Source organism: Subtercola vilae (assembly GCF_004923255.1).
Taxonomy (GTDB): Bacteria; Actinomycetota; Actinomycetes; order Actinomycetales; family Microbacteriaceae; genus Subtercola; species Subtercola vilae.
This window is the reverse complement of sequence record NZ_QYRT01000001.1, coordinates 1-115,343: the sequence shown is the minus strand read 5'-3', so window position 1 is coordinate 115,343 and position 115,343 is coordinate 1. Positions and strand designations below refer to the sequence as shown.

108 protein-coding genes, 3 tRNA genes and 1 pseudogene (1 of these 112 running past the window's edge) are annotated in these 115,343 nt (G+C 64.7%); 51 read left to right on the top strand and 61 right to left on the bottom strand.

The annotated features are described in order from the left end of the window. A protein-coding gene (locus D4765_RS00555) for a GNAT family N-acetyltransferase (RefSeq protein WP_237280188.1) crosses the window boundary here: on the top strand, positions 1-291 show its 3' portion. 228 nt of this gene lie to the left of the window's left edge; the window shows 291 of its 519 coding nt (coding positions 229-519); its start codon lies beyond the left edge, outside the window; it ends in the stop codon at positions 289-291. On the opposite strand, the gene D4765_RS00550 is transcribed toward D4765_RS00555, so the two are convergent. After that, positions 286-918 carry a TetR/AcrR family transcriptional regulator gene (locus tag D4765_RS00550; RefSeq protein WP_136640265.1) on the bottom strand — a complete coding sequence of 211 codons (633 nt, stop codon included), beginning with the start codon at positions 916-918 and terminating at the stop codon, positions 286-288. The two genes, D4765_RS00555 and D4765_RS00550, sit on opposite strands and share 6 nt — an antisense overlap. A 142-nt stretch (positions 919-1,060) precedes the next feature. On the opposite strand from D4765_RS00550, the gene D4765_RS00545 reads away from it, so the two are divergent. Next, positions 1,061-1,627: an NAD(P)H-dependent oxidoreductase gene (locus D4765_RS00545; protein WP_136640264.1), complete on the top strand. Its 567-nt coding sequence runs from the start codon at positions 1,061-1,063 to the stop codon at positions 1,625-1,627. 204 nt (positions 1,628-1,831) lie between these two features. Next, the gene (locus D4765_RS00540; protein WP_136640263.1) at positions 1,832-2,308 is read left to right on the top strand and encodes a hypothetical protein; all 477 of its coding nucleotides are present in this window, start codon (positions 1,832-1,834) and stop codon (positions 2,306-2,308) included. A gap of 35 nt (positions 2,309-2,343) precedes the next feature. On the opposite strand, the gene D4765_RS00535 is transcribed toward D4765_RS00540, so the two are convergent. Next, entirely contained in the window at positions 2,344-2,985 is a 642-nt protein-coding gene (locus tag D4765_RS00535; protein WP_136640262.1) for an alpha-ketoglutarate-dependent dioxygenase AlkB, read from the bottom strand. A gap of 327 nt (positions 2,986-3,312) precedes the next feature. On the opposite strand from D4765_RS00535, the gene D4765_RS00530 reads away from it, so the two are divergent. From D4765_RS00530 to D4765_RS00515, 4 genes are all read left to right on the top strand, one after another. Further along, positions 3,313-4,137 carry a phosphorylase family protein gene (locus D4765_RS00530; protein WP_136640261.1) on the top strand — a complete coding sequence of 275 codons (825 nt, stop codon included), beginning with the start codon at positions 3,313-3,315 and terminating at the stop codon, positions 4,135-4,137. Positions 4,138-4,218: 81 nt separating this feature from the next. Then, entirely contained in the window at positions 4,219-6,816 is a 2,598-nt protein-coding gene (locus tag D4765_RS00525; protein ID WP_136640260.1) for a phosphoketolase family protein, read from the top strand. A 71-nt stretch (positions 6,817-6,887) separates the two neighbouring features. After that, the gene (locus tag D4765_RS00520) at positions 6,888-7,421 is read left to right on the top strand and encodes an SRPBCC family protein (RefSeq protein WP_136640259.1); all 534 of its coding nucleotides are present in this window, start codon (positions 6,888-6,890) and stop codon (positions 7,419-7,421) included. Next, positions 7,414-8,097 carry a dienelactone hydrolase family protein gene (locus D4765_RS00515; RefSeq protein ID WP_136640258.1) on the top strand — a complete coding sequence of 228 codons (684 nt, stop codon included), beginning with the start codon at positions 7,414-7,416 and terminating at the stop codon, positions 8,095-8,097. Before D4765_RS00520 ends, D4765_RS00515 begins: the two co-directional genes overlap by 8 nt. A 104-nt stretch (positions 8,098-8,201) precedes the next feature. On the opposite strand, the gene D4765_RS00510 is transcribed toward D4765_RS00515, so the two are convergent. Next, positions 8,202-8,720: a DinB family protein gene (locus D4765_RS00510; RefSeq protein WP_136640257.1), complete on the bottom strand. Its 519-nt coding sequence runs from the start codon at positions 8,718-8,720 to the stop codon at positions 8,202-8,204. 98 nt (positions 8,721-8,818) lie between these two features. On the opposite strand from D4765_RS00510, the gene D4765_RS00505 reads away from it, so the two are divergent. Together D4765_RS00505 and D4765_RS00500 are read left to right on the top strand one after the other, a co-directional pair. Further along, complete coding sequence (locus D4765_RS00505; RefSeq protein ID WP_136640256.1) at positions 8,819-9,166, top strand: DUF2470 domain-containing protein; 348 nt, start codon at positions 8,819-8,821, stop codon at positions 9,164-9,166. A 125-nt stretch (positions 9,167-9,291) separates the two neighbouring features. Next, positions 9,292-9,945, top strand: a complete 654-nt coding sequence (locus D4765_RS00500; protein WP_136640255.1) for a biliverdin-producing heme oxygenase — start codon at positions 9,292-9,294, stop codon at positions 9,943-9,945. An 82-nt stretch (positions 9,946-10,027) separates the two neighbouring features. Here D4765_RS00500 and D4765_RS00495 read toward each other — a convergent pair whose 3' ends face one another. The 6 genes from D4765_RS00495 to rpmB form a co-directional block, all read right to left on the bottom strand. Next, positions 10,028-11,386: an ATP-dependent DNA helicase gene (locus D4765_RS00495; RefSeq protein ID WP_136640254.1), complete on the bottom strand. Its 1,359-nt coding sequence runs from the start codon at positions 11,384-11,386 to the stop codon at positions 10,028-10,030. After that, complete coding sequence (locus D4765_RS00490; protein WP_161580302.1) at positions 11,383-13,332, bottom strand: bifunctional copper resistance protein CopD/cytochrome c oxidase assembly protein; 1,950 nt, start codon at positions 13,330-13,332, stop codon at positions 11,383-11,385. Before D4765_RS00490 ends, D4765_RS00495 begins: the two co-directional genes overlap by 4 nt. Before the next feature lie 131 nt (positions 13,333-13,463). Next, entirely contained in the window at positions 13,464-13,751 is a 288-nt protein-coding gene (locus tag D4765_RS00485; protein WP_136640253.1) for an HU family DNA-binding protein, read from the bottom strand. Between the two features lie 122 nt (positions 13,752-13,873). Then, a complete protein-coding gene (gene rpsN, locus D4765_RS00480) occupies positions 13,874-14,179 on the bottom strand; it encodes a 30S ribosomal protein S14 (RefSeq protein ID WP_136640252.1) in 306 nt (101 codons plus the stop codon). A gap of 3 nt (positions 14,180-14,182) precedes the next feature. Continuing rightward, positions 14,183-14,350, bottom strand: a complete 168-nt coding sequence (gene rpmG, locus D4765_RS00475) for a 50S ribosomal protein L33 (protein WP_136640251.1) — start codon at positions 14,348-14,350, stop codon at positions 14,183-14,185. Continuing rightward, positions 14,350-14,586 carry a 50S ribosomal protein L28 gene (gene rpmB / locus D4765_RS00470; protein WP_136640250.1) on the bottom strand — a complete coding sequence of 79 codons (237 nt, stop codon included), beginning with the start codon at positions 14,584-14,586 and terminating at the stop codon, positions 14,350-14,352. Before rpmB ends, rpmG begins: the two co-directional genes overlap by 1 nt. A gap of 252 nt (positions 14,587-14,838) precedes the next feature. On the opposite strand from rpmB, the gene D4765_RS00465 reads away from it, so the two are divergent. Further along, on the top strand, positions 14,839-16,182 hold the full coding sequence (locus tag D4765_RS00465) for an ABC transporter permease (protein WP_136640249.1): 1,344 nt from the start codon (positions 14,839-14,841) through the stop codon (positions 16,180-16,182). A gap of 35 nt (positions 16,183-16,217) precedes the next feature. Here the strand turns inward: D4765_RS00465 and D4765_RS00460 are convergent, their stop codons facing one another. The 8 genes from D4765_RS00460 to D4765_RS00425 all read right to left on the bottom strand — a co-directional run bounded on the left by D4765_RS00460 (position 16,218) and on the right by D4765_RS00425 (position 24,300). Further along, positions 16,218-16,610, bottom strand: a complete 393-nt coding sequence (locus D4765_RS00460; protein WP_136640248.1) for a Fur family transcriptional regulator — start codon at positions 16,608-16,610, stop codon at positions 16,218-16,220. Positions 16,611-16,677: 67 nt separating this feature from the next. Next, the gene (locus D4765_RS00455) at positions 16,678-17,559 is read right to left on the bottom strand and encodes a metal ABC transporter permease (protein ID WP_136640247.1); all 882 of its coding nucleotides are present in this window, start codon (positions 17,557-17,559) and stop codon (positions 16,678-16,680) included. Continuing rightward, positions 17,556-18,434, bottom strand: coding sequence for a metal ABC transporter ATP-binding protein (locus tag D4765_RS00450; RefSeq protein WP_136640246.1), 879 nt, complete (start codon positions 18,432-18,434; stop codon positions 17,556-17,558). Before D4765_RS00450 ends, D4765_RS00455 begins: the two co-directional genes overlap by 4 nt. Before the next feature lie 10 nt (positions 18,435-18,444). Next, a complete protein-coding gene (locus tag D4765_RS00445; protein ID WP_136640245.1) occupies positions 18,445-19,389 on the bottom strand; it encodes a metal ABC transporter solute-binding protein, Zn/Mn family in 945 nt (314 codons plus the stop codon). Between the two features lie 100 nt (positions 19,390-19,489). After that, on the bottom strand, positions 19,490-21,007 hold the full coding sequence (locus D4765_RS00440) for a dihydrolipoamide acetyltransferase family protein (protein ID WP_136640244.1): 1,518 nt from the start codon (positions 21,005-21,007) through the stop codon (positions 19,490-19,492). Between the two features lie 46 nt (positions 21,008-21,053). After that, a complete protein-coding gene (locus D4765_RS00435) occupies positions 21,054-22,037 on the bottom strand; it encodes an alpha-ketoacid dehydrogenase subunit beta (protein ID WP_136640243.1) in 984 nt (327 codons plus the stop codon). Further along, positions 22,037-23,179, bottom strand: coding sequence for a thiamine pyrophosphate-dependent dehydrogenase E1 component subunit alpha (locus D4765_RS00430; RefSeq protein WP_136640242.1), 1,143 nt, complete (start codon positions 23,177-23,179; stop codon positions 22,037-22,039). Before D4765_RS00430 ends, D4765_RS00435 begins: the two co-directional genes overlap by 1 nt. 14 nt (positions 23,180-23,193) lie before the next feature. Continuing rightward, positions 23,194-24,300, bottom strand: a complete 1,107-nt coding sequence (locus D4765_RS00425; protein WP_136640241.1) for a histidinol-phosphate transaminase — start codon at positions 24,298-24,300, stop codon at positions 23,194-23,196. Positions 24,301-24,467: 167 nt separating this feature from the next. Here D4765_RS00425 and D4765_RS00420 point away from each other — a divergent pair, with 167 nt between their 5' ends. Next, on the top strand, positions 24,468-27,635 hold the full coding sequence (locus D4765_RS00420; protein WP_136640240.1) for an alpha-L-rhamnosidase: 3,168 nt from the start codon (positions 24,468-24,470) through the stop codon (positions 27,633-27,635). Here D4765_RS00420 and D4765_RS00415 read toward each other — a convergent pair. The 8 genes from D4765_RS00415 to D4765_RS00380 form a co-directional block, all read right to left on the bottom strand. After that, a complete protein-coding gene (locus D4765_RS00415; protein WP_201799187.1) occupies positions 27,565-29,394 on the bottom strand; it encodes a DUF5605 domain-containing protein in 1,830 nt (609 codons plus the stop codon). The two genes, D4765_RS00420 and D4765_RS00415, sit on opposite strands and share 71 nt — an antisense overlap. A 4-nt stretch (positions 29,395-29,398) precedes the next feature. Then, positions 29,399-31,006: a glycoside hydrolase family 43 protein gene (locus D4765_RS00410; RefSeq protein ID WP_136640239.1), complete on the bottom strand. Its 1,608-nt coding sequence runs from the start codon at positions 31,004-31,006 to the stop codon at positions 29,399-29,401. Then, positions 31,003-33,348 (bottom strand): glycoside hydrolase family 3 protein, encoded by a 2,346-nt coding sequence (locus tag D4765_RS00405; RefSeq protein WP_136640345.1) that lies wholly within the window; start codon positions 33,346-33,348, stop codon positions 31,003-31,005. The genes D4765_RS00410 and D4765_RS00405 overlap by 4 nt, the downstream gene beginning before the upstream one ends. 128 nt (positions 33,349-33,476) lie before the next feature. Further along, positions 33,477-35,642 (bottom strand): beta-galactosidase, encoded by a 2,166-nt coding sequence (locus D4765_RS00400; RefSeq protein ID WP_136640238.1) that lies wholly within the window; start codon positions 35,640-35,642, stop codon positions 33,477-33,479. Continuing rightward, a complete protein-coding gene (locus tag D4765_RS00395; protein ID WP_136640237.1) occupies positions 35,643-36,503 on the bottom strand; it encodes an ATP-binding cassette domain-containing protein in 861 nt (286 codons plus the stop codon). After that, on the bottom strand, positions 36,500-38,353 hold the full coding sequence (locus tag D4765_RS00390; RefSeq protein WP_237280186.1) for a dipeptide/oligopeptide/nickel ABC transporter permease/ATP-binding protein: 1,854 nt from the start codon (positions 38,351-38,353) through the stop codon (positions 36,500-36,502). The genes D4765_RS00395 and D4765_RS00390 overlap by 4 nt, the downstream gene beginning before the upstream one ends. Beyond that, positions 38,350-39,291 (bottom strand): ABC transporter permease, encoded by a 942-nt coding sequence (locus D4765_RS00385; RefSeq protein WP_136640236.1) that lies wholly within the window; start codon positions 39,289-39,291, stop codon positions 38,350-38,352. The genes D4765_RS00390 and D4765_RS00385 overlap by 4 nt, the downstream gene beginning before the upstream one ends. Positions 39,292-39,376: 85 nt before the next feature. Beyond that, positions 39,377-40,897 (bottom strand): ABC transporter substrate-binding protein, encoded by a 1,521-nt coding sequence (locus tag D4765_RS00380; RefSeq protein WP_136640235.1) that lies wholly within the window; start codon positions 40,895-40,897, stop codon positions 39,377-39,379. 168 nt (positions 40,898-41,065) lie between these two features. Between D4765_RS00380 and D4765_RS00375 the strand changes: the two genes are divergently transcribed. Then, positions 41,066-41,668 (top strand): TetR/AcrR family transcriptional regulator, encoded by a 603-nt coding sequence (locus D4765_RS00375; RefSeq protein WP_136640234.1) that lies wholly within the window; start codon positions 41,066-41,068, stop codon positions 41,666-41,668. Between the two features lie 22 nt (positions 41,669-41,690). Here the strand turns inward: D4765_RS00375 and D4765_RS00370 are convergent, their stop codons facing one another. Then, positions 41,691-42,626 (bottom strand): nucleoside hydrolase, encoded by a 936-nt coding sequence (locus D4765_RS00370; protein ID WP_136640233.1) that lies wholly within the window; start codon positions 42,624-42,626, stop codon positions 41,691-41,693. A gap of 69 nt (positions 42,627-42,695) precedes the next feature. Here D4765_RS00370 and D4765_RS00365 point away from each other — a divergent pair, with 69 nt between their 5' ends. The 10 genes from D4765_RS00365 (at position 42,696) to purB (ending at position 54,327) form a co-directional block, all read left to right on the top strand. Beyond that, a complete protein-coding gene (locus D4765_RS00365) occupies positions 42,696-43,574 on the top strand; it encodes a transketolase (protein ID WP_136640232.1) in 879 nt (292 codons plus the stop codon). Beyond that, the gene (locus tag D4765_RS00360; RefSeq protein ID WP_136640231.1) at positions 43,571-44,572 is read left to right on the top strand and encodes a transketolase family protein; all 1,002 of its coding nucleotides are present in this window, start codon (positions 43,571-43,573) and stop codon (positions 44,570-44,572) included. Before D4765_RS00365 ends, D4765_RS00360 begins: the two co-directional genes overlap by 4 nt. After that, complete coding sequence (locus tag D4765_RS00355; protein ID WP_136640230.1) at positions 44,565-46,103, top strand: FGGY family carbohydrate kinase; 1,539 nt, start codon at positions 44,565-44,567, stop codon at positions 46,101-46,103. Before D4765_RS00360 ends, D4765_RS00355 begins: the two co-directional genes overlap by 8 nt. Then, positions 46,100-47,095, top strand: coding sequence for a sugar phosphate isomerase/epimerase family protein (locus D4765_RS00350; RefSeq protein ID WP_136640229.1), 996 nt, complete (start codon positions 46,100-46,102; stop codon positions 47,093-47,095). The genes D4765_RS00355 and D4765_RS00350 overlap by 4 nt, the downstream gene beginning before the upstream one ends. Before the next feature lie 40 nt (positions 47,096-47,135). After that, positions 47,136-48,113, top strand: a complete 978-nt coding sequence (locus D4765_RS00345) for a sugar-binding transcriptional regulator (protein WP_201799186.1) — start codon at positions 47,136-47,138, stop codon at positions 48,111-48,113. Between the two features lie 750 nt (positions 48,114-48,863). Next, a complete protein-coding gene (locus D4765_RS00340) occupies positions 48,864-50,648 on the top strand; it encodes a glycosyltransferase (protein ID WP_420824515.1) in 1,785 nt (594 codons plus the stop codon). After that, positions 50,645-51,967 (top strand): nucleotide disphospho-sugar-binding domain-containing protein, encoded by a 1,323-nt coding sequence (locus D4765_RS00335; protein WP_136640227.1) that lies wholly within the window; start codon positions 50,645-50,647, stop codon positions 51,965-51,967. Before D4765_RS00340 ends, D4765_RS00335 begins: the two co-directional genes overlap by 4 nt. Before the next feature lie 16 nt (positions 51,968-51,983). Continuing rightward, positions 51,984-52,379 carry a phage holin family protein gene (locus D4765_RS00330; protein ID WP_136640226.1) on the top strand — a complete coding sequence of 132 codons (396 nt, stop codon included), beginning with the start codon at positions 51,984-51,986 and terminating at the stop codon, positions 52,377-52,379. 15 nt (positions 52,380-52,394) lie between these two features. Continuing rightward, complete coding sequence (locus D4765_RS00325; protein ID WP_136640225.1) at positions 52,395-52,937, top strand: low molecular weight protein-tyrosine-phosphatase; 543 nt, start codon at positions 52,395-52,397, stop codon at positions 52,935-52,937. A gap of 7 nt (positions 52,938-52,944) precedes the next feature. Continuing rightward, positions 52,945-54,327: an adenylosuccinate lyase gene (purB, locus tag D4765_RS00320; protein WP_136640224.1), complete on the top strand. Its 1,383-nt coding sequence runs from the start codon at positions 52,945-52,947 to the stop codon at positions 54,325-54,327. 45 nt (positions 54,328-54,372) lie between these two features. On the opposite strand, the gene D4765_RS00315 is transcribed toward purB, so the two are convergent. From D4765_RS00315 to D4765_RS00305, 3 genes are all read right to left on the bottom strand, one after another. Continuing rightward, positions 54,373-55,530 (bottom strand): ice-binding family protein, encoded by a 1,158-nt coding sequence (locus D4765_RS00315; protein ID WP_161580294.1) that lies wholly within the window; start codon positions 55,528-55,530, stop codon positions 54,373-54,375. Between the two features lie 11 nt (positions 55,531-55,541). Further along, positions 55,542-57,092, bottom strand: coding sequence for a tyrosine-protein kinase domain-containing protein (locus tag D4765_RS00310; protein ID WP_136640222.1), 1,551 nt, complete (start codon positions 57,090-57,092; stop codon positions 55,542-55,544). A gap of 225 nt (positions 57,093-57,317) precedes the next feature. Next, positions 57,318-58,274 (bottom strand): helix-turn-helix domain-containing protein, encoded by a 957-nt coding sequence (locus D4765_RS00305; protein WP_136640221.1) that lies wholly within the window; start codon positions 58,272-58,274, stop codon positions 57,318-57,320. A 132-nt stretch (positions 58,275-58,406) separates the two neighbouring features. Here D4765_RS00305 and D4765_RS00300 point away from each other — a divergent pair, with 132 nt between their 5' ends. Next, positions 58,407-59,432 carry a helix-turn-helix domain-containing protein gene (locus tag D4765_RS00300; RefSeq protein WP_136640220.1) on the top strand — a complete coding sequence of 342 codons (1,026 nt, stop codon included), beginning with the start codon at positions 58,407-58,409 and terminating at the stop codon, positions 59,430-59,432. Between the two features lie 18 nt (positions 59,433-59,450). Here D4765_RS00300 and D4765_RS00295 read toward each other — a convergent pair whose 3' ends face one another. The 7 genes and pseudogenes from D4765_RS00295 to rpsF form a co-directional block, all read right to left on the bottom strand. Next, the gene (locus D4765_RS00295; RefSeq protein WP_136640219.1) at positions 59,451-59,747 is read right to left on the bottom strand and encodes a hypothetical protein; all 297 of its coding nucleotides are present in this window, start codon (positions 59,745-59,747) and stop codon (positions 59,451-59,453) included. Continuing rightward, complete coding sequence (locus D4765_RS00290; RefSeq protein WP_136640218.1) at positions 59,744-60,391, bottom strand: hypothetical protein; 648 nt, start codon at positions 60,389-60,391, stop codon at positions 59,744-59,746. Before D4765_RS00290 ends, D4765_RS00295 begins: the two co-directional genes overlap by 4 nt. Before the next feature lie 78 nt (positions 60,392-60,469). Then, positions 60,470-61,846, bottom strand: a complete 1,377-nt coding sequence (gene dnaB, locus D4765_RS00285; RefSeq protein WP_136640217.1) for a replicative DNA helicase — start codon at positions 61,844-61,846, stop codon at positions 60,470-60,472. A 320-nt stretch (positions 61,847-62,166) separates the two neighbouring features. Next, positions 62,167-62,619: a 50S ribosomal protein L9 gene (gene rplI / locus D4765_RS00280; protein ID WP_136640216.1), complete on the bottom strand. Its 453-nt coding sequence runs from the start codon at positions 62,617-62,619 to the stop codon at positions 62,167-62,169. 9 nt (positions 62,620-62,628) lie between these two features. Continuing rightward, complete coding sequence (rpsR, locus tag D4765_RS00275; RefSeq protein ID WP_136640215.1) at positions 62,629-62,892, bottom strand: 30S ribosomal protein S18; 264 nt, start codon at positions 62,890-62,892, stop codon at positions 62,629-62,631. Positions 62,893-62,922: 30 nt separating this feature from the next. Next, complete coding sequence (locus D4765_RS00270) at positions 62,923-63,453, bottom strand: single-stranded DNA-binding protein (protein WP_136640214.1); 531 nt, start codon at positions 63,451-63,453, stop codon at positions 62,923-62,925. A 188-nt stretch (positions 63,454-63,641) separates the two neighbouring features. Continuing rightward, positions 63,642-63,992: pseudogene (rpsF, locus tag D4765_RS20005) on the bottom strand (30S ribosomal protein S6); the annotation flags it as partial. 163 nt (positions 63,993-64,155) lie between these two features. Between rpsF and D4765_RS00260 the strand changes: the two are divergent. After that, positions 64,156-65,355 carry a glycosyltransferase gene (locus D4765_RS00260; protein ID WP_136640212.1) on the top strand — a complete coding sequence of 400 codons (1,200 nt, stop codon included), beginning with the start codon at positions 64,156-64,158 and terminating at the stop codon, positions 65,353-65,355. Here the strand turns inward: D4765_RS00260 and D4765_RS00255 are convergent. Continuing rightward, a complete protein-coding gene (locus D4765_RS00255; RefSeq protein WP_136640211.1) occupies positions 65,330-66,754 on the bottom strand; it encodes a CCA tRNA nucleotidyltransferase in 1,425 nt (474 codons plus the stop codon). The genes D4765_RS00260 and D4765_RS00255 overlap by 26 nt on opposite strands. Before the next feature lie 90 nt (positions 66,755-66,844). Between D4765_RS00255 and D4765_RS00250 the strand changes: the two genes are divergently transcribed. Then, the gene (locus D4765_RS00250; RefSeq protein WP_136640210.1) at positions 66,845-69,181 is read left to right on the top strand and encodes a DUF6049 family protein; all 2,337 of its coding nucleotides are present in this window, start codon (positions 66,845-66,847) and stop codon (positions 69,179-69,181) included. Beyond that, entirely contained in the window at positions 69,174-70,790 is a 1,617-nt protein-coding gene (murJ, locus tag D4765_RS00245; RefSeq protein WP_136640209.1) for a murein biosynthesis integral membrane protein MurJ, read from the top strand. Before D4765_RS00250 ends, murJ begins: the two co-directional genes overlap by 8 nt. A 23-nt stretch (positions 70,791-70,813) precedes the next feature. Here murJ and D4765_RS00240 read toward each other — a convergent pair whose 3' ends face one another. Further along, entirely contained in the window at positions 70,814-71,617 is an 804-nt protein-coding gene (locus D4765_RS00240; protein WP_136640208.1) for an alpha/beta fold hydrolase, read from the bottom strand. 112 nt (positions 71,618-71,729) lie between these two features. Between D4765_RS00240 and trxB the strand changes: the two genes are divergently transcribed. The 4 genes from trxB (at position 71,730) to D4765_RS00220 (ending at position 75,540) form a co-directional block, all read left to right on the top strand. After that, positions 71,730-72,689: a thioredoxin-disulfide reductase gene (gene trxB / locus D4765_RS00235; protein ID WP_136640207.1), complete on the top strand. Its 960-nt coding sequence runs from the start codon at positions 71,730-71,732 to the stop codon at positions 72,687-72,689. A 94-nt stretch (positions 72,690-72,783) separates the two neighbouring features. Further along, complete coding sequence (gene trxA, locus D4765_RS00230) at positions 72,784-73,110, top strand: thioredoxin (RefSeq protein WP_136640206.1); 327 nt, start codon at positions 72,784-72,786, stop codon at positions 73,108-73,110. A 130-nt stretch (positions 73,111-73,240) separates the two neighbouring features. Beyond that, complete coding sequence (locus tag D4765_RS00225) at positions 73,241-74,563, top strand: aminotransferase-like domain-containing protein (protein ID WP_136640205.1); 1,323 nt, start codon at positions 73,241-73,243, stop codon at positions 74,561-74,563. A gap of 2 nt (positions 74,564-74,565) precedes the next feature. Next, complete coding sequence (locus D4765_RS00220) at positions 74,566-75,540, top strand: D-alanine--D-alanine ligase family protein (protein WP_136640204.1); 975 nt, start codon at positions 74,566-74,568, stop codon at positions 75,538-75,540. 16 nt (positions 75,541-75,556) lie between these two features. Here D4765_RS00220 and D4765_RS00215 read toward each other — a convergent pair whose 3' ends face one another. The 8 genes from D4765_RS00215 to rpmH form a co-directional block, all read right to left on the bottom strand. Then, complete coding sequence (locus D4765_RS00215) at positions 75,557-76,534, bottom strand: ParB/RepB/Spo0J family partition protein (protein ID WP_136640203.1); 978 nt, start codon at positions 76,532-76,534, stop codon at positions 75,557-75,559. Beyond that, entirely contained in the window at positions 76,527-77,438 is a 912-nt protein-coding gene (locus D4765_RS00210; protein ID WP_136640202.1) for a ParA family protein, read from the bottom strand. The genes D4765_RS00215 and D4765_RS00210 overlap by 8 nt, the downstream gene beginning before the upstream one ends. 336 nt (positions 77,439-77,774) lie before the next feature. Beyond that, a complete protein-coding gene (gene rsmG / locus D4765_RS00205; RefSeq protein WP_136640342.1) occupies positions 77,775-78,401 on the bottom strand; it encodes a 16S rRNA (guanine(527)-N(7))-methyltransferase RsmG in 627 nt (208 codons plus the stop codon). A 340-nt stretch (positions 78,402-78,741) separates the two neighbouring features. Continuing rightward, positions 78,742-79,245 (bottom strand): Jag family protein, encoded by a 504-nt coding sequence (locus D4765_RS00200; RefSeq protein WP_237280196.1) that lies wholly within the window; start codon positions 79,243-79,245, stop codon positions 78,742-78,744. Between the two features lie 140 nt (positions 79,246-79,385). Next, complete coding sequence (gene yidC / locus D4765_RS00195; protein ID WP_136640201.1) at positions 79,386-80,360, bottom strand: membrane protein insertase YidC; 975 nt, start codon at positions 80,358-80,360, stop codon at positions 79,386-79,388. A gap of 8 nt (positions 80,361-80,368) precedes the next feature. Next, positions 80,369-80,680: a membrane protein insertion efficiency factor YidD gene (yidD, locus tag D4765_RS00190; protein WP_136640200.1), complete on the bottom strand. Its 312-nt coding sequence runs from the start codon at positions 80,678-80,680 to the stop codon at positions 80,369-80,371. Continuing rightward, entirely contained in the window at positions 80,677-81,105 is a 429-nt protein-coding gene (gene rnpA, locus D4765_RS00185) for a ribonuclease P protein component (RefSeq protein WP_136640199.1), read from the bottom strand. The genes yidD and rnpA overlap by 4 nt, the downstream gene beginning before the upstream one ends. 25 nt (positions 81,106-81,130) lie before the next feature. Continuing rightward, positions 81,131-81,268, bottom strand: a complete 138-nt coding sequence (gene rpmH, locus D4765_RS00180) for a 50S ribosomal protein L34 (RefSeq protein ID WP_055810406.1) — start codon at positions 81,266-81,268, stop codon at positions 81,131-81,133. 324 nt (positions 81,269-81,592) lie between these two features. Here rpmH and dnaA point away from each other — a divergent pair, with 324 nt between their 5' ends. From dnaA to D4765_RS00130, 10 genes are all read left to right on the top strand, one after another. Further along, entirely contained in the window at positions 81,593-83,014 is a 1,422-nt protein-coding gene (dnaA, locus tag D4765_RS00175; protein WP_136640198.1) for a chromosomal replication initiator protein DnaA, read from the top strand. A gap of 353 nt (positions 83,015-83,367) precedes the next feature. Then, entirely contained in the window at positions 83,368-84,513 is a 1,146-nt protein-coding gene (dnaN, locus tag D4765_RS00170; protein ID WP_136640197.1) for a DNA polymerase III subunit beta, read from the top strand. A gap of 11 nt (positions 84,514-84,524) precedes the next feature. After that, positions 84,525-85,412, top strand: a complete 888-nt coding sequence (gene gnd / locus D4765_RS00165) for a phosphogluconate dehydrogenase (NAD(+)-dependent, decarboxylating) (protein ID WP_136640196.1) — start codon at positions 84,525-84,527, stop codon at positions 85,410-85,412. Positions 85,413-85,442: 30 nt separating this feature from the next. Continuing rightward, complete coding sequence (recF, locus tag D4765_RS00160; protein WP_136640195.1) at positions 85,443-86,627, top strand: DNA replication/repair protein RecF; 1,185 nt, start codon at positions 85,443-85,445, stop codon at positions 86,625-86,627. A 79-nt stretch (positions 86,628-86,706) separates the two neighbouring features. Continuing rightward, on the top strand, positions 86,707-87,126 hold the full coding sequence (locus D4765_RS00155) for a DciA family protein (protein ID WP_237280184.1): 420 nt from the start codon (positions 86,707-86,709) through the stop codon (positions 87,124-87,126). A 122-nt stretch (positions 87,127-87,248) separates the two neighbouring features. Then, positions 87,249-89,210 (top strand): DNA topoisomerase (ATP-hydrolyzing) subunit B, encoded by a 1,962-nt coding sequence (gene gyrB / locus D4765_RS00150; RefSeq protein ID WP_136640193.1) that lies wholly within the window; start codon positions 87,249-87,251, stop codon positions 89,208-89,210. Between the two features lie 27 nt (positions 89,211-89,237). Then, the gene (gyrA, locus tag D4765_RS00145; protein WP_136640192.1) at positions 89,238-91,799 is read left to right on the top strand and encodes a DNA gyrase subunit A; all 2,562 of its coding nucleotides are present in this window, start codon (positions 89,238-89,240) and stop codon (positions 91,797-91,799) included. Further along, a complete protein-coding gene (locus tag D4765_RS00140) occupies positions 91,792-92,199 on the top strand; it encodes a DUF3566 domain-containing protein (protein ID WP_136640191.1) in 408 nt (135 codons plus the stop codon). The genes gyrA and D4765_RS00140 overlap by 8 nt, the downstream gene beginning before the upstream one ends. A 57-nt stretch (positions 92,200-92,256) precedes the next feature. Next, a tRNA-Ile gene (locus D4765_RS00135) sits at positions 92,257-92,330 on the top strand. Positions 92,331-92,394: 64 nt separating this feature from the next. Then, positions 92,395-92,467, top strand: a tRNA-Ala gene (locus D4765_RS00130). 97 nt (positions 92,468-92,564) lie between these two features. On the opposite strand, the gene D4765_RS00125 is transcribed toward D4765_RS00130, so the two are convergent. Beyond that, on the bottom strand, positions 92,565-93,083 hold the full coding sequence (locus D4765_RS00125; RefSeq protein WP_136640190.1) for a hypothetical protein: 519 nt from the start codon (positions 93,081-93,083) through the stop codon (positions 92,565-92,567). Positions 93,084-93,225: 142 nt separating this feature from the next. Here D4765_RS00125 and D4765_RS00120 point away from each other — a divergent pair, with 142 nt between their 5' ends. Together D4765_RS00120 and D4765_RS00115 are read left to right on the top strand one after the other, a co-directional pair. Next, a complete protein-coding gene (locus tag D4765_RS00120) occupies positions 93,226-93,765 on the top strand; it encodes a peptidylprolyl isomerase (protein WP_136640189.1) in 540 nt (179 codons plus the stop codon). Then, entirely contained in the window at positions 93,766-94,644 is an 879-nt protein-coding gene (locus D4765_RS00115) for a rhomboid family intramembrane serine protease (protein ID WP_136640188.1), read from the top strand. It begins immediately after the preceding gene. A gap of 85 nt (positions 94,645-94,729) precedes the next feature. Here D4765_RS00115 and D4765_RS00110 read toward each other — a convergent pair whose 3' ends face one another. Further along, positions 94,730-94,969 (bottom strand): cell division protein CrgA, encoded by a 240-nt coding sequence (locus tag D4765_RS00110; protein WP_136640187.1) that lies wholly within the window; start codon positions 94,967-94,969, stop codon positions 94,730-94,732. Positions 94,970-95,073: 104 nt separating this feature from the next. On the opposite strand from D4765_RS00110, the gene D4765_RS00105 reads away from it, so the two are divergent. From D4765_RS00105 to D4765_RS00100, 3 genes are read left to right on the top strand one after another with little or no spacing between them, the layout of a single operon-like run. Further along, entirely contained in the window at positions 95,074-95,970 is an 897-nt protein-coding gene (locus D4765_RS00105; RefSeq protein ID WP_237280183.1) for a class E sortase, read from the top strand. Positions 95,971-95,973: 3 nt separating this feature from the next. After that, the gene (locus D4765_RS19345; protein WP_162849192.1) at positions 95,974-96,135 is read left to right on the top strand and encodes a hypothetical protein; all 162 of its coding nucleotides are present in this window, start codon (positions 95,974-95,976) and stop codon (positions 96,133-96,135) included. Further along, positions 96,132-96,770 (top strand): anthranilate synthase component II, encoded by a 639-nt coding sequence (locus tag D4765_RS00100; RefSeq protein ID WP_136640185.1) that lies wholly within the window; start codon positions 96,132-96,134, stop codon positions 96,768-96,770. The genes D4765_RS19345 and D4765_RS00100 overlap by 4 nt, the downstream gene beginning before the upstream one ends. On the opposite strand, the gene pknB is transcribed toward D4765_RS00100, so the two are convergent. The 7 genes from pknB to D4765_RS00065 form a co-directional block, all read right to left on the bottom strand. After that, positions 96,767-98,464 carry a Stk1 family PASTA domain-containing Ser/Thr kinase gene (pknB, locus tag D4765_RS00095; RefSeq protein ID WP_136640184.1) on the bottom strand — a complete coding sequence of 566 codons (1,698 nt, stop codon included), beginning with the start codon at positions 98,462-98,464 and terminating at the stop codon, positions 96,767-96,769. The two genes, D4765_RS00100 and pknB, sit on opposite strands and share 4 nt — an antisense overlap. Before the next feature lie 70 nt (positions 98,465-98,534). Beyond that, positions 98,535-100,310 (bottom strand): serine/threonine-protein kinase, encoded by a 1,776-nt coding sequence (locus D4765_RS00090; protein ID WP_136640183.1) that lies wholly within the window; start codon positions 100,308-100,310, stop codon positions 98,535-98,537. Then, positions 100,307-101,761: a penicillin-binding transpeptidase domain-containing protein gene (locus tag D4765_RS00085; RefSeq protein ID WP_136640182.1), complete on the bottom strand. Its 1,455-nt coding sequence runs from the start codon at positions 101,759-101,761 to the stop codon at positions 100,307-100,309. Before D4765_RS00085 ends, D4765_RS00090 begins: the two co-directional genes overlap by 4 nt. 4 nt (positions 101,762-101,765) lie before the next feature. After that, positions 101,766-103,151 carry an FtsW/RodA/SpoVE family cell cycle protein gene (locus D4765_RS00080; protein ID WP_237280195.1) on the bottom strand — a complete coding sequence of 462 codons (1,386 nt, stop codon included), beginning with the start codon at positions 103,149-103,151 and terminating at the stop codon, positions 101,766-101,768. Between the two features lie 10 nt (positions 103,152-103,161). Beyond that, a complete protein-coding gene (locus D4765_RS00075; RefSeq protein ID WP_136640180.1) occupies positions 103,162-104,406 on the bottom strand; it encodes a PP2C family protein-serine/threonine phosphatase in 1,245 nt (414 codons plus the stop codon). A gap of 16 nt (positions 104,407-104,422) precedes the next feature. Then, on the bottom strand, positions 104,423-105,112 hold the full coding sequence (locus tag D4765_RS00070; protein WP_136640179.1) for an FHA domain-containing protein FhaB/FipA: 690 nt from the start codon (positions 105,110-105,112) through the stop codon (positions 104,423-104,425). Continuing rightward, a complete protein-coding gene (locus tag D4765_RS00065) occupies positions 105,109-105,876 on the bottom strand; it encodes an FhaA domain-containing protein (protein WP_136640178.1) in 768 nt (255 codons plus the stop codon). Before D4765_RS00065 ends, D4765_RS00070 begins: the two co-directional genes overlap by 4 nt. A gap of 209 nt (positions 105,877-106,085) precedes the next feature. Between D4765_RS00065 and D4765_RS00060 the strand changes: the two genes are divergently transcribed. Continuing rightward, positions 106,086-106,172: transfer RNA gene (locus D4765_RS00060), tRNA-Leu, on the top strand. 329 nt (positions 106,173-106,501) lie between these two features. Here D4765_RS00060 and D4765_RS00055 read toward each other — a convergent pair. Together D4765_RS00055 and D4765_RS00050 are read right to left on the bottom strand one after the other, a co-directional pair. Beyond that, positions 106,502-106,717 (bottom strand): hypothetical protein, encoded by a 216-nt coding sequence (locus tag D4765_RS00055; protein WP_136640177.1) that lies wholly within the window; start codon positions 106,715-106,717, stop codon positions 106,502-106,504. 53 nt (positions 106,718-106,770) lie between these two features. Further along, on the bottom strand, positions 106,771-107,478 hold the full coding sequence (locus D4765_RS00050) for a peroxiredoxin-like family protein (protein ID WP_136640176.1): 708 nt from the start codon (positions 107,476-107,478) through the stop codon (positions 106,771-106,773). A gap of 139 nt (positions 107,479-107,617) precedes the next feature. On the opposite strand from D4765_RS00050, the gene D4765_RS00045 reads away from it, so the two are divergent. The 3 genes from D4765_RS00045 to D4765_RS00035 all read left to right on the top strand — a co-directional run bounded on the left by D4765_RS00045 (position 107,618) and on the right by D4765_RS00035 (position 109,563). Next, a complete protein-coding gene (locus D4765_RS00045; protein ID WP_136640175.1) occupies positions 107,618-108,478 on the top strand; it encodes an aldo/keto reductase in 861 nt (286 codons plus the stop codon). A 117-nt stretch (positions 108,479-108,595) separates the two neighbouring features. Next, on the top strand, positions 108,596-108,928 hold the full coding sequence (locus D4765_RS00040) for a hypothetical protein (RefSeq protein WP_136640174.1): 333 nt from the start codon (positions 108,596-108,598) through the stop codon (positions 108,926-108,928). A gap of 221 nt (positions 108,929-109,149) precedes the next feature. After that, the gene (locus D4765_RS00035; protein WP_136640173.1) at positions 109,150-109,563 is read left to right on the top strand and encodes a hypothetical protein; all 414 of its coding nucleotides are present in this window, start codon (positions 109,150-109,152) and stop codon (positions 109,561-109,563) included. Here the strand turns inward: D4765_RS00035 and D4765_RS00030 are convergent. Further along, positions 109,560-110,252: an HAD hydrolase-like protein gene (locus D4765_RS00030; protein WP_136640172.1), complete on the bottom strand. Its 693-nt coding sequence runs from the start codon at positions 110,250-110,252 to the stop codon at positions 109,560-109,562. The two genes, D4765_RS00035 and D4765_RS00030, sit on opposite strands and share 4 nt — an antisense overlap. A gap of 165 nt (positions 110,253-110,417) precedes the next feature. On the opposite strand from D4765_RS00030, the gene D4765_RS00025 reads away from it, so the two are divergent. Then, entirely contained in the window at positions 110,418-111,596 is a 1,179-nt protein-coding gene (locus tag D4765_RS00025) for an SLC13 family permease (protein ID WP_237280182.1), read from the top strand. A gap of 61 nt (positions 111,597-111,657) precedes the next feature. Here D4765_RS00025 and nucS read toward each other — a convergent pair whose 3' ends face one another. Together nucS and D4765_RS00015 are read right to left on the bottom strand one after the other, a co-directional pair. Further along, positions 111,658-112,353, bottom strand: a complete 696-nt coding sequence (nucS, locus tag D4765_RS00020) for an endonuclease NucS (RefSeq protein ID WP_136640171.1) — start codon at positions 112,351-112,353, stop codon at positions 111,658-111,660. 10 nt (positions 112,354-112,363) lie between these two features. Next, positions 112,364-113,614 (bottom strand): MFS transporter, encoded by a 1,251-nt coding sequence (locus D4765_RS00015; protein ID WP_136640170.1) that lies wholly within the window; start codon positions 113,612-113,614, stop codon positions 112,364-112,366. 121 nt (positions 113,615-113,735) lie between these two features. Here D4765_RS00015 and D4765_RS00010 point away from each other — a divergent pair, with 121 nt between their 5' ends. Continuing rightward, positions 113,736-114,818, top strand: coding sequence for a LacI family DNA-binding transcriptional regulator (locus D4765_RS00010; protein ID WP_237280181.1), 1,083 nt, complete (start codon positions 113,736-113,738; stop codon positions 114,816-114,818). 9 nt (positions 114,819-114,827) lie between these two features. Here D4765_RS00010 and D4765_RS00005 read toward each other — a convergent pair whose 3' ends face one another. Next, positions 114,828-115,307, bottom strand: a complete 480-nt coding sequence (locus D4765_RS00005) for an LpqN/LpqT family lipoprotein (protein ID WP_136640168.1) — start codon at positions 115,305-115,307, stop codon at positions 114,828-114,830. Positions 115,308-115,343: the final 36 nt, after the last annotated feature.

Genomic DNA, 115,343 nt, shown 5'->3' with positions numbered 1-115,343 from the left:
TGGGTGGGCACGATGGGCGGCTACCGCGACCCGTCCGTCGGCTCAATGCTGGTGGGGGTGTACGTGAGCCCCGGGTTTCGGGGAACCGCTGCGGGCGTGACCGATCTGCTGTTGAGCGGCATCGAAGACTGGGCCCGAGCCGCGGGCGACGTTCTCACCCTGCACGTGCACACCGAGAATGCACGTGCGGTGGCGGCGTACGAGCGCCGCGGGTATCGGGCGACCGGGCGACTTTTTCCGTACATCCTGAACCCGCACCAGCGCGAGATGGAGATGAAGAAGACGCTATGAAGTGCAGGCGGTGATCTTCAGTACGAGCAGCTCCCAGCCGTCGGCGAGGCGCTGCATGGAGATGTGCTCGGCGCGGTTCTCGTAGAGGATCAGCGTTGCCTCGAGCGCCGCGAGAAGGGTGAACGACGCCACTTCGATGTCGCCGTCGAAACCCGCCTGCTTCAGCAGGATACGCAGGTGAAGAAGGCCGACGGCGCGGGCCGGCGACGAATACCGCTCGTCGCCGATCTCCTCTGAGGCGCGAAGAAGGTCGCCCTGGATGCTCAGCAGTTCTATTCGCTCGCGGCCGTAGGCGATGAGGCGGGTGACGGCATCAGCGCTGATGGCGGCGCCGGCGCCGGGGCCGAGTGGTGGCGGGCCACTCATGAAGCGGCGCTGAAAGTCAGACTCGATCTCGTTCAGCATCTCGCGCAGCAGACCCGTGCGCGAACCGAACCGGCGAAAGATGGTGCCCTTGCCGAGGCCGGCTTCCCGGGCCAACTTGTCCATCGTGAGGCCCTCGACTCCGCTTTCGTCGAGGATGCGCCGAGCCGTGTCGAGAAGGAGAGCGTGGTTGCGGGTAGCGTCGGCGCGACGCGGCCCCGGACCGGCGGGTCCGTTCGGGAGGAGGTGCAGCCGAGCATCCATTCTCAGACGGTAGCACGCACGATTCAACAGAGTTCATCGCAGTTCGGCAGAGACGGGAATAAACGGACTGCAGTCCGGTTTACTCCAGTGCACACCCACCCTGTCGCATGAGGCGACGCCCGTTCACATCTTGAGGAGCACCATGTCAGACACCTCCATTCTCGTTCTCGTCGGCAGCCTGCGCGCAGGCTCGACCAATCGCCAGCTCGCCGAGGCAGCCGTCGGCGTTGCGCCTGAGGGCGTCGACATCACCATCTTTGAAGGCCTCGGAGATCTGCCCTTCTACAACGAAGACATCGATGTCGAAGGCTCAGTGCCCGCTGCCGCGACGAAGTTCCGCGAGGCCGTCGCCGCTGCCGACGCCGTTCTCGTCGCGACCCCCGAGCACAACGGAACCATCCCCGCCGTGCTGAAGAATGCCATCGACTGGGCTTCACGCCCGTTCGGCGCGAGCCCCATCTCGGGCAAGCCGGTCTCGGTCATCGGCAGCGCATACGGCCAGTTCGGCGGCGTGTGGGCGCAAGACGAGGCCCGCAAGTCGTTCGGCATCGCCGGCGCGTCGGTTCTCGAAGAGATCAAGCTCTCCATCCCCGGTTCGGTCGTTCGGTTCGCCGAACTGCACCCGAAAGACGACGCCGAGGTTGCGGCCCAGCTGGCCGATGTCGTGCGTGACGTTGCGGCTGCCGTGTCGGCTGAGGTTGCGGCGTAGTCGCTGGGTTCCCTCTCCCTGCGGCTCGTACCGATTCACGAGAACCGCCCCGCTGCTCGATTGTCGACCGGCGGGGCGGTTCTGCGTCTGCGTCGCCTTCGCGGGCGCGCCGCGTGCCTGAAGCGCTCGTTGAGGTACGCCTTTTGGCCGTTTAGCGCCGCGCGACTGCCACTCGACACCGACTCCGCCATCGAGCAGCGCGTCATGACTCTCATCGGCACGGCCAGCCGTCGCCAGCTGTGGTGGTTTCTGCTCGACGCAAATGACGTGCAGCTGCCCGTCGTCTTTCCCATCGATGACCTGCCGCGAGAGCCCGATCTCCTGCATCTCGACGAACTGGGCGCCCACATCGCAGCCATCCTCGAGGTAACCGGTGGCAAGCAACTGGTGGCCGTGTGGGAGCGCCCCGGCCGCGGCCGACTCGAGCCCGCCGATGCCCGCTGGGCCCGTGCCCTGGCTCACACCTGCGAGCGAAACGCTGTTCGCCTGCGCGCCCAACTCCTCAGCCACACACGCGGCGTCTGCCTCCTCGCCCCCTCCGACTTCGCGTCAGGTCAAGCGCATCCCACCGCGGATTCCCCGTCAGCCGCAACACCGTTCCCGACGGGTGGTCCGCCAGCACACGACCGCATGGAGCCCCCTCCAACAGGGTCGTCGGCGCGCAACGGCTCGCCGCCCTGATTCGAACTCGAATGACGGCCGAAGAATGCCGCCAGCTACGCCCCCAGCCGCTTCCAATACGGCCGAAACTGAATACTGATGCGCGGCCCCACCGCCTGCTTGGTCTTCAGGATGGCGTGTTCGTGGGTGCGCTGGCAGCTGCCGCCCATCACTACGAGGTCTCCGTGCCCCACCGGGAACCGCTTGGTCTCTCCCCCACCCTTCGGGCGCAACGACAGGGTGCGTGCCGCACCGACCGAAACGATGGCGACCATCGTGTCGCGGTTGATGGCACGCCCGACACGATCGCCGTGCCACGCAACACTGTCGTCTCCCGTGCGGTAGAAACAGAGCCCTGCCGTCTCGAAGACCTGGTCTTTCGGTCGGCCGTAGTGATCATTCAGGTCGCGCTGTGCGCGCTCGAGCACCGCGTCGGGCAGCTCGAATCCCGGCCCGAACCATGAGACCAGCCGCGGAACCTCAACCACCCGCTCATACATCTCGCGCTTGTCGGCCTGCCAGGGCACCCGCTGCGCCAGCCGCTCGAACAGTGCATCGGAGTTGGTCACCCACCCCGGCCGCACATCGAGCCACGCTCCCTCACCCAGCTCGACACGTGTAACAGACCCACCCAATTCTTCGAGCTCAGGCTCGGCGCTGAGGTCATCGAACAGCGAAGCTTGAAATGAAAGGCTCATGCCCAAACCCTACAGACATTCGAACACATGTACTAGTCGCCCATTCGCTCATGGCCCTCCGCTCAACCCTCTCCACGCTCTCCCCAGCCCTCTTCCCCCTCTCCCCCTCTCTCTTTACCACCATCTTTAACGCCGATTTCGACTCCACGATGCTGCGCGCGGGCCCGCTCGCTCAGTAGTATCGGAGGCAGACAGGCCATCGACCCCCTCGGGGTGGTGCAAGCGTCGACGTGCGAGTGAAGTTGCCACGGCGGAGCCCCTGAGCGAAAACATCGCTGGGGCATCCGGAACCGTCAGCCCCCGCACACCGACTTGCTGGAGCTGACCATGAACCTGTCATACGACCCCTCAAAGCCCTTCGCCGCCTCACGTGAGGCCACCGAATCGTGGTGGCTCGGCATGCCTCTGGGCGCCGTGCCCGAGCGCGCAATTCTGACGCTCGCCCTCGACATTCCCACCGCAGACTTTCTCGCGCTCCTGGGCGACGCGCACCTATTGCCGAGCACCACCGAGTACCACGTCATCACCGGCTCGTACGCCGGCACCCCCGTTGTGGTCGTGTACCACGGCAGCGGCCCGCTCTCGATCTCGGTCGCCATCGAAGAGCTCGCCCGCCTCGGAGTGAAGACCATCGTGCGCGCAGGCAATTCGGGCGGGCTGTCGACGGCCGTCGCGGTGGGCGACACCGTCGTGGTCACAGCTGCGGTGCGGGCCGAGCGGATGCTGCTCGACTATGTTCCGCTCGAATTCCCCGCTGTGAGCGCGCACTCCCTTGTGACCTCGCTCGCGCAGTCGGCAACCCTTCACGCATCGGGCACCGTGCACGAAGGATTCGTCGTCTCGGTCGCCACCTTCTACCCCGGCAGCGGCATGCCCACCGCCATCGGCGTCATCAACCACGAACAGGTCGATCGTCTGCGACTCTGGCAGCACCTCGGCGCGCTCTGCATCGACGCCGAAACGTCAACCGTGCTCGTTCTCGCCTCGCTGTTCGGGATGCACGGGGGCGCCATCCTGGGCATCGGCAACCACCTCGAGACCGGGGCCGGGGCCCACCTCACCCGCACCGACTCCCTGGCCCGCCCCGCCCTGCACGCCATCACCCGCATCGAACCACCCCAAACCGCGCGTACTCCCAGCCCCAAACGTTAACCGCAAACCCTAGGCCCACCCAGCCTGCCTGCTTAGGCTGGCAGCACACGCGGTGCTTGCCGCGCGTCGAGGAAGGTTCTCATGACCAACCCATCAGCCCCAACCGGCACCGACCACTCCAGCACCAGCCACACCGCCACCGACCACACCAGCATCAGCCACACCGGCGTCGTCGACACCGCCACCCTCGGCTCGGCCTTCGAAGCCGCCGTCAACGCCACCCCTGACGCGGCCTGGCCCCACCACCCCGTCGAGACCCTCGAAGGCGAAGAGCTCGAGCGCGTCAACGCGTGGTGGCGCGCCGCCAACTACCTCGCCATCGGCCAGATCTACCTGCTCGACAACCCTCTGCTGCGCGAGCCGCTCAGCCGCGACGACATCAAGCCGCGGCTGCTCGGTCACTGGGGCACCACCCCCGGGCTGAACTTCGTGTACGCGCACCTGAACCGCATCATCCAGAAGCGCAACCAGGCCACGCTGTACATCGCCGGCCCGGGTCACGGCGGCCCCGGCATGGTGGCGAATGCGTGGCTCGACGGCACCTATTCGGAGATCTACTCACCGATAGACCAGAGCACTGATGGCATGCGCAAACTCTTCAGGCAGTTCTCGTTTCCTGGGGGCATCCCGAGCCATGCAGCGCCCGAGACACCCGGGTCGATTCACGAAGGCGGCGAGCTCGGTTATTCGCTCAGCCACGCGTACGGCGCGGCATTCGACAACCCGAACCTGCTGGTGGCGTGCGTGATCGGCGACGGTGAGGCCGAAACCGGGCCGCTCGCCACGAGCTGGCATTCGAACAAGTTTCTGGATGCTGCACACGACGGCGTCGTTCTGCCCATCCTGCACCTCAACGGTTACAAGATCGCCAACCCCACGGTGCTCGCCCGAATCCCCGAAGACGAGCTGCTCGACCTGATGCGTGGATACGGGCACAACCCCCACCTCGTCTCCGGCGGTTTCGACGGCGAAGACCCGCTGCTCGTGCACCAGCGTATGGCCGAGACGCTCGACGAGGTGCTCAACGAGATCGCCGACATCAAGAAGCAGGCTGCCGAAGGCACCCTCGAGGGCACGGCCCGCTGGCCGATGATCATTCTGCGCACTCCGAAGGGCTGGACCTGCCCGGTGGAGATCGACGGCCTGCCCGTGGAGAACACCTGGCGCGCCCATCAGGTTCCGCTGGCGAATGCCCGCGACACCGAAGCGCACACGCGCATTCTCGAAGACTGGCTGAAGAAGTACAAGCCGGAGGAACTCTTCGACGAGTCGGGGGCTCCCGTGCCGTTCATCAGCGCGCTCGCGCCGGTCGGCGAGCTGCGGATGAGTGCGAGCCCGTTCGCGAACGGGGGCCTGCTGCGCCGCGAACTCACTCTGCCCGACTTCAGAGAGTACGGCGTCGAGGTTCCGAGCCCCGGCGCCACCGACGACGAGGCGACCCGAGTGCTCGGCGATTGGCTTGCCGACGTCATTCGCGCCAACCCCGACAACTTTCGCATCTTCGGGCCGGATGAAACCGCGTCGAACCGTCTGCAGGGTGTCTACGCGAGCACCGACAAGCAGTGGAACGCCGCAGTGCTGCCGGTCGACGAACACCTCGCGCGCGCGGGCCGCGTCATGGAGATGCTGAGCGAACACCAGTGCGAGGGCTGGCTCGAGGGCTATCTGCTCACCGGGCGGCACGGTCTTTTCAACTGCTACGAAGCGTTCATCCACATCATCGATTCGATGGCGAACCAGCACGCGAAGTGGCTCAAAGTGTCACGCACGATTCCGTGGCGCCGCTCGATCTCGTCGCTGAACTACCTGCTCTCGTCGCATGTCTGGCGGCAAGACCATAACGGCTTCAGCCACCAAGACCCCGGTTTCATCGACCACATGGTCAACAAGAAGGCCGATGTGGTGCGGGTGTACCTGCCGGTGGATGCCAATACCCTCCTCTCGACGTACGACCACTGTCTGCGCTCGGTCGACTACATCAACGTCGTCGTGGCCGGCAAGCAGCCCTCCCCCAACTGGCTCACCATGGAGGAGGCCGTGGCGCACTGCACCCGCGGCCTCGGCATCTGGGAGTGGGCCGGCACAGAGAAGGAGGGCAGCGAGCCTGATGTGGTGCTGGCATCAGCGGGCGACGTTCCGGCGCTCGAAATTCTGGCGGCAGCAGCGTTGCTGCGCGAGCATCTGCCTGAGCTGCAGGTACGAGTGGTGAATGTGGTCGACCTCATGCGCCTACAGTCAGCGAGCGAGCATCCGCACGGCCTGTCAGATGCCGAGTTCGACACCATCTTCACAACGAACAAGCCAGTGATCTTCGCGTATCACGGGTACCCGTCTCTCATTCATCGCTTGACCTATCGACGCACCGGCCACAACAATCTGCACGTGAGCGGATACAAGGAGGAGGGCACCACAACGACGCCCTTCGACATGGTGATGCTGAACGATCTCGATCGGTACCACTTAGTGATCGATGTGATCGACCGCGTTCCGGGCCTCGCGGTGAAGGCCGCTCATGTGCGCCAGCATATGCAAGACGAACGCATGCGCGCCAGGGCATATACCCGTGAACACGGCGAAGACATTCCCATCGTCGCCGGTTGGCAGTGGTCGCGCACCGACGGTGCTGGTCTCTCACAGCAGAGCTCGACAGCCGATGACACCGGGGGCGACAATGCATGACCCTTTCGGGGCTCGGGCGGCGTAAAGCCTTAGAATCGAACCACCATTCGGGCCCCTGGTAGGAGAACCACATGCAGCCGCAGTTGGTCATGTTCACCGTCGTCGGTGTGAGTTTCACCGAGCCCGCCGTGGCTTTCGACATCGTGGTGCCGCGCGATGACAGCACTCTCTTCACCGGATACCTCGGGGTGCTGCCCGCCGTCACCGGCATGTCCGATTTCAGCGGAGAGTATGACCACGCCGGTGTCTCCCGCATCGTGCACCTGTCTGACGGCGGCAGTTTTCGCGAAGAGATTGTGCGCTACGAGAGGCCCGGCGACACGGATGCCGTGGGTCACTTCGACTACGACGTCACGGCATTCACGGGAATCCTGAGCCGCATCGTGTCAGAGGGCACCGCCCGCTGGACATATGCGCCGGGCAGTACCGGCAGAACCCACATCACGTGGACCTACGGCTACCGCCCACTCGCCGGCCGCACCTTCATCCTCACGCACCTCATCGGCCCGCTCTGGATGCGCTACATGCGCCGCTCGATGGGCACCATTCTGCGTGCCATCGTCGACGAGCGGCCGACCGAGGGCACCGAAGCCGCCCATGGCTGAGCTCATCGACATTCCCTCGCCCGGCTGGCCCCTCACGTTCGGCGAACCGGGCAACCCATCGGTGGTGCTGGTTCACGACAGCTTCGGCCGGCTGCCGTACCTCGAGTCGTACGCCACCGCCCTGGCGAGCCGCGACCTGTTCGTAGTGGTTCCTGATCTCTTCAACGGTGTCGCCACCATCGACGAGGCGAGTGCCGACGAACTGCGCGACGGCATCGACCTCGGGTTCGCACTGGCCACGCTCGACGACGCCATCGAACTCGGAAGGGGTCACGGTTTCGACGCCGCACCGAGCGGCGGCGTGCTGCAACCGAGCACCAAGGTGGCCCTGTTGGGCTTCGAACTCGGTGGGTGGTTGGCCCTCCGCGCCGCTCAGGCTGGTTCGGTCGATGCGGTCGTGGCCTACGCGGCGGGCCTCGGCGAGAGTGAAGCCGGGGTGATTCCCTGCCCGGTTCTGCTCAACTACTCCGACCTCGGAGACTGGGGCACAACCTTTGAGTCAGACTTGTTCGTGAGCCGCCTGAAGGAGATGGGCACTCCTGTGGCGCGGCACACCTACTCGGGCACCCACGACATCTTCGCGAATGCCACCCTGGTCGAGCGGCTCGACAAGAACGCGGCCGCGCTTGCCTTCGCCCGTTCGACGTACTTTCTGCAGGAGCAGCTGGCCACCTGACCGCCGGGTGCGCACCGTCGACGCCTGAACTCCCAGCAGTTCAGCCGTTCAGCCGCTTGGCCGCTTGGCCGCTTGGCGGCTTGGCGCGTCAGCCCCTCAGCCCCTCAGCCCCTCACATCGTGCAGGTGGTGCACCGGGTCGTGAATGAAGTAGCGCGCCAGCGTCTCAACAGTGAACACCGAACCGTCGCTTCGAAGCCCCCGCCGCTGCCACTGGTCGCCGGAGACGCGCTCGAGTGCGCCGGCGATCTGCTCGGCGGCCTCGACCAGCTCGGCTGACACCACAGCCGGGTTCTGTTCGTTGTACCGGTCTTCGACGGCGGTAGCGTCTTGATCCCAGTCGGCGAACGTGGGGTTGTCTTCGGCAAGCATCAACTCGAGCCTCAGCCGAAACCGGCGGAACACGTCGCGTACGTGCGCCGAGTACTCAAGATCTGACCAGGTGTGGTCGTTCGGTCGCACGGTCACACCCGGCCGCGCCACGACGGCCGGCCACGCGGCAGCGTTCTCGCGGGCGAGGCGGGGCACGTCGACAGCAGCCGTCGACGATGAGTCGAAGCCGCATTCGGGGCACTGCTTCTCGAGCACCCACGTCCAGTTCTTTGCGTCAGGAACGATAGCCATGACCACATCTTAGGCAGCGACGACGACGTCGATGACGGGCAATCAGTCTTCTGTGCACAACATGCTGCCATCGAAGCCTGTGCACTACCGTGGGTGGCGTGACCCACTTTGAAGCTGACGTTGTCGCCGCGATTCTCGCCCATATGAACAACGACCACCCCGAAGACAATCTTGTGATCGTGCGCGCGTTCGGGGCGCCCGATGCCGAGCGAGCGACCATGGTCGACCTCGACACGGTCGGCGGCACCTGGGCGGTGAGCGCTGGTACGGATGCCGGCGCTGGTTCTGACGCTGGTACGGATCATGGCGCTGGTGGCGAGTCGGCCCAGTTGGGCATCCTGTGGCCGGGCGGAACCATCGAGACCCGCGGGGAGATCAGGCGCGAGATCGTGGCTCTCTACGATGCAGCGAGCGAAGCCCTCGGGCTTCCGCCGCGGCAACACTGAACACTGAACACTGCGCACGACGCCAACGCCAACGCCAACGCCAACGAATGTTAACTCTTCGCGTCACACGCTGGTGTTTTCGAAGCCGTCAGGTAAGGTAAGGGTACACTTACCTAGGAGCCGCCGTGTCGAATGTGATCCCCTTCTCCCAGGCCCTGCGTGAGCGCACGTGGTCGGGCCATGGTGAGAGCGAGGGTGCCGGTTTCATGACCGATCTCATGAACGGCAAAGGCTCACGCGACGACTACATCTCGCTGGTGACTCAGCACTTCTTCATCTACGAAGCCATCGAGGCCGCGGCCGACCGCATGAAGAACGACCCGGTTGCGGCCGCCTTCATCTCGCCCAAGCTCACCCGCCTACCCGCCATTCGCGAAGACCTGCGTTTTCTGATCGGCGATGACTGGCTGAACCAGATCACTCCGCTGCCCACCACCGCCCGCTACGTCGCCCGCATCAACCACGTCGCGGCCGTGTGGAGCGGCGGGTTCATAGCCCACCACTACACGCGCTACCTCGGTGACCTCTCGGGGGGTCAGGTCATTCGAACCCTCATGCAGCGCCAGTTCGGGTTCGAGACCAATGGCGTGGGCTTCTACCTGTTCGCCGACATCGCCAAGCCGCGCGAATTCAAAGACACCTACCGGGCCCAGCTCGACGCCGTCGAGTGGGATGCCGCCGAGCGCGAGCGCGTGATCGACGAGGTCATGGTGGCGTACCGGTTCAATACCGAGCTGTTCGTCGACCTCGCCGAGGCGAAGGCTGCTGCTGCGGCCTGACCGTGTGGACTGTAGCGGTGTGTGGACTGTAGCCGTGCTGCCCGAAGCCGTGCTGCCTGTAGCGGTGTGGCCCGAAGCCGTTCTACGCGTCAGCTAAGGGCGTCGGCACCTGGTCGTCAACAGCGGTCGTCTCGACTGAGGCCGCCGGGGCCTGCGCTTCGGGAGCGGGTGTCTGCGCGGGCCGCTGCTGCATGAACCGGCGAACGTTCTGGTCGACGATGATGTCGGCTGGTCGCAGCGGCCGCGTGAGGTAGAGCCCCTCGAGCGAGGTGAGCCGCGACAGTGCCACATAGGTCTGCCCCGAGCTGAACACGCGCGAGCCGAGGTCGACCACCGCCGAATCGTAGGTCTTGCCCTGCGACTTGTGGATGGTCACCGCCCATGCCAGCCGCAGCGGAAACTGTGTGAACTCGCCGATGACATCTTTCGTGAGCTGCTTGCTGGTGGCCGAATACGAGTACTTGTACTTCTCCCAGCTCACGGGCTCGACCTCGTGCACCTCGCCCTCGACCTCGACCCACACCGAGCCCGAGATCTTCGTGACCGTTCCGACCGTTCCGTTCACCCAGCGCTGGTCTGAGTCGTTGCGCAGGAACATGACCCGCGCACCGGCCTTCAGCTCGAGCGCCTCATCGGCCGGGTACGCCCGACCCCCAAAGTCTCCTGACACCTCGGCCCGGGCCGTCTTCAACGGCCCTTTGAGCCCCTTGAGCGCGGCCGCATTGATGCGGTTCACCGAATCGTTGCGCGTCGCCAGCGTGATGGTGCCGTCGTTCGGCGGGGTGCGCGCACCGGCCCCGTTCAGAACATCGGCGATCTCCTTGGTGACCATGCCGTGCCGCACCGCGTTCAGCATCATCTTGAAGGTGTCGTCGCTCTGGCGGTGGATCTCGGTGAGCTCGACGATCTTGAGCTCGGCTTCCTGCCACACCTTCGCGTCGAAGAACCACATCGAGTCGTAGCGGTCGGCGAAGTACGCCCGCTCGTCGGAGTCACCCGGCACGGGTGCCAGCTGGTACGGGTCACCGAAGAGCACAACCTGCACGCCACCGAACGATTCGAGCGGTCGTTGGCGGGCCTGGCGCAGGCTGCGGTCGATCGCATCCATCAGGTCGGCGTTGACCATCGAGACCTCGTCGATGACGAGCGTGTCGATCGTGTTGAGGAGCTTTCGCACCTCGGCGTTCTGTTCGATGTCGTGGTCGGCAATCACGCCGATGGGCAACCGAAAAAGCGAATGGATGGTCTGCCCACCCACATTCAGGGCGGCAACGCCTGTCGGGGCCGAGATGACCAACTGTTTCTCGGTGTTCCAGGCGAGGTGGTTGAGCAGTGTTGATTTGCCGGTGCCGGCCCGGCCGGTGACGAACACGTGCGTGCGGGTGCTCTCGATGAGTTCGTACACCCGCTGCTGTTCACGCGAGAGTGTGGGCCGGGTCATCGGGTGCGATCCAGCCGCTCAAGCATGGCGTTGTACTCGTTCAGCTCGGCATCATGCGTACGGTCGGCATTGCGATCGAGACGCTTCGTCTCTTTCGTGTCACTTCGACCCCACTGGATTGCCACCACGATTGCAAGGATAAGGGTGGGAATCTCACCGATGCTCCACGCAATGCCGCCGCCGGTCTGTTGGTCTGAGATCGCACTGGTACCCCAGGCCCGGCCCATGGCGCCATACCAGTCGGCGAGCAGCAGGCCGGTGCCCGTCATGAGCGTCAGGCCGAAGAAGGCGTGAAAGGCCATGGTTGCGAGCAGCAACACGAGGCGGAACGGATACGGCAACGTGAAGGCGACGGGGTCGACGCCGATGAGCGCCTGCGCAAACAGGTAACCCACGATCAAGAAGTGCACGATCATCCACTCGTGACCGATGTGATCGACCGTGGCCCAGCGAAAGAGGGGTGTGTAGTAGAACGTCAGCAGGCTGGTCGCGAAGAGCACCCCCGCCACGATGGGGTTGGAGAGAAAGTTGCCGATGCGAGAGTGCACGGCCAACAGGATCCACTCGCGGCCTCCACGGCTGCCATCGCTGCGCTTGTTGATGGCACGCATGGCGAGGGTGACCGGGCCCGCCGACACGAGCAGGATGGGAATCATCATGGCCAGAATCATGTGGCCCATCATGTGCACGCTGAACAGGTACTTCTCGTACACGTTCATGAAACCGTTGGTGACGAAGAGCAGCAACAGCATGCCGGCAACCCACAGAATGGTGCGGTGGATGGGCCAGCTATCACCGCGGCGACGAAGCCGCACCACGCCGGCAAGGTAGAAGAAGATGCCGAACCCGCAGACGAGAATCCACAGCAGATCGAAGTTCCACTGCGTGAAGAAGTTGCCGAAGGTCAGTTCGGGTGGCACTGCCGAGCCCGTGAGAATCTGCGCCGGCGTCGGCGTACTCGGTAGCACCTCGGGGATGGGAGTGGCGGTGCGTGCCAGTGCCACGGCGGTACCAGAGGCCACGCCCATGAAGACGAGTTCAACCACGACGATGCGCCAGAAGATGCGCCGACCCGCTCCGTCTGCCAGGCGCCGGATGAGCAGGTTGCGGTACATCGCTCCGATGAGGCCCAACACGATGAGTGCGGTGACCTTGACGAGAACGAGAATGCCATAGGGAGTGAGCAGCCGGTCGAGCGATCCGATACGGAGTTCTGCGCTCACGTAACCCGAGGCCGCGACCACAACGAAACAGACCAACGCCACACCCGAATACCGCTGCACCACCTCGAGAAGCCTCGAGTTGTCGAGCTGCTTCGAGAGCAGGGCCAGCACGAGCAGGCCGCCCAGCCACACTGCGGCGAACAGAATGTGCAGGAACAGCGCCGTGATGGCGGCATCGTGGCCATCGGTGCCGGCGGCGTGCCCCTGCTGGGCCATAGGAACGAGGGTGAGTACCGCGAGAACACCCACGAAGGCCAACATAGTGACGTTTCGAACGGCGAAGCAGAGCACAGTCACGGCGGCGGCCAGCAACGTCGTCTCGAGCCACGCCTGGCCAAGAGGCACCGCAATGAGAAACTGCCCGAGTATCTGGCCGAACTTCGAGTCGAGGCTCGCTGATGACGAAGTCACATTCAGAAAGCTGAGAAAGCCGGTGATGGCCGAGAACACCGTGAGCAGGGCCGCACCCGCAGCGGCGATATCGAGGGCACGATTGAATTCGGGCTTCGAGGAGCGCAGCACAAACACGGCCAGGAACAGCGCGCCGATGGCGAGCGAGGCGCTCAGGTTCACAGCGAGTGTGGCCATGGGCAGCCCGAACCGAACCAGTGGGCCCGGGTCAGCGAGGAGGAGGGCTGTCGCGCCCCCGCCGTATTCGAGCCCCAGAATGAGCATGGCAAAGGCGGCTGCGACAAGTGCCGCGGGCCCGGCGATGCGAATCATTTTTGGCACTCATCAACCCTACGTCAGCGTGCCTGTGAAGCTCACCCGCGGGAGGCGGTTGTGGATAACCCACAATTAAACGAGATGAGGGGCTCCGCCTGTGCGGAACCCCTCATTCGGTGAGGCGAAAACTACTTGACTGCAGCCTTGAGCTTGCTACCAGCGCTGATCTTGACCGAGTTGCCTGCGGCGATCTGAATGGCTTCGCCGGTCTGCGGGTTACGGCCGGTGCGAGCGGCACGCGACGTGCGCTCAACAGCGATCCAGCCCGGGATGGTGACCTTGACGCCGTTCGACACCGAGTCGGCGAGGGTTGCGAACAAGGAGTCGAGAACCTCGTTGACAGCGGTCTGTGTCTGGCCCGACGATGCGGCGACTGCTGCTACGAGCTCGGTCTTGTTGAGTGACTTATCAGCCATTTAGTGTCCTCCTCGGACCATTCTGCTGCGTGAGGCAGCAATTGTGTGTCGATCTAGATCTGCGTGAAGCACCGCCGTGGCCCCGAAGGGCCACAGCAGACGGTCATATAACCGTGGAAAACCTACCAGCTTGACTTCGTAATACCCGGCAACTCGCCTCGGTGAGCCATTTCACGAAAACGAACGCGTGAAATGCCGAAGTTCGAGAGGTGACCGCGCGGGCGGCCGTCGACGGCGTCGCGGTTGCGCACGCGCACCGGCGAAGCATCGCGGGGCAGCTTCTGAAGGCCGACGCGAGCCGCTTCACGCGTCTCGTCGGTGCCGTTGATGTCAACGAGCGCCTTCTTGAGCTCGAGGCGCTTTGTTGCCCAGCGGGCAACGATGACCTTGCGCTGTTCGTTTTTAGCGATCTTGCTTGTCTTAGCCATGTGTTACCGCTCCTCTCGGAAGTCGACGTGCTTGCGGATGACCGGGTCGTACTTCTTCAGTACGAGACGGTCGGGGTCGTTACGACGGTTCTTACGGGTCACGTACGTGTACCCGGTACCGGCGGTCGAACGGAGCTTGATGATCGGGCGTACGTCTTGTGCTTTAGCCATTAGATCTTCACCCCACGAGCCTGAATTTCTTTGACGACGGCTTCGATGCCACGAGCATCGATGACCTTGATGCCCTTAGCAGAAAGCGTCAGGTTGACGTTACGTCGAAGTGACGGAACGTAGTAAGTCTTCTTCTGCACATTCGGGTCGAAACGACGCTTGGTGCGTCGGTGCGAGTGCGAAATAGCGTGACCGAAGCCGGGAACGGCTCCTGTCACCTGGCACACTGCGGCCATGATTTTCCTCCAATTACCGTAGAGCGGATGCTCTACCCAAGTTCTCTTGTCGGCACACGCAACCTTGCCCAGAAGTCGTGCAGGGGAGGGTTCGTGTACAAGTGAGCGGAGATACCACTCAACCAGCGACCAAGCCTACGCGAGCATCCATCAGCATGCAACTCGAGGCCCGGATTCATGCGGTTCTAGGCCAATTCTGAACCCTTTCTGGAGGCCCGAGTAGCCTTGAGAGTGTCGGAAGGCAATTGGGTGATGAGTCGAACAGCAACCTCGCGTTCAGCGGCACGGCTCGAGGCGAGGGCCGCACGGGCGGCTGACCCCGCGCGTCGGGCCCAGCCGAACGCGTACCGCCGCTGGTACTCCACACTTCACCCCTCGTTGCAGCTGATCGGTCTGCAACTCTGGTTGCCGCTCTTCTTCATCGTGGCGTTCTGCCTGTGCTACATAGCCGCCTTCCACGCGCCCCACCCGCATGATGTGCCTGTTGCCCTGGTCGGTTCGACGAGTCAGCAGTTGCAGAGCGACCTCGACAAGGCGATGCCGGGCGTCATCAGCATCCACCAGTTCGACACGGCCGACGAGGCGAAGGCGGCCGTGATCACCGGGCAGGCTGCGGTCGCGTTCGACCCGAGCGATTCGACCATCTACAAGGCCAGCGCCCACCAGTACCAGGTCTCTGCGCTCATCCCGGCCATGATCAGCCCCGTGCTCGCGGCCGAGAAGATCACACCCACCATCGTCGACCTCGCCCCGCTGCCCGCGTACGACGAGTACGGCACCGTCTCGCTCTACCTCATGCTCGCGTGGTGCATCGGCGGCTACATGGTGGCCATGTTCATCGGGTTGATGGGCGCGCCTCTCAGGCATCGCACCCGGATGGCCGTGATCGTGGTGGGCGGAGCGCTGATATCGCTCATCACCAACACCCTTGCCGGCCCCGTCATCGGGGCGGTCGACGGCCACTTCGGCGCCCTCTTCCTCATTGCCTGGGGTTGGATCGTCGCCATCGGGCTCGCGGTCAACGGCGCCAGTTATTTCGCTGGGCGATTTATCGCCGTGCCAGCCATGGTGGTGTTCATCTTCTTGTCGATGCCATCGTCGGGCGCCGCGTACCCGTCATGGTTCATGCCGGAGCCGTTCGCATGGCTGAACAACGTGGTTGTCGGCAGCGGCATCACCGAGATGCTCAAACGGGAACTCTATGGAGTGGGCCCGGGGTTCGTACGCGGAATCGCGATGATGGCGTCGTACGCAGTTGTAGGCCTGATTCTGATGGCTGTGGGCAAGCCGTACCTCGAGTGGCGTCGCGTTCGGCGCATCACCGCGGGTAGATCCACGATGTTCGCCGACGCGAACGCTGCCAACCGCGACTTTCTCATCAGCCAGCGTGACGAGATTCTGGCCCGTCACAACCTGAGCCGAACCGATACCGGCACGATCGAGCTGATACCGATGGATGAACGCGAAACCGACGAGGCGTCAGCAGAAGCCGCGCATCACCGAGACGTGGCCGAATTCGACGATGCGACATCGCCGTCGATGTTTCTCGGCTCGTCGCGAGGCCTCGAGGGCGACGACGAGATTCGGCGCAGCTGACCGGTTCGCAGCTGATGGGTTCGCAGCTGATGGGTTCAGCGGGCCACTTCGGGCACGCACGCCGAGCAGTAGCCGAAGATGTCGACGACATGCTCAGCCTGACTGAAGCCGTGCAGGCTCGCAACGCTCTTAGCCCACACCTCGACATCGTCGGCCTCGATCTCGACCGCGAGGCCGCAGCTGCGGCAGATGAGGTGGTGGTGGTGGCCCACCGAGCAGGCCCGGTACAGGCTCTCGCCTTCGGGTGACTGCAATGAATCGGCCTCACCCTCGTTTGCCAGGTCGCTGAGAGCGCGGTAGACCGTCGCCAAGCCGATGTGCGAACCTTCGCCGCGGAGGCTCGAGTGCAGGTTCTGCGCGCTCACGAAGCCCATCTGGGTGTCGAGGGCGGAACGCACGGCTTCACGCTGCCACGTATTGCGTTTCATCGTTCACCTCGTTCTCGCGTTGGCGCGTTCTCCACAGGCCGATCAAAGGCCCGAGTTCTCCACAATTTTAGCTCTGAACCCTGCGAGCCAGCGCGCTTCGGCGACTATTGCCCTGTCGCTTCCGACGCGACGCAATGATTCTGCAGACAACGTAGATCAAAAAGGAGATCGTTGTGACATACGGGCTGATGGGAACAGAACCACCCAGGGCGAGCAAGATGCCGCCGACCAGAGACACCACGGCGAAGATCGTGCTGAGAAGCGGCACGATCACAGGCGACGACGAAAGGCGGAGCGCCGCTGCAGCCGGCGTCACGAGAATCGAGAGCACCAGAAGCGAGCCGACGATCTGCACCGAGACTGCGACGGCGAGCCCCAGCAGCAGCATGAAGTACAACGACAGAAAACGTGTCGGCACACCCCGGGCCGATGCCACATCGGCGTCGACACTTGAGAACATCAGGGGGCGCCACACCACCGCAAGCCCGATCACCACCACGATCGAGATGGCGATCAGCGAGTTGAGTCTCGGATTGTCGACCGCGACGATCTGGCCGGTGAGCAGCCCGAACTTGTTTGCCGAACGGCCTGGGTACAGCGTGAGGCAGAGAATACCGAGACCCAGCCCGAAGGGCATGAGAACGGCGATGATCGAGTTTCGGTCTCGAGCCCGTGAGCCGAGCAGGCCAATGAGCGCCGCGGCCACAATCGAGCCGATGATCGAGCCTTCAACGACCCCCACGCCGAACAGCAGGCCTGCTGAGGCCCCGGCGAACGAGAGCTCGCTGATTCCGTGCACGGCGAAGGCCATGTCGCGCGACATGACGAACACGCCGATCAGACCGCCCACCAGCCCGAGCACCGCGCCGGCGATGATCGAGTTCTGCAGCAGCACGAGCAGTTCGCCGTAGTTGGCGAAGTTGAAGATCTGCGACCAGATGTCAGTCACGATGCCGCCCCGCCCGTGTTGGTGCCGCGCACATCGTCGTGGTGCCCGTGGGCGCTGTCAGGTGCGCCCACGACGATCACTCGCCCTCTGGTACGGATGACGTCGATGGGTGAACCGTACAGCTCGCTCAGAACCTCGGTGCGCAGCACTTCGTCGGGCGTACCGATGCGAAAGCGCCCTCCCGCGAGATAGAGCACGCGGTCGACCATGTCGAGCACGGGGTTGATGTCGTGTGTGACGAAAAGCACCCCCAGATCGCGGGCCCGACGCTGCTGGTCGATGAGCTCGCTCACCGCACGCTGGTAATTCAAATCAAGTGAAAGGAGAGGCTCATCACACAACAGAAGTCGGGGGTCGCCCGCGAGCGCCTGCCCCACCCGAAGGCGTTGCTGCTCGCCACCCGAGAGCGTCGAGACAGCAACGTTGCCATACGCCGTGGCCCCCACCGCTGCCAGCAGCTCGTCGACCCGGTGGCGGCGAGCTGCCGATGGCAGAGGCAACCCGAACCGGTGGCCGCTCAGCCCGAGGCCCACCAGGTCACGGGCCCGCAGCGGCACCCCGTCATCGGCGAGTTTCTGCTGGGGAATGTAGCCGATGCGCCGGTTGCCGCGCCGAATGGGTTCGCCAAGAAAGTCGACGGTACCGGCGCTCAACTGCTGCTGGCCCAGAATCACCTTCAGCAGGCTGGTCTTGCCCGACCCGTTCGCACCGATGACGGCGATGAACTCGCCGGCTCGCACGGTGAGGTCAAGGCCCGACCAGAGCGTGCGCGCACCGAACGTGAGCGACGCCCCAGAGAGCTGCAGCACCGGTTCACCGGTCGCGGGCGTCGCCGGCACACCCGGGGAAGCCGCGGCAGAGGAGAACGAAGTCATCTAGCGAAGATTACTGCGAAAGGGCGGTCTTCAGCGCGGCCAGGTTGTCGGTCATCCAGCCAATGTAGCTCGAGCCGCTCGGCAGTGTCTCTGTCACTGGCACAACAGCGATCTTCGCTGCGGTCGCCGCGTTCAGCACAGCCTCGGTCTGCGCGCCGCTGGTCTGCTCGTTGTACGCGAGCACCGACACCTGCTTGTCACTGAAGAGCGCGAGTGTGCTGGCCAGCACGTCGGGCGCCACATCGGTGCCGTTCTCGATGGCCGTACTGAAGGCGCCGGGGGTCTTGTCGACCAGGCCGATGGCCTGGAGCATGTAGAGCGGCACAGGCTCGGTGATGGCCGCTCCGCGACCAGCGAACGATACCTTCATATCGGCTTCCGTGGCCTCGAGAGCGGTGAGCTTCTGCTTGTAGGCATCGGCATTGGCGGTGAAGGTCGGCGCGTCGGCTGCGTCGAGAGCACCAAGGGTGGCAGCGAGCGAGTCGACGACTTTCTGAACGGTGGGGAAGTCGTACCAGAGGTGCTCGTTGAACTCACCGTCGGCCGGCTTTTGGTCGTAACCCGAGATGTCGGCTGCGTTCAGCACCTTCGCGGTCGGGTTGTTGGCACTCTGCAGCATGGTGTCGACGAAATCGTCGTACCCGGCGCCGTTTTCGATGACGATGGCCGCTTTCGACAGCGACAGCTGATTGCGGGCATCGGCGGCATACTCGTGCGGGTCTTTTGACGGGTCGTCGATGATCGAGGTCACCGAAACCTTGTCGCCGCCGATCTGGGCGGCGATGTCGCCGTACACGTCGGTCGACGCGACGATGGCGATCGGCGTACCGGCCGAGCCTGACGTAGCCCCCGTGCCTGAGGCACTGGTGGAAGTCGAACAACCAGAAAGGGCAAGAGACGTGAGTGCAGCAATCGACGTGATCGTGGCAAGGGTGGTGAATCGAGTGAGACGCATTGAGGGCAATCTAGTGAGAGGAATGGCTGCGCGAAGAAGGCGCCCTCTGATGCTAGAGCTTATTGATAATGATTGTCAAAAGCATCTAACCCGCAACGCCTCAGTCGAGGAGCAGCGCGGGCTCCTCGACGATGGCGGCCACGTCGGCGAGAAAACGCGAAGCCACATCGCCGTCGACCACGCGGTGGTCGAAGCTGGCGCCGAGGGTCGTCACGAAACGCGGGCGTACTTCGCCGTCGACGACCCACGGCTTCTGCTTGATCGTGCCGAGGGCGATGATGGCCACCTCGCCAGGGTTCAGGATGGGCGTGCCCGTGTCCATTCCGAAGACGCCGATGTTGGTCACCGTAATGGTTCCGTCGGCCATGTCTGCTGCCGAGGTTCGACCCTCACGCGCCGTGAGGGTGAGCTGCTCGAGAGACGCGGCGAGCTGCAACAGGGTCTGGCTCTGGGCCTCTTTCACGTTCGGCACGAGAAGACCACGCGGGGTCGCAGCAGCCACACCGAGGTTCACGTAGTTGCGCACGATGATCTCGGTGTCGGTCCACGCAGAGTTCACCATGGGGTTGCGCCGAACTGCCCAGATGATGGCCTTCGCCATGATGAGCAGCGGCGACACCTTCACACCCACGAAGTCGGGAGACGCCTTCAGGCGCTTCACGAATTCCATGGTGCGGGTGGCGTCGACATCGACGAACAGGCTGACATGCGGGGCGGTGAAGGCGCTGGCCACCATGGCCTTCGCGATGTGCTTGCGCACACCCTTCACGGGAATGCGCTCTTCGCGCTCGTCGGCCCACTGCGGGGTCTCGATGTTGTGAAAGACCTTGGCCTGCGATGCGTGGCGAATGACGTCTTCTCGGGTGATGTCACCGATCGGGCCGGTCGGATTCACCTCGGGCAGGCTCACGTCGAGGTCTTTGGCGAGCTTGCGAATGGGCGGCTTGGCAATGACGGGCAGGCCCGTGATGGCGGGCGACTTGTGCCCCACCGGCCGAGTGGCGACAGGCCCGGTACCCGGGGTCACCGACGAAGCGGCCGCGCCCACCCGAGCACCCAACCCACCGGCACCAGCACCAGCTGCTCCGGCGCTGACCGCAGCACGCTTGAATGGCGTGGCCCGCGGGCGACGCCTACTCGAGACATGACCCTGGCTGCCATACCCCACGAGCACCGAGCCGGAGCCAGCATCGGCCTCGGTCGAAACGATGGCGGGTTCGCTCGAGACCGCCGCGGCGACCTCGGCCACGATGCGCTCGGCTTCTGCCGTGACCGCCGTCTGCGCGGCACCCTCAGCCGACATGGGCGAGGCCTCAGCCGAAGCAGCCAGCACCGCGCCAGCCCCAACCGCGGGGGCAGGCACAGGGGCATCAACACCCGCGCTCGTCACCCGGATGATCGGGGTGCCCACCTCGACAGTGACGCCCTCGCCGACCAGCAGTTCGCCCACCACCCCCTCGAACGGCGACGGCAGTTCGACCAGCGACTTGGCCGTCTCGATCTCGACGATGACCTGGTTCACCGCAATGGTGTCTCCGGCGGCAACCCGCCACGACACGATCTCGGCCTCGGTCAGCCCTTCACCCACATCGGGCAGGCGGAACAGCGATTCAGTCATGTCAACTCCTTCACACAGCCGGGTGCATCCGGCAGCGTTGTCATCGTCAGTAGCCCAGTGCCCGGTCGACCGCTTCGAGCACGCGGTCGGCGTCGGGCAGATAATACGCCTCGACCTTCGACGACGGGTACGGGGTATCGAAACCCGACACCCGAAGCACGGGGGCCTGCAGGGAGTAGAACGCGCGCTCCGCCACCGTGGCGGCGATCTCCGAGCCAACACTCACGGCTCCGGGTGCCTCCTGGCAGACGACCAGTCGACCGGTCTTCTCGACCGACGCCAGAATGGGCGCGTAGTCGATCGGGCTGAGAGAGCGCAGGTCGATGACCTCAACGCTGACGCCTTCGTCTGCCGCCACCTGGGCGGCCTGCAGTAGCGTGGCCACCATGGCGCCGTGGCCGACGAGGGTGACGTCGGTTCCGGTGCGCACAAGGCGGCTCGAATGGAGGCCGGCGGCAGACGACGTGAAGTCGACCGGGCCCTTCGGCCAGTACCTGCTCTTGGGTTCGAAGAACATGACGGGGTCGTTCGAGGCAATGGCCTCCTGGATCATCCAGTACCCGTCATTGGGCGTGCTCGGGCTGACGACGCGAAGGCCCGCGGTGTGCGCGAAGTACGCCTCAGGGCTCTCCTGGTGGTGCTCGACCGCGCCGATGTGGCCGCCGTAGGGCACGCGGATGACCACAGGCATCGGCACCGCGCCCGACGTGCGGTTGGTGATCTTGGCCAGCTGGCTGGTGATCTGGTCGAAGCCCGGGTAGATGAAGCCGTCGAACTGAATCTCGCACACCGGCCGGTAGCCGCGCATGGCGAGCCCCACGGCCGTGCCGATGATGCCCGACTCGGCCAGCGGGGTGTCGATGACCCGCTTGGTGCCGAACTCGGCCTGAAGCCCCTCGGTGACCCGAAAGACACCGCCGAGCTTGCCGATGTCTTCGCCCATGAGAAGAACCTTCTCGTCGGCGGCGAGCGCGGCACGCAGGCCCGCATTGATGGCCTTGGCCAGGGGCATCTCGAGGGGTTCAGCCATCAGATCGCCTCTTTCATCGACAGTTCGTACGCTTCGAGCCATGCCTTCTGCTCGGCGACCAGCGGGTGCGGCTCGGAGTACACCGAGTCGAAGATGGAGGCCAGTGGCGGGGCTTCGAGTTCGAGCGTGCGATGACGCAGGTCGGCCGCGAAACTCTCGGCCTCGTCGGTCACCTCGGCGAAGAAAGCGTCATCGGCCCCAAGACTGCGCAGGTACGCGGCGTACCGGATGATCGGGTCACGCTCGACCCAGTAGGCCAGCTGCTCGGGGGTCTGGTACCGCGTGGGGTCATCAGAGGTGGTGTGCGCGCCGATGCGGTAGGTGACCGCCTCGATGAGCGCGGGGCCCTGGCCCGCACGCGCCTCATCGAGGTGCTTGCGCGTGGCCGCATAGCTTGCCAGCACGTCGTTGCCGTCGATCTGCACGCTCGGCACGCCGAAGCCGCGCGAGCGGAGATAGAGCGGAATACGCGACTGCACTTCGACCGGCACCGAGATGGCCCACTGGTTGTTCTGCAGGAAGAACACCTGCGAGGTCTGGTTGCTCGCCGCGAAGACGAACGCCTCGCTCACGTCGCCCTGGCTCGTGGAGCCGTCGCCGAAGTAGGTCATCACGGCGGCGTCGACCGTCGGGTCACCCGTTCCGACAAGACCGTCGAACCCCAGGCCCATGGCGTACCCGGTGGCGTGCAGGGTCTGCGAGCCGATGACCAGGGTGTAGTTGCGAAAGTTGCCGTTCGACGGGTCGGTCGCATCCCACCCGCCAAGGCTCACGCCGCGCATCACCTTCACGATGTCGACGATGTCGACCCCGCGAACCAGCGCCACGGCGTGCTCTCGGTAGCTCGGGAACAGTACGTCTTGCGGGCGCGCAGCACGGGCCGAACCCACTTGCGCGGCCTCTTGGCCGTGGCTCGGCGGCCACAGACCCATCTGCCCCTGGCGCTGCAGGTTGGTGCATTCTTCGTCGAAACGGCGCGTTATGGCCATGTCGCGATAGAACTGCAGAAAATCGTCGTGAGACAGCCCGTCGAGCTGTGAACGGTACTCCTCAGCCGCTTCGGTCGGCGCGAATGTACCGTCGACCGAGAGAAAACGTACCGTTGGCGAAACTTCGACCACGCCGGCTACCTCTGATTTCATATTGGGGACCGCTCTCACCGTACTGGCTGGGCGGCACGCCGCTTTGAGAGGTTCTGAACAATCTCTTCGGTCGAAAGCAGGAGTTTCTCCACAGATTCCGATTCTCCGATGGAGATACGGATGCCCTCGGGGTGAAACGGCCGCGCCATGATTCCGTTGCGGGTGAGAATAGCCACTGCCTCGTTCGTGTCGTCGCCGGTGGCGAGCCACACGAAGTTGCCCTGGGGCTCTGGCACCGACCAGCCCTGGGCCGTGAGGCCCTTCCAGATGGTGGTGCGAAGTGCCGCGATGTGCCCCACCCGCTCGAGCAGCTCACCCTCGTGGTCGAGGGAGGCGAGGGCGGCCTGCTGCGCCTGGTGCGTCACCGAGAGCGGGATGCTGGCGCTGCGTGCAGCGTCGATGACGGCTGTCGGGCCGAGGCCGTAGCCGATGCGGAGGCCCGCGAGTCCGTAGGCCTTCGAGAACGTGCGGAGCACAACGAGGTTGGGGTAGCTGGCGAGCAGGGGAAACCCGCTGACGGCGTCGGGGTCGGTCACGAACTCGCCGTACGCCTCGTCGAGGATGACCAGCAGATCGCTCGGCACGAGCGCCATGAACTCGGCGAACTCGGTCTTCGTCACGATGGTGCTGGTGGGGTTGTTCGGGGTGCACACGATGACCAGACGGGTGCGCTCGGTGATGGCGGCGGCCATTGCCGGCAGGTCATGCCCGTGGTCTGGCCGGTTGGGCACCTGCACACTGACGGCACCGCTCATGACGGGCAGCAGCGGGTACGCCTCGAACGAGCGCCACGAGTAGATGACCTCGTCGCCCGCCCCGGCGGCCGCGATGACGAACTGCGCCAGAAGAGCCACCGACCCGGCACCGATGATGACCTGCGACAGGTCGACGTTGTGGCGGTTCGCAAGCCGGGCAGAGAGCTCGGGCGCGAAGCCGTTGGGGTAGCGGTTCAGCACTTCGTTCGCGGCTTGGGCCGCCTTCAGCACGCCCGGCAGCGGGTCGAACGGGTTCTCGTTCGACGAGAGTTTGAACCCACCCTCGACCGTCTTGCCCTGTCGGTACGCGGGCAGCGCAACGATTTCAGGGCGCAGTTTTACCGGGGGAGTGGCAGGTGCGCTCATGCTCGCATCTTACAAGCGCGGCCTGTTGCGACGCCGAATGGTCGCCCGAAAGTGCGAGCGAGCACTGGCAGCGAAAGCCGACTGTCTATAAGGTTTTCATTGGCGCCTCACAACGCCGCAGACACTGGGCCCGCGCTCGCGCCGACCCCCGCTCAACGGAGAGACGCATGACACTCACCCCCCGCACCGACCGCGCAGCCACCGCCGCCTCCTCCGAAGCCACCCCCGAGGCCTCCGGATGCACGGTCAGCGCCCTCTGGGCCGGCACCCGCGGGCGCCCCGCGTTTCTGCCGACCGGGGCTCCGGCCCTGTCGTGGCAGGTCGTCAGCGCGAGCAGCGACTGGCGCCAGAGGGCCTACACGCTCGAACTCGAGCAGGGCGGGGCCACGCTCACGGCCGAGGGCACGGGGCCGGTCTCGCAGAGCATCCCGTGGCCTTTCGCGCCTCTGGCGGCATACGCAAGCGCTCGCGTACGTGTTCGCGTGCGGGGCGCGGCTGCCGGATGCTCGGAATTCAGCCCGTGGACCGAACTGCTCACCGGGCCGTTGTCTGGCGATGACTGGGCGGCGGAGTTCATCACCGCAGAGGGCGCCCCGGGCAGCGTTGCGGATCCCGCTGAGCGCGAGCTCGGCGACGCCCCGAAACCTGCCGAGGGCGAGCCCGGCAGTGCGCCAGAAACCGCCGCGGGCGCCCCCGGCGACAGCCACGAACCGGCCTTGAACGACCCGCGCCCCACCGTGCGCTTTCGCCGGGAGTTCACCGTCGACCGCCCGATTCGCCGGGCCCTGCTCTCGGCCACCGCGCGCGGCGTCTACGAACCGGTGGTGAACGGACAGCTTGTCGGCGACGAGGTGCTGGCCCCCGGCTGGACCTCGTACGACAAGCGGCTGCTCTTTCAGACCTTCGACGTGACCGACCAGATCGTGGCCGGCACCAACGTTCTGGGTGCGACCGTGGCCGAGGGCTGGTACCGCGAGCGCTACGGTTTCGACGGGCGCTTCGCGGTCGGCTACGACGGTCCGGTGGCGCTCAGCATGCAGCTGCGCCTCGAGTACGCCGATGCGGTGAGCGGCAGCACGACCACCAACACCACCCGCACGCCCTTCGACCTCCTCACCACCGACTCCTCCTGGAGCACCACCCTCGACGGCCCCACCCTCTCGGCCAGCATCTACCAGGGCGAGACCTACGACGCCCGCCGCGAGGACCTCGCGCTGGCCTCGCCCGGAACACCGTTCGCCGACGCGCGGCCCGCCACGGGCATCCGGGTCGACCGCGCCCTGCTGGCCCCGGCGTCGGCACCGCCGGTTCGTCGCATCGAGAGGGTGCGCCCGGTGGAGTCGTTCGCCACACCCTTTGGCGGCACCGTGATCGACTTCGGTCAGAACCTCGTGGGCTGGCTCGAGGTGACGATCGATGCCCCGGCGGGCACGGTCATCACCCTGCGTCACGCCGAGGTGCTCGAGAACGGTGAGCTGGGCATCCGGCCGCTCAGATTCGCGAGCGCGACAGACCACTACACCGCGCGGGGCGACGGGCCGGTCACCTGGAGCCCGCGGTTCACGTTCCACGGCTTTCGCTACGCCGAGATCACCGTGCTGCCGAGCGGAAGCGACACCCCCACCACCGTCACAGTCCCCGGCACCGGCAGCACCACCACCCCCACCACCCACATCGACCTCGATGCCGTGACGGCCGTCGTCGTGCACAGCGACGTGCTGCGCACCGGCCACTTCGAGAGCAGCAACCCGCTGCTGAACCAGCTGCACGAGAACGTGCTCTGGGGCATGCGCGGCAACTTTCTGAGCCTGCCCACCGACTGCCCGCAGCGCGACGAGCGGCTGGGCTGGACAGGCGACATCCAGGTCTTCACGCCCACCGCGAGCTTTCTGTACGACTCGTCAGGCTTTCTGCAGTCGTGGCTGCGTGACCTCGCGCTCGAGCAGGAGGCGAACGGCGGCATCGTTCCCATGGTCGTGCCGGCGCCCATCACGGCGGGCGGTCCCGCGACGGCAGCCTGGGGCGACTCGGCCACCCTCGTGGCCGACGACCTCTACACCCGGTTCGGCGACCGCGCCATTCTGGCCACGCAGTACCCCGGCATGCGGGCCTGGGTCGAGGTCGTGCGCGGGCTGGCCGGCGCGAACAACCTCTGGACGGGCGGCTTTCAGTTCGGCGACTGGCTCGATCCGTCGGCTCCGCCCGAGAACCCGTCGGCCGCCAAGACCGACCCCGACATCGTGGCCACGGCCTACTACTTCAAGTCGACGCGGCAGCTCGCGGCGGCGGCCCGGGTGCTGGGGTTCGCCGAGGATGCCCGGCAGTACGCCGAGCTCGCTGAGGGCATCCGCGCCGCCTTCGTTCGCGAATACGTCACGGCGGGCGGCCGTCTGATGTCGGATGCCCACACCGCGTACGCCATCACGATTGCGTTCGGGCTGGTCACCGACCCCGCCGAGGTGAAGCGCGTTGGGGCTCGCCTCGCCGAGCTGGTGCGGGCGTTCGGGTACCGCATCCGCACCGGATTCGTGGGCACTCCGCTCATCTGCGACGCCCTCGCGGCCGCCGGCCAGAGCGACGTGGCCTACCGCCTGCTGCTCGAAACCGACTGCCCATCGTGGCTCTACCCCCTCTCGATGGGCGCGACCACCATCTGGGAGCGCTGGGACAGCATGCTGCCCGACGGCACCATCAACCCGGGCGAAATGACCTCGTTCAACCACTACGCGCTCGGCGCCGTGGCCGACTTCATGCAGCGCCAGATCGCCGGCATCGCCCCCGGCACCCCTGGCTACGAGACCATCGACATCAGGCCGGTCGTGGGCGGCGGGCTCAGCTCGGCCGGCGCCACCCTCGAGACCGGGTTCGGGCGGGTCGCGGTCTCGTGGAGCATCGAAGGCAGCACCTTCACGCTGGCAGCGAGCATCCCGGCCAACAGCAGGGCGCGGGTCTGGATGCCCGGCAGCACCACTGCGGTCGAAGTTGGCAGCGGCGAGCACACCTTCAGCACGGCCCTCGCGCCGCAACCCGAGACGCCGCGCACGTTCGACCTCGACTCATCGCTGGCCGACATCGTCTCGTCGCCCGCCGCGAGCGCCGTCGTGAAGCGCGTCTTCGCCGAGACCGGCTACTTCATCGGCCTCGGCTGGACAGACTCGGGCCGCTGGCTCACCGACAGCCGCCTGGGCTCGTCGCTCGTCATGTTCTCCGACGCCAACAAGAAACTGCTCGCCGACGCCCTCGCCACCCTCCGCTGGGCCGCTGCTACGGAAGGGCGATCAGGCGCACCGCGATGTACTGGCGGCGCGGCAGCGGCACGCGAAACGAGCCGCTGAAGGCGCCGGTGAGGCGCTCGGTGGTCATGTTCCAGGTGTCGATGACATCGACCGAGTACCGGCGACCCGCGGGCGCCGTGATGTCGCGGTAGCTCGGCCGATTGAAGCCGAAGTACGCGATTCGGTAGTCGTCGCCGGCGCCACCCCACGGAACATCCCAGTCGCCCGGCAGCGGGTCGAGCACGCCGTTCGGCGCCGACGCGATGACCGACGCCAGAAACGCGATGCGCTCGGGCGACGACCCCACGAGCTCGCCGCCCTTCGACCACCACAGTTCGTCGCGGTCGTTCAGATATGTCTCGCCGTGCCCCACGTAGCCGCCGCGCACCGCGCCCTCCCAGAACCGGCGCACCATCTCCTCGCCGGTGATGTTGCCCCAGCCCTGGTCGATGTCGCCCTCGTAGGCGCACTCGTCGATGACCACCGGCTTGCCCCACTGTTCGCGCCAGGCATCCGTGTTCTCTGAAGTGCGGTACACGTCGATGCGCTGGATACTCGAATGCGTCACCCAGGGCCTCGAGTAGTCGTAGAAACCGAAGCAATTGTGTATCGACAGCAGGTGCCCGGCGGGGTCGTTCGAGGTGATGACCCCGGCCATCCGCTCCCAGTCGTCGACCTTCTTCGACCAGAGCAGGTCGTATTCGTTGGCGAGTGACCACCACACCGCGCGGTATGCGCCGAGCCGCCTGACCACGTACGACACGAACCGATCGTCGGCCGCGCGGCCCATGTCGGAGAACCCCCAGCGGTCGTACGCGTGAAAGAGAATGAGGTCGGTTTCGATGCCCAGTGCCTGAAGCTGCAGGATGCGCCCCTCGAGGTGCTCGAAGTACGCCGGGTTGAACCGGGTGTAGTCCCAGCCCTCGGCAACAGATCCTTCGTACGGGTAGAGCTCGGGCTCGTTCGCATTGAAGAGGTATGACTTCGGAAACACGCACATTCGCACCTTCGTGAACGCTGTCTCGGCGAGGGTGGCGAGGGTCTGCTCTTCGAGGGCGGGTGTCTGGCTCGTCCACGCGTACGCCGTGGTGCCGATGGGCAGGTAGCGCGTGCCGTCGGCGTACGCGAAGTGAAAGGTGTCGGCCACGCGTACGGGCCCCCGGATGCCCGGCTCGGCCGGCCCCGCAACAAAACCGCCCACCAGGCCGTCGAGCGACCGGGCGTTCGACGTGGTGGTGAAACTCCACTCGCCTTCGGCCTCTGGCATGAACCGGATGCCGTACCGCCCGCCCCCGTCGTAGAAGCCGCCCACCCGAACGCCGCCAGCACCGCCAACCGCGCTACCGCCGCCAGCACCGCCAGCCGCGCCAGCCGCGCTACCGCCGCCAGCCACGTCACCGCCGCCCACCCACGTGAACACGGCCGTCAGCTCTACATCGACGAACGGGTTGCCGTGCGACGGCCCCTCGAACACGATCTCGAACGGCGCCCACACGCTGCCGACCCCGGCGTACGAGAACACGGCCGAGGCCCGCTGCACCCCGAGCTCTTCGTAGTCGCCCTGCGGCACGATGGTGGGCGCCTCGACCCGCACCCGCGGCGCAGCCGACTCCACCGCGGCGAGCGCGGCCCACAGTTCAGCGGCCCGTGCCTCGTCGAGCGCGCCGCCGCCGAACGCAGCCACCTGCGCGAGCGACAGCGCCCGCATCTGCAGCAGCAACGGCGAGTTCGTCACCCCGGGCAGGTAGGCCTGCAGCAGGGCGCGGGCCTCCTCGTTGTCGAGCACATCGCTCAGCGTGGATTCGGCCGTGTACCCCACAGTTCTAGTCTTCGCTTCCCACGTAGTCGAACGACGAGAACGCCACGCGGCCGGCGGTGGCGTAGAGCCCCACCACCCGCCCGGTGAACGACGCCGCGGTCTCTGCCGTGAGGTAGCGACCGTCGAGGTCGGCGAGGTGCACCACGGCGTCGCCGACGGATGCCCAGAGCAGCACTCTGTCGCTCGACATCGCCCGGGGCGAGAAGCCTCCACCGGTGTTGACCGAGTCGAGGTGCAGCGTGACGGGCCCCGCCGGCAGCGTGGCTTCGAACGTCTGCTCGAATCCCGAGAGCCGGGCGCGGGCCACGATGCGGTTGCCCGCCTCGCCGCCAGCCTCGCTGCCCGTCACCTCGATCTCGTAGTGGTGGTCTTCGTCGTAGCGGGCGGCGAGGCCGCCGGTGCCGCCAGCGGCGTCGACCACGGTCGTGAAGGCGGCGGTCTGGTTGAGCTGACGACGACCCACGAAGGTGGGGCTCGGGTCGTCGAGGGTCGATCCGTCGGCGTCGATGACGAGCCAGCCGGGCCGTGCGGTGAGCGAGGCCACCGAGGTGGTCTCGCGGCGAATGGCGAGCCACCCGTCGTCGAGCACGGGCACGGGTGCGGCATCCGGAGCCGGAGTCGGCGTCGGCGTCAGACCTGAGGCAGCGCCCGCAGAAACCGACCCGACACCAGCACCCTCGCCGCCGAACGTCAGCGCGTACGACGTGCTGCCCGCCCGGGGTCGCAGCACCACGGGCTGGGCGACGGGCCAGCCGTCGACCCACTCGATGCTCGACACGAACGTCTCGCGCCCGAGGGCCGAGAACGCCTGAGTGCCGCCGCGCGGCCGCATGCCGAGCAGCACGATCGAGGTCTGGCCGTCGGGTGTCTCGACGAGGTCGCCGTGGCCGGTGTTCTGAATGGGCCGGTTGGTGCTGCGCGCGCTCAGAAAGGGGTTGCCCGCGAAACCCTCGAACGGGCCCTCTGGCGACGTGCCGCGCGCGATGCTCTCGCCGTGGCCGCGCTCGGTGCCGCCCTCGGCGATCATCAGGTACCAGAACTCCCCTCGCCGGTAGAGATGGGGTGCCTCAGGAAACTTCAGGCCCGTGCCGGCCCACAGCGAACGCGGCTCTTCGAGCGCGACGCCCTTGACCAGGTCGACCTTCACCTGTTGAATGCCGAGGTGCTTGCCGAGGTCGGGGCCCTTCGTGATGAGGCCGGAGAAGGTGACGTACGCCGTACCCTCGTCATCCCAGTTCAGGTCGGGGTCGATTCCTTCGATGCCCTCGAGAACGATGCCGTCGCTCCAGCGGCCCGCCGGGTCGGTGGCCGTGTAGAGCATGCAGCCGCGGCCCATGGCAATCGTGACGATCACGTAGAAGAGCCCATCGCGGTACCGGATGGTCGGGGCCCAGACTCCGCCGGCCGTGACCACGTTCTCGAGCTCGGCCTGCTCCATACGCGTGATGACGTTGCCGATCTGGCTCCACGTGACGAAGTCGGTGCTGTGGTAGACGGGGATGCCGGGCAGGTACTCGAAGGTCGAGGTGACAATGTAGTAGTCGTCGCCGACCTTCACCACGCTCGGGTCTGGGTTGAAACCCGGGATCAGGGGGTTCGGGTACTCCGTCATGACAGCAGTTCCACTTCTTCGGTGTGCGGGAGGGTACCGACCGAGGTGCCGATCGACACGGCGAACGTGCCGGCCTCATACTGCCAGCCGTCGTTCCAGTACGCGAGAAGCCGCACGGGCACGGTGACCGTGACCCGCTCGGAGGCGCCTGCAGGGAGCTCGACCGGCGCGAAACCGACCAGCCAGCGAACCGGGCGGTCGACCGCAGAACCGGGTCGGGAGACGTACACCTGCACAACGTGTTTGCCGGCGCGCGCACCCGTGTTGGTGACGGTCAGCGAGGCCTCGAAGTCGCCACCGGGAACCGCCGTGGGCGTCACCGCCGCGTCACTCGTGCTGAACGTCGTGTAGCCGAGGCCGTGACCGAACTCGAATGCGGGCGTGACACCGGCCTTCAGCCAGGCGCGGTACCCGATGTGGATGCCTTCGGCGTAGACCAGCTTGCCGTCGACCTGGTTGGTGTCGAGCACGGGCACGTCGGCTGTGGCGGCAGGCCAGGTGGTGGGCAGGCGCCCACCCGGCTCGACGAGCCCGGTGAGCACGTCGGCGACAGCGTTGCCGAACTCCTGGCCACCGAAGTAGCCCACGAGCAGGGCGGCCACGTCGCCCTGCCAGGGCAGCAGCACCGGCGCACCCGCGTTGACGACCACCACGGTGCGGGGGTTCACGGCCGCGACGGCCCGAACCAGGGCATCCTGATGCCCTGGAAGAGCGAGCGAGTCGCGGTCGTAGCCTTCAGACTCGACACGGGAGTTCGTGCCCACCACCACCAGGGCGACCTCGGCGCTGCGGGCGGCTTCGACAGCCTCGGCGATCAGCGCGGCCGGGTCGGCATCGTCGGGCTCTACGCCGAACGTGAAGGCGAGGGCACCCGACAGGGCGCCGTCGCCACCGGCGATCTCGTATTCGATGCGCAGGTCAACAGGCTTTCCCGCTTCAACCGAAACCGGGGCCGAGGTCGACGGCGGCGAGAGAAAGGCGGCGCCGAGATCGGTTCCCTCAGCCTCGACGGTGTCTTCGACGAGCAGAGTGCCGTCGACCCACACACGGCCCGTGCCCACGGCCGAGAAGCCCAGGCGAATCACGCCCGACTCGGCCGGCGTGTAGGTGGTGGTGATGTCGAGCAGCGCCGACTCACCGATGGGAGCGGTGCCACCGAACCAGATGAGCGACGTGGCCTGGCGCACCTCGCTCAGCAGTACGGTGCCGTCGGCCGCAAGGAAGCGGGTGAGAACTCCCGGTTCAGCGGTACCCGTCACCGTGAGGGTCTCAATCGGCAGGGCAGCGATGCCCTCCTGAACCACTGCACCGACCGAGTAGCTGACCGGCACACCGGGCAGGGCCGACCGGATGCCCTCCAGCGGTGACACCACATGTTCGGGTATCACCGTGGCGCTGCCGCCGCCCTGGCTGCGGGCGTACTTCGCATTGTGACCGATGACGGCCACCGAGCCGATCTCGCTCGGGTTCCACGGCAGTTCGCCGTTGTTCGTGAGCAGCACGGTACCGGCCGCAGCGGCCTCGCGAACGAACGCGATTCCGTCTTCGACCAGCACGGGGGCGGCGACCGCGGGCTCGAAGCCCTCGAGCGCGCCCACCCGGGCGGCGAGCTGCAGCAGGCGCAGCACTTTGCGGTCGATCGACGATTCGTCGACCTCGCCGGCGCGAACGGCAGCCACCAGGGCGTCGCCCCAGGCACCGACCGGCCCGGGCATGGCGAGGTCTTGCGAGGCGTTGGCGCTGGCGATGCTGCGAACACCCGTCCAGTCGCTGATCACGACGCCGTCGAAACCCCATTCGCTGTTCAGCGGGGTCTCGAGCAGGTCGTTCTCGCTGGCGGTGACCCCGTTGATGAAGTTGTACGAACTCATGACCAGCCACGCGTGGGAGTCGACGATGGATTTCTCGAAGGCCAGCAGGTAGAGCTCACGAAGGGCGCGGTCATCAACGACCACGTCGATCGTGAAGCGGTCGTTCTCCGAGTCGTTCGCGACGAAGTGCTTGGGGGTCGCGCCGACACCGTTCGACTGCACGCCGGTCACATAGGCTGCGGCGAGCTCCGCTGTCAGCACAGGGTCTTCGCTGAATGCCTCGAAGTGCCGGCCACCGAGGGGCGAACGGTGCAGGTTGATGGTCGGCCCGAGCACCACGTCGACACCCTTGCGGCGGGCCTCGACGGCGGCGGCGGCACCGTAGCGGCCGGCCATCTCGTTGTCCCAGGCTGACGACAGTGTCGTCGCCGACGGCAGGCTGAGCGAGGGGCTCCGTTCGTCCCACACCTCGCCGCGCACGCCGGAGGGGCCGTCGCTGACGAGAATGCGGCGCAGGCCGATCTTGGCCATGGGCCAGGTTGTCCAGAAGTCCCGCCCGGTGAGCAGCAGTATCTTCTCATCGAGGGTCAGCTCGGCCAGAAGGGCGTCGAGCCGGTCGTCGAGTACGGCGACGCGGTGCGCATCGACCAATTCGTAAGTCACGGGTTCTGCTTCTCTCTGTGGTTTTCGGTGAGGTTCGTGGTGAAGAGGCGCACATCCCAGGGCCCGAACGTGACCGCGGCGCCTTCGGCGAGCACGGTGTCGTCGAGCAGGTCGCGAAGGCCCGTCGGTGCGCTGGCCGACAGCGACTGCCACGACCAGTTGTGCACCACGAAGATGCGGTCGCCGGCGGCGGTCGATGAGCTCGCCACCGTGATGCTGGGCGGCAGGTCGGCCCAGCCGGCGATGGGTTCGGGAACCAGCCAGCGCATCAGCGCCTCGGCGAGCGACTGGTTCGGAAGCGTGCCCACCACAGTCACGTCTCCGACCCCGTGCGTGCGAGTCGTGATAGCCGGCCACTGGCCGAAGTGCGGGTGTTCGTAGCTGACGAGCGGGGTGGCATCGGTGACGTTCAGGCCGTCGATCCACGCCGTCGCGCGAGCATCGGTGGGCAGGTCGAACGACGTGTCGCCCTCGGGGTCGGCCACCGACAGGGCGATGTCGGAGTTCAGGTTCGCAAACTCGTCGTACCAGATGCCCGACGCGTCGGTCAGCAGCGCCGGCTTGACCTCGACGCGGGCACGGCCCTCGCGGTCGGCGTACGCCGTGCGCGGCCCGAGAACGAGGTGTCCGCCGGCAGCGGCGTAGGCGTCGAGCCACTCGAGTTCGTCGTCAGCCGCCGTGAAGAAGGCTGGCACGACGAGTACCGGATGCTCTGCCGCGAACCCGCGCGCGGTCGTGGTCGCTCCCCGAGACGCGAAGAGCTGCTGCGGCCGCACAAGGCGAACCTGCACCCCGGCGTCGAACGCCCCCCGGTAGAACGAGGCCACGATGCGGCGGTAGGAGTCGGTGTCGAAAAACTGCCCGGGAGCCTGGAACGGCGCCTGTGAAGAAAGCGCCCACTTGCTGTCGGAGTCGTACAGAATGGCGATGTCGGCATCCGGAATCGACGCGGCAACGGCCTCGCCGGCCTTGGTGATCTCGGCGCCGAGCTCGGCGATCTCGGCGTAGGTGCGGCCGGGAACCTGGCTGTGCGGCAGAATTCCGCCCCAGTACGTCTCTGCCCCGAAGTGCAGGGTGTGCCAGTGCCAGTACTCGATCATGCGGGCGCCGCGCGAGATGAGCGCCCACGCCGCCTGCTTCCACTGCCCGTCGTAGGGTGAGAAATTCAGCTGCGACCAGCCGATCGACGAGGCGTTCGTCTCGGTGATCAGAAACGGGCCCTGCTTCGACGAGTACATGACATCGGCGAGGTGAAAGAGCGCCCAGGTGCCCTTCACGATCCAGCCGTTCTCGCGCGCAGCGCTGCTCGGGTGCTCGAGTGAGTCTTCCATCTCGTAGTACGCGTTGCCCGAGGCGATGTCGAGGCGGGCAGAGAGCTCCACATCTTCGACGCCGAGCTGGTCGTACGAGATGCAGGTGGTGACGAACTTCGTCGGCGCGACCAGCGTGCGCACGATGTCGGCCTGCCATCCGATGAATTCGGTGACGAGTTTCGCCTGAAACCGGCGCCACGCCAGGTCGTACTGCGGCTGAAAATTGCCATCGGGGCGCCACAGGTCGGCCCACGTCGAGAGCCGGTGCGACCAATAGACGAGGCCCCACTCGGTGTTGAGTGTCTCGACGTCGCCGTAGGTGTGTCGAAGCTCGTCGACGAAGCGCTGAAAGACGCCTTCGTTGTAGAGCAACCGGATGCCCGGCTCATTGTCGACCTGAAAACCGATCACCGCGGGGTGGTCGGCGTAGCGACCGATCACCTGGCGAATGATGCGCTCTGCATAGAAGAGGTACGCGGGGTTGGTGAAATCCATCTCCTGGCGCATGCCCCAGCCCATGGGCTTGCCGGTTTCGACGTCGGCCGCCACCTCGGGGTGCAGCCGCTTCATCCACATCGGGATGGCATAGGTCGGCGTGCCGAGAATGACACCGATGCCGCGCGCGTGCGCCGCATCGAGCACGGGTTCGAGCCAGTCGAGGTCGAAGACGCCCGGTTCGGGCTCCCACGTCGACCAGACCGACTCGCCGACACGAATGACCGTGAATCCGGCCGCCTGCATCAGATCCATGTCGGTTTCGAGACGCGGGCTCGGCTGGTATTCGGCATAGTAGGCCGCACCGAAACGGATCGCCGGGGCATCCTTCTCGGTGTCGTTGTCGTGTGCCATCTAGAGAACGCCCGCCTGCAGGTTCTGCTCGGCCTGAACCGCGAGCAGTCGCTGGCGATCGGCGCGGCGCTGCTCCTGCCGCACCGGGTCGGGCACGGGCGCGGCGAGAAAGAGCCGCTGGGTGTACGGATGCTCGGGGCGGGCCGTCACCTGGTCGGCGTCGCCCCACTCCACGATCTCGCCGTGGTACATCACCGCGACGCGGTGGCTGAGGCTGCGCACAACCGCAAGGTCATGCGACACGAAGAGGTAGGCGACGCCGGTGCGCTCCTGAATCTCTTTGAACAGTTCGAGCACACGGGCCTGGGTCGAGAGGTCGAGCGCCGACACGGGCTCGTCGCAGACGATCAGGCGCGGCTCGAGCGCGAGGGCGCGCGCGATGGCGATGCGTTGGCGCTGGCCGCCGCTGAACTCGCGCGGCAGACGGTCTGCGGCACTGGTGGGCAGGCCCACCTGGTCGAGCAGGTCGCGCACCCGCTTCGAGGCGTCGCGCTGCGAGACCTTTCGAACGGTCAGCGGCTCGACGAGAATCTGTTCGATCGTCAGCGACGGGTTGAGCGAGGTGTACGGGTCTTGAAAGACCACCTGAATCTCGCTCGACAGAGCGAGGCGCTCACCTCGGCTGAGGTGCGCGATGTCTTTACCCCGATACAGGATGCTGCCGCTGGTCACCGGCGCCAGCCCCAGCACCGCACGGCCGAGGGTGGTCTTGCCCGAACCCGACTCGCCCACGAGGCCCACGGTCTCGCCGGGACGAATGTCGAGCGACACTCCCTTAAGGGCGCGGAACGGCTCTTTTCGAAAGCCTTTGATCGGGTAGTCGACGACCACGTTCGTGATGTCGAGCAGCACATCGGTCACTTGGAGGCTCCTTTACCAATGGTTTCGAGCACGATGGTCTCGACCGAGGGGGTGTCTTGTAATGGCTCGCGCGCATCGCCGTCTTCGAGAATCGCCTCGAACAACGACTGGGTGTACGGATGCTCGGGCTGGGCGAAGATCGTACGCACTGGCCCCGTCTCCACGATTCGCCCGTTGCGCATCACCGAGACGCGGTCGCAGAGATCTGCCACCACGCCGAAGTTGTGCGTCACGAGCACGACGCCCATGGTGAGCTCGCTCTGCAGCTCGCGGAGCAGATCGAGAACCTCGGCCTGAACCGTGACATCCAGAGCCGTTGTGGGCTCGTCGGCAATGAGCAAGTCGGGATTGCACGACACGGCGCCGGCGATCAGCACACGCTGGGCCATGCCACCGGAAACCTCGTGCGGGTACGCCGTGAACGTGCGCTCTGGGTTCGGAATACCCACGCGGGCGAGCAGCTGAAGGGCACGCGCGGTGGCCTCTTTCTTGCTGAGGCCGAGGCAGACGCGCATGGGCTCGACCAGCTGGCTGCCGATGGTGAACGAAGCATCGAGGTTCGACATGGGCTCTTGCGGAATGTAGGCGATCTTCTTGCCGCGAAGGGCCGTCATCTCTTTCTCGCTGGCCTTGGCGAGGTCTTTGCCCTCGAAGAAGATCGAGCCGCCCACCACCCGGCCGCCGTCGGGCAGCAGACGGAGGATCGACCAGGCGGTCTGCGTCTTGCCCGAACCCGACTCGCCGATCAGACCGTGAACCTCGCCGCGGCGAACCACGAGCGACACATCGTTCACAACGGTCGTGACTGAGCCATCGGCTTGGTCGTAACCCACGGCGAGGTCGGTGATGCGCAGAAGTTCTTCGCCCAGCGCGGCCTCAGTGCGGGCATCGTCGGGGTGGCTGACCACGAGCTCGTGCTCGACGAGAACCTGGGCGCGCTTCGTGGCTCCGCGGCGCTTCTTACTGCCGGAGCTGCGCTCGAGCTCGTCGCGCATAGCGTTGGCGAGCAGTGTCAGCGCGACCGAGGTGAGGGCGATGGCCAGGGCCGGCCAGAGCAGCAGAGTGGGGTTCTTGTAGATGTTCGCGAAGCCGTCGTTCAGCATGCTTCCCCAGCTGGGCACGTTCGTGTCACCGAGGCCGAGAAATTCGAGGCCCGCCTGAATGGCGATGGCGATACCGGTGATCATGGCGGCCTGAATGATGATGGGCGCGCGCACCACGGTGAAGATGTGCCGCGCAATGATGCGTGCGTCGCTGAGGCCAGAGACCCGCGCCGCGTCGACGTACAGTTCGTTGCGCACGGCGGAGACAGAGGCGTAGACGAGCCGAAAGAAAGCGGGGGAGATGAGAACGCCGAAGATGCCCATGGCGAGCCACATCGACGGGCCGAGAACCGCACGGGCAGCCAGCAGCACCACGAAGCCGGGCAATGCCATGACCAGACCGGCGACCCACGACGAGACCGAGTCGAACCATCGGCCGAAGTACCCGGCGATCAAGCCGCTGGTCACACCGATGACGGCGGCCACCACGAGGGTGACGAGGGCCCCGGCGAGGCTGAATCGACTGCCGTAGAGCAGCCGGGCGAGAACGTCGCGGCCGGCACTGTCAGCGCCGAGCGGATGCGCCGCCGAGGCGTGGGCGAGAACATCCTGAAGCGACGCGGCGTTCGGGTCGGCCGACGTGATGACACCGGCCAGAATGGCGCTCAGCACGATGAGCGCGAGAAAGATCATCGCGACGAGGCCAGAGGGGTTCTTCAGCAGGCGGCGAAAAAGACTGATGCGCGCGGAACGCTCTTCTTCGGCCACCGTGAGGGTGGGGCCTTGCAGCGGCATTGCTTGGGTCATGAGAGTCGCACTTTCGGGTTGAGAAAGCCCTGCAGCAGGTCGATGATCAGGTTCACGACGACCACGATGATGGCCGTTGCCACAACGAGCCCCATCACGAGCGGAATATCACCCTGGGTGGTGGCGATGACCGCCACCTGGCCGAGGCCCGGGATGGCGAAGATCTGTTCGATGATCACTGCTCCACCGAAGAGGCCGACGAACTGCACCGCGAGAATGGCCAGAGCCGGGCCGCCGGCGTTGCGCAGAACGTGTTTGTAGACCACGCGGGTGTTGGAGAGGCCGCGGCTGCGCAGGGTACGAACGTAGTCCTGGCGAAGGGCATCGATGACCGAGCCGCGAATCTGTTGGGTGACCCCGGCGATACCGCCCAACGCGAGCGCAATGATCGGCAGTGTCACGGTGGCTGCCCAGCCACCGGGCGACGTCGCGAACTGCACGAAGCCCGTCGGCTTGAATATCTTGAGGTCGATGGCGAAAACGGTGACCAGGGCGAGGGCGACAAGAAATCCGGGAATGGCGAAGCCCAGAATGGTGAAGATCTGCACGACCCTGTCGACCCAGCCGCGGCGGGTCGCCGCCAGTACGCCCAGAATGACCGAGACGATGGCCGAGATGATGGTCGCACCGATCACCAGCGAGAGGGTGACCGAGAGCCGCGAGGTGATCGCGGCGGTCACGGGCTGCGAGGTGAACCACGACGACCCGAGGCTACCGGTCACGGCATGACTCAGCCACTGGCCGTACTGCACGAACAGCGGCTGATCGAGGCCGAGGGCGTGCGCCTTCTGGGCGACCGTCGCCGCCGTGGCCGACTGCCCCAGAATGCGGCGGGCGATGTCGCCGCCGCCGAGGTAGAGCAGCAGGTACGCCACCGTCGAGATGACGAAGATGAGAATGACGCCTGAGAGCAGTCGTCTCAAGATGAATCTGATCACCGGTGATCCTCGGAGTCGGTCGGTCTGGCGGGGCGGGGGCCTCGAGCGAGAGCCCTGCCCCGCCAGACCTTGCGGGTGAAGCGGGTTATGAGATGGGCGTGAAGTTCCACAGGTACGGGTAGGCGTTGTCGGCCTGCACGGTCACCTTGGTGTGGGCATCTGTGGCGAAACTCGACTGCATGCGGTACCACGGTGCGAACCAGGCATTGTCGACGACGTACTTGTTCAGGTCTTTCACGGCCTGGTCGGAGTCGGCCTGGCTGCCGTTGTGGATCTTCTCGATGAGCGCATCGACAGTGGCATTCTGGGTGTGATAGGAGTTGAACGTCGCGGTCGGGGCGATCGAGAACTGAATGAGCGCCCAGTCGGGGTCTTCCTGCAAGATGAAGTAGTAGCTCCCGTATTTCGGTGCCAGAACGTCAGAGATGTAGTTGTTGCCCGCGTCGGTGAAGTTCACGGTGATGCCCACGTCTTTCAACTGCTGTGCGTACAGCGTGAAGACCGCGGTTCCGAGAAGCGACGTACTCGGCATCTGCAGCGTGAGCCCGTTCGCATAACCAGCCGCGGCCAGCAGGGCCTTGGCCTTGGCCGGGTCGTACGTGTACGCGGAGTCGAGCGCGGGGTCGTAGCCGACAGATGTCTTCGGGAAGATCTGCGAGGTGGGTGTTCCGTAACCCTGGCCGACGGCCTGCAACAGGGCCTTGGTATCGAAGGCGTAGTTGATCGCCTGGCGAACGCGCACGTCGCCGAGCGCGGGGTTCGAAGTGCCGTCGCGGTCGATCAGCATCAGACCAGTCCAGTTCAGCTCAAGTGGATTGATCGTGAATCCCGCTGCCGTGATCTGGTCGAGGTCGTTGTTGCTTGCCGTGTTCGTCGCGTTGACCTGGCCGCCCTTGATGGCGTTCAGCAGAGCGGTGGCGTCGGAGAAGACACTGAGCGTGAGGTTGTCGTAGTGAACGTCAGCGGGCTTCCAGTAGTTCGGGTTCTTCTCGAACACATAGCTGGTACCCACGACAGTTTTTGCAACGTCGAGAATGTAGGGGCCCGAACCGACAGGGTTCGTGGCGACATCGGCTTTCGTGAAGGCAGCCGGGCTCTCGACCATGCCGGCGTTTCGGGTGAGGTTACTGAGAAGCGAGGGGTCGGAGGCCTTGAGAGTGATGGTCACGGTGCTTGTGTCGGTGGCGGTGGCGTCTGCCACGGCCGCGAGATACGACTTGTTGGGCGAAGTGCCATCGCGAAAGCGAAGCAGGTTCTGCGCCACGGCGCTGGCATCGAGGGCCGTACCGTCGGTGAACTTCACGTCTGTGCGCAGTTTCAGCGTGAGAACGGTCTTGTCGGCGTTGTAGGTGTAATCGGTGGCAAGGTTCGGCGCGATCGAGCCGTCGGGGTTTCCGCGCAGCAGGGAGTCGTACACGGCCTGGCCGTAGGGCGACTCGTTGGCCCAGTTCAAACCTGACGCTTCGAACGTCGTCGCAGGTACCAGAACACCCAGGGTGAGTGTGGTCGGTGTGCCACTCGAGGAGTCACTGCCGCCTGCTGCGCAACCGGTGAGCCCCAGAGCGACGACGGCAGCGATAGCCGTCAGCCTCTTCCATCGGAACATCTTTATTCCTTTACAAAACGGTAATCCGCCGTCGGACTACATCTGAAAAGCGAAGGTAACACAAAAAGCGAGTGACCACTAGGTTTTCAAAAGAAAATGGTGAACCCGCAGATTCGAGGTCTGCTGAGAAGCCTCACGCGCATGCTGAATCTTGTTACTCTTCATGGCATGACACTCACGGGCAAGCTTCGCGGTAGCTACGCCAAAACCTCGCTCAGGCGACGGGAGATCGTCATGGCCGGGCTTGAAGTCTTCGCGACCTCCGGGTATCGCAGCGGCTCGCTCCGCGAAATCGCTGAACGCGTGGGAATGAGCCAGGCCGGCCTGCTGCACCATTTCTCGAACAAGTCCGAGCTGCTGGCAGCGGTTCTCGAAGCCCGCGACGACGATGCGCGAATGCGCGTGCCGCTCGACAGCGCGGGAATCGAATTGATTCGCGGGCTCGTCGAACTCGTGCGGTACAACGCGAGCATTCCCGGCCTGGTCGAGCTGCACTGCGTTCTGTCTGCCGAGGCGACCGACCCCGAGCATCCGGCGCACCAGTACTTCATCGCCCGCTACCAGTGGAGCATCGGGATCTCGACAGAGGCCTTCGCCGACATGAAAGAGCGCGGGCAACTCGTCGATGGCGTCGACCCGGCGAGCGCGGCCCGCTCGCTCGTCGCACTGATGGATGGGCTGCAGGTGCAGTGGCTGCTCGACCGCACATCGGTCGTGATGGTCGACGAAGTGCACGCGTATGTGGCGCGGTTGTTGTCAGTACCCTTGTAGACGCACCGCCGTCGACGCGCCGCTACGCCGTGTGAAGCGCGAGCTTGGCGAACAGGTCGTCGAACATGAGCCGAACGTCCAGCCGTGTGTAGACCCTGATCGGTCGGCCCACTCCGCTGAACGTCGTACTGCCGTCGGCCTCGATGCGCGGCGCGGGCACTGTGGCGTAGGTGCTCGATGACGGGTCGGCCTGAAACGACGACTGCAGCGCGGTGAGCAGCACCAGCGGGCTGTCGCCGTAGATGTAGGTTTCGCCGAGCATCACGTCGTGCGATGCCGCCATGTCGACGACCGAATGGATGCTCTGGTAGAGCAACTCGCCCACCGCCCCGCACGGCCGTACCCGCAACTCGAGTTCGGCGTTCGACATCAGCGTCTGCCGGTACGCGTCACGCGGAACCTGCCACACGTCGAGCTCCGACTCGTTGAAGACCACCTGCGCGGCCGCGATGTCGATGTTGAGGTTGTACTCCACCGCGTCAGCGCGCGGCGGTTCGACGGCGAGGGCCGGATGCTCGTTGCCGCCGATCCACACCACCGTGAGCCGCCCGGCGATGCGTGGCTCGAGCAGAAACGCGCTGGCCAGCTCGGTGAGCCCGGCGCCGCACGCAATGTACAGCGGCAGGTCGGTGTCGTCACGCATGGCCTCGGCCACGATGGCCCGCGCACCCGCGGAGTCGTGCGGGGTGCGGGCGTCGGTGAGGGCGACATTGCTGCCGGCCACGACGGCGAAACGGGCATCCAGCCCCAACGCCTGGAGCACCTCGCGGGCCCGCATCACAGCGTTGTCGGCCGTCGTCTCTGACGGGTCGAACGGGTCGCCCGGCTGCAGGTGCGAGCCGATGATGGCCCGGATGTCGACCGAGGGTGACAGAACGTGATGCGCGAGCTGAAAGAGGCCGTCAGGGTCTCCCGAGTAGTCATTGTCGAGAATCAGGCGCATGCGGGGTGGGGTCATGGTTGACAGCATAAGCGCGCTCGTGACAAGCTTTGTAAATTACTTCACTAGTGAATAGGTATGCAATCGATGTTAGCCACTGATCTCGAGCAGGTCGAGGTGTGGCGCGCTCTGCGCGCACAGCTCGAAGATGCCAGCGCCGCCGACCGAGACGCACTGCTGGCCGAGAAGGCTCGTCTCACCCGCCGCAGCATCATCACCATGATCTCGACCGCGGGCCAGGGCCACGTGGGCGGCGACTTGTCGGTCACCGACATTCTGACCACGCTCTACGCGTACACACTGCGGATCGACCCGGCGAACCCCACGCTGGCCGGCCGCGACCGCTTCATTCTCAGCAAGGGCCACTGCGCGGGTGCGCTCTACACGACCCTCGCGCACAGCGGTTACTTCGAGCCGGCCGAGCTGAACACCTTCATGGCGCCCCTCTCGTCGCTGAACGGTCACCCGAACCGCAACAAGGTGCCCGGCGTCGAGACCAACACGGGCCCGCTCGGGCACGGGCTGCCCGTCGCCGTCGGCCAGGCCATGGCTGCAAAGCTGTCGAAGAACGACGCTCGCATCTTCGTGGTGATGGGTGACGGCGAGATGCAGGAGGGCAGTAACTGGGAGGCGCTGATGACCGCGTCTCAGTACAAGCTCGACAACCTCGTCGCCATCGTCGACCGCAACCGCCTGCAGCAGGGGGGGCGCACCGAAGACACCAATGCGCTCGACCCGCTCGACGAGCGGCTCGCGTCGTTCGGCTGCGAGGTGCGGGTCATCGACGGCCACAGCTACGCCGAGCTCGTCGAGGCCTTCGCGCCCTCGACCACCGGCAAGCCGGTCGCCATCATCGCCAACACCGTCAAGGGCAAGGGCGTCTCATTCATCGAAGACCGCGTCGAGTGGCACCACAAGGTTCCCTCGGCCGAACAGGTGCTTCTCGCACTTCAGGAGCTGTCATGAGCATCGACACCACGGCGCCCGCCGCGACCACCCCAAGCGCCACGAACGACCCGACCGCCCCGACCTACGACAACCGCACGGCCTTCGCCGACGAGCTCATCCGGCTCGCGCGCACCGACGAGCGTATCGTCGCGGTGTGCAACGACTCGGTCGGTTCGTCGAACCTCACGGCCTTCCGCGACGAATTCCCGAGCCGCCTCATCAACGTCGGCATCGCCGAACAAGACATGGTGGGCGTCGGCGCGGGCCTCGCCAGCTCGGGCATGATTCCGTTCGTCTGCGCCGCGGCACCGTTTCTCACCGGTCGCTCGCTCGAGCAGGTGAAGGCCGACGTGGCCTACAGCCAGCACAACGTCATTCTCTGCGGCATGAGCCCAGGCATGGCGTACGGCGAACTCGGCCCCACACACCACTCGGTCGAAGACCTGTCGTGGCTGCGCGCTCTCCCGGGTCTCGACATCATTGTTCCGGCCGATCGGCTGCAGACGCGCCAGGCCGTGCGGGCTGCCGTGGCGAGCCCGCGGCCCACGTTCATCCGGGTGGGCCGGCACAAGGTGCCCGACGTGACGCCCGAAGGCACCGAGCTTGTTCGCGGCCGTTTTCAGCAGATCAGAGCGGGCCGTGACGTGACGTTCATCGTCACCGGAACTCTGGTCTCCCGTGCCATCGAAGCCGCCGCCGTGCTCGCCGAGAGCGGCATCGAGGCCCGCGTGCTGAACGCGTCGTACATCGCCCCACTCGACGTCGAAGCCATCGTCGCCGCCGCACGCGAGACGAGCGCCATCGTCACGGCCGAAGAGGCGAACGTCGCCGGCGGCCTCGGTGCTGCCGTGGCCAGCGTGGTGTCGCAACTCGAAGCCGGCGCCCGGGTTCCGCTGCGCATCCTGGGGCTGACCGAGTTCGCACCTACCGGAAGCACAGATTTTCTGCTGAACTACTTCGGTCTGAGTTCTGCCCACCTCGTCACCGCCGCCCGGGAGGCACGTGCCCATGCCTGACCACTCCGGGTCGCCCGTGGTCATTGCGGTCGACCAGGGAACGAGTTCAACCAAAGTCATCGCCGTCGACGAGGCGGGCCGAGTGATCGGCTCGAGCTCTGTCGCGCTCGATCAGCAACACCCGCACCCCGGTTGGGTGCAGCAGGATGCCCGGGCCATTCTGGCCAGCGTCATCACCGGCATCGAGCAGGCCTCCGCCGGGCTCGGCTCGCGCGTCGTCGCTCTCGCACTGAGCAGTCAGCGCGAATCGGCCGTGGCGTGGAGCCGCACGACGGGCGAACCGCTCGGCCCGATGCTCGGCTGGCAAGACCGGCGCACCATTGCCGCAGCACAGGCCCTCGCGGCGGCCGGCCACGGCCCGCGCGTGCGCGCCATCACGGGGCTGCCCCTCGACCCCATGTTCTCTGCGCTGAAGTTCTCGTGGCTGCTCGACCAGGTCGACCCCGACCGTTCGCGCTCCGACGCCGGCGAGATAGCCCTCGGCACCGTCGACTCGTACCTCTTGTACTGCCTCACAGGTGGCACTGAACACCGCATCGAGTTCGGCAACGCCAGCCGCACCCAGCTGCTCGACCTCGAGACGCTCGACTGGAGCGACGAGCTGCTGGCGTTGTTCGACATTCCGCGCCGGGCGCTGCCGCGGCTCGCCGAATCGTCAGAGCCCTCGGCGGTGGTCACTGCAGTACCGTCGCTCCCGGCCGGCACCCGCTTCGCCGCGGTACTCGGCGACTCACATGCGGCCCTCTACGGCCACGGCGTGCGCACCCCTGGTTCTGTGAAGGTCACCCTCGGCACCGGTTCGTCGATCATGGGCCTCCTCCCGCCGGGCCGGGACGCCGAAGCCGGGCTGGTCACCACCATCGCCTGGTGCACGCCAGAGACGACGCTGGCCTTCGAGGGCAACATTCTCTCGAGCGGTTCGACGGCGACCTGGCTCGCCGGGCTGCTCGGCGTCACCCCGCCCGAACTCTTCGCCCTCGCCGAATCGGCCGCCGCATCGGCATCGGCATCGCCCGAGACCGGCGTCGATCTGGTTCCCGCGTTCGCGGGGCTCGGGGCACCCTGGTGGGACGAGTCGGCGAAAGCGGTCATGACGGGGTTCGACCTCGGCACCGACCGGGCATCCCTCGCCCTCGCCGCCGTCGAGTCGATCGCCCTGCAGATCGAAGACGTGCTCGCCGCTGCCGAATCGGCAGAATCGGGGCGCTTCGAGACGATTCTCATCGACGGCGGCCCGGCCGCCAACGACTTTCTCGCCCAGCTCGTCGCCGACCTCAGCCAGCGCCGGGTCGAGCGCCCCACCGTGAGCGGCCTCTCGGCCCTCGGCGCGGCGCACCTCGCCGGCACGGTCGCCGGCGTCTGGAGCGACGACACCGTGCGGGCCTTCGACCGCGGCAGCACCGTGTTCGAGCCCCAGCTTTCGGCGCCGGATGCCCGCACCCGCCGTGAGCGCTGGCTCGCCGCTGTGGCGACCGCCCGTGGCACCAGGCTTCCCTCCCTCACCTCCTTCGAGAAAGAGACCGCATCATGAGCAACAAGCAGGTTTACGGCGCCGGAATCTGGCATTTCGCTACCTACGTCGACCGCTACGCCACCGACGGCTATGGCGAACCGCGCAGCGTCATCGACGCCATCGACCTCGCCGGCCAGGTTCGCGACCTCTCGGTCGTCGACCTGAACTACCCTTTCTTCGGCGGTGAGTTCACGAACGAGCAGGTCAAAGAAGCCCTCGATCGCAACAACCTGAGCGTCATCGGCATCACGCCAGAGATGTACACCCGCGAGTTCGCGAAGGGCGCCTTCACGAACCCCGACCCGGGTGTTCGCCGCCGCGCCAACGAGCTGATCAACGAGGCTGCCGACGTCGTGCGCTTCTTCGGCGCCGACTACGTGAAGCTGTGGCCGGGCCAAGACGGCTGGGACTACCCGTTCCAGGTCGACCACGGCGCGCTCTGGAAGAACTCGCTCGATGGCGTGGGCCAGCTCGCCAGCGAGAACCCCGACCTGAAGTTCGTCATCGAGTACAAGCCACGCGAACCCCGCGTGCACATGAGCTTCGACTCCGTCTCCCGCACCCTGCTCGGCATCGAGAAGATCGGCCTGCCGAACGTGGGCATTCTGCTCGACTTCGGCCACGCCCTGTTCGGCGGCGAGTCACCCGCCGACTCGGCCCAGCTCGCCATCGACTACGGTCGCCTGTTCGGTATGGACGTGAACGACAACCTGCGCCAGTGGGACGACGACATGGTCGCCGGCACCGTGCACCCCATCGAGCTGTTCGAGTTCTTCTATACGCTTCGTAAGAACAACTGGGAGGGCGTCTGGCAGCTCGACCAGTTTCCTTTTCGCGAAGACAGCGTGCAGGCTGCGAACCATGCGATCGACTTCTTGAAGGCGGCCGACCGGGGCCTCGAGAAACTCGACTTCGCCGCCATTCAGGCCGCTCAAGACAACCACGACTCGCTCACCGCGCTGGCACTCGCGCAGCAGGCACTGTTCTCGAGTTACGGCGAGAGCGCGTAGGGCACCGGGCCGGGCATCCGGCTGCCGTACGCTGAACAGCATGTCATTCGAGCGCGCCAGCAGCCGACTGCCCGTCGACCGCATGTCGCTGCTGACGAAGATCGCCAGGCTCTACCACGAGCAGGGTGTCAGGCAGCCCGAGATCGCAGCCCGGCTGCACATCTCGCAGTCGAGGGTGTCACGGTTCTTGAAAGAGGCCGTGGCCCTCGGCATCGTGCGCACCATCGTGGTGCCGCCGGCCGGGGTGCACTCCGAGCTCGAAGACGGCGTGCAGGCCCGGTACTCTCTGGCCGACGTCGTGGTGGTCGATGCGGCCGACGACGACCGCGGCCTGCTGCAGGCCCTCGGCAGTGCGGGCGCGGCCTACCTCGAGACCACCCTCACCGGCAGCGATCGTGTGGGCATCTCGTCGTGGTCGTCGACCCTGCTGGCCACGGTCGACGCCATGGCACCCCGCACCACACGCACGGCCGAGACCATCGTGCAGGTGCTCGGCGGTGTGGGCAACCCGGCCGTTCAGGTTCAGGCCACCCACCTCACCGACCGCCTCGCTCGGGTCACGGGAGCCGACGCCGTGTTCTTTCCTGCCCCGGGAGTCGTTTCGACGAGCGCCGTGCGCGATGCGCTGCTGGCCGACCCCTACATTCTCGAGGCCGTCACCGAGTGGCCGAGCCTCACGGTGGTTCTCGAGGGGGTGGGCAGTCTCGAGCCGTCGCTGCTTCTGCAGAATTCGGGTAACGCCATCACCGCGGCCGATCAGGATGCCCTGCGGCGCGCCGGGGCGGTGGGCGATGTGTGCCTGCGATTCTTCGACGCCGACGGCACCCTGGTCGACGCCGAACTGCACGAACGGGTGCTCGGCATCTCGAGCGCCGAGCTGCGGGCGGTTCCGCGAAAGGTCGCCATCGCCGGCGGTACCCGCAAACACGAGGCCATTCGGGCCTGCCTGCGGGGCGGCTGGGCCGACGTGCTCATCACCGACGTTGCAACAGCCGAATATCTGCTCACGCCGCGGTGAACTTGTACACGTCGGCGGCGCGGAGTCAAGGCATTGCCGATAAGCACGACATCGCATTCACTTAGTGTGGCCAATGAATCAGCTGTACCTGTCTGTACCGGGCTCTGCTCCGAAGACACCGTAGGCACCAGCGATGAGGGCCACCATGGCGCGCCTGCGCCGCGCAGTACAGATACGAGGCCCCGCACCATGAGCATCCACTCTTCCCTCCTGCAGCTGCGGCAGACCCCTTTCATTCTCGACGCACTGCGCTCGGCCGACGACTTCGCCGATTCGGTCGACCGCTTCGGGCACGAATCGGTCAGCGTGCTCACCGAGCTCATCAACGATGAGAGTGACGCGCTCACCGCCATCACCGCCGTGCACGCCCTTGCCCGCGTCTACGACGACGAGGCTGAGCGGGTTCTCTCAGACCTGCTCTCGAGCGACCGTGCCTTTCTCCGCGAGCACGCCGCCTGGGCGTTCTGGACACGGCTGCCCCGTCTGGATGCAGTCTCCCGTCTCGTGGCCGGCGTCATTTCTGGCGGTTTCACCGGCGCCCTGGCCCAGCGCACCCTGCAGCAGTGGGCGCAGTCGACACCCGATCATGTGGCGCTCGCGCTCGAGGGCGCGCTGATGGGGCAGTCGATACCCGCAGCACGTGCTCGGCTTGCCGAGACGCTCGGACTGATTCCGGGGCGCGTCGCGGGCCGAGCGCTCTGCTTCATCGCCACCGACGATGCCGAGGCGTTACCCGTTCGCATCGCAGCTATGGCGGCGCTCGGTGACCGCAACATCGACAACGAAGCCCTCCATGTAGTTGAGCGCTTCGCCGAATTGCCGGGTGAGCTGGGCGACGTGGCGCGGCTCGCGGCCTACGACATCGAGGTGTCGCTGAACCCGCCGGTACGCCTGCCGGGTGGCCCGGATGCCCGCGAGGGCGCTGCCCGCTCGGCCGATGCTTCGGGCGGCCTCACGGTGGCGCAGCTCTTTCTGCACGCCGACATCGACAGAGGGCTCACGCGTGCCGGCGCGGGAGACAACGGCGGTATCGCCACGCTGCTCGTGCGCCTCGGCGACGCCCTCGCCGCGGAACCCGGAATCTCCCGCGTGATCACCATGTCGCGCGGGTCGGCTGCCGCAGCCCTCGCGGTGCTGCCCGATCCCGACTATGGGTCGAACACGACGGAACGGCACATTCTCGCTCCCATTCCCCTGCTCAGCGACCCGTGGTCGACCGCGAGCGCCTGGCCCACCCGGGTGGCCGCCGAACGCGGAATCCGCCGGGCCCTGTTGGCGCTCGGGCCTGTCGACGTGCTGCACCTGCGCATGGCGGAGGTCGGCAGTATGGCGGCGGCCGCGGTGGCCGAACGACTCGACATCCCCGTGGTCTTCACTCTCGCGCCCGACCCGCACGCGGTCATCCACGCCCTTGACATGTCGGGTGCCCTCACCCGGCGTTCGTTCGGCGAGGTCGATGAACACGAGCACTACTGGTTTCGCACCCGGCTCGTTCAGCGGCTCGCCCGCCAAGCGGCCCACACCGTGCTCTTTCCCCGCCCCGACCTCAGCGGCGACCTCAGCGAACTGCTCGGGATCGACATCGGCGCCGAGCCGGAGCAGTACACGGTCGTGCCAGAGGGCATCGACGTGTCGGTCATCGAGGCGGGCCTTCGCGAGGCGCGTGCAGCGCTTCACGTGCGTTCGGCGCCGCACGGAGCCGACACTGGCTCCGACTCGGCGACCGCCGTCGCGAGTACCCCGCAGCAACTGCCGACGGGCAACGCATTCGCCCAGCTCGACGCTCTGGTCGGCGCGCTGCCGAAGCACCGCCACGGGCTGCCCGTCGCCCTCAGCGTGGGGCGCCTGCACCACGTCAAAGGCATGGCCACCATTGTCGAAGCGTGGGCGGCCGACCCCATTCTCGTGAAGCGCAGCAACCTCGTACTCGTGGGCGGCGACCTCGACGACCCGTCGGCCGATGAGCAGGGGCAACTCGATCGCATCGAGGCGACCCTCGCAGCGCATCCTGAAGCCCGTGACGGGTTGATTCTTGCCGGGCACCGCCCGAACGACGTGGTGTCGCGCTGGCTCGCGGCGGTGCGATTCGGCCGCCCGGGGCTCATCGGCGAGCGCGGCGTGTACGTCTGCGGCAGCCTCAAAGAGGAGTTCGGCATCGCTCTGCTCGAAGCCCTCGCAGCAGGACTCGTGGTGGTCGCACCCGACGGCGGCGGCCCCGCCACGTACGTGAAGAACCGCATCACCGGCTTTCTGGTCGACACCCGTTCGCCGCTCGGAATTCGCCAGGGCCTTCGCGATGCGCTCGCTCTGGCCCACATCAATACGGCGCTCGAAAATGACGACGCCCGCGTCGATCGGGCGCAGTCGCTGATCAGGGAGCACTTCACCATCGGAGCCATGGCCCACGCCCTCACCGGCGTGTACCTCGGCGTGGCCGAGCGCGCCAACCGCACGGGTCGCGTGGGTCGCGCACGTAGTACAGGCGGCCGTACCGGTCGCGACGCCGCATCTGACCACTCGGAGTTCGCCCAGTGACCCTGCTCGTGATCAGCCCCGACTACGCCTCGCACCTGCTGCCGCTGGCAACACTCGCAACGGCGTGGCAGGAGGCGGGCGACGATGTGGTGGTCGCCACGGGCCCCGCGACCGCGTCGATCGTCGAGGCATTCGGCTTCTCACGTGTCAACCTGCAGCTCGGGCGCGGTTCGAATCCCGGCGTCATTCGCGCTGAAGACCAGCCGACCGGTGAAGACGATGCGCTGCGGGGCTTCTTCGACGCCACGCGTGTCGGCATGGTCGAGACCCTACGATTCCAGGCCAGCGCCCGCAGCAGCGACCTGCTGTGGAATCCTGTGCAGACAGCGAAGAATGTGCAGGCTGTGGTGCAGAGGGTCGCTCCCGACCAGATCGTGGTCGACCACCTTGCGTTCGGCGCGCGGCTGGGGCTCGATGCCGCGGGTATTTCGTACGGCGATGTGGTGCTCGGGCATCCGGTGGCCCTGCCCGTCGGCGACGAGGTCTACGGCCACCCACCCTTCTGGCCCACCGCCTTCACCCCCAGGCAAGACGAACTCGGCGAACTGCGCGCTCTCAACGAGAGCATTCGCGACGCCTTCACCGCCCAGTGGAACGCCGCCCTCGCCATACTCGACCCCGGCGCATCCCCCTCACGAGACGCCTTCGCCGAACACGGCGACCTGCTGCTGCTCAACTACCCCGAGGCCCTGCACCCCGCCGAACGCACGGCCCTGCTCTCACCGCACGTCTTTCTCGGCTCGGCCGTGCGCCACGAACCGCACGATACGCGCGTCGAGGCGTGGCTCGCCGAGAGTGACACCCCCGTGGTCTATGTCAGCTTCGGCAGCTTTCTCTCGGTGCGCACCGACGTGCTGCAGCGGGTGGTGGATGCCCTCGCCCCCCTGCCCATCAGAGTGGCCCTCGCCACCGGCAGCACCCCGCCCTCGCAGTTCACGGGTGTGCCGAGCACGTGGTTGCTGCGTGGATTCCTTCCCCAGGTCACCCTGCTCGAGCGTTCGGCACTCATCGTGACCCACGGCGGCAACAACTCCGTCACCGAGGCCGCTACCGCCGGAGTACCGATGCTCGTGCTGCCCTTCTCGACCGACCAGTTCGCGGGGGCTCGCGCCGTCGAAGCCGCAGGGCTCGGCTTCGCTCTCGACCCCAACACCGCAACCCCCGCCGATGTGCGCGCGGCTGTCGCCTCCGTACTGTCGGGCCCTGCCCCCCGAGCGGCCGCGGCACTGGGCGAGGACCTGCGCGCCAACCCGGGCCGCGATCGGGCGCGCGAGTTTCTGCTGGGTACAGATACGTCGTCGGTGCCCGACCTGCAATAACTGCAATAGTTGACGCATGCGCAGATTCATCGTCTCTCTCATCGCCAACGCCGTAGCGCTCTGGCTGACCACGCTCATCGTCTCGGGCGTGAAGGTCGACCCCTATGCCCCCGACGGCTTTGCCGTTGTGCTGTCGTTTCTGTTCGTCGCACTCATCTTCGGCATCGTGAACGGCATCATAGGTACAGCCATTCGCGTGGTGGCATTTCCGCTGTACATTCTCACCCTCGGTCTCATCTCGCTGGTGATCAACGCCATCCTGCTGCTGTTGGCGAGCTGGGTGACCGGCCTCTTCGGCTTCGGTCTCGTGGTCGATGGCTTCTGGTGGGCGGTGCTCGGTGCGCTCGTTCTGGCCATTCTGAGCGCCATCATCGGCGCCATTCTGAAGCCGTTCGCCCGTCGACGCAACTAACGGGAGAATAGACGCATGCCTGCCGAACGCGCCCCTCTGTCTGACGGGGTCTTTCGCGTCTGCGTGGTGTGCACTGGCAACATCTGCCGCTCGCCCATGGCCGAGGTCGTGCTGAACGATCTTGTGCACCGCGGCGGCCTCGACGACCGTATCGCCGTGTCGTCGGCCGGCACCGGCGACTGGCACGTGGGTGAGAAGGCTGACCCCCGCACGGTGGAGTCGCTCGAACGCCGCGGCTACACCGGCGACGTGCACCGTGCCCGGCAGTTCGACCCCGACTGGTTCACCGACCTCGACCTGGTGGTGGTGCTCGACCGCAGTCACGAACGCGTGGTGCGCGACTGGGCTCAGAACGACGCCGACCGGTCGAAGATACGCCTGCTGTCGAGCTTCGATCCCGAGGCGGCCGGGCTGCCAGACGTACCAGACCCGTACTACTCGACCGCCGCCATGTTCGACGAGGTGCTGGCCACCATCGAACGCGCCTGCGTCGCCCTCTTTGCCCAGCTCGAGCCCGCGCTCCGGCACACTCCCGCCAAACATCAAACCGGAGCTTAGAACCCCCATGTCGCTTCCCCCCCAACCCCTCAGCCCGCTCGATGGCCGGTACAGCGCCGCCGTCACCGGTCTCGGCGAATACCTCTCTGAAGCCGGTCTCAACCGTGCCCGGGTACACGTCGAACTCGAGTGGCTGCTCTACCTCACCGACCACGAACTCTTCGGGTCACACCGGTTGACCGAGCAGCAGATCCGTGAGCTCCGCAGCCTCGGCTCGTCGTTCGGCCAGGCCGAGATCGACGAGCTCGCCGGCCTCGAAGCCACCACCCGCCACGACGTGAAGGCGGTCGAGTATCTTGTACGCCGCCACCTCGCCGACCTGGGTCTCACCGAGATCGCCGAACTCACCCACTTCGCGGCCACCAGCGAAGACATTAACAACCTCTCGTACGCACTCACCATTCGCCAAGCGGTGACAGAGGTGTGGATGCCCGGCTTTCGCCAGGTGATCGCCGAACTTCGTCGGCAATCGCTGGCCTACCGCGCTGACGCGATGCTCGCCCGCACCCACGGTCAGCCCGCCACCCCCACAACCATGGGCAAAGAGCTCGCCGTCTTCGTGTACCGGCTCGAACGCATCGCGAAGCAGCTCGACACGAGCGAGTACCTCGGCAAGTTCAGCGGCGCCACCGGCACCTTCGCCGCGCACCTCGCCGCCGACGACACTCAGAACTGGCCGCTCATCTCCGAGCAGTTCGTCACCTCGCTCGGTCTCACCTGGAACCCGCTCACCACGCAGATCGAGTCGCACGACTGGCAGGCCGAGCTCTACTCGCGCATCGCGCACGCCAACCGAATCCTGCACAACCTCTGCACCGACATGTGGACCTACATCTCACTCGGCTACTTCACCCAGATCCCGGTTGCCGGGGCCACCGGGTCGTCGACCATGCCGCACAAGATCAACCCCATCAGGTTCGAGAACGCCGAGGCCAACCTCGAGCTGTCGAACGCCCTGCTCGACTCACTCGGCCAGACCCTCGTGACGAGTCGTCTGCAGCGCGACCTCACCGACTCCACCACGCAACGCAACGTGGGTGTGGCCCTCGGGCACTCCCTGCTCGCCCTGAACAACATTGTGGGCGGCCTCGGCCAGGTCTCGCTCAACCGTGAGGTGCTCGCTGCCGATCTCGATGACAACTGGGAGATCTTGGGCGAGGCCATCCAGACCGTGGTGCGTGCAGAGATCACGGCGGGTCGCAGCTCGATCACCGACCCGTACGCGCTGCTCAAAGAGCTCACACGTGGCAAACGCATCGGCCAGACCGAGCTGACCGCCTTCGTGTCAGCGCTCGACATCGGCGAGGCGGCCAAACAGCGCCTGCTGCGGCTCACCCCGGCCACCTACACCGGGCTCGCCGGCTCACTCGTCGACTACCTCAACGTCTGAGCCGATGCCCAGCGGGCCGGGCTGGGCGATTCGCCCGCGGCTCGGTCACGGCGCGGTGGCCGTGACGTTGCTGATGGTCACGTCGGCGATGGTGGTGAGCAGGCGGCCCACAACAGTAGCGCCCTCACCCACGGTGATGGCGGCGCCGCTGAGAGCTGTGCCGTAGAACGTGGCCACGCCGCCGATGTCGACCGCCCCCACAGACACCCAGAAGATATTGGCGGCCGATGCGCCATTCTTCAGAATCATCGAACTGGCCGCTGCCGTCGTGATGGCGCCGTCGCTCTGAATGATGAACGAGGCAGTGGGGTCTCCCAACGCATCGAATTTCAGAGTGCCGGTGAGGCCGAGCGCTGCCGTCTGGTGATAGACGCCGGGGCTCAGGGTGAGGCCTCCCATCTGTGCCGCCACCAGAGTCGCCGGCCCCGCCGCCCGAGCCGCGGCGTAGGCCGACTCGGTGTCGGTCTTCGCCTGGGCGTTCTGCGCGCTGGTGCCCTTGACGGCCACCACGGGCGGGATGTTCGTGTACGGCCCGTTCTCGACGCCGACCAGCCCACCGTTGAGTTTCGAGGCGGTTCCGACAACCGTCAACGCACCCTTGGCCAGAATCAGGTACGAGGCAGCCTCACCCAGCGCGATTGAACCGGGTGACGCAGTGGTCACGAACGGCAGCGACACGGCGTTCGAACCCGCGGTCTGCGGGGAGAGCTGCGCCGTCGAGCTGCCGCTGTAGGCGGCCTGCACACCCTTGGTGACAGTCCAGGTTCCGCTGTAGAGATCTGAACTCGCGCCCGCGGCGAGGCCTGCTCCGAAGACGAAGACAAAGTCGTTGGCGTCTGCGGTCATGCTCCAGCCGCCCATCGTGGCCGGGCCCATGTCGTCAGTGAGTCCCGAGAAACCGGTGAGGCGCGAGACCCACACCGAGAGCGGGCCGGTCGCCACAGCGCTGGGGTTGGTCAGCTGCAGCGTGAAGGGTGAACTACCACCGCCGCTGGGGATGCTGCCGAGGTTGTCTGCGGTTGCCGCGATCTGAACGGCCGACGGACCACTCGCCGCCATAGCGGGGCTCGCCACCGCCAGAGCGATCACGGGTACTGACCAGGCCGCCGTGGTGAGAACAGCGCGACGGCCGATAGGGCCGAACCCGCGTGGGGCGTCTGCAGATTCGGGAGCATCCGGGCTCTGGTCAAAAGGCCTCGTCACGGTGGTCATCCCTAGAGTGAGTGTGCGTGGGAGCGTGAGGTGGAGCGGGTGGCTGAGTGGGTGGCTGAGTGGGTGCCGCTCTGCTCGACTTCGCGCTCGCTTCGACTCGCGGCAGCGGTGGCTGCGCTCGCGGTCCGCGCAGTCGACTCGGCAACGTAGGAGCCGTAGTAGTAGCCGTAGCCGCGGCCGTTCGCGGCACCGCGCGGTACGCGGTTCAGAATGAGGCCGAGCACCTGACCGTTGGTCTTCGCGATGTTCGCGAGTGCCAATTCGAGTTCGTCGATGGTGGTCTTGCCTGCCGATGCCACGATGATGGCGCCGTCGGCGATGGTTGCCAGAATCGCCGCGTCGGTGACGGGCAGCAGGGGCGGTGCATCGATCAGAACCATGGCGTCTTTCGACAGTTCACGCAGCAGGGCTTCCATGCCCCTGGTGCCTAGAAGCTCACTGGGGTTCGGAGGAATGGCACCGGCGCCGAGCACCGAGAGATTGCCGCTGGTTCCCCAGTGCTGAAGCAGGTCGTCGATCTCGGCGCTGCCGATCAGAAGATCTGTCACCCCCACCTCGGCCACCAGGCCGAAGGCGGCCGCAACGGAGGGCTTGCGAAGGTCGCCGTCGACGACGATCACCTTCTGCCCTGAAGCGGCGAGAGCGACCGCCAGGTTGGCCGTGACTGTCGACTTTCCGTCGTTCGGCGACGGGCTGGTCACCACAATCACCCGCGGCGGGTTGTCGACGTGCATGTACCGCAGGTTCGTGCGGAGTTCACGAAACGCTTCGCCCAGTGCATAGTCATGCCTCGTCGGCGTACCGATCGGCGCGGCATCCGGGTCGGGCAGTATCCGATTCAGGTCGGTGAGACGGCGGTCGACCGGCAGCTTGCCGATGACCGACAAGCCGAACTTCTCTTCGACGGCGGATGCGCTGCGGATGCGACGGTCGAACACATTGCGAACAAACGCATAGAGCAGGCCCAGAACGAGGCCGATCAGCCCACCGATCACCACTGCGAGCCTCACGTTCGGCCACACCGGCTCAGACGCGACAACGGCCGATTCGACCGGCACCAGAAAAGTGATGGGTGTGGCCGCGGCGGTGCCTGTCGTCGAGCTCTGTGCAAGCGCCTCGTTTTCAATGATGGCGATCTGTTTCGTCATCCCGGTGATCCACGCGTCAGCCAGTTCCTTCGCCTGTGTTCCCGTTGCCGCCCGCGCCGTCACGTTGAGGGTAGGCGTGTCTTTGATGTTCGTGACCGTGATCGACTGCACGAGCACCTCGGGCGTCGTCGCCAGGCCCAGCTGGGTGATCACCAGTTGAGCGACCGCTCGCGACTGGCCGATGCCCACGAATGTCGTTGCCTCAGACTTAGCCAGTGAATCAGAGGCAAGAGTCGCGCCGATGGTGTTGTCGGAAACCAGCTTGACGATGCCGCTCGAGTTCGCGTTGTAGACCCGAGTCTGAACGAGGCTCCAACCCCAGGCCGCACACGCACCGAGAATCACCAGAAGCACGAGAGCTATCCAGTGCGCGCGGATCACGCGCACATAGTCGTGGATAGTCATCGTCACCTTTCGCTGCGAGCGCCGAATAGTCGGTTCGCTGCACAGCGCCGGCAGCAGATAGAGAGTAGGGGTGAACCGCCGAAAAGCTTCGCTCAGGGCACTAAGGGAGGTCAGCTTGCCGCTTCTGGCACAGAACGTCGTAGAAACCCCCCACTCGGGGGCATCCGCCCTAGAATCAGGCGACGTTACAAAGTCCACTCGCCAACATCACCGTGGTGGGGCACTCTATGGCCGGGTCGAGCTGCGATAGGAGCTCATGCTGACGCCGTATTTGCGCCGAAAGGCGCGGGCCGCCTGATCTGCACCGGTAAACCCCGCACGCACCGAGATGTCAGCGAATCTGTTGCGGTTCGATGGGTCAGTCAATGCTGCCGCGATCAACTCGAGCCGAGTGTCACGAATGAGCTCTGCGATGCTCACGTTCTCTGCTCCGAAGATGCGATAGAGGCGACGCAGGTCGACACCGGTGTCGTCGGCTACGTCGCGGGGGCCATAACCACGAGTCGAGGAATGTGCTGCGATCGACGAAGCAGCGGCCGCGAGCACTGAAGAATCGCTGGTCGGGCCGCGCTGACGAGAACCGAAATTCTCGACCAGCAGTCCTGAAATGAGAAGCAGAAGCTGTTGTTCGAGCTGTTTGGCCTCAACGCCGTTCGGTGTATTGATCGAGGCCGCGATCGCTTCGACGAAGGCGAGGGCCGAACGGGTGAGAACGGAGTCGGGCAGCGCTGTCGCTGTCACGTTCTTGAGCGTGCGCACCAGGCCCAGCGGCAGCGCGAGCGATGGGCTGGTCACCGAGACGAGAGAGACCCGCCCGCCAGCCGAGTAGTGATAGGTGGCACGCGACCTGAGGGCGAAGAGCGTTCCGGTCGGGGCGCGAAGCACGCGGCCGTCTTGGTAGACCGTCACAGCCCCCGAGCGAACGAAGATCAGACTCACACAATCGCGGTCGTCGGTTGCCATGAGCTTTGCCGTGCGCGCACCACGATGGCGCGACGCGTCGAGTACGGCGAGGTCGACCGAACCGAGCGAAGAGACAATGAGTGCGGCCGAGAATGTCGACGCATCGCGTGCGCTGAGCTCGGCGTGGTTCGCGAACATGCCCGTTGCCGCGCTCACACTGACCCGCGAACGAACGCGCCAAGGAATCTCTGGAACGATTGCTCGGTGAGTGTCACTCATTATGGGCACATGATATCCCTTAGCTTCGATAGTCAGCCCCGTCGCCGTGATTGAAGACGACTTTGCGTGCCACACCCGACTTTGCGTACGAACGTTTTCGCGCGACGTGTGCTGTGTGGCGATGATAAGGCTATGCCCAATGTCAGGCAGTTTCGTGGCGCAGCGGGTGCCGCGCAGATGTCGCCAGAGGCGACCTGCACCGCACACACCCCAGCGACGTTTGCGGCGACCCTGATGACGGTGAAGACAGCTTCGGTTGAAATCGCCCAGGTCGATGCCACCGCCTATGGTGCCAAACGCTCTCTGGCGCAGGTGGCAGCCGTGCCCGTCGACTTTGTTCGACTGATCATTGTTCTGCGCGGCGCCCTGCGCGTGCGGCAAGACGGCCGAACGAACATCGTCGATGCGGGCGCCGCGACACTGGTTCGAACTGACGCACCGTATCAATTCGCTCTGAGCAATGAAAGCTCGATGGTGGTGGTGAGCGTGGCCCGCCCCCTGACCACCCCTCACGCACGTCGACATCTGCGTTCGGTGACCGCCGAGGTGATCTCAGATTCGATGCTGGTCGAGACCATTCTCGCCTTCGTTCGCCCGCGCCTCGATCGGCTGAGCCTGGTGGATCGCGCCGCGCCAACGGCGTTCGAATCGGTGGTGATATCGTCTCTGAGCGCCATCATCAGCAGTGCGATCGTCGGTGGCGACCCGTCAGGGAATGACCCACATCACGAGCCCGCCAGCATGCCGACGAGCTCCGCGGCACCGATTTTCGATGCTGGCACCACCACGGCCTCTGCCGCCGCGAGTGCACAACTCGTATCGAGCGCCACGACCCTGCTGATCGACCGCATCCGCTCGCCCGACCTCACAGCGGCCAGTCTGGCCGCTGACCTCGGCGTCAGCGTGCGCAACCTCTACCGCGCATTCGAGGCTGCGAACATCAGTGTGGGCGATCTCATTCGCTCGACCCGGCTCGACATGATCGCGGCGAGGCTCCGCGTGCACTCCGACAACCGAACCCTCGACCAGCTTGCGCGCGCGTACGGATTTCGATCTGCCGATGTGTGCGCCAGAGCGTTCAAGTCACGCTTTGGAATGACGATGACGGCCTACGAACTGGCACGACCCCGGGTTCGATCGAGTTTCGCGGCTCTCTGAAGGGGCTAGACGGCCTGATCAGTGGGCCTTGGGGCCCGGCCCGAGGTAGGGCCGGGATGCACCGCCAGTGCCTGCCTCGTCGTCGTCGTTCATCTCCTGGGTCTCGGCCTCGTTCGGCTTGAACGTCAGCGCGAACATCGCCGTGATGACAAGCGAGACGATGAACGCGATGCCGAAGAAGATCACCGCCAACAGGGGCTGGCGGGTCGACAGCAGCACCGTGAGCCCGACGAACGCAGCGAGTATCGCTGAGATGACGACGAGCTCAACAGGCTTCAGCACTTCGCGGCGGGTGGGGGGAGTGTGATCGGTCACGATGTCGTCTCTTGGTTCAGCGATTCTGTGGTTCGGGGTGCGGTACCGGATACGTGCCGCGTGGGTTGCGGCCCCCAGCGAAGCGAAAGACCGCCGATCACGAGGTAGAGGCCGAGCATCACGGCGTACCCGCCGAACAGCCCAATCGCCGTGACGACATCGAGCGGGATGACCAGAAAGACCAGTGCGAGCAGAGCGGTGAAGACACCGGCGGCCAGCCAGTCTTTTGCCAGCAGTCTCTGCTCGACGACAGCCGAGTTGCGCGAGCGCAACCCGCTGTACAACTCGATGAAGCCGGTGAGCGCCCCGAAGAGGCTCACCAGGTAGAGAAAGAGCGGTACTCCGCCGGTGTTGAAAACAAGGGCAGCGGCACCCAGAACGACCCCGATGAGGCCCTGCAGCACGAAGAGCCGCCGCGTCAGTCGCTCGACCACGAACCGAGCCGACAGGCCGGCCACGAACAGGCCCGACACCACGGCGTAGCTGCCGAAGACGAAGAGGCTCACCTGCGACGAGTGATTTTCGGTGAACGTGAGATAGGCGGCAACCACGAAGGCCGGAATGGCACGCGCGACCGGCACACCCCAGTAGGGCGAACGCCCTTGCGTGCGGTTCTGCTGGATGCTCACCAGGAGGGGCCTCATTTCAACGAGATGACCCTCTATTGTACGGCTCGCCACCTGAGTGCCGGCTCGCCTCGGAGCTTCACGCACCGAGAGCACTCAGGCGTGCGGCATGTCTGCGAACCGCGAGAAGTGGCCATGGAAACCCACCGTCACGGTGGCCGTCGGGCCGTTGCGGTGCTTGGCGACAATGAGGTCGGCTTCGCCCGCACGAGGGTTGTCTTTCTCGTACGCGCTCTCGCGGTGCAGCAGAATCACCATATCGGCGTCTTGCTCGAGCGAACCACTCTCTCGCAGGTCTGAGAGGGCCGGCTTTTTGTCGGCTCTCTGTTCGGGCCCACGGTTCAGCTGTGAGAGGGCGATCACAGGAACCTGCAGTTCTTTGGCCATCAGCTTCAATGCACGTGAGAACTCGCTCACCTCTTGCTGGCGCGACTCTACGCGCTTTCCCGAGGTCATCAGCTGCAGGTAGTCGATGATGACCATCTTCAGCCCAACCCGTTGCTTCAGCCGGCGGCACTTGGCCCTGATTTCGACCAGCGTCATGTTGGGGCTGTCATCGATGTAGAGCGGCGCGTCGTTGATGCGGCCACGTGTCGCAGCAATTGTCGTCCAGTCACGGTTCTCGACGGTGCCCTTGCGCATGTTCTGCAGGGGAACAGATGCTTCGGCCGACAACAGCCTCATGGCGATCTCGCTGCGGCCCATTTCGAGCGAGAAGAAGATCGAGGGCATGTCGTGTTTGATCGAGGCGGCGCGGGCGAAGTCGAGCGCGAGCGTCGATTTTCCGAGCGCAGGGCGTGCGGCGACGATGATCAGCTGCCCGGGGTGCAGCCCGTTCGTCAGCGAGTCGAGCTCAGCGAAGCCGGTCGGCACACCGGTCATCTGACCTTCGCGGCCTTTCGCCGCCTCGATCTCGTCGATGGCAGCGCTGACGGCCGTCGTGAGCGGAACGTAGTCTTCGACCTCGGTGTTGCCGTTCACGGCGTAGATCTCGGCCTGCGCGTTGTTCACGAGATCCATCACCTCGCCCTCGCTGGCATAGCCCATCTGCACAATGCGTGTGCCCGCCTCGACCAGCCGGCGCAGGATGGCCTTCTCGGCCACGATCGAGGCGTAGTAGCCGGCGTTCGCGGCAGTGGGCACGAGACCCGTCAGGGTGTGCAGGTACTCAGCCCCGCCCGCGCGAGTCAGTTCACCCGACTTGGTGAGCTCATCTGTCACCGCGATCACATCGGTCGGCTCACCGTGCGAATACAGATTCAGAATCGCATCGAAGACGAGCTCGTGCTTCGGGATATAGAAGTCGGCGCCGCGAACAACCTCGACGACGTCAGCCACCGCGTCTTTGCTCAGCAGCATGCCGCCGAGGGCACTCTGCTCTGCGAGCAAATCGTGGGGCGGGGTACGCTCGTGGCCCCGGCTCTCGCCGCCGCCTCGCTGGTCACTCGTCAGACCGAGATGCGCAATCGACACCCGAACTCCTTACGTCTGGTACCTGTTTATCGGGGCCCACTGACATCGACAAATTGGGCTGTGGATAACTCTGTGGAATAAATCGGCGAAACGCCGCGTCTCTTGTGCAGAACCTGTTGAAACCGATGTGGATAACAAACAACTTTTTACGCCAAGTTAGGCTCTGATCAGGTTATTCACGTTTCCACATGGTGTGGAGAATCGAATGTTTAGACCGCTGCTTGAATGTTGAACCAATCCACAGACCTGTGCACAAAAAGCTTGACAACGGGCGCGAAAAAGGGAGCCGTGCCGAAGGCACGACTCCCTTTAGGGGGGTACTACTTTGCAGCTACCACCTGAATGGTGATGGTGGCGCTGAGATCTTCACGAAGGCGAATCGACGCCTCGTGGGTACCGGTCACCTTGATGGGCGAAGTGATCTCGATCTTGCGCTTGTCGAGCGAACCGAAGCCGGCAGCCGAAACCGCGTTGGCGATGTCGCTCGTCTTGACCGAACCGAACAGACGACCCTCTTTGCCGGCTTTGACGCTCAGCTTGACGGTGTTGTTCTCGAGAACCTGCTTGAGGTGCTGCGCTTCTTCGATCGTCGCGAGTTCGCGAGCGGTGCGAGCAGCCTTGATCGATTCGATCTGCTTTTCGCCGCCGCGGCTCCACGTCACCGCGAAGCCCTGGGGAATCAGGTAGTTGCGTGCGAAGCCGTTCTTGACCTCGACGACGTCACCAGCTGAACCGAGGCCGGAGACCTCGTGGGTGAGAATGAGTTTTGACATTGTGAGTTCCTACCTGCCCGAACCGGCGTAGGGCAGCAGGGCCATTTCGCGGGCATTCTTGACTGCACGGGCGATGAGGCGCTGCTCCTGAACCGAGACGCCGGTGATGCGGCGTGCGCGGATCTTTCCGCGATCGGAGATGAACTTGCGCAGGGTGTTGACGTCTTTGTAGTCGATGACGCCGACGCGAATCGACTTCGCCGGGGCGGCATTCTTGCCGTCTTTCCCCTTGCGGATCGGCTTGCGGCGGTCGCCGCTGCTCTTTCCAGCCATGGTTATTCTGCTTTCTGAAGAATGTGAAGTTTAGAAGGGGGTTTCGTCGCTGTAGCTGCCCGGAGTGTTCCAGACATCAGCGGCGGCACCTGAGGAGTTCGCCGAGGCAGGGGCACTTGCGGCCCACGGCTCGTCGCCACCGTTGCTCTGGCCACCACCGACCTGGCCTCGTTGGCCGCCACCGGATGCTCCCGATGACGACGCACGAGTGACCTGCGCCGTGGCGTACCGGAGGCTGGGGCCGATCTCGTCGACCTCGAGCTCGATCGAGGTGCGCTTTTCGCCCTCTTTCGTCTCGTAGCTGCGCTGACGCAGGCGCCCGGTCGCAACGACGCGGGAGCCCTTCGTCAGCGAGCCGGCCACGTGTTCGGCGAATTCACGCCACACGCTTGCACGAAGAAACAGCGCTTCGCCGTCTTTCCAGTCATTCGACGCACGATCGAACGTGCGAGGAGTGGAAGCGATGGTGAAGTTGGCAACGGCCAGCCCGTTCTGCGTGTAACGCAGTTCGGGGTCACCGGTGAGGTTGCCCACCACGGTGATGATCGTTTCGCCAGCCACGGTGACTACTCAGCGGGAGCGGCAGCAGGGGCCGGGGTGGCCTCGGTTGCAGCGGCGTCAGCAGCAGGCTTGGTCGTTGCAGCCTTGACAGCAGCGGCAGCGCGAGCGGCCGGAGCGACGGGTGCAGCAGCCTTGGCGGTGCTCGAAGAGGCCGGCGCGCTCGAGGCGGCAGCGGGTGCCGACTTGGGTGCAGAGGCGGTCTTCGGGTTGGCGGCCGCGCGGGCTGCCTTCTCTTCGGCGCGCTTTGCGGCTTCAGCAACCTGTGCCATGGCCTCTTCGGCGCGAAGCACCTTGGTGCGCATGACGGCTTCAGAAAGCTTCAGCTGGCGGTCGAGCTCCTTGGTGGAGTCTGCCGTAGCGGTCAGCTTGACGACGGCGTAGATGCCTTCGGTCTTCTTGTTGATCTCGTAAGCCAAGCGGCGACGACCCCAGATGTCGACGTTGTCGACAGTGCCACCATCTTTGCGGATGACGTTGAGGAACTTGTCGAGGCTCGGAGCCACGGTGCGCTCATCGATTTCTGGATCGAGGATGACCATGAGTTCGTATTTGTGCGTCACTAACCCACCTCCTTTGGACTAGATCGGCCACAGAATTTCTGTGGCAGGAGGGTGTGTGCATACGTCGGCACCCGCGTGGAAGAACTCCACTGGGTACAGACAACCTATAGAGCCTAACAGAAGCACCGGTAGAGTGACAGACGTGAGCGATCTCCGAGTGGCCCTGGTGTCACTTCATACGTCTCCGCTTGCCAACCCGGGCTCGGGGGATGCCGGGGGTCTGAACGTCTATGTTGTCGCGCTCGGCGAGGCTCTGGCCCGCCAGGGCGTCGAAGTCGAGCTCATCACGCGCTCATCGAGCGAAGACCAGCCGGCCACCGAATACACGGCAGGCGGCCTGCCCGTGCGCTTTCTGAAGGCCGGCCCTCCGCGGGTCGTACAGAAAGAGGAGGTACCCGCCGTCATCGGCCGGTTCCAGTCGGCCCTCGCCGAGCTGCCGCGTTTCGACGTGCTGCACTCGCACTACTGGCTGTCGGGTCTCGCCGCGCTGCCCGTGGCTGTGATGGAGAGCATCCCGCACATCCAGACCCTGCACACCGTGGGGGCCGTGAAGAACGCCGAATTGCCCCCCGGTGACGAGCCCGAGCCCGAGAGCCGGTTGAACGGTGAGCGGCTGCTCGTTGCCAAATCGCTCACCACCATTGTTTCGACCAGCGCCGAACAGGATGCCCTCATCGAGTTGTACGGAGCCCAGGAGCCCCGCATCCGCATCATCGAGCCTGGTGTCGACGGCGCACTGTTCCACCCCCTCTCCGGTCTCCCCGGGCCGGCGCGCCCCTTTCTCGTGCAACTCGGCCGGTTGCAGCCGCTGAAGGGGCACGACCTCTCCATTAGGGCGCTCGCGCTTCTGCCCGAGCACCTGCGCCCCGACCTCGTCATCGCCGGCAGCGCAACGCCCGGCCAGGAGCACTACGCCACCGGGCTCGCCGAACTCGCCGCGTCACTCGGTGTCGGGTCGCGCGTGAACTTCACCGGAACGCAGTCGCGCGCGCAGTCGGCCGCACTGCTCCGCGAGGCCTCGCTGGTACTCATGCCCTCGCATTCCGAGACCTTCGGGCTGGTCGCGCTCGAGGCGGCCGCGTCGGGCACGCCGGTCATCGCCTTCGACACCTCAGGCCTGCGGTCAAGCGTCGCCGACGGCGTCAGCGGCATACTGCTGGCAAGCCGTCAACCGAGCGACTGGGCGGCTGCGATCGGCGCACTGCTCGAGCATCCGGCAACCCTCAGGCGGCTGTCGAACTCGGCCGCCAAATTCGGGGCACGGCACACCTGGGAGAAGACCGCCAAGGCGACGCTTCGCGCGTACCGAAGCGCGGTCAGCGCGTCGACCACCACTCGGTGAGCCGGCGGGTGGCCTCTTCTTCGCCCAAGGCACCCTCTTCGAGTCGCAGCTCGAGCAGAAAACGGTAGGCCTCGCCCACCTCGCGCCCCGGCGAGAGGTTCAGGATGCCCATGATCTGCTCCCCGTCGAGGTCGGGCCTGGTCGAGTCGAGTTGCTCCTGCTCTGCGAGCTCAGCGATGCGTGATTCGAGGTCGTCGTACGCGAATGACAGGCGATCGGCCTTTCGCACGTTGCGAGTGGTGACATCGGCGCGCACCAGCATGTGCAGTCGTTCGAGCTGGCTGCCAGCGTCACGCACGTAGCGCCGCACGGCCGAATCTGTCCACGCACCGTCGGTGTAGCCGAAGAAGCGCAGGTGCAGCTCGATGAGGCGCGCGACGTCGGCAATGGTCTCGTTGTCGTAGCGCAGCGCGCGCAGGCGCTTTTTGGCGAGTTTCGAACCGACAAGATCGTGGTGGTGAAACGAGACCACGCCGCCCGGTTCGAGACGGCGGGTCGCAGGCTTTCCGATGTCGTGCAGCAGCGCGGCCAGGCGCAGCGTCAGGTCGGGTTCTTCGCCGGCGTGGCGTTCGTGCTCGAGGTCGATGGCCTGCTCGAGCACGGTGAGGCTGTGCTGGTAGACGTCTTTGTGATGGTGGTGTTCGTCGATCTCGAGGCGGAGGTCGGGCACCTCTGGCAGAACGTACGCCGCCAGCCCGCTGTCGACCAGCAGTTCGATGCCCCTCCGAGGTTCGGGCGAGCGCAGGAGCTTTGACACCTCTTCATTCACCCGCTCGGCCGAGATGTTCTCGATTCGCCCGGCCATCTCGCCGAGCGCCACGCGGGTCTCCTCGTCGACGTCGAAACCCAGCTGCGCGGTGAACCGCACGGCCCGCATCATGCGGAGGGGGTCGTCGCCGAACGAGACCTCGGGGGTAGAGGGAGTTCGCAGCGTGGAGGCGAGCAGATCATCCATGCCGCCCGATGGGTCGACCAGAATCTGGGCGGGCAGGGTGAGCGCGAGGGCGTTGACCGTGAAGTCGCGGCGCAGCAGATCGGTTTCGAGCGACGTGCCGAACTCGACAGCGGGTTTGCGGGTGACCTGGTCGTACGTGTCGGAGCGATAGGTGGTGATCTCGACCGTCTCGCCGCCGATGCGGGCGCCGATGGTGCCGAAGGCGCGGCCGATGTCCCAGTGGGCATCGGCCAGCGGGGCGACGATGGCCAGAATCTGGTCGGGGGTCGCGTCAGTGGTGAGGTCGAGGTCGTGCACCGCTCGGCCGAGAAACGCGTCACGCACCGGCCCACCCACCAGAGCAAGCTCGTGACCGGCCGCCGCGAAGGCTGCCGACACCACCGAAACGGGCGGTTTTGTCGCCAGTTCGGCGAGGGCTTTGAGGGAATCCGCGACCGATTGCACCTTGACACTGTACTTGGCCGACCCCTTCTTTCGTGCTGGCTCCGGCTCGCCTGAGCGAGCCCCCAGCCGCAAGACCCTAGAATCGGGCGTATGGAGCGGTCAGTGTATTCGGGCTTTCATCGCCGCCTGAAACTCCCGTTCGGGCAGGGCGGCGCCGCGCAGGCTGGCCGGTTCGGGGCCTCGTTCGTGCTGGCCGCGGGCCTTCTGTTGGGCTCGATCGCCGGCGGCGGTGCCGCGCTGGCCGACGACACCCCGGCCCCCACTGCGTCTTCGACAGGCTCGGCAGACAGCGCGCCGACAAGCTCGGCCGCAGCCGACCCCGGGTCGGTCGCGCTCACCGTCGCGCCCGACGACGCGGGAACCCTCGCCGCGGGCCAAGACCTCGGCATCACGGTGGCCCTGGCCAACACCACGGCCCACAGCGTGCCCGCGGGAGCGATGCACGTGTGGCTCGACCGCACCCCCCTCAGTACCCGCAGCACTCTCTCGGCGTGGCTCGACCCGGCCACCGCTGTCAGCCAGGCCAAAGACAGCGTTGCTGTCGACGTGGCGACCCCCGCCGCGGCCGCCGGCCAGACGGTGAGCCTTCGCGCGGTGATTCCCGCGGCCCAACTCCGCCTCTCTGCGTGGGGTGCGTACGGCATCGAGGCGTCCCTGGCGGCAGGCCAGAGCGTCGTCGGTTCACGCAGCGTCGTCGTGTGGTCAGTGGGTGCGCCCGCTGTAGAGGCCTCGCTGGGTGTCATCATGCCGCTCACGGTGCAGCCGAGCAGCTCGGGCCTGATCAACGCCGCAGACCTCGCGAGCGCCACCAGCGAGACCGGGGTTCTCACCAAGAAACTCGACTCGAGCCTCGGCCGCCCGATCACACTCGCCATCGACCCCATGGTCATCGTTTCGATCAGGGTGCTCGGTACGGCGGCTCCACAGTCGGCGCTCGACTGGCTGGCCCGCCTGGCCGCAGCACCCAACGCGACCTTTCCCCTCACCTACGCCGACTCCGACCCGGCCGTGCAGCGCGCGGCTGGTGCGCCGAACGTGCTGAGCCCCATCTCGTTGTCGTATGCGCTCTCGAGCGCGAACTTCCAGTCGCTGCCGAGCCCCGACCCGTTCGCCCTGCCCGGGCAGGCGGTTCCTCCCGCCGCGGGTACCGGGGCCGCCGCGGGCGCCGCAACAGCTGCCGGCACGCCCGCGAGCCCTGTACCGACCCCCTCACCCACTCCCTCGGCCGGGCAGCTGCCGAGCCAGAGCGACCTGACCTCGTGGCACTACACCCGCACCGACATCGCGTGGCCGCAGTCGGGCACAGCGAGCACTGCCGACCTCGACTTCTTCGCTGCGAGCGGCATGCCCACGAGCATCCTGAGCTCTGACAATCTGACTCAGCCCGATTCGAGTGTCGTTCCGAACGCTGCCTCGAACGTGGGCGACAAGCGGGTGATCGTGCTCGATTCGTCAGTCAGTACCGCCCTGCAGAGTGCCGCCGATGCGGCCAACGAGGTGCCGCGCGATGCGGCTCTGGCCGCGGTCTCCGCCACTCTCGCCGTCATCACGGCCACCGCCCCCGCGGGCACGACACCGACGGTTGTCGCGAGCCTCGGCCGGGCCGAACCCGCCTCCACGTTCGGCGTCAGCCGAGCCCTCGACACAGTGGAGGCGCTGCCCTGGGCCGTCGAACGCCCGCTGGCCGAGGTGCTGAGCACCCCCGGCAAGGGCGTGAGCATCAGTGACAGCCCTGAACCCGCCGACTGGGTGGCGAACGTGGCCACCATGATTCAGACCGAACGTGACGTCAGTGGATTCTCTGTGGTCGCGCCGAAGCCCGAACTGATCACCGGCAGACAGCGTGTGAACCTGCTCGCCGTACTCGCCCAGTCGTGGTCGACTGACGTCGATGGCCGAACGGCCGCGGCTGCCGACTATGCCAAGGCCTCGACGACCCTGCTCTCCTCGGTGCAGATCGTCGACGGCAGCAACATCAACCTCGTCGCGGCTGACGCCAATGTGCCGGTGCTGATCAGCAATGCCCTGAACCAGTCGGTCACCGTCTCGCTCCACGTCACGCCGTCGAACGGCCGCCTGGTGGTCGAACCGAACACCATCGAGGTGACGGTCGCGGCGAACTCGCAGAAGACGGCCCAGGTTCCCGTCAAGGCATCGGTCGCATCGGGCGAGGTGAGCCTGCGGCTCGAGCTCTACAACTCGGGCGGTGTGTTGGTCAGCAGCGCCGCGCCGAAAGAGATCAACGTGAGCGCCGACTGGGAGGGCATCGGCACCCTCATCGTGGCCATCGTCGCCGGCGCGTTTGTGGTGTTCGGCGTGGTGCGCGTGGTGCTTCGGCGTCGCAAAGCCCGCACGGCCGCTCAGCAATCGACCCCCGAGCCATCGGGCCCCGAGCCGTCGACACCGGATGCCCCCTCCCATGACTGAGCGCAGCATCGGCCGCTCGAGCGCGCTTCTGGCCGGCGGCACCATCGCGTCGCGCATCCTCGGCTTTCTCAAGGCCGTCGTTCTCATCCAGGCCATCGGCACCTTTGCCAGCGCAGACGCGTTCGCCGTAGGAAACCAGCTGCCGAACACGATCTATGTGATCGTCGCCGGAGGCGCCCTCAGCGCGGTACTCGTGCCCCAGATCGTTCGCAGCGCCCGGCACAGCGACGGCGGAACAGCGTACATCAACAAACTCGTCACCATCGCGCTACTCGTGCTGGCCCTCGCGGCCGCGGTGGCCACCCTGTTCGCGCCCCAGCTCGTGGGCCTCACCTCCTCGTTCGGCCCAGAGAAGGCGGGGTTGGCGACGGCGTTCGCCTACTGGTGCCTGCCGCAGATCTTCTTCTACGGCGTCTACACGATTCTGGGCGAGGTGCTGAACGCACGCAATTCGTTCGGGCCGTTCACGCTCGCCCCCATCCTGAACAACTTCGTCGCGCTCGGCGGCCTCATCGTCTTCATCGCGATCTTCGGCTCCGACCCCGACTCGCTCAGGCAGGTCTCGTGGTGGAGCCCCTCGGCGATCGCCGTGCTGGCGGGTACCGCAACCCTCGGCATCGCCGTGCAGGGCCTCGTGCTCTTCGCGTTCTGGCGCCGTGTGGGCCTACGCTATCGCCCCGACTTCCGCTGGCGCGGCGTCGGGCTCGCGGCCACCGGCAGGATCGCCGGCTGGTCGTTCGGCATGATTCTCGTCACCACCGCGGCCGGAATCGTCGAGACCCGCGTGGTGTCGACAGCGTCAGGTGTCGACAGCCCCTCGGTGGCAGCCCTCGGAAATGCCTGGCTTGTCTTCATGCTGCCGCACTCGGTGGTGGCGGTGTCGATCGCCACCGCGTACTTCACCCGCATGAGCGAGAGTGCCGCGGCGGGTCAGTTCGACAGGGTGCGCCGCGACATCGCCGCGTCGATCCGCCAGATTACCGTGATCATGGTGCTCGCCGGTGTCGTGCTCATGGTCGTGGCCTACCCGTTCGGCCGCGTCATGTCAGACACAGCCGGCGGCTCGGCGGGCATCGGTGACGTTCTGCTGGCCTTCCTCGTGGGCTTGCCTGCCTTCAGTATTCTGTTCGTGCTGCAGCGTGCCTTCTTCGCCCTCGGCGACACACGAACGCCGTTTCTCACCACCATCTTCCAAGCGGTGATCTTCACCATCGGCAGCCTGCTGGTGCTGGCGTTCGTACCGAAAGACCAGGTGGGCGTCGGGGTTGCACTGATGCTGTCGTTCGCCGGCATTCTGCAGGCCGTGCTGGTGGGCATCCTGCTGCGGAGAATACTCGGTGGGCACGCCCGCCGCACCCTCGTCAGTTTCGCGAAGGATGCCCTGGCCGCGCTACCCGCGACGGCCGTCGGCATCGTGGTGTTCGCTCTCTTCGGTGGTATCGACGACGGCAGTTTTGCGCTGTCAGGGCGTTTTCAGTCGATCGTGACGATGGCGGTGGTCGGGGTGGTGATGGCAGCGGTCTACGCGGGCACGCTACGGCTGCTGCGTTCGTCGGAGCTCAGCGACGCGCTCGTGCCGATCGTCGGCCGGTTGAGGCGTTCACGCTGACCCTGACAACGCTGTGCCAATGCTCACGCTGACGCGCGGTCGACGCTCGCCAGAAACTCGCGCACAGGCTCGATGACTCCGGTCGACGGCCGGAGGGTGTCGCCGTGACCGCGGCCCGGCAACGCCACGAAGCGCGCATTCGGCATGATGGCCGCCGCGTGCTCTGAGTCGAGGTAGCGCTGCCGATCATCCGTGCCCGCCAGCAGCAGTGTGGGGGTCGAAATGGCCCGGATGCGCTCGTCGTCGAGCCCCGGCTCGGCCTCGACCTGCCGAAAGTAGGCGCGGATGGCTTCGCCGTCGTTCGCCAGGAAAGCCGCGGTCGTGGCGGGGTCGAGGGTGATGCCGGCACTCTTCTCCCAACCGTCGACGAAGGCGCGCATGCCGCCCGATCCCAGCGCGGCGTCGTAATCGTCGAAGAACAGGGCTGCCACACTGCCGGCTGGCGTTCGGTAGGTTCCGCCCGCCGAAACGAACGACAACAGGCGCTCGGGGTGACTCGCGGCGAGCGAGAAGCCGGCCCTGGCCCCGAACGAGTACCCCATGAAGTGCGCCCGGTCGACGCCCGCGGTATCGAACACGGCCAGCAGGTCATCCAGTACCAGCTGCATTCGATAGTCGGCCTGCCGATGCGGCTTGTCGCTCAGGCCGTGACCACGCAGGTCGACCAGAATCAACCGGTACTCGTCTCGCAACGCCTTCACGTAACCGAAGCCCCGCCAGATGGCCCGCGACAGGGCCGAACCGTGCACCAGCACGAGCGGAACACCGTCACCAACCTCGGTGAACGCTATGCGCGTGTTGTCGACAGGGTTGAAAGCTTCGCTCATGCTTACATCTTGCCCGGCCGCCTCGCCCACGGAATACCCGCCACGTAGGATGTGTTGAGGTGTTCAGTAACCACAATCGGTGCAGAGTGTGCCGCCTACAAGGAGCTTGTCGATGAGACAAATCATCATTATCGGGTCTGGCCCTGCCGGTTTCACGGCGGCCATCTACGCGGCTCGTGCCGGCCTTCAGCCCCTGCTCATCGCGTCGAGCGTCGAGGCGGGTGGCGAGCTCATGAAGACGACCGAGGTCGAGAACTTCCCCGGTTTTCCCGAGGGCATCCAGGGCCCCGACCTGATGACCCGCCTGCAGGAGCAGGCCGAGAAGTTCGGCACCGAGGTTCTGCTCGACGACGTGACGAGTGTCGACTTCTCCGGTGACATCAAGAAGGTGACCACCGGGTACAGCGGCGACTTCGAAGCGCAGGCCGTGATCTTCTCCACCGGTTCGGCGTACCGCAAGCTCGGCATCGACGACGAAGAGCGTCTCTCCGGGCGCGGGGTGTCGTGGTGTGCCACCTGTGACGGGTTCTTCTTCAAGAAGAAGAACATCGCGGTCATCGGCGGCGGCGACTCCGCAATGGAAGAGGCGACTTTTCTCACCCGGTTCGCCGACAAGGTCACCGTCATCCACCGCAAAGACACGCTGCGGGCATCCAAGATCATGCAGGAGCGCGCGTTCGGCAACGAGAAGATCGACTTCGTGTGGAACGCGGCCGTCGTCGGCATCGACGGTGAGAACTCGGTCGAAGGGCTGCGGCTCGAAGACACCGTCACCGGCGAGCTGAGCACGCTGCCCGTACAAGGGCTTTTTGTGGCCATCGGCAACGACCCCCGCACGCATCTCGTGCACGGCCAGCTCGAGCTCACCTCGGCGGGCACCATCGCCGTCGCTGGTCGCTCGTCGAAGACCAACATCGCCGGCGTGTTCGCTGCCGGTGACGTCATCGACGACACGTACCGCCAGGCCGCCACCGCGGCTGCCTCCGGAACGGTTGCCGCCCTCGACGCCGAGCACTACCTCGCGGGTTTAGAACAGGCTCGGCTGGCAGCTGAGCTCGTCAGCGCCTCCTGAGGCGGCCCGCCCCTCCCCCTTCAGGCGGCGCACCCCGCTCTGCCTGAGATCACCATCGTTCCCCGCTTAACCTGAGATTTGAAAGAGAGCCATCATGTCAACTGCATCAGCCGTAACCGATGCCAGCTTCGAAGCTGACGTTCTGAACTCCGACGAGACGATCCTCGTCGACTTCTGGGCCGAGTGGTGTGGCCCGTGCCGCGCCGTGTCACCCATCCTCGACCAGATCGCGGCCGAGCACTCCGACAAGATCAAGATCGTCAAGCTGAACGTCGACGACAACCCGCAGATCGCCGCGAAGTACCAGATCACCTCGATTCCGGCCATGAAGGTCTACCGCGGCGGCGAGGTCGTCAAGACCATCATCGGCGCCAAGCCGAAGGCCGCCCTCGAGCACGACCTGGCCGACTACCTCAGCTGAACCGCTTCTCGCGGGCTGTGACGGGCACTTCTCGCTCACAGCCTCCGGCACCTGGGTCCGAGCCACTTCTGGCTTCGGGCCCTTTTGCTTTTCGATACCATAGAATTTCGCCTCTCTTCTGGAAGTGCACGTGAGCAGCCAACCGACTCCACCGTCAACAGGAACAAACCTCGACCCCTGGTACAACACCTACGCCGACAGGGCCGCCGGCCTGTCTGTGTCTGAGGTTCGAGCCCTGTTCGCCGTGGCCTCGCGGCCCGAAGTCGTCTCCCTTGCCGGGGGAATGCCCTACGTCTCTGCTCTGCCCCAAGATCTCGTGGTCGACGCCATGAACCGTGTGATGGTCGAGCAGGGCCCCATTGCCCTGCAGTACGGTTCGGGCCAGGGCGTGCCGAAGCTGCGTGAACACATCCTCGAAGTGATGGCTCTCGAGGGCATCAGCGGCAGTGTCGACGACGTCATCGTCACCACCGGCTCGCAGCAGGCACTCGACCTGGTCACCAAGCTCTTCATCAACCCGGGCGATGTGATCCTCGCCGAGGCACCCAGCTACGTGGGCGCCATCGGGGTCTTCCGCTCGTACCAGGCTGATGTCGAACACGTGCTCATGGATGACGATGGGTTGATTCCGGATGCCCTGCGAGACGCCATCGCCCGAGTGCGCCGTGACGGCAAGACCATCAAGTTCCTCTACACGATTCCCAATTTCCACAACCCGGCTGGCGTCACCCTTTCCGCACCCCGGCGCGAAGAAATTCTTCACATCTGCCGGTCAGAGGGCATTCTGGTACTTGAAGACAACCCTTACGGTCTGCTCTACTTCGATGGCCCGCCGCCGGCGCCCCTCCGCAGCACCGAAGACGAGGGCGTCATCTATCTCGGTTCGTTCTCGAAGACCCTAGCCCCCGGTTTTCGCATCGGATGGGCGATAGCACCGCACGCCATTCGTGAAAAACTCGTTCTGGCCGCAGAATCTGCAATTCTGTGCCCCAGCGCGTTCAGCCAGCTGGTCATCTCCGAGTATCTCGAGACCGCCGACTGGAAGAAGCAGATCAATACGTTCCGTGGGGTGTACGAAGAGCGCAAGAACACCATGATCGCGGCTCTCTCTGAACACCTTCCCGACCTTTCATGGACAAACCCCAACGGCGGCTTCTATGTCTGGGTCACCCTGCCCGACTACCTCGACTCGAAGCAGATGCTGCCGAGAGCGGTGAAAGAACTCGTGGCCTATACGCCTGGCACGGCGTTCTACGCCGACGGTGGTGGGCGCAACAAAATACGTCTGTCGTTCTGCTACCCCACTCCCGAACAGATCAGGCTGGGCATCCGGCGCCTCACCACGGTCATCAACGGTGAGATCGATCTGCTCGAGACCTTCAACGCCACCGGGCCGCTGCAGACCATGCGCCCCGAACGCAGTTTCACCGCCCCGCCACCGAACCTAGGCTGATCATGACTGAAGTTTCGCCTCACCGCACCGTCGTCGTTCTCGCCGGCGGCATCTCCCACGAGCGAGATGTGTCGCTCCGATCGGGTCGCCGGGTCGCCGACAGCCTCCTGAAGCGCGGGCACACCGTCATCGTTCGAGAGCCCGATGCGTCACTGCTCAGTTACCTCGCCGATACCACGCCCGACATCGTCTGGCCAGCCCTGCACGGTGCCAGTGGCGAAGACGGCTCGCTACGTGCGCTGCTGGGTGCCCAAGGTATTGCCTACGTGGGCTCTGAGACGGCTGCGGCCCAGCTCGCCTGGCACAAGCCAACCGCCAAGGTGCTTGTCTCCCGTGCCGGCTTCAAAACACCCGACTCCATCACGCTGCCGCGCGAGACGTTCCGTGAACTCGGGGCCTCGCAGGTACTCGACGGAGTGCTCAAATATCTCGGCACGCCCGTCGTGGTGAAGCCGGCCATGGGCGGTTCAGCGCAAGGTGTCACGGTCGTTGAAATCGAAGGCGACCTGCCGCGCGCGGTCGTCGATGCGTACACCTATGGCGAGACGGCTCTCATCGAACGCAAGGTCGTCGGCGTCGAGGTCTCCGTCGGCGTGCTCGACACCGGCGACGGGCCATTTGCCCTTCCAGCAGTCGAAATCGTGCCCCGATCAGGGGTTTACTCTTTCGAGGCCAGATACAACGCGGGCGAGACGCAGTTCTACACGCCGGCGCGGCTCGACGACGAGGTGGCGTTGCGCGCCACCGAGGCGGCCCTGGGCATCCACCAAACCCTTGGCCTTCGCCACATCTCGCGCATCGACCTCATCATTGATGAGACAGGCACACCCTGGTTTCTCGAGGCCAACGTGCTGCCCGGCCTCACCGAAACCTCGCTTGTGCCGCAGGCCATCGTCGCTGCTGGGCTGAACCTCGGCACCGTCTATGAAGCACTCGGCGAGGTCGCCATCAGCGACCTCGCCCGCAGCGCTTCTTAGAGCGAGACCGAACGGTCTACTCGAACCGAGGGCGTTGCTGCGCCTGCTGACCAAAACCCGGGTCACCCATCTCGGTGAGAATGCGATTCAGGTCTTGAATCGTGGCGAAGTCGATGACGATCTGGCCGCGGCTGCTGCCGAGGCTCACTTTTACGCGAGTGTTCAACCGGTCGCCGAGACGCTCAGCGATTTCGTCGAGATGATCATTTCTGCGCCCCGCCGTGGGTCGTACCCGCTTGGCCCGAGGCGCCCGCGAAGCCACGGCCTCAGCTGCTCGCACAGACAAGTCTTCATTCACAATCTTGTCAGCGAGAAGGGCCATTTCTTCAGGATCGACGACCGAAAGAATTGCACGTGCATGACCGGCGCTCAGTACTCCGGCGGCAACGCGCTTCTGCACAGCCGTCGGAAGCTTCAGTAGCCTGATTGTGTTGGTGATCTGCGGGCGGGAACGCCCGATGCGGGTCGCGAGCTGCTCCTGCGTGATACTGAAGTCCTCCAGCAGCTGTTGGTACGCAGAAGCCTCTTCCAACGGGTTCAGCTGCGAACGATGCAGGTTCTCCAGAAGAGCATCGCGCAGCATATTCTCGTCGGCGGTATCTTTGATGACGGCAGGAATCGTTGCCAGACCGAGCTCTTTGCTCGCGCGTAACCGGCGTTCACCCATTACCAACTCGTACTGCTGGATTGCGCCCGTCTCGAGCGGCAGTTCCCGCACCACGATGGGCTGCAGTACCCCCACCTCGCGAATAGACTGCACCAGTTCGGCGAGGTCATCCGCATCGAACTCTATACGTGGCTGCTTTGCGTTCGGAACGATCTTCTGCGGGTCAAGGCTCGCCAGCTTTGCGCCGGGAACGGAGACCAGTTCACTCTCCCCCTCGCCTCGGTCGGCGAAGAACACGTCGACCGGGCTACCTGAGCGTGACTCCTCAATTGTCGGGATCAGCGCGCCAATACCGCGGCCAAGGCCGGTGCGTTTCGGGTTAGCCATGAATGAATTCTCCTCTGCGTGCAATTTCTGATGCGGCCTCGAGGTACGAAAGCGAACCGGGAGACTGCGGGTCATAACTGATGACGGTCTGCCCATAGCTGGGCGCCTCAGAGATCCGTACCGAGCGCGGAATCACAGCGCGAAGCGTCTCTTTCGGAAAATGTGTGCGCACATCGTCTGCAACCTGAGATGCCAGGCGAGTGCGGCCGTCGTACATCGTCAGAAGAATGGTGGAGACACCCAACTTGGGGTTGAGATGCCGCTCGATCAGCGCGATGTTCGACAACAGCTGGCTCAGTCCTTCCAGTGCATAGTATTCGCACTGGATCGGGATCAATACTTCCCTGGCGGCGACGAATGCGTTTATCGTGAGCAGCCCAAGCGAGGGGGGGCAGTCGATGAAGACGTAGTTGTACGGCGCACCGACCTCAGCTTGGCGTTCCAAATAGCCATTCAGGCTCTCACGGAGCCTCAACTCGCGGGCTACGAGCGGTACCAGCTCGATTTCTGCTCCAGCAAGATGAATTGTCGCGGGTGCACAGTAGAGTCCATCGAATTCGGGGCTCTTCTGAACAACATCTTCAAGCGCGGCGTCGCGAATCAAGATGTCATAGACACTGGGTGTGTCCGCTCGGTGATCGACCCCGACAGCTGTGGATGCATTGCCTTGCGGATCGAGATCAACGACCAGCACTTTCGCCCCAGTTTTGGCCAGGGCTGCCGCAAGATTCACTGTTGTCGTGGTCTTACCGACCCCACCCTTCTGATTTGCGACAGTAAAAACACGCGTATTCGCTGGTAAGGGGAACTCTGCCAGTGCAATTGCCCTGCGCCGCTGGGAGAGATCGGCTATCTCGCGCGCCAGTGGCGTTGAGGCGTCGTATCCGACTGATTCGCTCGTCATTCGTTCTCTCTGCGATGTGTTCGGGGGATCTCTTGCAATTTGTGCGATTTATGCCATTTGTGCGTGCTGAATATGCTGAATATGCGACTGTGGCGGATAGCTTCAGACAGCTCTTGTTGTGTATGTTTCACGTGAAACACTCCCAATTTCGGCCAACGACGTCAGAGCCGTTGCGTCAGACAGCCTAGTTTCATGCGCTACAACGGCCCATCTCTAAGGTACCTGCCGCGCTACGAATATCGAAGCCGAGCGGCATGTCGGTGAGAAGTTTCACGTGAAACAATGAGGTCAGTGCCTCTGGACGCCCGCATCGATCGGCTATCGCGAAATTCAGACCTAACCTACGGTTGCGCGGATGACACGAGTGCTTTCGGCCAGCACTCCCACACCGAGATCCAGCACCTCGACATTGGTGAGCCTGAACTTGCGAATCGGTTTCGCAGCGGCCTCGATTTCGGCCTCGGCGCCGCTCCCCTTCATGAGAACCAGCTCGCCGCCGTGCTTCACCAGCGGAGCACACATCGGAATCAGTTTTCCGAAGGCACTCACAGCTCGAGCCGTAATCTGGTCGAGTCCTCCCGTGAAGCCAACGTCTTGGGCACGACCCCTGATTACGGTCACGTTCGCGAGCTCGAGTTCGGATGTCTGTTCATTCAGCCACTTCACGCGCCGCTCCATTGGTTCGATCAGAACGAACTCCACATCTGGACGAGCAATGGCGAGCACCAGGCCAGGCAGGCCGGCGCCACTGCCGATATCTCCCACTCGACCATGCTTCAGCAGGGGAGCGACCACAGCGCAATTCAACACGTGTCTCGTCCATAGACGCGGTAGCTCCATCGGACCGATAAGGCCGTATTCGTCACCGAATCTGACGAGGTTGGTCGTGAACGCGCGCGCTTTGGCTATATGTGGGCCGAATATCGTCGCGGCCGCTGCCGGCTCTGACTCGACGGTGTCAATGTCATAACGAACCCGTCCTGACTCATCGGGTGTGACGGCCGGTGAAGCAGCCACGGTCTGGCTGTCGTCGCCCAAGTTCTCTTCGTTCATTCGAAACCCACCGCTTTCTCTTCAGATCACACCGTCCGCGCACTATCTAAACCACACCACGCACGATCTAAAACCACACCACGCACTATTAGTACTCAGCCCACGCACTATCTATACTCGCGCCGAGCGCCCGACCAATACCACAGCCTACGCAGCGAACACCTCAGCTCGACCCGGCCTCACCACCCGAGTCTCGGGCAAAAAAATGGTGTGGCACCGATCAGATGCCACACCAATGTTTCACGTGAAACTACGCAGCCGAAATCACCGTGTGCCGGTCGCGGCCCTCACCCTCCGACGCCGACACGAACCCTCGTTCGGCCACGATGTCGTGAACCACCTTGCGTTCGTATGACGACATCGCTTCGAGAGAGACCGAGGCCTCCCCACCCACCTCGATACGATCAATGGCAGAACTGACCAAGCGTGCAAGCTCGGCCTCACGAATCTGGCGACTGCCGCCGACATCCAGAATCAGCCGAGAGAACCCGCCCGTCTTCGTCTGCACAGCCAGTCTGGTGAGTTCTTGGAGCGCCTGCACCGTGTCAGGCTGCGACAGGAGCCGAAGATTGCTGTCTTCTGAGGAGTTCACCGACACGTATGCCCGGCCACCGCGCGCATCGATGTCGATATCCCCATCGAGGTCGCAGATGTCGAGAAGCTCTTCGATGTAATCGGCCGCAATGTCGCCCTCTTCTTCGAGGTTGGCGGCAGAACTGGGTGCTACATGAGACTCGGCATCAGTGCCAGGAATCGATGCATCAATAGAACTGGTATTCGAATCTTGCCCGTCAAACGAATTCGAACGGATGTTCGAATTAGCTGATGGCACAGCCGGCGAGCCATCTGCCGCCCGAATGTCTTCGACTTCGGTAGTGATGTCAGTCACGTCACTCACTTCTTCTCACCTTGCTTCTTTGCTCTGTTTTTTCCCACCGGCTGCTGCCGTTGTGTCGTCTTCGGCGCCTCGAGAACGACATGGTCGATAGACCCGTCAGATGCCGTGGCGATGTTCAACTTACCCTTTTTGGCCAGCCGGATCTCTCGCGCCTTCGCGGCCTCACTACCGGGGGTGGGCATATTGCGAATGACCAGGAACTGCTGCCCCATGGTCCAGAGGTTGGATGTGAGCCAATAGAACATCACGCCCAGCGGGAACGAGAAGCCGGAGAACGCGAAGACGAGGGGAAGGATGTACAACAGAATGCGCTGCTGCTTGAACATCGGGCTGTTCTTAGCTTCGGGCGACTGATTGCGCGACATGATCTGCAATTGGGTGATGAACTGCGAGCCTGTCATCAGAATCACCATGATCACAGCGATCACCATCACCGCGACATTGCCGGTTCCCGTTGCCTGCTGGAAGCTCATGTGCAGGGGAGCGATACCGAACAGCTGTGCGTCACCGAACTGTCGAGCGAGTTGTGTATTCAGCAGCCCAACGCCAGCGTTGCCCTTCTGGGCATCATTCAGCACCGAGAACAGCGAGAAGAAGATAGGCATCTGAAGCAGAAGCGGTAGACACGAGCTCAGCGGGTTCGTTCCGGTGCGCTTGTAGAGCTCCATGGTCTCGCGAGACATCGCCTCGCGGGAGAACTGGTCTTTCTTGCCTTTGTACTTGTCTTGAATCTTCTTGAGCTGCGGAGCAACCTCGAGCATCTTGCGCTGACTCTTGATCTGCCGCACAAACACGGGGATCAACGCGGCACGAATGACAAGAACCATGCCAACGATGGAGAGAACCCAGGTGAGACCTTCGGCCGGATCCATACCCAGTGTTCCGAACAGGGAGTGGAATGACACGAGCAGCAGCTCGACGACCCATTTGATGGGCCAGAGTATGGTGCTGATGAATCCTGGAATGTCCATGCTTCGGGCTAGCCCTTTCCTTGGCTACTGGCTACGACGAAACCGAATCTGGTGACACGGAAGTGCGGTTTGCGAGCGGGAGGAACGTCGTCGATTCCTCCAGCGGCCCACGGGTGGCATCTGATGATGCGATAGATGCCCAGCACCGACCCCATCACCAGACCGCGTTGTTGGATTGCCTGCAAAGTGTAAGACGAACAGCTGGGGTAATACCTGCAAACGTCACCATAGAGCGGAGATATCACCGCTCGGTAGAAACGGAGGAAGAGCACTGCAAGATTGCGGGGTACAAGAAACACCCACAGGGCCACTGCCTTCATGCCGCCGAACCATTCGCTGAGTCGGTGGGCACTGAATCGGCAGCCGCAAACTGAGCAGGCGAGTCCGACGCCGCAGACAACGACGCCGTCGATAAAACAGACGCCTTACCCAGCGATTTGATCAGCTCGGCACGTAGTTGAGCAAATGAACGGGTTGCCGCCCCGGGAAGCGCCCTGATGACGACATCCGAGCCCGGAATCACCGTCGGCAGTAGCGAATAGCAGGCCGCCTTCAACCGTCGCCTCACACGATTACGTACGACAGCGACCCCGACCGACTTCGCAACGATGAATCCGAAGCGCGTGGGCGACCCGGAATCGCGACGAACGTACGTGACGGAATTGGGCGCGACGAACCTGGCACCTCGGCGCACAGCAGAACGGTACTCATCTGCTGTGGTGATGCGAGAGGTTTTAGCCAGCACCGGAGCCCGAAATCAGGACTGTGTACTAAGCGGAGAGCTCGGTGCGACCCTTACGACGACGAGCCGAAAGAATCGATCGGCCGGCACGGGTGCGCATGCGAAGTCGAAAACCGTGCACCTTGGCGCGACGACGATTGTTGGGCTGAAAAGTTCTTTTGCTCATGATCTGTTTCTCCGTGGCCCAGCCGATATTGCCGGGAAGCTTTGTAAGGTGTGCCAACGCACACAAGTCAACTGATTAAAACTACGGCTTCGAACGCCAATGGTCAAACCGAAGCGGCACAAACGCCCAATTATCCACAGTCGCCTCGACGCCCTGCGATATGACACGCGGGTAGAGGAGACAATGAACTTGATCTAACTCATGCCAGTCATTAGCTTAGATGCTTAGGTTTGTGCCGGTGTTGTCAGGGGAATCGGTTACGCACACTTTGATCTTTCCCTCGCATTCGCCCGGGGCGGACCGATCCTTTTCGACAGGAGTTCCATGGCAGACGATTCCGCATCTCCGGAGGCGAATTGGCGCACAGTGTTGCATGCCCTGTCGTCTGACGAACGCATCACCCCACAACTACACGGATTCCTCGGCCTGGTCGTTCCCAAAGGCATCATGGCCGGGTCTTTCTATCTCGAGGTTCCCAACGATCTGACCCGGGGAATGCTTGAGCAGCGTATCCGGGTGCCACTGCTCTCGGCTCTCGGAAAGCTCGACGATTCGTTCGGCGTCACGAACTTCGCCGTCGTGGTGAATCCCGACATCAATGGCTCCGACTACATCCAACCGGCCGAGATCGCCGTCGAGGCAGCTCCGGTGTACATCGAAACGAGCCCGGTTCAAGAAACCGTGGGCCCGCTGCGCAACAACGACACCAGGCTGAATCCGAAATACAGCTTCGACAACTTTGTCATCGGCGGCTCGAACCGATTCGCACACGCCGCTGCCGTCGCAGTGGCCGAGGCCCCGGCCAAGGCTTATAATCCGCTGTTCATCTACGGCGACTCCGGGCTCGGCAAAACACATCTGTTGCATGCCATCGGTCACTACGCCATGAGCCTTTACCCAGGGGTGCGGGTTCGATACGTCAGTTCAGAAGAGTTCACGAACGACTTCATCAACTCGATCGCCAACAACCGCGGCGCCGCCTTTCATTCGCGCTACCGCGACATCGACTTGCTGCTCATCGACGACATCCAGTTTCTGCAGGGCAAGGCTGAGACCCAGGAGGCGTTCTTCCACACCTTCAACACACTGCACGACCACAACAAGCAGGTGGTCATCACCAGCGACCTGCCGCCCAAGCATCTGACAGGATTCGAAGACCGCATGCGAACCAGGTTCGAGTGGGGCCTGATAACGGATGTTCAAACTCCTGACCTCGAGACCCGCATCGCCATCCTGCGAAAGAAAGCGCAGAGCGAGAAGCTGCAGGTTCCCGACGAGATTCTCGAATACATGGCAACGAAGGTGTCGTCGAATGTTCGGGAACTCGAAGGAACCCTGATCAGAGTCACCGCGTACGCGAGCCTCACCCGAAACCCTGTCGACCTCGCCCTGGTGCAGACTGTGCTGAAAGATCTCATCACACTCGACGACGACAACGTCATCGCACCGGTCGACATCATCGGCCACACGGCCGAGTACTTCAAATTGTCGGTAGACGACCTGTATGGCTCGTCACGTTCACAGGCCATCGCGACGGCCCGCCAGATTGCCATGTACCTGTGTCGGGAGCTCACCAGCCTCTCACTGCCCAAGATCGGCCAACTGTTCGGTGGACGCGACCACACGACCGTGATGTATGCGAACAATAAAATCGGCAAGTTAATGACCGAAAAGCGTTCCATTTACAACCAAGTGACCGAGATCAGCACCCGAATCAAACACAACCAGCGCTACAAAAGCGTGTGAACAACCAGTTTCCACATGTTGTGCACAACCCTGTGTATAAACCCTCTGGAAGTGTTGATGAGCTGTGGACGAGTGTGAGTAGTGCGTCAGCCCTCACTCGCTCACACAGGGTGAATTACAAGAAGTTTGTACTGCGTTTCAACAACTCACACGGTTGTAGTTCCCGCAGAATTACAGTGAAGTTCACGAGTTCTCCACATATCCACGTCGGTTAAGAAGATTAATCATTAATCAATTAATTAACTGGCCAATAACTTTTACCGCCGTCACAGCTGCACGACACGAACGTAGAGCGAGACGACTCAGCACCGGATAGCATTGACCGACCATTACGTAAACCTGAGGTGAAGCGCGTGAAGTTCCAAGCCAACAGAGACGTTTTCAGCGAGGCTGTGTCGTTCGCTGTGAAGCTTCTTCCCCAGCGCACCACGCTGCCGATTCTGAGCGGTGTTCTGATCGAGGCAAGCGGTGACGGTCTCACGCTTTCGTCGTTCGACTACGAAGTCTCATCTCAGACGCAAATCACCGCTGACGTCGAAGAACCGGGCCGGGTTCTCGTGTCGGGTCGACTGCTCTCAGACATCGCGAACCGGCTGCCGAACGCACCGGTGCGTTTTTACACGGAAGACCACCACATCATCGTCACGGCGGGTTCGGCGAAGTTCACACTTCTGAACATGCCTGTCGAGGAATATCCGAGCCTTCCGGTCGTGAACGAACAGTCCGGGCTCCTCAAGGCAGAAGACTTCTCGACTGCCATTGCCCAGGTCGCTGTTGCAGCTTCACGCGACGATGTCACACCGGTGATCACCGGTGTTCAGCTCGAAATATCGAACAACAGCCTGTCGCTTGTGGCGACAGATCGTTACCGCGTTGCCGTTCGCACGATCGAATGGGATTCAGGCACCTCGAGCATCGACACCGCAACGGCGCTCGTGCCGGCGAAGACGCTGCAGGAGATCGGCAAGACCTTCGGTAACAGCGGCACGATCTCTGTCGCCATCACCAACACAGACGAGCGCGAACTCATCGCGTTCAAGGCCGATCGCAAAACCGTCACGTCACTTCTCATCAAGGGCAACTTTCCGCCCGTCAAGCGACTCTTTCCCGAGACGGTCGATAACTACGCGGTCATCAACACCGCTGATCTCATCGAAGCCACTCGGCGTGTGTCACTCGTGCTCGAGCGCGAGGCCGCGCTGCGCTTCACCTTCACCATCGACGGGGTCACCCTCGAGGCCATCGGTTCAGAACAGGCGCAGGCCTCCGAATCGATCGACGCACTTCTCACCGGTACAGACACCGTTGTCTCTCTCAAGCCGCAGTTCCTTCTTGACGGTCTGGGCGCCGTGCACTCCGAATACGTGCGCATCTCGTTCACCAAGACCGACAACCCCAACAAGCCGGGACCCGTTCTCATCACCAGCCAGTCATCGAAAGACCAAGCTGGCTCCGATGACTACAAGTACTTGCTTCAACCCAACCTGCTGCTGCGCTAGGAGACACGAAGATGAACATCGGACTTATCGGCCTCGGAAAAATGGGGAACAACATGCGCGAGCGCCTGCGCAATGCAGGCATCGACGTGGTTGGCTACGACAGTAACCCCGCGGTCAGCGATGTTCCCGACCTGGCGGCTCTTGCGGCCGCGCTCACCGCTCCCCGCATCGTGTGGGCGATGGTTCCCGCGGGCAAGATCACCGATTCTGTGGTCAACGACCTCTCCGCGGTTCTCGAAGAGGGCGACCTCATCATCGATGGCGGTAACTCCCGCTTCACGGAAGACTTCAAGCATGCCGAAGAGCTTGCCCCCAAGGGCATCAGCTTTGTCGACGCCGGCGTCTCCGGCGGCGTGTGGGGCCTGAAGAACGGCTACGGCCTCATGGTGGGTGGCAAGAAAGAAGACATCGAACGGGCGATGCCCATTTTCGACGCGCTTCGCCCCGAGGGCCCGCGCGAAGAGGGCTTCGTGCACGTCGGCGAAGTCGGTGCAGGCCACTACGCCAAGATGGTTCACAACGGCATCGAGTATGCCCTCATGCAGGCCTATGCCGAGGGTTACGAGCTGCTCGACACCAAGAAAGACATCATCAAAGATGTCACAGGAACATTCAAGGCCTGGCAGCGCGGCACCGTCGTGCGCTCCTGGTTGCTCGAACTTCTCGTGCTCGCGCTTGAAGAAGACCCTGAATTCGTCGACATCGAAGGCTACGTCGAAGACTCCGGCGAGGGGCGATGGACCATCGAGGAAGCCATCGCGAACGCGGTACCCGTGCCCACGATCAGTGCATCGATCTTTGCTCGTTTCGTATCACGTCAAGACGATTCACCCGCGATGAAGGCCGTCGCGGCACTTCGCAACCAGTTCGGTGGTCACGCCGTGAAGAAGAACGACTAGTCGTTCACTCACGACCGCCACTGCCCTGAAGTGCTAGTTCGCCACCTCAGCCTCACCGACTTCCGAAACTACTCGGCGGCTGAGGTGGCGCTCCAGCCCGGTGCCAACCTCTTCGTCGGCAGCAACGGGCAGGGCAAGACGAACCTGGTCGAGGCGCTGGGGTACCTCAGCACACTCGGCTCGCACAGGGTGTCGAGCGATCAGGCCCTCATCCGGAGCACGACGCAGGCGGCGATCATCCGGGCCCGACTCGAACACCAGGGCCGCGAGGTTCTCGTCGAAGTGCAGATCAACAAGTCTGAGGCCAACCGGGCGCAGGTGAACCGCTCGATGGTCAAGATCCGCGAGATTCCGCGGTTCTTCTCCAGTGTTCTGTTCGCGCCAGAAGACCTCGCCCTTGTGCGGGGCGACCCGTCGGTGCGGCGAAAATTTCTCGATCAGCTTCTGGTGGCCCGAACTCCACGGCTTGCCGGCGTCGCCAGCGACTACGACCGTGTGCTTCGGCAGCGCAACACGCTGTTGAAATCTGCACGCAATTCCGGGGTGAAGGCCAACCAGCTGTCGACGCTCGAGATCTGGGATGATCGGCTCGTTGCTCTCGGTTCAGAGATCATCGCCGAGCGCGACGCCCTTGTCGCTCGGCTGCGGCCACACGTCGAGGCTGCGTACCTGGCGGTTGCCGGAGCAGATCACTCACCCCGGCTGATGAGTCGGTTGAGCATCCTCTCGTCGAATTCGACTGATGACGACACCGCCGACGCTGACGAAGCGTTGGTCGCCACCGATTCCCCCGTTATTCGTGCCGATATCGAGAGCGATTTTCGTGCAGCTCTCGTGCGATTGCGGCGACAGGAACTCGATCGGGGCATCACGCTCTGTGGGCCGCACCGCGACGATGTGGTTTTTCAGCTGAATGGCCTGCCCGCCAAAGGCTATGCGAGCCACGGTGAGTCGTGGTCGTTCGCGCTTGCTCTGAAAATAGCTTCCGCAGACCTGCTACGGGTCGATTCAACGAGCGGCGATCCGGTGGTGATTCTCGATGACGTCTTTGCAGAACTCGACCAAGCGAGGCGAACACGGCTCGCGGCCGCGGTGGCCGACTACGAGCAGGTTCTCATCACCGCCGCTGTCTTCGACGATGTGCCACCCGCGCTTGCCGCCCACACCGTGCACATCTCCGCCGGAACCATCGTCGACCCGGCCGCCGATGCCTGAGTCAGAGAAACCTGCCCCCTCGACCGAATCACAGTCGGTCTACTTGCGGTTCAAACAGGCCTTCGGCGATTCGAAGTCGATGAGCCGCCTAAAACTTCGGCAGAGCCGCATTCCCACGGGCGAATCGGTGCCGTACGGTCTGGGGCGCGACCCCAGGGGCATCAGCTCGGTTCTGGATGCCCTCACCGGCGACCTCGGCTGGAACGGTGCTCTGGCCAAGTCAGACCTGATGCTCGCGTGGAAAGAGATTGCCGGGGTCGACACGGCTGAGCACAGTCATCCGACAGGCATCACCGACTCTGTTCTGACCGTTCAATGTGACTCCACGGCGTGGGCGACTCAACTGCGTCACATGCGAACGATGATCATGACGCGCATCGTCCAGGAGTTCCCCGAAGCGGGCATCGAGTCGGTACGCTTTCTCGCCCCCGACGCCCCTTCGTGGAAAAGAGGCTCCAGATCAATTCCAGGGCGGGGCCCACGCGATACATACGGCTAGGGAGGCAAAACTGGTCACCCACCCGAAATAAACGCCCCAGATCGCCTTCAAAGCTCGGAAAGCGAAGTTAGTTTGGTAGAATAAATAGTCGCAATCCTTCTGTTTTTGGAGCCTATTTATATATGACATCCCCACTCGACCAGGCCGACTCCGAATCAGAATACGGTGCCGATGCAATCCAGATCCTCGAGGGTCTCGAGGCGGTTCGCAAACGGCCCGGAATGTACATCGGTTCGACCGGCCCACGGGGGCTGCATCACCTTGTCTACGAGGTGGTCGACAACTCGGTAGACGAGGCCTTGGCCGGCTACTGCGACACCATCGGCATCACGATGCGTGAAGACGGTGCCATTCGGGTCGTCGACAACGGTCGCGGCATTCCGGTCGATCTGAACAAGCACGAGAACAAGTCGACGGTCGAAGTGGTGCTGACCATCCTGCACGCCGGCGGCAAGTTCGGCGGCGGCGGCTACTCGGTCTCGGGTGGCCTGCACGGCGTGGGTATCTCCGTCGTGAATGCCCTTTCGGCAGAACTCGACGTCGAGGTTCGCCGCCAGGGTCACGTGTGGCGCCAGAGTTACAAGCACGGCGTGCCGCAGGAGCCGCTCGAAATGGGCGAGGCCTCGACCGAGACCGGTACGACGGTGACGTTCTGGCCGAGCCGCGAGACCTTCGAGACCGTCGAGTTCGACTACGAAACGTTGCGCGCCCGTTTTCAGCAGATGGCGTTTCTGAACAAGGGCCTCCGCATCACGCTCACTGACGAGCGAGGCGAAGAAGATGTGGTGGTCAGCTACCTCTATGAGAATGGCCTCGTCGACTACGTCGAATACCTGAACCGTACGAAGAAGAATGAGCTGGTGCACGACGAGGTCATCTCGTTCGAGAGCGAAGACACCGACCGTAAGATCTCGCTCGAAGTGGCTATGCAGTGGACGAACGGGTACACCGAGAGCGTTCACACGTATGCGAACACCATCAACACCCATGAGGGCGGTACCCACGAAGAGGGTTTCCGCGCTGCACTGACCTCACTGGTGAACAGGTATGCACGTGAGAAGACCATCCTCAAGGAAAAAGACGAGAACCTCACGGGCGATGACGTACGCGAGGGTCTCACAGCTGTCATCTCTGTGAAGCTCGCCGAGCCGCAGTTCGAGGGCCAGACGAAGACGAAGCTCGGCAACACCGAGGCGAAGGCATTCGTTCAACGGGTGGCCGGCAAAGAGCTCGCCGACTGGTTCGACCGCAACCCGTCGCAGGCCCGCGAGATCATTAGAAAAGCCATCCAGGCCTCGCAGGCACGTATGGCCGCACGCAAGGCTCGTGAGCAGACCCGTCGTAAAGGGCTTCTCGAGGGTGGCGGCATGCCCGGCAAGCTCAAAGACTGCTCGAGCCGAGACCCCGCCAAGAGTGAGATCTTCATTGTGGAGGGCGACTCGGCCGGAGGTTCGGCCATTCAGGGCAGAAACCCGGAGACCCAGGCCATCCTGCCGCTGCGTGGCAAGATTCTGAACGTCGAGAAGGCGAGGCTTGACCGAGCCCTCGGCAACAACGAGGTTCAGGCCATGATCACCGCCTTCGGCGCGGGAATCGGTGAGGACTTCAACCCGGAGAAGGCCCGGTACCACAAGATCGTGCTGATGGCCGATGCCGACGTCGACGGCCAGCACATCACGACGTTGCTGCTCACGCTGGTGTTCCGCTACATGCGACCGCTCATCGAGCTGGGCTACGTCTACCTCGCCATGCCGCCGCTCTACCGCATCAAGTGGTCGAACGCGCCGCACGAGTATGTATACACCGACGCTGAGCGCGACGCGATGCTCGCGCACGGTGCCGCGTCGGGCAAGCGCATCCCCAAAGAGAATGCCATCCAGCGGTACAAGGGCCTCGGTGAGATGGACTACCGCGAGCTGTGGGACACCACGATGGACCCCGACACGCGAACCCTCCGCCAGATCACCCTCGACGACGCCGCTGCGGCCGACGAGGTCTTCTCAACACTGATGGGTGAAGACGTCGAATCGCGGCGCAACTTCATTCAGAAGAACGCCAAAGACGTTCGCTTCCTCGATATCTAATTCTTCTCCAACAGATCAAAGAGAACCATGACTGACGAAACTCCCACCGGTGACTCGATTGCGCCCGACTCACGCGGAATGACAACAGACCGCATCGAGCAGGTCGACCTTCAACTCGAGATGCAGCGCTCGTACCTCGACTACGCGATGAGCGTCATCGTCGGGCGCGCTCTGCCTGACGTGCGCGACGGTCTGAAGCCGGTTCATCGCCGCGTGATCTACGCGATGTACGACGGCGGCTACCGGCCCGACCGCGCGTTCTCGAAGTCTGCCCGTGTGGTGGGCGAGGTGATGGGGCAGTTCCACCCCCACGGTGACGCCTCCATCTACGACGCGCTGGTGCGTCTGATCCAGCCCTGGAGCCTGCGGTATCCGCTCGCACTCGGGCAGGGCAACTTCGGTTCGGCGGGCAACGACGGTGCTGCGGCCCCGCGGTACACCGAGACGAAGATGGCTCCGTTGGCGCTCGAGATGGTGCGCGACATCCAAGAGGAGACCGTCGACTTTCAAGACAACTACGACGGTCGTACGCTCGAGCCCATTGTGCTGCCGAGCCGTTTTCCGAACCTGCTCGTCAACGGGTCGGTGGGTATTGCCGTCGGCATGGCCACGAACATCCCACCACACAACCTGCGCGAGGTTGCCGCCGGTGCCATCTGGTACCTCGAGAACCCCGATGCGACGCGCGAAGAACTACAAGACGCGCTCATGCAGCGCATCAAGGGCCCCGACTTTCCCACCGGCGCTCAGATTCTCGGCGTGAAGGGTATTCACGACGCGTATCGCACAGGCCGTGGCTCGATCACCATGCGCGCTGTTGTGAGCGTCGAAGAGCTGCAGGGGCGCAACTGCCTGGTGGTCACCGAGTTGCCGTACCAGGTCAACCCCGACAACCTGGCCATCAAGATCGCCGAGCTCGTCAAAGACGGCAAGATCGGTGGCATCGCCGACATTCGCGACGAGACCTCCGGCCGCACCGGCCAGCGCCTCGTCATCGTACTGAAGCGCGATGCGGTGGCGAAGGTCGTGCTCAACAACCTCTACAAGCACACTTCACTGCAAGAGAACTTCGGCGCGAACATGCTCGCCATCGTCGACGGCATCCCCCGCACGCTGCCGATCGACGGGTTCATCACCGAGTGGGTCACGCACCAGATCGACGTCATCGTGCGTCGCACCCAGTTCCGCCTGCGCCGCGCCGAAGAGCGCATGCATATTCTGCGCGGGTACCTGAAGGCTCTGGATGCACTCGACGAGGTCATCGCGCTCATCCGCCGTTCTGACACTGTCGACGACGCACGCACCGGCCTCATGGCGCTGCTCGAGATCGACGAAGTTCAGTCTGACGCCATTCTGACCATGCAGCTGCGTCGGCTGGCTGCCCTCGAACGCCAGAAGATCGCCGATGAGGCAGCCGAGCTCCAAGTCGAGATCGACGCATTCCACGTGATCCTCGGCAGCCCGGCTCGCCAGCGCGAGATCATCACCGAAGAGCTCACCGAGATCGCCACGAAGTTCGGCGACGACCGCCGCACCGAGATCATGTTCGGTTTCGACGGCGACATGAACATGGAAGACCTCATCCCCGAAGAGGAGATGGTGGTCACCGTCACGCGCGGCGGCTACATCAAGCGCACGCGCAGCGACAACTACCGCAGCCAGCACCGCGGTGGCAAGGGCGTGAAGGGTGCCCAGCTGCGTGCAGACGACGTGGTCGAACACTTCTTCGTGACCACGACGCACCATTGGCTGCTGTTCTTCACCACCACAGGGCGCGTGTATCGAGCAAAGGCCTACGAGCTGCAGGAGGCCGGCCGCGACGCGAAAGGCCAGCATGTCGCCAACCTGCTGGCCCTCGGGCCCGATGAGCAGATCGCCCAGGTTCTCGACATTCGCGACTACAAGGCTGCGACGTACCTGGTACTCGCCACTCGGGATGGCCTGCTGAAGAAGACTGCGCTCAGCGAGTACGACACCAACCGCTCGGGTGGCATCATCGCCATCAACCTGCGGGAGGGCGACGAGCTGGTCTCAGCACTGCTCGTCGAAGAAGACTCCGATGTGCTCCTGGTGTCGAAGAAGGGCATGTCGATTCGGTTCACCGCCTCGAACGAGGCGCTTCGGCCGATGGGCCGCTCGACGGCCGGTGTCATCGGTATGAAATTCAGAGACGAAGATGTTCTGCTCGACGCGTCTGTGGTTTCAGAGGCCGGGTTCGTGTTCGTTGTGACCGAGGGCGGTTACGCCAAGCGCACGTCAGTGGAGCAGTACCGGCTACAGGGCCGGGGGGGCCTTGGCATCAAAGTCGCCAAGCTTCAGGATGAACGGGGCGAACTTGCGGGTGCGCTCATCGTCGACGAAGAAGACGAGGTCTTGGTGGTTCTTGCCAGCGGCAAGGTGGTACGCTCTGCCGTGGCCGAAGTCCCGGCCAAAGGCCGAGACACCATGGGTGTTGTCTTCGCGCGATTCGCCGATGAAGATCGCATAATCGCGCTGGCCAAAAACACCGAACGCACCGTAGTTTCAGACCCTGGCGCAGAACCGCAGACGTCTGAAGATGCCGGAGAGGAAGCACCGACCGATGAGTAACGTAGCTGAAAAGCTTGCAAAGAAGTCATCACGGCCCACACAGACCAAGCAGGTGCGCCTGCGCCTGGTGTACGTCGACTTCTGGTCGATTCTCAAGATCTCGTTTCTGTGGTCGATCGTGCTCGGTATCGTCACCGTCGTCGCCGCGTTTCTGATCTGGTCGCTGCTGCAGCAGACCGGTGTGTTCGACTCGGTGAACAAGCTGCTGGTAGAGATTGCCGGAACGGGCAATGTGAGCGTCGATCAGTTCGCCTCGCTCGGCCAGGTGATGGGGTTCGCGGTGATTGTGGCCATTCTCGACATCATCGTAATCACGGCTCTTGGCGCGATCTCGGCTGTTCTCTACAATCTGACCGTCAAGATCACAGGTGGAGTGATGCTCGGTTTCACGAATAAGTAGGTTTTGGGTAGTATTACAAAGTTGCGTTTTACGAAAACGAAACGCAACTGCCCAAGCGGGGGTATAGCTCAGTTGGTTAGAGCGCTTCACTGATAATGAAGAGGTCCCAGGTTCAAATCCCGGTACCCCCACTGTGTTAGCTAAATAGTGCGTCTCAGAACACGGTGTGCTCTGAGACATGCGTTTGGCGCATTGGGGGCCTTAGCTCAATTGGTAGAGCGCCTGCTTTGCAAGCAGGAGGTCAGGAGTTCGATTCTCCTAGGCTCCACTGAATTATTTGTCTCGCCGGTCCCTGCCCGGCGAGACTGAATTGCACAAAAGAAGCCCGGCACCTCGATGAGGGCCGGGCTTCTCTTGTGTTTGAGCTACGAGGCGGGGGTGGCGTCGATCTCGTCTTCGCTGATCCAGAGCTCGTCATCGGCGCGGAAGGTCTGCCAGACGGCGTAACCGATGCCGACCAGTGCCACCGTGCCGGTGATGATTGCAGCATAGGCGCCGAGGTGCGACGATTTCTTGGCGGGCTTGGGGGCGACTTTGGCGATGGCCTTCTTCACCGAAGTGTTGTCGCTGACGTGAAAGACGTCGGCGGCCGATGTGAGTGTGCTGCCGAGCGCCGGCAGAACGTCGGAGGCCCACTTGGAGCGCACCTGGTCGCCGGCAACCTTGGCTGCAGCGATGTTGCGGGCAATGGTCGGTGCAATGGAGTCGGTCGCGGTCTTCACACGCGGCACAACTTCTTCTTTGGTCAGCTCGCCGAGCTGAAGCTTCGCCTCACGCGCGACGTGGTTGGCACGGTCGAGAATGCTCTGCTGGTCGAACCAGAGATCCTCGGCGCTGCTGCGCAGACGCTTGAGTGCCTTTTGGCGCTTACGGGTGAGACTCATCAGAAACCTCCATCGGCTACGAACGCGGTAGATCACAATCTTGCCACGGTCTAGCTTGGCACCAAACATCGCAGCCTGACTATCCTCCTTCTTTACGCTGACCCTTGACTGTATGAGCGGGGCACTGTGTGAGAATTGATCCATGGCCAAGCACACCCACGTCGCGACGTTCCACACCAACCTCGGCGACATCTCTGTCAACCTCTTCGGCAACCATGCCCCCCAGACCGTCAAGAACTTTGTCGGCCTTGCCGCGGGCGAGCGCGAATGGACCGACCCGAAGACGGGCGCGGCCACCACCGCCAAACTTTATGACGGCAGCATCTTTCACCGCATCATCCCGGGCTTCATGATTCAGGGTGGCGACCCGCTCGGCAATGGCACCGGCGGCCCCGGCTACCGCTTCAACGACGAGATCAACCCTGAGCTCGGCTTCGTCGAGCCCTACATTCTGGCGATGGCGAATGCGGGCATCCAGGGTGGGCAGGGCACCAACGGTTCTCAGTTCTTCATCACCGTCGGGCCGGCTACCTGGCTGCAGGGCAAGCACACCATCTTCGGTGAGGTCGCAGATGACTCGTCGAAGCGCATCGTCGACAAGCTCGCTGCGGTGGCAACCGACGCGTACGACCGCCCGCTCGACGCTGTTGTCGTCGAATCAGTCGAGGTCGCTGAGGTTTAGTTGTCAACCATTCCGGAGACGGATGCGAACTTCTGCTACCGTCACCCGAACCGGCAGAGCTACATTCTCTGCCAGCGCTGTGGCAAGACCGTCTGCCCCGAGTGTTCGGTGCAGGCGGCCGTAGGCGTTCACTGCGTCGACTGCGCCCGTGAGGGGCGCCGCAGCCAGGAATACAACAAGCGCCCCGCGCTGATTCGGGCAGCACGGGCCACTTCACGTTCGTCGAATGCTCCCGTCGCGACCTACTCACTCATAGGTTTGACGGTATTCGTCTACGTGCTGCAACTCATACCCGGGCTCGGGGTGACAAACGCCCTGCAGTACGCCGGCGCCTACAGCCAGCCGCTGTTCGGTATCGGTGTTGAGCCGTGGCGCATGCTGACGTATGCATTCGTGCACAATCCATTCACGATCAGCTCGCCATTTTCACTGCTGCACATTCTGCTGAACATGTATTCGTTGTACATCTTCGGCCGCATTCTCGAACCGATGATCGGGCGGCTGCGCTTTCTGGCGCTCTACCTACTGGCAGCGGTGGGCGGCGCGGTGGCGATGGATGTTCTCGCCACTGCCGGGCAGCCGGTGATCGGAGCCTCGGGCGCGATATTCGGTCTGATGGGTGCGTTCTTCATCATCTCGCGCACGCTGGGTGGCAACATGCAGCAGCTCGTTGTGCTGCTGGTGCTGAACCTGGCGATCGGCTTTCTGGTACCGGGAATCGCCTGGCAGGTGCACGTCGGCGGGCTGGTGGTCGGTGGCCTCGTGGGGTTCATCTACATGAAGACCAGGCGCCCACAACAACAGCCTGTTCAGATATTTGCATCAGCGGCTGTGCTGGTGTTGCTGGTGATCGTTACGGTTGCACGCAGCTTTTACTAACAGGCAGAGCCGTGAGTTATACACAGGCTTATACACATTGGGGATAATTACACCCGTGTAAGTCTCGCCGTTGTGAAGGGCTGGATCAGCGCCAGCGGGTGGTCATGAGAAAACCCACGAAGGCGATACCGAAGCCGATGAGGATGTTCCAGCTGCCGAGATCGGGGATGGGCAGGATGCCCTGGCTGACGTAGAACACGATGATCCACACAAGACCGACGAGCATGAAACCGAACATGACCGGCTTGAACCAGACGGGATTCGGGGTCGACTCATCACTCGACGCTTTCGCGACTTGCAGGGAACGTGTTTTCTCGCGGGCCATGCCGATGATTCTAGCTGGGAATGCTGGTCGACCGCCGAAAACGAGACTTGATACCCTTTTGGTAACTCAGCTTCTGGTCATTTTCACCTCATAGTATGGATGCCGTGTCAGAGATAAGCTCACTTTTTAACGACGATCCCGAGCCGGAGCAGCCGGGAGACGAGTCGCGCCCGCCGCGCGAAGACGAGTCGCCGCGCCATGAGCCCCAGCACCGCCGCCCGAGGCATCATCCGGCCGAGCGCCGCTCGATCGTTCGAAGCGTCATCGGAGTGGCTGGTGAGGTGCTCATCACCGCCGGCGTTCTCGTCTTCCTCTTTCTCGGCTGGCAGCTGTGGATTCAAGGCATCGCGTTGAACAGCACCCAGACCAATGAGGCCTCTGGCCTCTCACAGCAGTGGAGTGCAGCCACTCCGGCTCCGACCGCCGTAGCGCCGACGGGTGCAGCCGGCTCGACCCCGACCCCGTCTGCTGCCGGTTCTGGTGCTGCCCCCGTCGTGATGGTGGCTCCCGCAGACACGAAGCAGTTCGCCGTTCTGTACGTGCCGCGCTTCGGGGCGGACTACAAGCGCACCGTCGCACAGGGCGTCGACGCCAAAACCGTTCTGAACGGCGGAGGTGCCGGCCACTATGACCAGAGCCAGATGCCGGGCGACATGGGCAACTTCGCCATTGCCGCACACCGCGACGGTTGGGGCAGCCCCTTCATCAAGATCAACGAGTTGCAGATCGGCGACCCGATCTACGTCGAGACGCAAGACGGCTGGTACACCTACATCTACCGCGATACAGAGTACGTGAGCCCCGACGGCGTCGACGTGTTGAGCGCGGTTCCCCAGGCCCCGACGGCTGCTGCAACTGACCGCCTCATCACGCTGACAAGCTGCAACCCGCTCTATATCGCGTCTGAGCGCATCATCGCCTACGGTGTGCTTCAATCGTTCACTCCCCGAAGCGATGGGCCTCCGGCCGCCATCGCCGGGCTGACCGGAAAAGGGGCCTGACCCGTGTACTCCGCTCTGTGGCGCGTTCTACCGGGGCCCCTGTGGGCCCGTATCCTGATTCTGCTCGTAGGCATCGCCGTGCTGCTGTTCGCGCTGTCGACGTGGGTTTTTCCGCTCGTCGACAATCTGTTGACACCCTCGCAACCCGTTACGGTTGACCAATGACCCACGTTCTCGTCATCGACAACTACGACAGCTTCGTCTACACGCTGAACGGCTACCTGCACCAACTCGGGGCAGAGACCACTGTCGTTCGCAACGACGCCTTCACCGACGCAGAAGCGGCGACGGTGCTCGGCGCCTATGATGCGGTGCTCATCTCACCCGGGCCTGGCAAGCCGTCAGAAGCCGGCGTCTCCATTGCCGTGGTACGAGCCGCGCTGGCGAGGCACACCCCGCTGCTCGGGGTGTGCCTCGGCCACCAGGCCATCGCCGAGGCGATGGGCGCCACTGTGACGAACGCTGAAGAACTCATGCACGGCAAGACGTCGGTCATCGTTCACGACGAGAGCCTCTTCTACGACGGTGTCGCCCAGAACTTCACGGCCACCCGGTACCACTCCCTGGCGGTGGTCGACGGCACCGTGCCAGCAACACTGGTGGTGACGTCGCGCACCGAAGGTGGGGTCATCATGGGCCTGAGGCACGCCAGTGCACCGATCTTCGGCGTTCAGTTTCACCCGGAGTCGGTGCTGACCGAGGGTGGTTATGTGATGCTGGCGAACTGGTTGGCGACGGCCGGTCTCACCTCGGCGAGAGCGGCGGCCGTGCCGCTCAACCCACTCGTGCGCGCGGTCTAGCCCGTGCAGTAGGTCAAGGTGACAGCTGAACCCTGGGGTCTGTCACCGGCGGCCAGAGACTGTTTCGTCACAGGGTTCGATGATGCCGTCTTGCACGACGGGTCTACCGCTGCCGTGACCGTGAGATTCAACGCAGACAGCGTCGAGGTAGCTGAGGTGAGTGGTTGGTTCACGACGTTCGGAACCGTCACGAGCCCGTTCGACACCACGAAGTTGACCGTGTCGCCGACAAAACTCGATGCGCCGGCAGCGGGGTCTGTGCGAATGATGACATCGGCCGCGACGGTGGCAGAGTTCTCTTTGCTCGTTGAGCCGACGATCAGCCCGAGGGCCGTCATCTTCGGGGTTGCCGCCGTGACGGTCGACCCGGCCTGGTCGGGGATCAGCACGGTCTTCTTGCCGAGTGACACGTAGATGCCGATGATGGCCTGCGGCTGCACGACCGTGCCCGACGGCGGGTCGGTGCGAATGACCTCGCCCTCGGGAACCGTGGGGCTGTTCTCGTTGAACCGCTGCGTGACGAGGTTCAGTTGCTGCAGTGTGGAGTTCGCACTGTCGTACGTTTGGCCTGTGACCACCGGAATGATGCGCGACGAGTCGGGAATGATTGTGGTCTCGCGGAGCCCGACCACCCAGAACAGAATCGCGACGAGAATCACGGCGACGCTGGCGATACCCGCCCAGATCCAGATGACCGGTGGCCTGGACTGGGTTCGAACGGCGTATTCGTCGTCTCCCGCCAACTGGGTGAGAGCGGCATCAGAGCCGGCAGTGAGAGTGGGGGGTGCCCCGAAGAGGGAGGCCTGAAAATCTTCGGCCGGCAGTCGTTTGGAGGGGATCTTTCCGGCGCCGGCGATCTGCAGGTCGATCTTGAAGTCGGCGGCGCTCTGGAAGCGCGCGAACCGGTCTTTGGCCAGGGCGTGAGCAACCACCTGGTCGAGTGCGGGTGACACTTTCGGGTTGATCGAGCTGGGCGACACCGGTGCCTCGCTCACGTGCTGGTACGCCACGGCCACGGGGGTCTCGCCGCGGAAGGGCGCACGCCCGGTGAGAAGTTCGAACAGCACGATGCCGGTGGAGTAGAGGTCGGTTCGAGCATCCACTGACTCGCCGCGCGCCTGTTCGGGCGAGAAGTACTGCGCCGTGCCCAGAATGGCGGTGGTCTGCGCCACGGTTGCCGACGAGTCGGAGATGGCCCGGGCGATGCCGAAATCCATTACCTTCACCTGGCCTGAGTGGGTGAGCATGATGTTGCCCGGTTTGATGTCGCGGTGAACGACCCCGGCCCGGTGCGAGTACTCGAGCGCCGTGAGAATACCGTCGGTGATGCGCACGGCCTCGGCGGGGTCGACCGGCCCCTGCCTGATGAGATCTTTCAGCAGGATGCCCTGCACATACTCCATCACAATGAACGGCACGATCGCTTCACTGCCGCCGGGTTCGGCCACCCGCTCTTCTCCGGCATCGAACACCCGCACGATGGTGGGATGAGCCATGCGCGAGGCCGCCTGGGCTTCTTGCCTGAACCGCGTGCGGAAGATGGGGTCGCCGGCGAGCGACGACTTCAGCAGCTTGATGGCCACCGGTCTACCGAGGCGCTCGTCGCGACCGACGTACACGTTCGACATTCCGCCGCGCCCGATGATGTCGCCGATGCGGTATCGCCCGGCGAGCAGGCGATTGTCATCGGTCACAGTAGAGCTCCAGGGTCTGCTGGCGGTGAACCAGGGTCGGTAGGTGTTGGATGAGCGGAAGCGGTTGGGTTCAGGGTGCCAGAGGTGCGGGAGTCGCACTTGTCGTCGGGGGTGTGGTTGCCGGAGCAGTGATGACGAGCGCCAGAGCAGGTGACGAGGCCGACTGCAGACCGCTCGACGCTCCGGTTGCCGAGCAGGTCACCTTGTACGAGATGTTGATGGTCTCAGCCACGGCGGGAGCGATGAGGGTTGCAGCCGGATTGGTGCCGGGGGCGATGGCGACCGTTGCGCCGCCTGCATCGAGGTCGTAGCTCGTCAGGTTGTACCCCGACGGGCAGCTGTACGCGGCCCATGACACCACGAAGGTGGCATTGGTGCTGACCTTGGCCGGTGTCGACGTGGGAGTCGAGGTGGGCGCGGGCGGTGCGACGGCATCGCCGTAGACGGTGAGGTCGACGGTGGTACCCTTGGCGATGTTGCCGACAGGGGTGGCCTGATAGACGACATCGACCATGTCGGCGCTCGGAGCCGCGTTCTTCACCACGCGATTGGCGCTGAGACCCTGGCCGACGAGGATGGCAGAGGCCGCATCGAAGGTCTTGCCGATGAGGTCTTTGTCGTTCACAACCACCGTGTTCGAGGTGGCGGTGGGCGTGGGTGTGGGTGTCTTACTGGGTGTTGCCGGAGCGCTCGAGCTGGGCGGCGCGCTGGAGGTTACCGGCGTGCTCGTCTTGTTGCCCGTGGCGAGAGCGTAGATGGTGCCCGCCAGTACCAGAGCGAGAATGATGATCAGAACGATGAGCGGCCAGGTCCACGGAGAACGCTTCTTCGTGGGTACGACCTCGCCGTCGATGTTCTCGTCGGGCGGGAAGGCCAACGGATTGGCCACTGTGGCACCCGCGCCAGCCATGCCGAGCACGGTGGTCGCCTGGGTTGCGCCAGCTGACGGCATGAGCATGGTGGCGGTGTCGATCGGTGCGGCGCGGTTGCCGAGAACGGCGGGCACAGCGGCAGCAGCCAGGGCGACATCACCCTGGCGAAGCGCCGTCGCAGCACGCGCGAGGGCGGCCGTCGAGGCGGGCCGGTCTGCTGGCTTCTTGGCGATGCACGAGAATACGAGATTGCGCACCGGCTCGGCGATGGTGACGGGCAGGTCGGGCGGAACATCGTTGATCTGGGCCATCGCAATGGCTACCTGCGACTCGCCGCTGAACGGACGCTTGCCCGCGAGGCACTCGTAGGCGACGATTCCGAGAGAGTAGATATCGGTGGTCGACGACGCCGACTGGCCGCTGGCCTGTTCGGGCGAGAGGTACTGCACCGTACCCATGACCTGCCCGGTGGCGGTGAGCGGAACCTGGTCGGCGATGCGGGCGATTCCGAAGTCGGTGATCTTGACCCGGCCATCCGGCGTGATCAGCAGGTTGCCCGGCTTGATGTCACGGTGAACGAGGCCGGCGTTGTGAGCGGCCTGCAGGGCCGACGCGGTCTGGGCGATGATGTCGAGAACGCGGTCGGTCGACAGCACGTGCTCACGGTCGAGGATGACCGACAGGGCTTCGCCCGGCACGAGTTCCATGACCAGGTACGCGCTGCCCTCTTCTTCTCCGTAGTCGAAGACGTTCGCAATGCCTTCGTGGTTCACGAGGGCAGCGTGGCGCGCTTCAGCGCGAAAACGCTCGAGAAACCCGGGGTCGCCGAGATACTCGTCTTTCAAGATCTTGATGGCGACATTGCGGCCGATGACCAAGTCGGTCGCCTGCCACACCTCGCCCATGCCGCCGATCGCGATACGCGTCGACAGCTCGTACCTTCCCCCGAAGGTGAGCCCTGCTGTGGGTCTCATTTATTCAGCACCGCCTCAAGTACTTTTTTGGCGATCGGGGCAGCAACATCGTTGCCCGTCCCGGATTCGCCTAGTCCGCCGCCATTCTGTACCACCACTGCAACCGCAACCTGAGGGTTGTCTGCAGGAGCGAAACCTGTAAACCACAGGGTGTACGGGTCGCCCGCCCCGTTCTCTGCAGTTCCTGTTTTGCCGGCCACTTTGACTCCATCTATTCTTGCATTAGTCGCCGCGCCCGAATCGACAGCCTCGACCATCCACGACGAAAGTGTCGAAGCTGTTATAGAAGTGATGGGGGTTTGGAGGGTTTTCGCCTCGAACTGCTTCAGAACGGTGAGGTCGGGTGCCCGAACGCTGTCGACGAGGTTCGGTTGCATGATCACCCCGCCGTTCGCTACCGCCATCGACTGTTCGACGATCTGCATGGGGCTCGAGCGAACGCTCGCCTGGCCGAACGACGAGAGTGCGAGCTGGGCATCGTCGCCGATGTTCGGAAACTGGCTGGCTTCGACGGGGATGGGTGAGTCGAAACTGGTGGTGTAGCCGTAGGCCTTCGCCATGTCGGTGAGCTTCTGCCGACCGATCTGTACGCCGAGTTCGGCCATCGGAATGTTGCACGAGAGCACGAAGGCGGTCTGGATGCTCACGGTGGCGCCGGGCCCGCAGGTGCCACCGCCCGCGTTGTGCACAATCGACGAGCTGCCCGGCAGCGGGTAGCCGTCGAGATTCGGCAGCTGATAGTCGGCGCTGAGGCCGGCGGCCTGCAGTGCGGTCGATGAGGTGACGATCTTGAAGGTCGAACCGGGCGGGTCGAGGTCGCCGTCGAGGGTGCGGTTGATGAGGGGCGAATTCGCGTTGTTCAACAAGTCGTTGTAGGTGCTGATGACCTTGTCGGTGTCGTGCACCGCCAGAATGTTCGGGTCGTAATCGGGCTTTGACACCATAGCGAGAATGCGGCCGGTCTTCGGGTCGACGGCGATGACGGCGCCTTTCAGACTGCCGAGGGCGTCGTAGGCGGCCTGCTGCACCTTGGGGTCGATGGTGAGTTCGACCGACGCGCCCTGCGGGTTCTGACCGGTCACGATGCTGTTGAGCTGGCTGAGAAACTGCGAGTCTGACGTGCCGCTCAGCTCCTGATTCATGGCGCTCTCGATGCCGGTGGTGCCCTGGTCGAGTGTGAAATAACCGGTCACTGCGCTGTAGAGCGGGCCGTTCGTGTAGGTGCGCTGATACTTGTACTGGTCGTTCGAGGGCACCGACTGGGCGATCGGTTGGCCGGCGACAAGGATGGGCCCGCGCTGCTTCGAGTAGCTCGCGTTGATGGTGCGAGCGTTGCGAGCATCGTTCGCCAGGGCATCCGCTGAAAAGAACTGGATGGTCGTGACCGAGACGAAGAGGGCGGCGAACATGGCCAGAATGACGATGGTCACGCGTTTGAGTTCACGGTTCATTGCCCTAGACCACCAGCCTTGGCTGATTGCGCACTGTGTCTGAGAGCCGCAGCAGGAGGGCCACGATCATCCAGTTGGCCACCAGAGACGAGCCGCCGGCGGCGAGGAAGGGTGTGGTGAGGCCGGTGAGGGGGATGACGCGGGTGACGCCCCCGACAACGATGAAGCACTGCAGGGCGATGACGAATGTGAGGCCGATACCGAGCAGGCGGCTGAAATCGTCGGTGCCAGAGAAGCTGATGCGAAGGCCCCTGGCGATGAACAGCAGGTAGAGGCTGAGGATGGCGAACAGGCCCGCCATACCGAGCTCTTCGCCGAGGCTGGCCACGATGTAGTCGCTCTGGGCGAGCGGGGTGATGCTCGGTTGGCCACCACCCAGGCCGGTGCCGATGAGACCGCCGTTGGCGAGGCCGAAGAGGCCCTGAACCAGTTGGTAGCTGCCGCCGATCTCGTCGTACGTGCTCTGTGCAAATGGGTTCAACCAGTTCGAGAAGCGGTCGTTGACGTAGGTGAGCACCTGGCTGGCGACGAGGGCACCGGCCAGAAAGAGCCCGACGCCGAGGATGACCCAGCTGAGCCGCGCGGTGGCCACGTAGATCATGACGACGAACAGGCCGAAGTACAAAAGCGCCGTGCCCAGGTCGTGCTGAAAGATGATGACGCCCATCGAGGCAGCCCAGATGACAAGAATCGGGCCGAGGTCTCTGGCGCGCGGAAACCGCATGCCGAGAAACTTGTGACCCACGAACGAGAGGCTGTCGCGGCGCGAGACGAGGTAGCCGGCGAAGAAGATGGCGAGGGCGATCTTGGCCACCTCACCGGGCTGGAACGAGAGCGGGCCGATGCCGATCCACACCCGTGCGCCGTAGACCTCTTTGCCGATGCCGGGCAGAATCGGCAGCAGCAGCAGAATGCCTGAGATGACCATGAAGACGTAGGTGTAGCGCTGCAGCACCCGGTGGTTTCGGAGGGCCACAATGACGGCGAGGGCAATGGCGATGGCGAGGGCGCTCCACACGACCTGCCGAACGGCCGTGCTGTCCCAGCCGGTCTGGTTCATTTCGATGTCGATGCGGTAGATCTCGGCGATGCCGATGCCGTTCAGCAGCGTGGCGATCGGCAGGATGAACGGGTCGGCGTTCGGCGCCACGAACCGCAGTGCGGTGTGGGCGCCGATGACGAGTATCGAGAGGCCGGCGCCGAGCAGCACGAGTTGGCCGACGTCAATGCTGCCGAGCGCGCCCAGCTGCACCATGACCACGGCCCCAGCGTTGATGGCGCACGAGAACAGCAGCAGAAAGAGTTCGAGGTTGCGGAGCTTCTCGGGCACACGGATGCGCCGAGGCGGCCGCAGCCCCGTCGCGGGCTGAACGGAGTTCACGATCGTCATGACGCCCGGGTCAGCCATTGCCGGCCGCCTGCTCGAGGTTCTGCACGACTTTCTGGGCGGCGGCGATCGAATCGGCACTGATCGTGTTCTGCACCTGCGACTTGGTGTAGCTGGGCAGATTGTCGACGGTGATGGTCGTCTCCTGGTACACGTGTGACAGGGAGATCGGGCCGATCGACTGCTGGATGCCCTGGTAGACGGCCACATGGCCGTTCGACTCGCCCACGAAGTAGCGGCTCTGGGTCCACTGGTAGCTGATGAACAGACCCAGAGCAATGGCGAGCACCACGACGATGCTGCCGATGAGCCAGGTGAGCTTGCGCCGACGGCTTCTTCTGCGGTCTTCGTCGATGAGCTCGTCGAGGTAGTCGTCAGACTGGGCTTCGAAGTGCGAGGGCTGGGTGGGGCCCACGCGCGGGTGCAGGCGGAGGCCGGGCATCCGGGTCGAACGGCGACCACTGCCACCGCCGAACGCGATGGGCCGCGACGCCGCCCCCACCGTCTGGGCGATGTAGGTGCTGCCGGTGAACGACTCGCTGATGTCGACGATGACGACGGTCACGTTGTCGGGTGCGCCGTGGTCGAGGCTCTCTTTGACCAGAACATCGGCGACGGCCTGCGGAGACGGGTTCTCGGCGAGGGCCGCGGCGATCTGGTCGTTGTCGACCACGCCGGTGAGGCCGTCGGAGCAGAGCAGCCAGCGGTCGCCCGGCCGGGTGTCCATGACCTGCAGGTCGACATCGGGAGTCGAATCGACGTCGCCGAGCACGCGCATGAGCACCGATCGGCGCGGATGCACCTTCGCCTCTTCGGCGGTGATGCGGCCGTTGTCGACGAGCCGCTGCACGAAGGTGTGGTCGGTGGTGATCTGGGCGAGCTTGCCGTCGCGAAAACGGTAGATACGGGAGTCGCCGATGTGTGCCAGGGCGACGCTGTGGCCGACGCGCACGAGGGCGCTGAGCGTGGTGCCCATGCCGGTGAGCTCCGGATGCTCGTACACGGCCTCGGCCAGAATGGCATTCGCGCTGACAATGGCCTCCTGCAGCGCGAACTCGGCGTCGACGGCCGAACTGTACTCGCCGTCGATCTCGAGCAGCTTGTTCAGTGCGAGAGCACTCGCGACGTCGCCGCCCGCGTGGCCCCCCATGCCGTCGGCGACCGCGAACAGAGACTGCCCGGCGTACCCGCTGTCTTGGTTGTTCGAGCGCACCTTGCCCACATGGGAGACGGCCGCACTTTCGGTCACTAACGCCATTGTTCTGCCCGTGCCCCTAACGCCTGAGCTCAAAACTGGTGGAACCGATCTTGATGGGCGTGTTCAGCGCAACGGCAGTGGGTTGGGTGACACGTTTTCCGTCGAGAAACGTGCCGTTCGTTGAGTCGAGGTCTTGAATGACCCACTCGTTGTTCCAGTTCAGAAGGCGTGCATGGTGAGTTGAGGTGTAGTCGTCGCGAATGACCACGCTCGAGTCTGTCGACCGGCCGATGGTGAGCGGGTCGACGCCCAGCTCGATCTCGGTTCCGGCCTTGGCGCCGGAGGTGATGACCAGCTTGTGCGCATTGCTGGTGGTGGCACGCGGATGCACGCCGGCGGTCGAGCCGGCGAGGGGGGTGAACACGGGAATCTTCGACTGCGGGGCCGGGGTCGGTGGGTGAGTCGACGGCAGCGGGGTGTTCGTGGCGGCGGCACCGACGACTTTGCCGGCCGGGGCGGGAGTTGCAGCGGCCCCGGCTACGGCGCCGCCTGCTGCGCTCGCCCCGCCTGCGGCGGCCGCAGCGTTCTGCGGAAACGGGCTCGACGCCTGCCCGGCCTGGCCCGACTGCGCGGCACTCGGCTCGCGCATCTTGCGAACGCGCTGCCCGAACAGGTCTGATCGCATCGCATACACGATGACGAATACGAAGACCCAGAGCACGGCGAGAAAGCCGAACCGCAGAATGAGAAGAGTGAGTTCACTCATAGATCCCACCTGAACGGTTCTGCCGCCGGGGGCGGGCCGTCTGCCGGCGCGGGTGCGGAGGGCGACGGCGACGCTGGTGAGCCGGCGGCCGAAGCCGAGGCCGACTGCGCCAGCACCCGGAAGACGACCCGGGTGCGGCCGATCTGAATCACTGAATCGGGCTCGATGACGGCTCGTTTGAACGCCTGGCCGTTCAGCTGCGAACCGTTCGTCGAGTCGAGGTCTCGTGCTTCAGCACGTTTGCCATCCCACACCACCTCGATGTGTTTGCGCGAGATGCCGGTGTCTTCGACGGTGATGTCAGCATCGTGGCCTCGCCCGATGACCGTGCGCGACTGGGTGATGGGGTAGCGCTTGCCCGCGACGTCGAGCACGGGCATCCACGTCACGTCGCGCTGGATGGTCGAACTCTCGACCTCGAGCAGACCGGCGCTCAGCCGCGGCACCTCGGCGAGGGTCACACTGATACCGCCGGCGAACTGGAAGCTCTGCGCCGTGGCGTGCTTCTGAACGATCTGCACGAGGTCGTCGATGAGGGTGGCCCCGAGCGCGCTCATGCGCTCGAAGTCGCTTTGCCCGAGGTTCACGACGAAGCTGTTGGGAACCAGAATGCGCTCGCGCGAGACGACGGCGGCCTTCGTGTCGAGCTCGCGCTTCAGAGCGGAGCCGATCTCAACCGGCTGCAGCCCCGAGCGAAAAGTCTTGGCAAAGGCGCCGTTGACGGCACGTTCGAGACCCTTCTCGAAGTTGTCCAGTATTCCCACGCGTCTCCCATGTTCGGTGGGCGCAACAGATCGTCGCGCACACTCTGCAGGCATGAATGCTACGTCAGATGGTACCTGTCTGGGGTGTTAATGCCCTGCGGGGTGACATGCGAGGCGGTTTATTGGCCCGCTTTGCCGTGCAGTGTCGGGTGGACGCACTGCCCTCGGTTTTCACAAACCGCCCCAAGGGTGCTAACCTCGCTGAGTTGGCGCGAGTGGCGGAATTGGTAGACGCGCACGGTTCAGGTCCGTGTGTTCGTAAGGACGTGGGGGTTCAAGTCCCCCTTCGCGCACCAGCATTGAGAGGCTCATCTGCAGCACTGCTGCGGTGGGCCTCTCGTCATTTCGTCGAGAATATCGGTGGCGGCCCAGACCTGATTGCGCTTTCGATGCGTGACGTCATGAATGATTCCCGCGGCGACGAGACGCTTCAGGGCGGCGTAGGCGCTTGACCCTGATGCGCCCGTCAATCTCACGGCGTCGTCGGCCGAGATCAAGGCCGCTCGTGCCGCTCTCTCTGGCGCTACAACTCTATGATCGCGCGATCCCGACGTGGTCACGTGACGCCACAACCGGCAGGGGCATCCCCTTAAACGGGCATCCGGCCGTCATGGGGCCCGAAGAGTTACGAACGTACGGCGAAGTAGAAGAGAAACGCCCCGAATGCTGCGAACATGCCGCCGAACGCGGCAAGGGCGAGGCCCAGAGCGGTGAGCCCGGGAGCGAAGACGAGGCCCAGCACGGTGACGAGCAGGCCGAACGCAATGACGATCGAGCCGTAGGCCACGAGGGTGGCGTAGGCGGGGCGTCGGAGGGTCGAGGCGGGGTCGAGTTCGGTCATGACGCGAGCCTAGCCGCCCCGCGCCGCCGTGCCCCGCCCCGCGCCTGCAGGAATCAGAGCGTGAGGGCATCCACCGCGTCGAGAATGGCGGCGACCTCGGTGCGGGTGGTGTAGTCGACGTGAATGTCGGCGAACGAGACCACGCGGCCGGCATCGATGACGAGAACGGTGGGGAAGGGGATGTCGCCGGTCGCGTCGGCATTGCTGTCGGCCACGTCGAACCCGAGCGCGGTGTGGGCTGCGCGGGCATCGGCAGTGGGCTCGGTGACGATGCCAAGCTGACGCACGAGCACATTCGAGGCGTCAGAGAGCACGGGAAAGTCGAGTTCGGCACTCTCGGTGATGGCCTTCGAGCCGTCGGGGGTCTGGGGGCTGATGGCGATGAGCCGGACGCCCCGCTCACGCAGTGCGGGCAACAGGTCGCGCTGGTACGTCTGCAGGGTGATGTTGCAGTACGGGCACCAGGCTCCGCGGTAGAACACGAGCACGGCGGGGGTGCCGTCGAGCGACTCGGCCAGCGTGGTGGTGTCGCCCCCGGGGGTGAGCAGACGAGCATCCGGAACCGTATCTCCCACGGCGACGGTGCTGGCCGGGATGCCGTCGGTGGTGAGGGCTGCCTGCTCGGCGGCGAAGACCGCTGAGAGGTCGGGGCCGATCTGGGCCTCGAACCCGGTGTTGAATTCGGCGACCTGGGCGGCGATGCTGGCGGGGATGGTACTGGCTGGGGCGGTCTCGGTCGGGGCGGCAGCGTTGGTGGTCATGGGGTTCCTTCGGGGCACGGAGCTGGTGTGGGGATTCGAGGGTAATCCGGGCGGCCGCGTCAAGCCTGTGCGCACGTCACGGAACGTCACATAGCATCGAATGCGGTCGATTCGCGGTCGCAGAGAGCGGGAAAAACCTATGAAGAACCGCACAATCGGAGATGTCACGGTGAGTGCGATCGGGCTCGGCGGCATGCCGATGTCGATCGAGGGACGGCCTGACGAAGAGCGCTCGGTGGCGACGATCCATGCCGCGCTCGAGGCGGGTGTCACCCTCATCGACACGGCTGACGCGTACCACATGACCGCCGATGACGACGGGCACAACGAGTTGCTCATCGCGAAGGCGCTGAAGAGCTACGGCGGCGACACGTCGGGTGTTCTGGTGGCGACTAAAGGCGGGCACCTGCGCCCGGGTGATGGCAGCTGGACTCTCAACGGGCACCCCGACTACCTGAAGGAAGCGGCGAAGGCTTCGGCTTCACGGCTCGGCGTCGACAGCATCGGGCTGTACCAGCTTCACCGACCCGACCCCGCTGTGCCCTACGAAGAGTCGGTTGGGGCGCTGCGCGACCTACTCGACGAGGGCGTGATTCGCATGGCTGGCATTTCGAATGCTGATGTGAACCAGATTCGCCAGGCAAACGAGATTCTGGATGGTCGGCTGGTCTCAGTGCAGAACCAGTTCTCACCCAAATTCAGGTCGAGCCAGGGCGAACTCGAGCTCTGTGACGAACTGGGCCTCGCGTTTCTGCCGTGGAGCCCCCTCGGCGGCATCACGGGGGCGTCAGACCTGGGCGGTAAGGGCGATACGTTCGCGCGCATCGCCGGGGTGCACGGGGTGAGCCCGCAGGTGCTGTGCCTTGCATGGGAGCTGGCGTTGGCGCCGGTGGTGGTGCCGATTCCTGGCGCTTCACGGCCAGCGAGCATCCGCGACTCGGCAACGGCGGCCGACCTCGAGTTGACGGCCGACGAGGTTGCGGAGCTGTCGGGTCTGTAGAGCCGGGGTGAGGCGTGGGGTGCGCACGTGCGCGCCCCCGCCTCGCACGGGTGTCGGGGATGAGTGGTGCCGGTGCGAGACACGGCCAGTGTCAGTGGCTCGGGCGAAAATGATCCCATGATCAAATCTCACGTTCGCGCAGCGGTCGACACCGTCTCAGCCATGCTCAGGCCTGTGCCCATTGAACCTCTGTACCTTGTCAGGGGGTACTCTCCTGCGTTTCGGCGCATGGGCTTCGCCTACGCGCTTCTCGGGGTGAGCGGTGCGGTCATTCCGGTGATGTTGTTGTGGGGCAACTGGCTGGGCGTCGTGTCGCGACCGTGGTTCGGCCTGTTGCTTGCAACAGACCAGCTCCTGGTGGAGATCTCATTCATTGTGCTCGTTCTCAGCGCGCAGCGATTCATCTTCTTTCGCCCCAGGCTGATGGCCTCGGGGAGGGCGCAGCTGTGAGCCCGGCAGCACAGGCGGTGCTCGGCCTCCTCTCACTGATCGGTATTGTCTGTTTCTGGCGGGCGGCACTCTTCAGCAGGGCGGCGAGAGAGCTTCGGCGGGAGAGAAGCCGACGGCTGGGTGCGCTTCGTGCCCAATTGCCAGCAGGTGAGGGGGGCGAGGAGAGCCGGTTTCGACCGCACGCGCTTGAGCTTCTCACGCCCGGTGAGCTTCAGACGGTCGTGACAGAAGAGAGCGTCTCGGCCCGGTGGATCGGCAGCCGTTCGCTGGGTGACCTCAGCGACGTGCAGGCTCGAACCATGGCCAGCATGGCTCGCAGTCACGCGCGCCAGTGCGCCGCCGCCGGGCAGGTGCTGATCATCGCTGCGACGGTGGTGCTCGGCAGCTACCTGCCGGCCTGGGTTGCAAGTGTGGCCAGTTTCGACGGGTCGAATGAAGCCTCTGGCAGCTTCATCGGCCCGATTCTCGCCGTTGGTGGGCTGGCACTCGCAGTGGTGTTGGGGCTGAGGCTCGGCGATAGCGCCGAGCGGTCTCGCCGTGATGCTGCAGTGTTTGTTCGGGTTCACGTGCGTGGCGGGCCGGTCTCGGGCGAGACCGAGCTGAGGCGCACTGACCCGTCGGCCGCTGCAGGTTAGAGGAGCAGTGAGCGCAGCTGGTCGACGGAGTGCACGATGGCGATGGCGCCGGGGGCTTCGGCGGGAGAGCCGTACCCCCACTCCACCATGATGGGCGGGATGCCGTGCTCGGCGGCGCCCTCCATGTCGTGGATGCGGTCGCCCACGAGAACGAGATTCGACAGGTCGACGTTCAGCTCACGCAGCCGCAGGAGGGCCTCGGCGATGACGTCTCCCTTGGCGCTTCGGGTTTCGTCTTCGCTGGCTCCGGCGATGACCACGAAAGCGTGCTGAAGGCTCAGGTGCTCGAGAATGCGGTTTGCCTGCACCTCCGACTTCGAGGTGGTGACGGCCAGCGGAATGCCGGCTTTGAACAGAAACTTCACCAGCCCGACCATGCCCGGGAAAGTGACGGCGTCGTCTTGCGGGCCTTCGCTGGCCGCGAGATCGCGGTAGATGACGAGGGCCTGGTTGGCCTCAGCCTCGTTCATGTTGGCGACGAGCTCGAAGCCCTGCAGGATGGGCGGCCCGATGAACTGCATGAGATCGGCGGGGGCAGGAACCGGGCGGCCCAACGCGAGAAGCGTGCGTGAGAGGCGGCCGATGATGCCAGGGGCCGAGTCGGTGATCGTTCCGTCGAGGTCGAACAAGACGCACGACCAAGGTTTGTGGGGCGCGACCGCTGCGGTTGAAATCTCTTCAGTAGACATTGGGGCAATTCTAGGGTGCCGAGGATTACCTGCCCTGTCGGGGGCGTTTCGCGGCTCGCGCCGGGCGCCTGGGCGAACTACGATCGGTTCATAAACGATGACGCCCTGACCCCAGAGACCACGGCCCGGGATGCCCGACCCAGTGACGAAGAACCCCGAAAGCGGGTGACTCCGGGACGGGTGTTCGTGTTGGCGCTGGTGGTGGCCGCGGCGATTGTGGTCGCCACGGGCATCCTGCCCGCCCCCTCGTCGCTCGCCCTCGTCGAACGGGTGGGGCCGGTGCTCGGGTTTGTGGTGGCGATCACGATCGTCACCGAGCTGGCGTCGGAGGCCGGGCTGTTCGCGGTGCTCTCCGACCGGCTCGCTGGCTGGGGCAGACGACGGGTCTGGATGCTCTGGCTGTTCGTTCTCGCGCTCGCGACGCTCAGCACGATCTTCTTGTCGCTCGACACGACCGCCGTGCTCGTGACACCGGTGGTGGTGCTGCTGGCGTTGCACGCGGGCATACCGCCAGTGCCGTTCGCGCTGGCGACGGTGTGGCTCGCGAACACGGCCTCGCTGCTGCTGCCGGTGTCGAACCTGACGAAACTGCTGGCGGCGAGTGCGCTGCGGTTCGGCGGTCCGTTCGACTATGTGGCGCTGGTGTGGGCTCCGGCGCTGGTCGGGGTGCTGGTGCCGATCGTGATTCTGACGGGGGTGTTCTGGCGGCGGCTGGGCGGGGTTCGGGGGCGGTATGAGGTGCCGGAACGGGCATCCATCGCCGACCGGCGACTGCTCGTGGTGTCGGCTGTGGTGGTGGCGGTGCTACTTCCGCTGTTGGTGTCGGGGTTGCCGGTGTGGATTCCGGCGACGGCTGGCGCTGTGGTGCTGGTGGTGGCATTCGGGGTGCGGCGGCGGTCGTCGCTGAGTGTGCGGCTGGTGCCGTGGTCGGCCGTTGGTATCGCGGCGGGGCTGTTCGTGCTGGTCGAGGCGGCGCAGGTGCACGGGCTGTCAGGCGCCGTTGCGGCGGTCGCGGGGTCGGGTACGTCGTTGCCGGCGCTGCTGCAGCTCACGGGTGTGGGTGCAGTTGCGGCGAACGGGATCAACAATCTTCCGGCGTATCTGGTGATCGAGCCGGCGGCGGCGGGCGATCCGTTGCGGCTGGCTGCGCTGCTCATCGGCGTGAATCTCGGGCCGCTCGTCACGCCGTGGGCATCACTCGCGACCCTGCTGTGGCACCAACGTGTGACCTCCCTCGGCGTGAGCATCTCGTGGCCGCGCTTCGTCGTCTTCGGCCTCGCCGCCGTTCTCGTCACCCTGCCGCTCGCCGTGCTCGCCCTCTGGCTCTCGGCCGGCGCCCCCTGACCCCCTGCCCGCACCCGCCGCAAGGGCGGCGGCGAAAAAAATTCAGGGCGAACAAAAGAATTCAGAACAGGCGACTGTCGCTATCGTCGAGGCCGCGCATGGCGTCGTAGTCGAGCAGCAGGGTGCGAATGCCGCGGTCGTGAGCGAGGGTGCGCGCCTGGGGCTTGATCTCCTGTGCGGCGAAGATGCCGGTGACGGGGGCGAGGTGCGGGTCGCGGTTCATGAGTTCGAGGTAGCGGGTGAGCTGTTCGACGCCGTCGATGTCACCGCGGCGTTTGAGTTCGACGGCGACGGCAGCGCCTGTGGCGTCGCGCGCGAGAATGTCGACCGGGCCGATGGCGGTCATGTATTCGCGCCGCACGAGGGTGTGGCCTTCGCCGAGCAAGCCGATCTGCTCAGCGAGGAGCTTCTGCAGGTGGGCTTCGACGCCGTCTTTGACGAGACCCGGGTCGACCCCGAGGTCGTGCGACGTGTCGGTGAACACCTCGTGGATGGAGACCACGAGAAGATCGGCCGTTTTCGCGTGCGTGACCTTCCAGAGTTCTGTGATGCCCGTATCCAGCTGCTCCTGATCGGGCTCGAGAATCTGCAGGGTGCAGGGCGGGCTCATCCAGTTCAGGGGTTTGTACGATCCGCCGTCGGAGTGCACCAGAATGCTGCCGTCGTTCTTCAGCATGAGCAGGCGGGTGGCGAGGGGCAGGTGGGCGCTCAGCCGGCCCGCGTAGTCAACGGCACATTTCGCAATAACAAGTCGCACGGGCCTCAGTTTAACGGCGCGAGAACTTTCCGGTGCGCTCGCGGGCGGCGGGGGTGGCGAGGGCCGCGAGGATGAGCAGCGCGAGCACCACGTAGAGAGCGTTCAGAATGCCGAAGTGCTGGCCGAGAAAGCCGAGCAGCGGCGGGCCCGCCAAGAACGCGACGTAGCCGATGATGGCCACCGCGCTGACCCGGGCGGCGGCTTTCTGGGGGTCGTCGGCCGCGGCGGAGATGCCCACCGGAAACCCGAGCGATGCCCCGATACCCCACAGACCCGCGCCGACGAACGCCATCGGCAGGCTCGGCGACAGGATGAACAACAGCACTCCTATGGCACCGATCAGCGCCGACCAGCGCAGCACCGGCACGCGGCCCAGGCGGTCGAGCACGGGCCCGCCCGCCACGCGGCCGACGGTCATCGCGGTCACGAACACGCCGAACATGATGGCGCCGGTGGTGTTGTCTTGCCCATGGCCGTCGATCGTGGCGATGGCCACCCAGTCGTTCGCTGATCCTTCGGCGAAGGCCATACCGAGCAGAATGAGCCCGATGAGCAGCAGCCGCACGTCGGCCCAGACGGCGAGGCTCTCTCTGATGCGCGCCTTCAGCGGCAGTGCGGGCGCGAGAGGCTCGTCGGATTCGACGACGGCCGGCAGGTAGCGCACCACAACGACGGCGACGAGCAGAATCAGCACGGCGACCACGAGGAGGTGCACCGAGACGGGGATGCCGAGGGCCGATGCGGCGGCGCCGAGCCCTGCGCCAACGACGGTTCCGAGGCTGAAGAAGGCGTGCATGAGGGGCAGCAGTGTGCGCCCGATGGCCCGCTCTGCGCCGGCGCCTTCGAGGTTCATCATCACGTCGAGGGCGCCGTTGGCGAGGCCGAGAACGGCGAGAAAGAGCATGGCGAGACCGGGTGAGGGCAGCAGGGTGGCCGACAGACCGACGCCGGCGAGCGACAGACCGCTCACACAGAGGGCGAACAGGATGCCCCGGCGCGCCCCGATGCGGTTCAGGATGAGGGGCGCGGCGACGAGGCCCACCACTGATCCCGCAGAGAGGCAGAGGATCAGCAGGCCCACGGCCGCGGTGTCGAGGTGCAGCTGGTCACGCACGGCGGGCAGGCGCGAGATCCAGGAGGCCAGGGTGAGGCCGCTGAGGGTGAAGACGACGAAGACAGCGTTGCGCCAGGCCGTGAGGTTCGGGGCGACGGGTGCGCCGGGAACGACCGGCGACGAGCCGGTGTCGGTGGGGTGAGTCATGGGGGCCTCGACGCTGGGGGTGGGTGAGCTGGGGGCGAGAGTCGGGTGATTCGAACGACTCTGCCTGAGCATCCGGTACCGAATCGAATCGATTCGAATGTCTACGACTACGCTATGGGATGTGAGTGCAAACAATCAACCTCACCGTGGCCACCCGGCCCGCTCGACGCTTGCCGATGTGGCCAGGCTCGCCGGGGTGTCGGGGTCGACCGCGTCGATCGCGTTCAGTGGCGACGGCTCGATTTCGGCGGCCACGCGCGAGAAGGTGCTGAAGGCGGCGGCCGAGCTGAACTACTACGGGCCCGACCCGCGCGCGAAGTCGCTGCGGCAGGGCCGCTCAGGCATCGTGGGGGTGGTGCTCGAAGACCGCATCATCCACTCGTTTCGCGACCCGATGACCATTGCGGCGCTTGACGGCATCTCGCAGGAGATCGGCGAGGGCGGCGGAATGCTGCTGCTCACAGCCACGGGCGTTGGTGAGCCGAGCATCCAGACGGCCGTGTTCGACGCGGCGATCTTTCTCGGCTGCAGCCCGCATCTTGCCGGGTCGATCACGGTAATGCGGCAACGCAATGTTCCGATGGTGGCCATCGAGGGGCAGCATTTTGACGGTGTGGTGGCTGTTGACCTCGACAATCGAAAGGCCGCGGCCGTCATGGCGCAGCACGTGTACGACCTCGGGCACCGTCTGGTTGCGACCGTGACGCTGCCGCTGGATGCCCGGCGTGAGCTGCGCGCTCTCACCCCAGCCGACCTCGAGACGGCCACCACGGCGGTGTCGCGCGACCGGCTCGAGGGGGCCCGCGCGGTGTACCCGTCGGTGACCGGGTTCGTGACGTCGACCTCGTCGAGCGATGACGGTTTCGCGGCCGCCCTGCTGCTGCTCGATGTGGCTCCGGATGCCCGGCCCACCGCCATCATCGCCCAGAGCGACCTCATCGCGGTGGGCGTCATCCGCGCGGCAGAAGCTTTGGGGCTTTTGGTGCCGCACGATGTGACGGTGGTCGGGTTCGATGGTGCCCGCATCGAAGGATTCACCCACCACGACCTCACCACCATGGTTCAGCCGGCCACCGAGAAGGGCCGCGCGGCGGGGCGGGCGGTCACCGAGCTGCTGGCGGGCGAGGCGTCACCCGACGTGGCGTTCACGTGCCGGTTGCACGTGGGCGACACGGCTGCGCCGCCCACCGCGGTCGCGCGTTGACAACGGTAGTTACGAGCCGGTGAGTGCCGCCGAGGACTGCACGTCGCGCAGCTCGCCCCAGAGGGTCGCGGCCTGGGCACCGGTGGCGGTGGCCGTGATCTGCACGAGGTCGACGACGGGGCCGTTGGCGAGAAGGGCAAGGCGAACGCCCTGCATGAGGGTGCCGACGCGCGGGTCGGAGTAGCTGAACTCGATGCGGAAGCCGTCGGTGCCGAGCACGGGCAGCTCGTCACGGCCGAGTTCGACGACGCCGTCGATCAGCTGAACCTGCAGGGTGAGGGCGTCGATCGCGGTCTGGAGCGTGTAGTCGGCGTCGAAGCGGGTGACGGCGACGATGACGTTCGGGCGAAACTCGCCGTGCTCAGTCGCGCGGCCCGCCGCCAACACGGCACCGGAGGGTGAGAACGGCGCCCACGTGTCGGGAAGCTCGAGGCTGATCGACGGGAACGCCGGGGCCGCGTCGCTGGGAAACGTGAGGGTCGACGTCATGGAAAGCCTTTCGGGTGATCACGTTCGGGGCGGGCG

Bases quoted from the DNA above. Each gene is read 5' to 3' on its own strand.
- D4765_RS00550 (WP_136640265.1), bottom strand. From the start codon at position 918: ATGGATGCTCGGCTGCACCTCCTCCCGAACGGACCCGCCGGTCCGGGG.
- D4765_RS00545 (WP_136640264.1), top strand. From the start codon at position 1,061: ATGTCAGACACCTCCATTCTCGTTCTCGTCGGCAGCCTGCGCGCAGGC.
- D4765_RS00540 (WP_136640263.1), top strand. From the start codon at position 1,832: ATGACTCTCATCGGCACGGCCAGCCGTCGCCAGCTGTGGTGGTTTCTG.
- D4765_RS00535 (WP_136640262.1), bottom strand. From the start codon at position 2,985: ATGAGCCTTTCATTTCAAGCTTCGCTGTTCGATGACCTCAGCGCCGAG.
- D4765_RS00530 (WP_136640261.1), top strand. From the start codon at position 3,313: ATGAACCTGTCATACGACCCCTCAAAGCCCTTCGCCGCCTCACGTGAG.
- D4765_RS00525 (WP_136640260.1), top strand. From the start codon at position 4,219: ATGACCAACCCATCAGCCCCAACCGGCACCGACCACTCCAGCACCAGC.
- D4765_RS00520 (WP_136640259.1), top strand. From the start codon at position 6,888: ATGCAGCCGCAGTTGGTCATGTTCACCGTCGTCGGTGTGAGTTTCACC.
- D4765_RS00515 (WP_136640258.1), top strand. From the start codon at position 7,414: ATGGCTGAGCTCATCGACATTCCCTCGCCCGGCTGGCCCCTCACGTTC.
- D4765_RS00510 (WP_136640257.1), bottom strand. From the start codon at position 8,720: ATGGCTATCGTTCCTGACGCAAAGAACTGGACGTGGGTGCTCGAGAAG.
- D4765_RS00495 (WP_136640254.1), bottom strand. From the start codon at position 11,386: ATGACCCGGCCCACACTCTCGCGTGAACAGCAGCGGGTGTACGAACTC.
- D4765_RS00490 (WP_161580302.1), bottom strand. From the start codon at position 13,332: ATGATTCGCATCGCCGGGCCCGCGGCACTTGTCGCAGCCGCCTTTGCC.
- D4765_RS00485 (WP_136640253.1), bottom strand. From the start codon at position 13,751: ATGGCTGATAAGTCACTCAACAAGACCGAGCTCGTAGCAGCAGTCGCC.
- rpsN (WP_136640252.1), bottom strand. From the start codon at position 14,179: ATGGCTAAGACAAGCAAGATCGCTAAAAACGAACAGCGCAAGGTCATC.
- rpmG (WP_136640251.1), bottom strand. From the start codon at position 14,350: ATGGCTAAAGCACAAGACGTACGCCCGATCATCAAGCTCCGTTCGACC.
- rpmB (WP_136640250.1), bottom strand. From the start codon at position 14,586: ATGGCCGCAGTGTGCCAGGTGACAGGAGCCGTTCCCGGCTTCGGTCAC.
- D4765_RS00465 (WP_136640249.1), top strand. From the start codon at position 14,839: ATGAGTCGAACAGCAACCTCGCGTTCAGCGGCACGGCTCGAGGCGAGG.
- D4765_RS00460 (WP_136640248.1), bottom strand. From the start codon at position 16,610: ATGAAACGCAATACGTGGCAGCGTGAAGCCGTGCGTTCCGCCCTCGAC.
- D4765_RS00450 (WP_136640246.1), bottom strand. From the start codon at position 18,434: ATGACTTCGTTCTCCTCTGCCGCGGCTTCCCCGGGTGTGCCGGCGACG.
- D4765_RS00445 (WP_136640245.1), bottom strand. From the start codon at position 19,389: ATGCGTCTCACTCGATTCACCACCCTTGCCACGATCACGTCGATTGCT.
- D4765_RS00440 (WP_136640244.1), bottom strand. From the start codon at position 21,007: ATGACTGAATCGCTGTTCCGCCTGCCCGATGTGGGTGAAGGGCTGACC.
- D4765_RS00435 (WP_136640243.1), bottom strand. From the start codon at position 22,037: ATGGCTGAACCCCTCGAGATGCCCCTGGCCAAGGCCATCAATGCGGGC.
- D4765_RS00430 (WP_136640242.1), bottom strand. From the start codon at position 23,179: ATGAAATCAGAGGTAGCCGGCGTGGTCGAAGTTTCGCCAACGGTACGT.
- D4765_RS00425 (WP_136640241.1), bottom strand. From the start codon at position 24,300: ATGAGCGCACCTGCCACTCCCCCGGTAAAACTGCGCCCTGAAATCGTT.
- D4765_RS00420 (WP_136640240.1), top strand. From the start codon at position 24,468: ATGACACTCACCCCCCGCACCGACCGCGCAGCCACCGCCGCCTCCTCC.
- D4765_RS00410 (WP_136640239.1), bottom strand. From the start codon at position 31,006: ATGACGGAGTACCCGAACCCCCTGATCCCGGGTTTCAACCCAGACCCG.
- D4765_RS00405 (WP_136640345.1), bottom strand. From the start codon at position 33,348: ATGGCCAAGATCGGCCTGCGCCGCATTCTCGTCAGCGACGGCCCCTCC.
- D4765_RS00400 (WP_136640238.1), bottom strand. From the start codon at position 35,642: ATGGCACACGACAACGACACCGAGAAGGATGCCCCGGCGATCCGTTTC.
- D4765_RS00390 (WP_237280186.1), bottom strand. From the start codon at position 38,353: ATGACCCAAGCAATGCCGCTGCAAGGCCCCACCCTCACGGTGGCCGAA.
- D4765_RS00380 (WP_136640235.1), bottom strand. From the start codon at position 40,897: ATGTTCCGATGGAAGAGGCTGACGGCTATCGCTGCCGTCGTCGCTCTG.
- D4765_RS00375 (WP_136640234.1), top strand. From the start codon at position 41,066: ATGACACTCACGGGCAAGCTTCGCGGTAGCTACGCCAAAACCTCGCTC.
- D4765_RS00370 (WP_136640233.1), bottom strand. From the start codon at position 42,626: ATGACCCCACCCCGCATGCGCCTGATTCTCGACAATGACTACTCGGGA.
- D4765_RS00365 (WP_136640232.1), top strand. From the start codon at position 42,696: ATGTTAGCCACTGATCTCGAGCAGGTCGAGGTGTGGCGCGCTCTGCGC.
- D4765_RS00360 (WP_136640231.1), top strand. From the start codon at position 43,571: ATGAGCATCGACACCACGGCGCCCGCCGCGACCACCCCAAGCGCCACG.
- D4765_RS00355 (WP_136640230.1), top strand. From the start codon at position 44,565: ATGCCTGACCACTCCGGGTCGCCCGTGGTCATTGCGGTCGACCAGGGA.
- D4765_RS00350 (WP_136640229.1), top strand. From the start codon at position 46,100: ATGAGCAACAAGCAGGTTTACGGCGCCGGAATCTGGCATTTCGCTACC.
- D4765_RS00345 (WP_201799186.1), top strand. From the start codon at position 47,136: ATGTCATTCGAGCGCGCCAGCAGCCGACTGCCCGTCGACCGCATGTCG.
- D4765_RS00340 (WP_420824515.1), top strand. From the start codon at position 48,864: ATGGCGGCGCTCGGTGACCGCAACATCGACAACGAAGCCCTCCATGTA.
- D4765_RS00330 (WP_136640226.1), top strand. From the start codon at position 51,984: ATGCGCAGATTCATCGTCTCTCTCATCGCCAACGCCGTAGCGCTCTGG.
- D4765_RS00325 (WP_136640225.1), top strand. From the start codon at position 52,395: ATGCCTGCCGAACGCGCCCCTCTGTCTGACGGGGTCTTTCGCGTCTGC.
- purB (WP_136640224.1), top strand. From the start codon at position 52,945: ATGTCGCTTCCCCCCCAACCCCTCAGCCCGCTCGATGGCCGGTACAGC.
- D4765_RS00310 (WP_136640222.1), bottom strand. From the start codon at position 57,092: ATGACTATCCACGACTATGTGCGCGTGATCCGCGCGCACTGGATAGCT.
- D4765_RS00305 (WP_136640221.1), bottom strand. From the start codon at position 58,274: ATGAGTGACACTCACCGAGCAATCGTTCCAGAGATTCCTTGGCGCGTT.
- D4765_RS00300 (WP_136640220.1), top strand. From the start codon at position 58,407: ATGCCCAATGTCAGGCAGTTTCGTGGCGCAGCGGGTGCCGCGCAGATG.
- D4765_RS00290 (WP_136640218.1), bottom strand. From the start codon at position 60,391: ATGAGGCCCCTCCTGGTGAGCATCCAGCAGAACCGCACGCAAGGGCGT.
- rplI (WP_136640216.1), bottom strand. From the start codon at position 62,619: ATGTCAAAACTCATTCTCACCCACGAGGTCTCCGGCCTCGGTTCAGCT.
- rpsR (WP_136640215.1), bottom strand. From the start codon at position 62,892: ATGGCTGGAAAGAGCAGCGGCGACCGCCGCAAGCCGATCCGCAAGGGG.
- D4765_RS00250 (WP_136640210.1), top strand. From the start codon at position 66,845: ATGGAGCGGTCAGTGTATTCGGGCTTTCATCGCCGCCTGAAACTCCCG.
- murJ (WP_136640209.1), top strand. From the start codon at position 69,174: ATGACTGAGCGCAGCATCGGCCGCTCGAGCGCGCTTCTGGCCGGCGGC.
- D4765_RS00240 (WP_136640208.1), bottom strand. From the start codon at position 71,617: ATGAGCGAAGCTTTCAACCCTGTCGACAACACGCGCATAGCGTTCACC.
- trxB (WP_136640207.1), top strand. From the start codon at position 71,730: ATGAGACAAATCATCATTATCGGGTCTGGCCCTGCCGGTTTCACGGCG.
- trxA (WP_136640206.1), top strand. From the start codon at position 72,784: ATGTCAACTGCATCAGCCGTAACCGATGCCAGCTTCGAAGCTGACGTT.
- D4765_RS00220 (WP_136640204.1), top strand. From the start codon at position 74,566: ATGACTGAAGTTTCGCCTCACCGCACCGTCGTCGTTCTCGCCGGCGGC.
- D4765_RS00215 (WP_136640203.1), bottom strand. From the start codon at position 76,534: ATGGCTAACCCGAAACGCACCGGCCTTGGCCGCGGTATTGGCGCGCTG.
- D4765_RS00210 (WP_136640202.1), bottom strand. From the start codon at position 77,438: ATGACGAGCGAATCAGTCGGATACGACGCCTCAACGCCACTGGCGCGC.
- yidC (WP_136640201.1), bottom strand. From the start codon at position 80,360: ATGGACATTCCAGGATTCATCAGCACCATACTCTGGCCCATCAAATGG.
- yidD (WP_136640200.1), bottom strand. From the start codon at position 80,680: ATGAAGGCAGTGGCCCTGTGGGTGTTTCTTGTACCCCGCAATCTTGCA.
- rpmH (WP_055810406.1), bottom strand. From the start codon at position 81,268: ATGAGCAAAAGAACTTTTCAGCCCAACAATCGTCGTCGCGCCAAGGTG.
- dnaA (WP_136640198.1), top strand. From the start codon at position 81,593: ATGGCAGACGATTCCGCATCTCCGGAGGCGAATTGGCGCACAGTGTTG.
- gnd (WP_136640196.1), top strand. From the start codon at position 84,525: ATGAACATCGGACTTATCGGCCTCGGAAAAATGGGGAACAACATGCGC.
- D4765_RS00155 (WP_237280184.1), top strand. From the start codon at position 86,707: ATGAGCCGCCTAAAACTTCGGCAGAGCCGCATTCCCACGGGCGAATCG.
- gyrB (WP_136640193.1), top strand. From the start codon at position 87,249: ATGACATCCCCACTCGACCAGGCCGACTCCGAATCAGAATACGGTGCC.
- gyrA (WP_136640192.1), top strand. From the start codon at position 89,238: ATGACTGACGAAACTCCCACCGGTGACTCGATTGCGCCCGACTCACGC.
- D4765_RS00140 (WP_136640191.1), top strand. From the start codon at position 91,792: ATGAGTAACGTAGCTGAAAAGCTTGCAAAGAAGTCATCACGGCCCACA.
- D4765_RS00125 (WP_136640190.1), bottom strand. From the start codon at position 93,083: ATGAGTCTCACCCGTAAGCGCCAAAAGGCACTCAAGCGTCTGCGCAGC.
- D4765_RS00120 (WP_136640189.1), top strand. From the start codon at position 93,226: ATGGCCAAGCACACCCACGTCGCGACGTTCCACACCAACCTCGGCGAC.
- D4765_RS00110 (WP_136640187.1), bottom strand. From the start codon at position 94,969: ATGGCCCGCGAGAAAACACGTTCCCTGCAAGTCGCGAAAGCGTCGAGT.
- D4765_RS00100 (WP_136640185.1), top strand. From the start codon at position 96,132: ATGACCCACGTTCTCGTCATCGACAACTACGACAGCTTCGTCTACACG.
- D4765_RS00090 (WP_136640183.1), bottom strand. From the start codon at position 100,310: ATGAGACCCACAGCAGGGCTCACCTTCGGGGGAAGGTACGAGCTGTCG.
- D4765_RS00085 (WP_136640182.1), bottom strand. From the start codon at position 101,761: ATGAACCGTGAACTCAAACGCGTGACCATCGTCATTCTGGCCATGTTC.
- D4765_RS00080 (WP_237280195.1), bottom strand. From the start codon at position 103,151: ATGACGATCGTGAACTCCGTTCAGCCCGCGACGGGGCTGCGGCCGCCT.
- D4765_RS00075 (WP_136640180.1), bottom strand. From the start codon at position 104,406: ATGGCGTTAGTGACCGAAAGTGCGGCCGTCTCCCATGTGGGCAAGGTG.
- D4765_RS00070 (WP_136640179.1), bottom strand. From the start codon at position 105,112: ATGAGTGAACTCACTCTTCTCATTCTGCGGTTCGGCTTTCTCGCCGTG.
- D4765_RS00055 (WP_136640177.1), bottom strand. From the start codon at position 106,717: ATGACCGAACTCGACCCCGCCTCGACCCTCCGACGCCCCGCCTACGCC.
- D4765_RS00050 (WP_136640176.1), bottom strand. From the start codon at position 107,478: ATGACCACCAACGCTGCCGCCCCGACCGAGACCGCCCCAGCCAGTACC.
- D4765_RS00045 (WP_136640175.1), top strand. From the start codon at position 107,618: ATGAAGAACCGCACAATCGGAGATGTCACGGTGAGTGCGATCGGGCTC.
- D4765_RS00040 (WP_136640174.1), top strand. From the start codon at position 108,596: ATGATCAAATCTCACGTTCGCGCAGCGGTCGACACCGTCTCAGCCATG.
- D4765_RS00030 (WP_136640172.1), bottom strand. From the start codon at position 110,252: ATGTCTACTGAAGAGATTTCAACCGCAGCGGTCGCGCCCCACAAACCT.
- D4765_RS00015 (WP_136640170.1), bottom strand. From the start codon at position 113,614: ATGACTCACCCCACCGACACCGGCTCGTCGCCGGTCGTTCCCGGCGCA.
- D4765_RS00005 (WP_136640168.1), bottom strand. From the start codon at position 115,307: ATGACGTCGACCCTCACGTTTCCCAGCGACGCGGCCCCGGCGTTCCCG.